This window comes from Klebsiella sp. JN_Kp127 (assembly GCF_040062505.1).
GTDB classification, from domain to species: domain Bacteria; phylum Pseudomonadota; class Gammaproteobacteria; order Enterobacterales; family Enterobacteriaceae; genus Klebsiella; species Klebsiella quasipneumoniae.
Window position 1 is genome coordinate 1 of the sequence record NZ_JBEAHS010000002.1, and the last position, 115,075, is coordinate 115,075.

The window sequence follows — 115,075 nt, forward strand, 5'->3', positions numbered from 1 at the left end:
TCCATGCGGGCTGCCCCGGCCTTCCGGGAACGTCTCAGCGATTTTGAGGCCGCCAACAACGGCAGTTTCAGCAGCCCCTACGCCAGCGGTGAGTTGGGGTTGTAGGCCGGGTAAGGCGCAGCCGCCACCCGGTATAAACGCAACTCCGTGCCTGATTCCATCGCCCGGCGGCGCCGTTGCTTGCCGGGCCTACAGACAATCAGAGCCGGACGAGTAGGCCAGCCAGGATAAGCGCCGCTGTAGGATCAGAAGCGTAAAATTACGGCTCGCGACGATCGGCCAGGTCCGGGAGCGGCTGCGCATCGTCATTCGTTGACATCTGCGGTGGCGGTTTGCGCTTCCACTTCAGCTCGCTCACCAGCACGCCCGCGAGGATAAAGACGCAGCCGAGGAGGGCCAGCAGCGGCAGACGCTCACCGGCCAACCGGCCAAAAATACCGGCCCACACCGGTTCGCCGGTATAGATCAGCGTGGCCCGCGTCGGCGAGACGCTGCGCTGCGCCCAGTTCATGGTCACCTGAATGATCGCGCTGAAAATGCCCAGCCCCAGCGCCACGCCGAGCAGCGCCGGCGTCAACGGCGGCACTGACTCACCGGCCGGCTTCATGGCGGCGAAAGCCACCAGCGACGCGGTCGCCAGCTGCACCACCGTCACACGCCGAACATCCACTTTCCCGGCCCAGGCGCTGATAAGGATAATCTCCGCGGCAATCGCCAGCGCGCTCGCCAGCGTGATCATCTCCCCCACGCCAAGCGCCAGCAGATTGTTTTCCGGCCCGGCCAGCAGGATCAAACCGATAAAGGCCAGCACAATCCCCACGCAGGACATCACCCCCGGCATACGACCCAGGCACAGCCACTGCAGCAGCGGCACCAGCGGCACATACATCGCCGTGATAAAGGCAGACTTACTGCTGGAGATCGACTGCAGTCCCCAGGTCTGCAGCCCATACCCCAGCGCAATCGCCACGCCAATCGCCACCCCCGCCTTCACCTCCAGCCATGTCATACCGCGCAGGGTGCGCAGCGAGAGCAGACCCACAGCCAGCGCGGCGGTCGCGAAACGCAGGCCGACAAAAAACAGCGGCCCGCTGAGGCTGACCGCATACTGCACGGCAAGGAAGGTCCCTCCCCAGAACATGGTGATCATGATAAGGAGCGCTTCCTGGCGGCTAACGGAGAATTTTAACGAAGACATAAAACAGCCATGACGATTAACGGGCGACCAGTGTGCAATCGGCCCGGCGGGAGCGCAACCTCCGAAAGCTAAAAAAAACCGCCGGCTGATGCCGGCGGCGAGGGCGATGCGGTTGGGTCGGGGAGATTAACACCGCATCAAAGAGAACAGTGCGAGTCGCGCGTTAACTCTCACGACTACCGTGACTGTTTTTACCCCCTTTTTTACCAGCCTCTGAGGCGCGCTGAGGGTCATTTTTAAAATTCCCCCCGCTATGCTGGCCACCTTTACGTCCTGCTTCTGATGCTCTTTCACGGTCTTCAGCAAAGTTGCCAGAACCGCCACGATGGTTTGCCATTACTGACCTCCATTAGGTTAGACATCATAGTGCATTACGCGGGAGCGGCGACGCCGCTGTCCTGCCGCGTATCTATAAGGTTAGTGAATGACTGCCGCTGACGATGGCAAATGTCACATTCAGAAACAAAGCCTGGCGAAAAAAATCTCCTCGCGCCGCGGGATGGCGCTAACCTCCTCTGCTGACGAAGAAAAAATAGTTAGCGAAAATGTATCCTGATGCTACATCCTCGCCGCACCGGCCAGAATGGCGGAGGCATCGCTTCCCGCTTCTCCGCCGCTCAGGCCGCGCTGCGCAAGGAAAAGTAAATAATGCTTTGTCATTTTGTTATAAATCAAATAAATGCCCGTTGGATTTGCACTCTTCGGCAGAGGCTTTATCTTTAAAGGTACCAGCTATTTGGCTGGCTTATAATGCAACCGAGGAGTGATGGAAATGGCTAAAATTCTGGTGCTTTATTATTCCATGTATGGACACATTGAAACCATGGCTCACGCCGTCGCCGATGGGGCGAACCGGGTGGACGGCGTTGAGGTGGTTGTGAAGCGCGTGCCGGAAACCATGCAGGCAGAAGCGTTTGCCAAAGCAGGCGGTAAAACGCAAAACGCGCCTGTCGCTACGCCGCAGGAACTGGCTGAGTATGACGCCATCATCTTTGGTACCCCGACTCGTTTCGGCAATATGTCCGGACAAATGCGCACCTTCCTCGATCAGACCGGCGGCCTGTGGGCATCCGGCGCGCTGTATGGCAAGATCGCCAGCGTATTCAGCTCAACCGGCACCGGCGGCGGCCAGGAACAAACCATTACCTCCACCTGGACGACGCTGGCCCACCACGGCATGATCATCGTGCCGATCGGCTACGGCGCCCAGGAGCTGTTCGATATCTCCCAGGTCCGCGGCGGGACGCCTTATGGCGCAACCACGATTGCCGGCGGCGACGGCTCGCGTCAGCCAAGCGAGGAAGAGTTAGCCATCGCCCGCTATCAGGGTGAACATGTCGCCAAACTGGCCGTTAAACTGCACGGCTAATCTTCCGCAGGAGGAGCACTATGCCAACTCAAGAAGCAAAAGCACATCGCGTCGGCGAATGGGCAAGTTTACGTAACACCTCGCCGGAGATCGCCGAGGCGATTTTCGAAGTCGCCCACTATGATGAAAAACTGGCGGAGCAAATCTGGGAGGAAGGCAGCGACGAAGTGCTGGCGCTGGCCTTTGCCAAAACCGATAAAGATGCGCTGTTCTGGGGTGAACAGACGATTGAGCGTAAAAACGTCTAGGACGTTTATCCCTGCCGAGTCTCACCCTAACCTGCTAAAAAACCCGGATTGCTCCGGGTTTTTTCGTTATTTCGCCGCCTCGTTGATCACCTTTTTAAAGGTCTCCAGCGGACAGAAACCCTGGTCATCGACCGGGCAGCCGTTAAGCGCCAGCGTGACCCGCTGCGGCGGGGTCTGCAACGTCAATGGGTCGGCGTTACGCAGCTGCTCGGTGCTCTGGTAGACATACTCAATCTTCATCAGATCGCGGTTGCTGCCGCTGTCGTGCCAGCGTTGAAACAGCAGTTTGCCGCCGATAGGCGTGCGCTCATACTGGCCGGGCAGTTGATAGGGCTTAAAGTCCAGCGCCGTCAGCAGCGAGGCAATATTCGAGTCGTGTCCCACCAGCAGCGTGACTTTCGCCTTGCTGGCCCCCTCGCCCACCAGCGCGTTATCGATATAGTTGACCAGCGGCTTGGCCACGTTTTGCGCCACCGCCACCGAAGTAAACAGGCTATCCTGATAGCCGTTTTTCAGCTTCGACAGCACCTGCCACTGCTTATCGCTGGCGATCTCCCCCCACGCCACCTGGTCTTTGGGGAAGCCTTCATAATATTGCAGGGTGAAGGCGTCCACCAGCGAGTTGCCCACCTTCAGCGGCCCGGACACCCCCGGCTCCTGCTGATAACCGGCGCTAAAGGTATCTTTACCCTCGCTCAGGGAACAGACCTGCTTCTCTTTGCAGGAGGGCGAGTTGCGGTAATCGATCATCGTCTCCAGCAGCTTGTAACTCTCGGTCAACTGCATCCCCTGGCGCTCTTTTTCCATCGCCTGCAGCGCTTTCTCACGAAACGCCGGGGAGTCGTCGGTGATAACCGGGTTGAAGGTCGGGTCCATGGTGCCCATCTGCGGCTGATGATGCACCGCAATGCCGCAGCCCGGGAACGCGCCGGTGATAAAGAACTGCGCGGTGGCGACGGTGCGCTGCAGGCTGTTAGCGTAGGCGTAAACAGCGTTTTCCGGCGGGCACTCGCCGCTGGTCACCAGCTTCTGCTGCGCCAGCCATTCGCGCATATAGTGGCCCATATACACCTCCAGCACACCCCCCTTGGTGGTCAGCTGGCCGCCCGGCACATCCCATTGCGGCCAGGCTTTGGCGGTGGACTGCTCCAGCACGCTACCGTTATTGGCCAGCGGCGCGCGCAGGTTGTGACGACTCATGATCAGCACCTGCTGCAGCTGATACCCCTCCGGGGCGGCCGTGTCCTGCGCCAGAGCGCCGGCGGATAACATGACCGCGCCGACTACGGCGGCGGCGAGTAGACGTTTTTTCATCCCTTCATCCTTAGTCATTTATTATCATCGGCTTAATTGTGACGGATTTATGCCATTTTTCCTGGCATTCGCTCGCAAACTTAGACCGCCGCCGAAAATTTCCTCTGCCGACCAAATAGTTTTATAATGAAACAACTAACCCGGAGGCTTTCGTGAAACGTACCCGTCTTGAAAACAGCTGCTGTCCTGTCGCCCGCTCCCTCGACGTTATCGGTGACTGGTGGTCGCTGCTTATCGTCCGCGATGCCCTGCGCGGGGCGTGCCGTTTTAGTGAATTCCAGAAAAACCTCGGCATTGCCAAAAATATGCTCGCCGGACGCCTGAAAATGCTGGTGGATGAAGGCATCCTGCGTCTGCAGCCGGCCTCCGACGGCAGCGCCTGGCAGGAGTACGTCCTGACGGATAAGGGCCGCGCCCTGCAGACCGTGCTGGTCGCCCTTTCCCAGTGGGCGGATGACTATCTGTTCGATCCTGACGAACCGGCAACCCGGCTCATTGACCGCCAGCAGCGCCAGCCCCTGCGTAAACTGGTCCTGCAGGCGGCGGATGGCCGTGAGCTGGCCCCGGCGGATATCACCATCGCCGTTCCGCTGAACGACTAATCGCTGCCCGCGGCAGGCAAAAATAAAAAAAGCCCGGCAAAATGGTTGCATTATTAAACCAAGTATCTCATGCTGAATTTGGTTTAATAATGCAACCTTTTAAGAGGCAATACTCATGTCCCAGTCATCACACACTGCTTTTATCACCGGCGCTTCCTCAGGTATCGGCGCGATCTATGCCGAACGACTCGCCGCTCGCGGCTACGATCTGATCCTCGCGGCCCGCCGTGAAGATCGGCTGCAGGCGCTCGCCGGGCAGCTGCAGGCGCGCTACGCCATCCGGGCCAGCATCGTCAAGGCCGACCTGAGCGAGGAGCAAGGCATTGAAGCCGTGGAGCAGCGTCTGCAGCACGATCCCGCCATTGACCTGTTCATCAACAACGCCGGCACGGCAAAAATGGCGGGCTTTCTCGCCAGTACGCCGCGCGAGCACCAGGCGATTCATACGCTCAACACCACCGCGCTCCTGCGCCTGAGCTATGCCGCGCTGGCCGCTTTCGCTCCCCGGGGCCGCGGAACGCTGATCAATATTGCCTCTATTCTCGCGCTGCATACGCTGCCGGGCAGCGCGGTCTACAGCGCCAGCAAAGCGTGGGTGTTGAGCTTTACCCGTGGCCTGCAGGATGAGTTTGCCGACAGCGGCGTGCGTATTCAGGCGGTATTGCCGGCGGCGACCGCCACCGATCTGTGGCCGACCTCCGGCGTGGCGCTGGACGCCCTGCCCACCGGTACGGTCATGACCACCGAGGATCTGGTTGACGCCGCCCTCAGAGGACTGGAGATGGGGGAAAAGGTCACCTTACCGCCCGTGCATGACCTGGGATTGTGGGAGGCTTTCGAGCAGACGCGACTGGCGCTGTTTACCAGCGCGCGAACCGGGCAACCGGCGCCGCGATATCGCTAACTCACTCCGGCAGTGGAACCGCCGCCAGGGTACAGATCGCCTCGTGCTCACCGCCGCGGCGATCGGTGATCACCACCTTATCGCCCGCTTTTTTACCTTCACACGGTTTCAGGACCTGCTCCACGATCCGCTCGCGGATCGCCTGACGTTCATTTTCAGCCTGACTGGCGAAGGCCGTCAGCGCCAGCGCCACGCCCAGCAGGCTGAGGGTTTTCTTATACATGTCTTGCTCTCAGATCATTCTAATTCGCGGTCAGCGTAACCCGCTGCTGGCCGCACTTCTGTAAAATCACTTAACGGAGTGTTACGCCCTTTCAGCTGAAACCCAGGCTGTCACATTCCTGCGGGAAATATTTTATCACAACCCCTGCGGCGGATATTCCCGCGATGAGGCGTCATCTTTCAGACATATCCCGATGTTATCTTCAACTGAGCCCTGTATCTTTTTCCCTTTCTAAACAGAATTTTAGGTTGGTCTATGTCGGGTCTTATTCTCTTTATCGTCGCGGTGGCGCTGCTGGGCGTCGCCATCTACAGTCTGGTGTCGTACCTCAAAGAGCGGCGCGCCAGTCAGTTACCTGTCCATAAAAAGAAGAAATAATACCTTCCGTTCTCCGCCGTTTTCTGCTGATTTCTTTACCATCCTGTACTGTCCCTTACCGATGCCATAACAAAGGCAGGCCTGCGGGCCTGCCTTTGTTCGGTTTCTGCGTCAGGCTCTAGGACTCCCAGGCCTGCTCCGCCTTGGCGGCATCGAACTGCGGCGGCGGTTTACGGAAGCGTCGGGTCAGATAAGCCAGATACACCAGACCAAGCGCCGCCCACACCAGACCGAGCGTCAGGGAAGTGGCCTCGAGGTTGATCCACAGCACCCCTACCGTCAACGCCCCGACCATCGGCAGCAGCAGATAGTGCAGTCGATCCTTCCAGGTTTTGTTGTACCCTTTGCGCCGCCAGAAGTGGTTGAACACCGACAGGTTAACGAAGGTGAAGGCCACCAGCGCGCCGAAGTTAATCAACGCGGTGGCGGTCACCAGGTCGAAGAACAGCGCCGACAGCGCGACAATACCCACCATAATCACGTTCAACGCCGGGGTGCGCCATTTCGGATGCACATAGCCGAAAATGCGCTCCGGGAAGACGTTATCGCGGCCCATCACGTACAGCAGACGGGAGACGCTGGCATGGGACGCCAGGCCGGACGCCAGGGTGTTAACAAAGGTGGTGCAGAGGAAAATTGACTGGAACAGCTTGCCGCCCACGTACAGCGCAATCTCCGGCAGCGCGGCGTCCGGGTCTTTAAAGCGATGAATATCCGGGAAAAACAGCTGCATAAAGAACGACGCGACGATGAAAATAATGCCGCCGTACATCGCGGTGAGAAAAATCGCCTTCGGGATCACCCGCGCGGCGTCAGGCGTCTCTTCCGACAGCGTGGTCACCGCGTCGAAGCCGAGAAACGAAAAGCAGACGATGGTCGCCCCGGTAATAATCGGGATCAGATGCGCATTCTGGCTGATAAACGGCTGCAGCGACCAGACGGTCCCTACCCCCTCGCCTTTGTGCAGCCCCTGGACCACCAGAATGACAAACACCACCATAATCGAGATCTGCACCAGCACGAACAGGGTGTTGAAGTTGGCCACCAGGTTAACGCTTTTCAGGTTCGCGGCGGTCAGAATGGCGACAAAGGTCACCACCCACACCCATGGCGGCACTTCCGGGAACAGCGCCGAGAGATAGATCTTCGCCAGCAGGACGTTGATCATCGGCAGGAACAGATAATCCAGCAGCGACGACCAGCCGACCATAAAGCCGACGTGCGGACTGATGGATTTTTGCGCGTAGGTGTAGGCAGAGCCGGCTTCCGGGAACTGGCGCACCAGTTTGCCGTAGCTGATGGCGGTGAACAGCACGCCAGCCAGCGCCAGCAAATACGACGCCGGGACGTGGCCGTTGCTGATGCCGGAGACAATGCCGAAGGTATCAAACACCGTCATCGGCGTCAGATAGGCGAGCCCCATCATCACCACTTGCCAGAGTTTGAGGGATTTACGCAGACGCGGTCTGCCCGCCTGAGCGGCGTTATGCGCAGGAAGATTAATTGCCATCGACCATTCCCCCCTTGCGGATAACAGTTTGCGGGCACAACGTTCGCGTGACAAACCTGCTTAGCAAGGGGGTAAGGCATAAATAAAAGGGTAAGACGGACCGGTGAGCGGTTGCTGGCTGGCATCCAATGCGGCCTGAGCGGCCTCCCTCTCCCTGCGGATATTTGAACATCTGCATCATCTCATTTCCTCGTCACACACTGTGTCGTTAACTGAAGCCCCGTTGCCGCCTGCGCTCCTTAACGCGACATCCGGGAAATGGCTGGGCTCCCAGCAAAAAGGACGACCAGGCTCCGCTCAGGCCGTATGATGCTACTCATGACTCAACTCATGCGCCCCTCGCGGGGCGACCATCAGGCGTTTTTCAACATCCACTCAATTTCAGTTTCTGTGATAAGACGCTCAAACTGCAATAATTCATCATGCTTGCAGGCATGGAAAACGTGGCAAAAACGCTCGCCGAGACGCTCACGCAGGTGATCGTTCTGCATAAACTCCCACAGCGCGTCGCTCTGACGGATCGGGAACGGCAGCCCTTCTTGTTCCAGGCCGTTACCTTCCACCTCTTCCTGCAAAGGCAGCTGAGGGTTATCCAGCCCGTGCAGGATACCGGCGAAAATCGCCGCCATCACCAGATACGGGTTGGCGTCCGCTCCCGCCACGCGATACTCCACGCGGTGGTTCTGCCGCTCGCCGCACGGGATCCGCAGCGCCACGGTACGGTTGTTATGGCCCCAGGAAGCCTGCGTCGGGACATACATCCCCGGCTGGAAGCGGCGATACGAGTTCACGTTCGGCGCCAGCAGCGCCATCGAGGCCGGCATCAGATCGATCATCCCGGCCAGCGCGCGTTTAAGCAGCGCGGAGTCTTCCCCGTCGCCGTCCACCAGCACGTTTTCCCCTTTATTGTTCAGCATGCTGATGTGGATATGCATCCCGCTGCCCGCATGCTCTTCATAAGGCTTGGCCATAAAAGTGGCGTGCATCTTATGCTTCTCCGCCATTAAACGCACGAGACGTTTTAACGCCAGCGCATCATCGCAGGCGTCCAGCACGTTATCGGTATGGTGGAGATTGATTTCAAACTGGCCCGGCGAGGCTTCGGCCACCGCGCCGTCGGCGGGGATCAGCTGCAGTTTCGCCAGCTCGTCGATGTCGTTGAGTACGTCGGCAAAGTGGTTCAGGTTATCGACCGAGTAGACCTGGCTTTGGGTGTTGCGATCGTCGGTGCCCGGCGCGCACGGCGGCTGCAGGTAGCCTTCGGCATCGCGTTTGCGGTCCAGTAAATAGAACTCCAGCTCTACCGCTACCACGGGGAACAGCCCGCGCTGGCGCAGCTGCTGCCAGAGGCGGTTGAGTACGTTCCGCGGCTCAACGTCAAAGGGAGCGCCATCTTCATCAACCATGGTCAGCTGTACCTGGGCTATCGACTGCGGATCGGCCGCTGAAGGCGTTAAGGTACCGGGCACCGGGATGCAGCTGCGATCCGGCTCGCCCATCTCCTGGCCCAGACCGGCCTCTTCCACGACGTTGCCGAGAATATCCATCGCAAACACCGAGGCCGGAAAATAACAGCCTTTCTCCAGCTTGCTCAGGCCGGCAACCGGGATGCGCTTGCCGCGGAAGCAGCCGTTCAGATCAGTGAGGAGGACATCGACATATTGGGTATCAGGGTAGGTTTCGAGGTAGCGCTTCACTTCTTTCGCGAACGCGCTGACCCGTCTCTCTTCCGTTTGCTGAACAAAATTCTCAACTTCTACGATATTGGTTTCCATGATTCACCGCCGTTGGTTTGGTTTCGGTCCTGCACTCAGACCGTTAAATATAATGTCCACCCCATCGACTGTGTATGCAAATAAATTGTTTGTCAAATGTTAAATTAAGTTTGCAAAGGGCTATTTCCACTGCTAGATTGAGAAAATATTGAACGATATGGCCGTTAAACCCGCTATAGCGGTCATAATTTAGTCCACTTTGTGAGGGCGATCATGGAAAATATAATGTACAAGCCAGTTATTGGCGTCGTGATGTGTAGAAACAGGCTTAAGGGTCACCAGACCCAGACCTTGCAAGAAAAGTACCTGAATGCAATTGTTAACGCCGGCGGACTGCCGATCGCCCTGCCACATGCGCTGGCGGAGCCGGAGCTGCTGAACGCGTTAGTCGATAAACTGGACGGGATATACCTGCCAGGCAGCCCCAGTAACGTGCAGCCGCACCTTTATGGTGAAAACGGCGATGAGCCTGACGCCGACCCCGGGCGTGATCTTCTGAGCATGGCGCTGATTAACGCCGCACTCGAAAGGCGCATCCCCATTTTCGCCATCTGTCGTGGACTGCAGGAACTGGTTGTCGCCACCGGTGGGACTCTGTATCGTCGTCTGTTCGAGCAGCCTGAGCTGCTGGAGCATCGCGAAGATCCTGAACTGCCCGTCGAGCAGCAGTATGCGCCGTCCCATCAGGTTGAGGTTCAGGAAGGAGGATTGCTGTCGCAATTGATACCGGGCTGCAACACGTTTTGGGTAAACTCGCTACACGGACAAGGAGCAAAAACCCTGAGTCCGCAGCTGCGCGTGGAGGCGCGAGCGCCGGATGGACTGGTGGAAGCGGTCAGCGTGAACGATCACCCTTTCGCGCTGGGCGTACAGTGGCATCCTGAATGGAACAGTAGCGAATACGCCCTATCGCGTATGTTGTTTGATGGTTTTATCACCGCCTGTCAGGGCCATCATGCTGAAAAGCGGCGGCGCTGACCACTACCGTTAAGGAAATGCAAATATGAGCGATGACGGACTGGCGCCAGGGAAACGTCTGTCAGAGATCCGCCAACAGCTGGGTCTCTCGCAGCGTCGTGCCGCCGAACTGTCTGGGTTAACACATAGTGCCATCAGCACCATAGAGCAGGACAAAGTCAGTCCCGCCATCAGTACGCTGCAAAAGCTGCTGAAAGTCTATGGGCTGTCGCTCTCGGAATTCTTTTCTGAACCCGAAAAGCCGGACGAACCCCAGGTGGTCATTAATCAGGATGACCTTATCGAAATGGGCAGTCAGGGCGTTTCCATGAAACTGGTTCATAACGGAAATCCGAACCGTACGCTGGCGATGATTTTTGAAACTTACCAGCCTGGAACCACGACCGGGGAGAGGATTAAGCATCAGGGTGAGGAGATAGGCACCATACTGGAGGGGGAGATCGTGCTGACCATTAACGGTCAGTCGTACCACCTGGTGGCTGGACAGAGCTATGCCATTAACACCGGCATCCCGCACAGCTTCAGCAACACCTCGGCAGGCATCTGCCGCATCATCAGTGCCCACACCCCCACCACATTCTGAATAGTTAGCCTGAACGAGGTTCAGGCTTTCTTCAGACCTGCGACGGCGGAAATTTTATTTTCGTCGCCGCGAAAAACTCGCCGTCATAACGTTTGTGCCAGAAGGGAATCCTATTTCCTGCTGGCCCTGAAATAATTAACGCCGTGAATGGCGACTCGTCCCTGAATTATTCGGCATGCAGACAACCTGCCGAAATTTAGGGCAATAAAACGGTATTCAACTCCGGGATTCACGATGCCCTGCGCCTGGCGCAGCGCCCCCGTGCAGCCTGAAAACGCCGAAATGATTAATTTGCCGATAATGTTTTTAAGGAGTCATGATGAATTTTCAGCACCTGGCTTACTGGCAGGAAAAAGCGAAAAGCCTGGCCATTGAAACGCGATTATTTATTAACGGCGAATATTGCGCCGCGGTCGATAATACCACCTTTGAAACCATTGACCCTGCCGCGCAGCAAACGTTAGCCCATGTCGCCCGCGGCAAAAAAGCCGACGTCGAGCTGGCGGTGAAGGCCGCGCGCCGGGTCTTTGATAACGGCGACTGGTCACAGGCCGCCCCCGCGCAGCGTAAAGCGGTTCTCACACGCTTCGCCGACCTGATGGAGACCCACCGCGAAGAGCTGGCGCTGCTGGAAACGCTGGATACCGGCAAACCGATTCGCCACAGCCTGCGCGACGATATTCCCGGCGCCGCCCGCGCCATCCGCTGGTATGCCGAAGCGCTGGATAAAGTCTATGGCGAAGTGGCCCCCACCGGCAGCAACGAGCTGGCGATGATCGTCCGCGAACCGATTGGCGTCATCGCCGCGGTGGTGCCATGGAACTTCCCGCTGCTGCTGGCCTGCTGGAAGCTCGGTCCGGCGCTGGCGGCAGGCAACAGCGTGATCCTTAAGCCGTCGGAAAAATCGCCGCTCACCGCCCTGCGCCTCGCCGGGCTGGCGAAAGAGGCTGGCCTGCCGGACGGCGTGCTGAACGTGGTCAGCGGCTTTGGTCACGAGGCCGGACAGGCGCTGGCCCTGCATCCTGACGTGGAGGTCATTACTTTTACCGGCTCCACCCGCACCGGCAAGCAGCTGCTGAAAGACGCCGGCGACAGCAATATGAAGCGCGTGTGGCTGGAAGCGGGCGGCAAGAGCGCCAACATCGTCTTCGCCGACTGCCCGGATCTGCAAAAAGCGGTCAGCGCCACCGCCGGCGGCATCTTCTACAACCAGGGCCAGGTGTGCATCGCCGGCACCCGCCTGTTGCTGGAGGAGAGCATCGCCGACGAGTTCCTGGCGCGACTGAAAACCGAAGCGCAACACTGGCAGCCGGGCAACCCGCTCGATCCAAACACCACCATGGGCATGCTGATTGACAACACCCATGCCGACAGCGTGCACAGTTTTATTCGCGGCGGCGAAAGTAAAAGCACGCTGTTCCTCGATGGGCGGAAAAATCCATGGCCAGCCGCCGTCGGCCCGACCATTTTCATTGACGTCGACCCGGCCTCCACCCTCAGCCGGGAAGAGATCTTCGGCCCGGTGCTGGTGGTGACGCGATTCAAAAGCGAAGACGAGGCGCTGCGGCTTGCCAACGACAGCGACTACGGCCTCGGCGCCGCGGTATGGACTCGCGATCTCTCACGCGCCCACCGCATGAGCCGCCGCCTGAAGGCCGGTTCGGTCTTCGTCAACAACTATAACGATGGTGATATGACCGTCCCCTTCGGCGGTTACAAACAGAGCGGCAACGGGCGCGATAAGTCGCTGCACGCCCTGGAAAAATTCACCGAACTGAAAACCATCTGGATTGCCCTGGAGTCTTAATCATGACCGAACATACCACCAGCTATTACGCCGCCAGCGCCAACAAATATGAACCCTTTCCGACGCTGGACGAATCGATAAGCTGCGACGTCTGCGTCGTCGGCGGCGGCTACACCGGCCTCTCATCTGCCCTGCATCTTGCCGAAATGGGCTACGACGTGGTGGTGCTGGAAGGGACGCGCATTGGCTTCGGCGCCAGCGGCCGCAACGGCGGTCAGCTGGTTAACTCCTACAGCCGCGATATCGACGTGATTGAAAAAAACTACGGCCCGGATGCGGCGAAAATGCTCGGCAGCATGATGTTCGAAGGCGGCGATATTATCCGCGAACGCATCCAGCGCTATCAGATCCAGTGCGATTACCGACCGGGCGGCCTGTTCGTGGCGATGAACCATAAACAGCTGGAGACGCTGGAAGAACAGAAAGCCAACTGGGAGCGCTACGGCAACACGCAGCTGGAGCTGCTGGACAGAGAGGCGATTCGTCGCGAAGTGGACAGCGACCGCTACGTCGGCGCCCTGCTCGACCACAGCGGCGGCCATATTCACCCGCTCAACCTCGCCATCGGCGAAGCGGACGCTATTCGCCTGAACGGCGGCCGGGTGTATGAGCAGTCGCCGGTCACCCGCATCCAGCACACCAGCCCGGCAGTGGTCAGCACCGCCCGCGGCCAGGTCACTGCCCGCTATGTGATTGTCGCCGGCAACGCCTATCTCGGTGACAAACTGGAGCCGGAGCTGGCGAAGCGCAGCATGCCGTGCGGCACCCAGGTGGTCACCACCGCGCCGCTGTCGGAGGAGGTCGCCCGCTCGCTGATCCCGAAAAACTACTGTGTGGAAGACTGTAACTACCTGCTGGACTACTACCGTCTGACCGGCGATAACCGCCTGCTGTACGGCGGCGGCGTGGTCTACGGCGCCCGCGACCCGGACGATGTGGAGCGGCTGATTATGCCAAAGCTGTTGAAAACCTTCCCACAGCTGCAGGGGGTGAAGATTGACTACCGCTGGACGGGCAACTTCCTGCTGACCTTGTCGCGGATGCCGCAGTTTGGTCGCCTGGATAGCAACATCTACTACATGCAGGGCTACAGCGGGCATGGGGTCACCTGTACCCACCTCGCCGGACGATTGATTTCGGAACTGCTGCGCGGCGACGCCGAGCGTTTCGACGCCTTTGCCAAACTGCCGCACTACCCGTTCCCGGGCGGCCGCAGCCTGCGTATCCCCTTTACCGCGATGGGCGCCGCCTACTACAGCCTGCGCGACCGCCTTGGGGTTTAATCGCCTTTGCCGACGGCCCTGGCCGTCGGCTCATGCTGCGGATAGTGTTGCTGGAAATAGTGGCGCAGAAACTCCACGGTGGTGCGAATTTTAGCCGACGTCGCCAGGCGGGAGACGTAAACCGCCCAGACGTTGGCCGTTTGCCAGTAGTCCGGCAGCACCTGCACCAGATGCCCGCTGGCGATATTCTCCCTGACGTCCCACCACGAACGGAGCGCAATCCCCTGCCCGTCCAGACACCACTGATGAACAATTTCGCCATGGTTGGACGACAGCGGCCCGGTCACTTTGATGGCGTGCTGGCCCTCTTTGCTATGCAGCTGCCAGACGCCGAACGGATGATCCCGCTCTTTAATCACCAGGCACGGCAGAGCCGCCAGATCGCTCAGCTGTTTCGGCGGCGCATGGCGGGCGAGGAACTGCGGCGACGCGCAGAGCACGCGGTGATTGCGCGCCAGCTGGCGAGCAATCAGATTCGGCGCGATATCGTCGCCGAGGCGAATATCGAGATCCACCCCTTCATTGACTAAATCTACCAGCCGGTCCTGAACATCAAAACGCAGCTCCAGCTGCGGGTACTGAAGCGCCAGCGCCGACAGCGCGGGGGCCACCACCCGGCGACCAAAGCCGAAGCTGCTGATAATCCGCAGCGTTCCCTGCGGCACCTGACGCACGTCGGAAAGCTCGTCCATCATCTCATCGACATCCTGCAGAATGCGCTGCGCCCACTCGTAGATCCGCTCTCCCTCTTCGGTAATGGTGACCCGGCGGGTGGTCCGGTGCAGCAACAGCACATTCAGGGTTTGCTCCAGCAGCGAAACCCGCTTGCTGACGAAAGCCGGCGATACGCCCAGCTCCTCAGCGGCGGCGGCAAACCCGGCCCGGCGGGCGACCAGCATAAAGACGCGTAAATCATTCAGCAGCGGCAGATTATTCATGATCTGTGTTTTATGTTTCACCAGTTAGCGTGATTAATTATGAATCAGTCAATTATAGGATAAGCAGGTGGTCAAACATCATCGCTAAAAAGTGAGAACCGGAATGAAAAAAACCTGTCGTATTGCCGCCATCCCGGGTGACGGAATTGGCAAAGAAGTTCTGCCTGAAGGGATCCGCGTACTGAAAGCCGCCGCGCAGCGGTGGGACCTGGCGCTGAGCTTCGAGCAGATGGAGTGGGCAAGCTGCGAATATTATGCTCATCACGGTAAGATGATGCCGGACGACTGGCGCGAGCAGTTACAGGGGTTCGACGCCATCTACTTTGGCGCCGTCGGCTGGCCGGATACCGTCCCGGATCATATATCGCTGTGGGGGTCGCTGCTGAAGTTCCGCCGCGAGTTCGATCAGTACGTCAACCTGCGCCCGGTGCGCCTGTTCCCCGGCGTCCCCTGCCCGCTGGCGGGGAAAAAGGCTGGCGATATCGATTTCTACGTGGTGCGCGAGAACACCGAAGGCGAATATTCCGCTCTGGGCGGGCGCGCCAATGAAGGCACCGAGCATGAGGTGGTGATTCAGGAGTCGATCTTTACCCGCCGGGGCGTTGACCGTATCCTGCGCTACGCCTTCGAGCTGGCGCAAAGCCGCCCGCGCAAAACGCTGACCTCGGCGACGAAATCCAACGGGCTGGCCATCAGCATGCCCTACTGGGATGAGCGGGTGGAGGAGATGGCCAAAAACTATCCCGAGATCCGCTGGGACAAGCAGCATATCGATATTCTCTGCGCCCGCTTCGTGCTGCAGCCGGAGCGGTTTGACGTGGTCGTCGGCTCCAATCTGTTCGGTGATATTCTCTCCGATCTCGGCCCGGCCTGCACCGGTACCATTGGTATTGCGCCATCGGCCAATCTCAACCCGGAGCGCACCTTCCCGTCGCTGTTCGAGCCGGTCCACGGTTCAGCGCCGGATATCTACGGGAAAAATATCGCCAATCCGATCGCCACCATATGGGCCGGGGCGATGATGCTTGATTTTCTCGGGAACGGCGATGCGCGCTATCACGCCGCGCATAACGGCATCCTGGCGGCAATTGAGCAGACGATCGCCAGCGGGCCGAAGACGCCGGATATGCAGGGCAGCGCGTCAACGCAGCAGGTCAGCGACGCCGTCTGCAAAGCTATTTTGGCATAATTATCCCGGCCGCTCCCAGGTCGCGCTACGGCTGACCTGGGCTACAAAAGGCACGATAATGGAGTGAGTAGGCCGGGTTAAGCGCAGCCGCCACCCGGCACAAAATCGTCTCCGCGCCTGATGCCATCGCCCGGCGGTGCGGCGCTTGCGCGGGCCGACTGACGGTCAGAGCCGGATTAATCGATATAGTTATCAGTTTGCAACGGTTTCGCCCCGGAAAAACGGTTGTTCTGTGTTATGTCCGGGCAGATGGCGCACCCGATATGTCTTCTGCGTTAAGTCTCTCCTGGCACCGGGAGCACATAGGGAGAGGCCCGTCGCCACCTCCACCAGCATCCACGGGCTCCGGCCAGCGGCGCGGGCCGGATAACCGATCACAACTCCAGCTCGCGGCGCAGCAGTTGCGCGATAGCCTCGCTGCTCTCAGCGGATACCAGCGCCTGGCGGAACTCGGCGTGCATAATGCGCCGCGCCAGGCGCGAGAAGATGCGCATATGCTGGTCGCCCGCCGAATGCTTGTTTAGCGTCAGCATAATCACAAACTGCGCTTCTTCATCACCCCACTTCACCGGCTGCGCCAGGCGGGCGACGCTAATGGTCGACTGCTCAATATGCTCGGATTTACTATGCGGAATGGCAAAACTGAAGCCCAGCCCGGTGGAGAACACCGCCTCGCGGGCCCAGAGATCGGCCTCCAGCTTGCGCGGATAGCGGCAGCGCCCGGCCAGCAGCAGATTATCCGTCATCCCCTTCAGCACCTCCTCCTTGCTGCGCCAGTCGCTGTTGAGGGTGATGCACTGGCGGCTAATCAACGGCACATCCTGCTGGCGCATGCGGAACTGGGCCAACAGATGCTCCACTTCCAGCGAGGTACGGCACTGCATCGCCTGATTCAGCAGCTGACGGCAGGCGCGGCTGTCCAGCTGCGCCAGACGCGCTTTGGTCGCCGGGATCGCCGGCGCGCTCATGCTCAGTTCATCCAGGCCGAGGCCGACCAGCAGCGGCAGCACCGAACCTTTGGCCCCCAGCTCGCCGCACAGGCCGATCCATTTCCCCTGCCGGTGCGCCGCCTGCACGGCATAGTCCAGCGCACGCAGGAAGGCCGGGTTGAGACTGTTGTAATGGCGCGTCACTTTCGCATTATCGCGATCGACCGCCAGCAGATACTGCGTTAAGTCATTGCTGCCGATGCTAAAGAAGTCCACCTCTTCGCAGCACTGATCGATGATGAACATCACCGACGGCACCTCCAGCATGATGCCCAGCGGAATTTTTTCATCAAACGGGATCTGTTCGACGCGCAGCGACTGTTTGGCCTCCGCCAACCGCTCTTTCACCCACAGGATCTCTTCCATTGAGGAAATCATCGGGATCATGATCTTCAGCGAGCCGTGCGCCGAAGCGCGTAGAATCGCCCGCAGCTGAGTATGAAACAGCGCCTGGTACTCTTCATAGATGCGCACCGCGCGGTAGCCGAGGAAAGGGTTATTTTCCGCCGGAATGTTGAGGTAGGCCACCGGCTTATCACCGCCGATATCCATAGTCCGCACGATAATGCTGCGCCCGGCGGCAGGCTCCAGCGCCTGGCAGAAAATGTTGTAGAGTTCGTCTTCCGATGGCGCGCCGGGCCGGTCCATATAGAGCATCTCCGTGCGGAACAGGCCAACCGACTGCGCGCCGTTGTTGAAGGCCGCCACCGCCTCTACCGAATGGGCGATGTTCGCCGCGATCTCGACGCGGATACCGTCTTCCGTCTGCCCCGCCTTATCCAGCCATACCTGCTGCTGTTGCTGGATCTGCGCCTGAACCCACGACTCCTGCTGATAGTAGCGCGCCACCGCCGGACTCAGGTCGACCACCAGCAGCCCGGCGTTGCCGTCGATCTGCACCTGAGTATCCTCCCAGGGCAACAGTGCGTCGAGGTCAACCCCCACCAGGGTCGGGATATTGAATGAGCGGGCAAGGATCACGGTGTGCGACGTAGTGCCGCCGCTGCGCAGCAGCAGCCCTTTGAGATGCGTTTTATCCAGTTCGAGGAACTGGCTGGGGGTGAGTTCGTCGGCAAGGCAAATGGCGGCTTCCCGCAGTTGACCCGGCGCCGGGAAACGGGCTTCGCCGTAGATATGCTGCAACAGCTGGAAGCAGACATCGCGCACATCCAGCACTCGCTCCTGCAGATAGCTGCTGCCGGAATCGCGGAACTGGGCGCAGAAGTGGTCGCTGGTGGCGACGATCGCCTGGGCGCAGCTGAGACCGGTGAGGATCCCGCCGAGCAGATGCTGGCGCAGCGAGGCATCCGTCGCCAGCGAACGGTGAGCTTCCAGTATCGCGCTGGCGGTACCGTCATTGTCCAGCAGCCGCAGTTCGATATCTTTCACCAGCAGGCGCAGGCCGTTATCCAGTGCCGCCTGCTCCTGTTCAGGACTGCTGGCGACGGGCAGTGCGCCAAGCTCGTGCAAATCGCGGGATTTTAGATGGATGAGTCTGCCCCCCGCGCTGCCGGCGCAGACCGGACTGGCATGGAACAGCGTCGGGTTCAGGCGTGAGAGTGACTCCGGCACCGGCTGGACGTCCAGCGCTTGTGCCGTAGGCAGCGGCGCGTCGCAGTGAGGAAATTCATCACGCAGAAAGGCCGTTAACGCGGCGTAAGCCTCGGCTTCATCTTCGCCGCTGATAAGCAGCTGGCAGGTGTCGCCCTTCAGGGTGTTCGTGCCGATGACCGCCAACGCGCTTTTGGCATTGCCACCGGTATCGCAGCGCAGGTTCCGCCACTCAATTGCCGATGAAAAACGGTTACACAGCGTTTCGACCAGACTGGCCGGACGCGCATGCACGCCGTTGGGCAAATCACATGTAAATTCAATGACCAGAGCCATCGCCTTCCTCCTGAGTAATCCATTAATTCCCCAAAAGGTAATGAAAGATGGTCAAGTGGACTAGGTGACAAAACTGGCAATTACTGGACTATTGTACACACGATACTTTTTTATGCCCGCCATCACAATTCCACCCTTTTAGCGCTCACTCCTCCTGTCATCACTAAGATTTGAGGTGGATCGCAATTCTTTTCTAACCTTACAAATATCCAGTAAATGCACTTTTTCTCTACTGTTTTATGCGGCGCCCTTTTTCTAATGTTGAGCCATCAATACTGTCACGGGCCCTACAGCGCTCAGGAGCAAGCAATGAACGAACTGGTGCAAATACTAAAAAATACTCGCCAGCATCTGATGACCGGCGTGTCATATATGATCCCCTTCGTGGTCTCCGGCGGGATCCTGCTGGCGGTGTCCGTCATGTTGTATGGCAAAGGTGCGGTTCCGGATGCCGCCACCGATCCCAACCTGAAGAAACTGTTTGATATTGGCGTCGCCGGCCTGACGCTGATGGTCCCTTTTCTCGCCGCCTACATTGGCTACTCCATCGCCGACCGCGCCGCGCTGGCCCCCTGCGCCATCGGCGCCTGGGTAGGTAACAGCTTCGGCGCCGGCTTCTTTGGCGCGCTGATCGCTGGGATGATCGGCGGTCTGGTGGTCTATTACCTGAAAAAAATACCGGTCCACAAGGTGCTGCGCTCGGTGATGCCGATTTTCATTATTCCCATCATCGGCACCTTTATTACTGCCGGGATCATGATGTGGGGGCTCGGCGAACCGGTAGGCGCGCTCACGGCAAACCTGACCAACTGGCTGCAGGGCATGCGCGAAGGCAGCATCGTGGTGCTGGCCATCATTATGGGCCTGATGCTGGCGTTTGATATGGGCGGCCCGGTGAACAAAGTGGCCTACGCCTTCATGCTGATCTGCGTTTCACAGGGGGTCTACAGCGTAGTGGCTATCGCCGCCGTCGGCATCGCCGTACCGCCGCTGGGGATGGGACTGGCGACGCTGATCGGCCGCAAATATTTCACCGCCGAAGAGAGGGAAACCGGCAAAGCGGCGCTGGTGATGGGCTGCGTCGGGGTCACCGAAGGGGCGATTCCCTTTGCCGCTGCCGACCCGCTGCGCGTTATTCCGGCCAATATGATTGGCGCGGCCAGCGGCTGCGTCACCGCGGCGCTGTTGGGCGCCCAGTGTTACGCCGGCTGGGGCGGGCTCATCGTGCTGCCGGTGGTCCAGGGCAAACTCGGCTTTATCGCCGCGCTGCTGGTCGGCGCCTGCGTCAGCGCCGCCTGCGTCATTGTGCTGAAAGCGCTGGCTAAAAAGAAATCGTCTGACGCCAAAGCCGACGACGAATTAGACCTTGATTTTGAAATTAACTAACAGACTGGAAGGAACAGATTATGACCCACATTATCGCTGTCACCGCCTGCCCGTCGGGTGTGGCTCACACCTATATGGCCGCCGAATCGTTAGAAAGCGCCGCTAAGGCCAAAGGCTGGCAGGTCAAAGTTGAAACCCAGGGTTCTATCGGCATTGAAAACGAGCTGACCGCGGAAGAGATCGCCGCCGCCGATATGGTCATTCTGACCAAAGATATCGGTATCAAATTCGAAGAGCGTTTTGCCGGGAAAACTATCGTACGCGTCAATATCAGCGATGCGGTCAAACGCGCCGACGCCATCATGAACAAGATAGACAGCCACCTTTCCCAACGAGCCTGAAGCCTTAAAAGGGGCGCCCGCGCGCCCTTCGCCACAACATGGAGTTTGTCATGACGAATCGTACTCAACGCCTGAAAGCCAGCCTGTTCGCCCAACCGCGCGAAATATCACTTGAACGCGCCCTGCTCTATACCGCCAGCCATCGGCAAACGGAGGGCGAGCCGGTGATTATTCGCCGGGCGAAGGCCACCGCCTGGATCCTCGATAAGGTAGACATTTCGATTCGTGATGATGAACTGATTGCCGGCAACCGTACCATCAAACCGCGGGCCGGCATTATGTCGCCGGAGATGGATCCCTACTGGCTGCTTAACGAGCTCGACACCTTCCCGACCCGACCGCAGGACCGCTTCGCGATAAGCGAAGAAGATAAGCGCGTCTATCGGGAAACGCTGTTCCCCTACTGGGAAAAGCGCTCAATGAAAGATTTCATCAACGGCCAGATGACCGACGAGGTCAAAGCCGCCGTCAGCACCCAAATATTCAGCGTGAACCAGACCGATAAAGGCCAGGGCCATATCATAATCGACTATCCGCACCTGTTGAATAATGGCCTGGACGCGCTGGTTGCGGAGATGCAATCACACTGCGCCCGGCAGCCTGATAACCCTTTTTATCAGGCGGTATTGATCCTGCTGGAGGCCTCTCAGCGCCATATTCTGCGCTACGCCGCGCTGGCCGAGGAGATGGCTGGACACTGTCAGGATCCGCAGCGTCAGCGGGAGCTGTTAACCATCGCCGCGATTTCGCGCCACAATGCGCAGCACCGGCCAACGGACTTCCCCCAGGCCTGCCAGCTGTTCTGGTATATGAACATCATTCTGCAGTACGAATCCAATGCCAGCTCCATTTCGCTCGGCCGTTTTGACCAGTACATGCTGCCGTTTTATCAGGCGTCGCTGAATCAAGGACAGGATCCGGCGTCGCTCAAGGAGCTGCTGGAGTCGCTTTGGGTAAAATGCAACGACATCGTCCTGCTGCGCTCCTCCAGTAGCGCACGCTATTTCGCCGGTTTTCCCACCGGGTATACCGCCCTGCTCGGTGGGCTAACGGAAACCGGGCGCAGCGCGGTCAATGTGCTGTCATTTTTATGCCTCGATGCCTATCAAAACGTGCAATTGCCGCAGCCGAATCTTGGCGTGCGGGTGAACGAGCTGATTGACCGCCCGTTCCTGCGTAAAACCGCCGAAACCATCCGCCTGGGCACCGGCATTCCACAGATTTTCAACGACGAGGTGGTGGTCCCCGCCTTCCTCAATCGCGGCGTGTCGCTGGAAGACGCCCGCGACTACGCGGTGGTCGGCTGCGTCGAGTTGTCGATCCCCGGCCGCACCTACGGCCTGCATGATATCGCCATGTTCAACCTGCTGAAGGTCATGGAACTTGTCCTGCAGGAAAATGAAGGACAACCGGAGGTCAGCTGGGAAGGGCTTATCCGCCAGATGCGCGACAAAATTCGCTATTACATCAAGCTGATGGTCGAGGGCAGCAATATCTGCGATATCGGCCATCGCGACTGGGCGCCAGTGCCTCTCCTCTCCTCGTTCATTAAAGATTGCGTGCGGCACGGTAAAGACATCACCGCCGGCGGAGCGCGCTATAACTTCTCCGGCGTCCAGGGCATCGGGATCGCCAACCTGAGCGATTCGCTTTATGCCCTGAAGGGGATGGTCTTTGACCAGCAGCGCCTTAGCTTTGACCAACTGATGGCGGTACTGAAAGCCAACTTCCAGACGCCAGAGGGAGAGAAAATCCGCGCCCGGTTGATCAACCGTTTTGAAAAATACGGCAACGATATCGACGACGTCGATAATATCAGCGCCGATCTGCTGCGCTTTTACTGCAAAGAGGTGGAACAATATCTGAATCCGCGCGGCGGGCGTTTTACGCCCGGCTCCTATACCGTCTCGGCGCACGTGCCGCTGGGCTCGGTGGTGGGGGCTACCCCGGACGGGCGGCTAGCTGGCGAACAGTTAGCGGACGGCGGCCTGTCGCCAATGGTCGGCCAGGATGCCCAGGGGCCGACGGCGGTGCTGAAATCAGTCAGCAAGCTGGATAACTATCTGCTGTCGAACGGTACGCTGCTCAACGTTAAATTCACCCCGGCGACGCTGGCCGGCGACGGCGGGCTAAACAAGCTGGCAGACTTTTTACAGGCTTTCTGCAAGCTCAAGCTGCAGCATATTCAGTTTAACGTGGTCAATGCCGACACCCTGCGTGAAGCGCAGCAACGGCCGCAGGACTTTGCCGGCCTGGTGGTGCGCGTCGCGGGCTACAGCGCCTTCTTTGTTGAGCTGTCGAAGGAGATTCAGGATGACATTATCCGCCGCACCGCGCATCAGCTGTGAGGTGATGGAGACGCGCGCCGACCGGGCGCGCATTTTTAATCTGCAGCGCTACTCGCTCAATGATGGCCAGGGGATCCGCACGGTGGTCTTTTTCAAAGGCTGCCCCCACACCTGCCCGTGGTGCGCCAACCCGGAGTCAATGTCACCCAGGATCCAGACCCTGCGCCGGCAGAGTAAATGCCTGGGTTGCGCCCGCTGCCAGCAGGATGTCGCCGAGTGTCCCTCCGGGGCATGGGAGCAGATCGGTCGCGACATGACGCTGGATAACCTCCTTCATGAGGTGCTGAAGGATGAAGTCTTCTTCCGCGCCTCCGGCGGCGGTGTCACCCTCTCCGGCGGTGAAGTGCTCATGCAGGCCGAATTTGCCGCCCGCTTTCTCCAGCGCCTGCGCCAGTGGGGGATCCGCACCGCCATCGAAACCGCTGGCGACGGGCCCTTCAACCGTTTTTTACCGGTGGCTGAAGCCTGCGACGAGGTGTTATTTGATTTTAAAATCATGGAACCTGAGCGGGCATTGTCGCTACTGCGAATCAATCAGCCGCGGGTACTGGATAATTTTCGCCAGCTGGCGGCTAGAGAGATCAACCTCATCCCACGTGTGCCGCTGATCCCGGGCTATACCATGAGCGTTGATAATTTTCGCCAGATTCTGAACTTTCTCGCACCTTTTAATCTTACAGAATTGCACCTGCTGCCATTTCATCAATACGGCGAGCCCAAATACCGTCTGCTGGGCAAACCCTGGGCGCTGGCCAGGGTGAAAGCGCCTGACGAAGCGGACATTCAACCTTATCGGGTAATGGCCGAAGCGGCCGGATTCCACGTCACTATCGGCGGTTAACGCCAGGAGGATGTTATGGACTTCAATATTATCGCCGTCACCGCCTGCGTCAGCGGAGTGGCGCACACCTATATGGCTGCCGAACGGCTGGAAAAGGTCGGTCATCATGAAAAATGGCATCTTAAGGTGGAAACTCAGGGCGCGCTCGGCGTTGAAAATCGCATTACCGCAGAAGATATCGCCCGCGCCGAAGTGGTGCTGCTGGTGACGGATATCGAAATTGACGACGCCCAGCGCTTTCGCGGCCTGCGGACGATTAAAACCAGCATCAAGAGCTTCCTGCTGCAGCCGCAGCAGATCGTCGAGGCCGTAAAAAGCATCATGAAAAAGCCGGTCGTCTATGTTGAACTTCCCTGACCGGCGACGGGCCTTACTCTACATCCAGCAACCACTTTTGCGCTGGCGTCAGGCGGCTGGCCGTCTCGGGCGTCAGCCAGCGCCGCTGGTCCTGCTGCGGCGTATCCGCGCGATCGATGTATAACCCATGCAGCACACGTCGTCTGCTGCCCTCACGATTACGCGTGCCGCCGTGCCAGGCGTGAGCGTTGTAAATCATCACGCTCCCGGCCGGCGCAGCAAACACGATTTCATCAGGGTGGGCTTGCTCCGGGTCGGCCAGTACCTCTTCCGGGAGCTCAGGACGCAGGTGGGTACCGGGGATTATCCGCGGCGCGCCATTGGCGGCGCTCAAATCGTCTATCGCCCAGATGGTATTCACCAGGTGGACTTTGGGAAAATCCGGGCGCGGCTTTTTCCAGTCGGCGTGCAGCGGCTGGTGGCCGCCGTTATATAACGCCTCGCGCGCGTTGAGGCTGGAGACTTTAAAATCGCCGTCGAAGATATAGCGGCAGGCGGAGAGGATCAGCGGATGAGCCCAGACTTTCTCCCAGATAACCCCCTTATTCACCAGGTTGGCGATCCGCGTCGCGGTCGCTTCCTGATGATGTTCCATCGCCAGATTGTCGCCTTCGCGCTCAACCAGGGTATCAATTAGCCGTCGCATTTCGCTCAGCCACTGGGCGTCAACGACATTATGCACAACGGTGTAGCCGAGGGTGTCGAGCTCGTGTTTCATTTGCGCGCTGAGCGCCAGGCTGGCGCCTAACGCATCGAGAAAGCTAGCTGATGATGAGTTCATGTTGCGTTCCTTTTTAACGTTCCGATAACACAAACAAACTCTACTGGTCCATCCGCGGCATGACAGGAGGCGAGCGCTACGAAAAACTGGACATACGTACGCGAGCCAACAAAGTGTGATGGGCGTCAACAATCACGTTTTCGGCGATGCCTGTGCTGTAGCTGACCGGGAATCCACCGCGCAAAATGGCTTAACAAACGCTGCCGGGGAGGAAAAAATAGATTATCATCAACAGGATAATGCGCATGCTGAGGGCAAAGAATGATTGAAGATCTGCCGGATATACTGCATCGGTTAATCGGTCAAAAAGATCGCTTACAGGTGAGATTTCCTGAGCCGGATATCTCCGTGCCTGCCCTTGCCTTCAATGTACCGTTTCCACGTCTGGAAATTGTGCTGGAGGGTCAGCTTAATGAACAGGGGCTGCCGCTAGCCGCTTCGACGTTAACCGCGCTGCAGGTACTCTACGTGCAGGCGGGAAAGTGGACGCTGCCGCAGTGGACCGGCCCGGCCACTACCCTGAGTATCCTGTTTGGCCGGCAGAAACTGGGATTCAGTATTCAACGCTGGGACGGGAAAAGCCTGCACACGGAGAAGCAAAGCGTTGCCCGCCTCGGGCCGCGCGTGGGCTCTTACCTGCTGCTGAGCCTGAATGAAGTCAGCCTGCAGCCCGATCCGCTGACCGCCCGGCTGGTGGTCGCCGCGCTACTGAGCCACTGTCGCGAACAGCTGGTTGGGCTGGAAATGCGCGTCAGTCGCAGCCGGGATCTGTTTCTTGCCGTTCAGGACTATCTCGAGGAAAATCTGAGCCTGCCGCTGACGCGGGAATCAGTGGCCAGACGTTTTCACATCACGCCCAACTATCTTTCGCATATTTTTCAGAAATCAGGCTCGGTGGGATTTAACGAATATCTGACCCGGGTGCGTCTTGAAAAGGCAAAACAGCTGCTGCGCGGCTATGACCTGAAGGTGAAAGAGATCGCCCATAACTGCGGCTTTGTCGACAGCAACTATTTTTGCCGGGTCTTCAAACGCTACACCGAGCGTTCGCCGTCAGAGTATCGGCGACACTGCCGCAGCGCACAGCAGGCCTAACCTGCCGTGTCGGAATATTACGCCCACTCCACGCGCCCGCGCCCGTTGTGCTTGGCCTTGTACAACGCCTCGTCGACTTTGCGGATAAACGTCTCCTGAGCTTCGCCCGGCCGCCAGGTTCCAACGCCAATGCTGATCGACAGCGGTGTTTGATGATTGATCAGGATGGTGCGGGCATTGTCGAGGATCGCCTGCGCCAGATCGTGCAGCTCAGGCTCCGACAGGCCATCGACGATAATGGCAAACTCTTCCCCACCGATACGCGCCGGCAGGACCTGCTCGCTGGTCAGTTTCGCCAGCTGTTTCCCCAGGGAAAATAACACTTCATCCCCCACCAGGTGGCCCCAGGTATCGTTGATTTTCTTAAAAAAATCGATATCCAGGATCATGAGCCCCAACGCATGTCCGGACTTTTCGCGAATGGTATCGATAAAAAAGCGGCGGTTGGGCAACTGAGTGAGCTCATCTTTTAGGGATTGCGAGCGCGCGTCAACGTACAGCAGGTTGATGCGCTCAATAATTTTGTAGACGCCCACCACGGTCAGCAGCATCCCGGAGAGGCGCAGCAGATCTTCGCAGTAGTAGCCCATCCAGCGCGGCTGAACCACCATCTCATCCATCACATCGAAAGTGCCGCCGGCAATCCACAGCAGCAGCCCATAGCGCACCCAGTTGACGGCAATATGGCTCATCCGCACCTTCGCTGAGCTCCACAGCATAAACACCAGAAACAGCAGCGCCAGCAAATCGATATAGAGCCCGGGGTTGGCCAGGATTTCTCGCCACGTGCCGATGGGCGGCGACACCAGCGCACAGCCGACAGCGACGGCGACGATAACCAGCAGCGCAGGCAGTAGCGTACCCCGCGCCAAAGCGGACGGAATGGGGCGTTTCGCAGGAATAAGGCATTCAGGCATAGCGATGTCTCATGGTAACCACAGGGCCGATCGCGGGACAGGATAGCAGTTAAGCGCAGCGGGACGAATGAAAAAGCGACGCGCCGACAAAACGGCGGTGAGGTAGACTGACCCCGCGGAATTGTTCCAACGTACTACCACTCCATGGCGACGAGGTCAGTGGCGCGGATACTATCGGCTAAATCCACCAGCTGATTAGCTTTCCGTGCGGCGCCACCGATAACCGGCGGCGCCTGCTCAGAGATTAGCCGCTGAACACTCGCGCCTTGCCGCTGACCGTCAGTCGTACCGTCGCGCCGGGCTGCCACGCCGGCTGGCTTACGGTTCGCAGGACAATCGGCCGATCGTGCCCGGACATCGACAGCGTCAGCGTGGAGAGCTGGCCGGAGAAATCAACATCGCGGATGGTGGCGGTACTTTCCTGCGGCCCGCTCACGCTGACGCTCAGCTGTTCCGGACGCAACATCACCTTACCTTCACCAGCAGGATGTCCTGCGTCTGTCGCCAGGTCGCCCAGCGCGCAGCTGGCCCGCCCGGGGCTCAGCCGTGCGGGGAGGATCAGGGCATCGCCGAGAAACAGCGCCGTCTCTTCATCCACCGGCTGCGCGTAAACCGCCAGCGGGGTCCCCACCTGGGCGAAACGCCCCTGGCGCATCACCGCCACCTGTGTGGCGAACGACAGCGCTTCGGTCTGGTCATGGGTCACCAGAATCGAGGCGATGCCGGTCTCCGCCAGCAGATCGGCGGTCGCTTTGCGCGTGCTGGCGCGCAGGCCGGTGTCCAGGGCAGAAAAGGGTTCATCGAGCAGCATCAGCGCCGGCTGCTGGGCCAGGGCGCGAGCCAGAGCCACACGCTGCTGCTGGCCCCCGGAGATCTCATGCGGCCAGTGGCGCGCCAGGCTGTGGTCGAGGGCCACCATCTCCATCAGCGCGCCCACCCGGCGACGTTTTTCCTCGCGGCTGGCGTCCAATCCCCAGGCGATATTGTCCGCCACATTGAGGTGAGGAAACAGCGCCCCCTCCTGCGGAACGTAGCCGATCCGTCGCTGGTGGGCAGGAACAAACACGCCCTCGGCAAACAGCGGCGCGCCGTGCATCACGATCTGCCCGCTGTCGGGCGTTTCGAAACCGGCAAGAATGCGCAGCAGCGTGGTTTTTCCCGAACCCGACGGACCCACTATAGCCGTCCGGCTACCCGGCGCCACCTGAAGATGAATATTATCGAGGACCTGCGCGTCGGCGAAGGATTTCGAAACAGAAGACAATTCCAGCATGTTACAACCCTGCCATTTTTTTCGACTGCATATAGAGAACCGCCGTCAGCGGCAGCGAAATGACGATCATCAGCAGCGCGTAGGGCGCCGCCGCCACGTAGTCGATCTCGCTGGTTAACGCCCAGAATCCGGTCGACAACGTGCGGGTGCCTAACGGCGAGAGCAGCAGCGTGGCGGTCAGCTCATTGCTGACGCCGAGGAACACCAGCGCGGCGCCGGCGGCCGCCCCCGGGGCGGCAAGCCGCATGGTGATACTCCACAGGGCGCGGGCCGGGCTGCGTCCGAGACTGCGGGCGACGTTTTCCAGCTCCACCGGCGCCTGGGCGATACCGGCGCGCAGGTTAATCAGCGCCCGCGGCATAAACATCAGCAAATAGGCCAGAAACAGCGTCACTTCGGTCTGGTACACCGGACGGGCATAGTGGATGGTGACGGTGACCAGCGCCAGCGCGGTCACGATGCCGGGCAGCGAGCTGGTGATGTAATTACACCCCTCCAGCAGGCGGAACAGCGGACGCGGATAGCGCACGCCGAGCCAGGCGATGGGGATCGCGCAGACCGTCGTCAGCAGCGCCCCGCCCGCCCCCAGCAGCAACGTTTGACGCAGGGAATGCCACAGATCGGCATGCAGCCAGTTGTCGATACCGCCCAGCCACAGCCAGCGTCCCAGGACCAGCAACGGCACCCCCATCGCCAGCAACACCAGCAACAGAAGCAGCAGCTGCGCGCCGAAAGCGGCCCCTTTACCCAGCACCAGGCGCTTCTGCTCGCGCGCCGCCCCGGCGCCGATACGCGCATAGCGCGCTTTACCGCGCGAAGCGCTCTCCAGCAGCAGGATCGCCAGACAGCACAGAGCCAGCACGCCCGCCAGCATATTGGCGGCCGGACCGCTGAAGGTCGACTGGAACTGATCGTAAATGGCGGTAGTGAAAGTATCGAAGCGGATCATCACATACAGACCATATTCCGCCAGCAGATGCAGGGCCACCAGCAGCGCACCGCCGCAGATAGCCAGCCGCAGCTGCGGGAGGACCACCCGAAAGAACACTTTCCACGGCGGAGTGCCCAGCGATGCGGCGACATCTTCAAGCGTGGGATCGAGTCGGCGCAGCACGGCCGCCACCGGCATATAGATAAACGGATAGTAGGCCAGCACGGAAAGAAACACCCCGGCGCCCAGGCCATGCAGCGAGGGCGCAGCGCTGACCCACGCGTAGCTCTGAACAAAGGCTGGAATGGCCAGCGGGGCCACCGCCAGCGCCGACCACAGCTGCCGCCCGGCCAGCGCGGTACGTTCCGTCAGCCAGGCCAGCGTCACGCCAAGCACAATGCTGATGGGGACCGCCAGCACCGTCAGCCACAGGGTATTGCTGAGCAGCTCGCCTACCCGCGGGCGAAAGACCAGCGCTTTGATTGTCGGCCAGCCGGTATCGAATCCGACCGCCACCACAAACCCTAACGGCAACAGCGCCAGCAATGAAAACAGGAGCGCTAAGGCAACCATCGGAAATGCAGGACGCCTGCGCTCGGGCAGGCGTCCTGTTTTCTTTCCGAGCGACAGACTCACAACAGACATAGCAACATCACTTCCTCAGGATCAGAGCAGGCCAGCCTGCGTCATCAGTTCAATGACCTTTTTACTGTTCAGCGAGGAAGGTTCTACCTTCGGGGCATCCAGATCTTTCAGCGGGGTCAGTTTCGGGTTAGAGGCCGCGTCTACCCCCACCGCATATTCGAAGGCGTTATTGGTGCGCAGCGCATCCTGTCCCTGCTTACCGGTGATCCATTTAATAAAGGCCTGAGCCTGCGCTTTATGTTTGCTGGAGGCCAGCACGCCGCCGCCGGAAATGCTGACGAAGGCCCCTGGATCCTGGTGTTTGAAGTAATACAGTTGGGTGTTTTTGCTGTTCTCGCCGGTTTTTGACTGGTCAACGAAGCGATAGTAATGGTAGATCACCCCGCCGTCGATCTGCCCGGCGTTGACCGCTTTCATCACCGTGCTGTTGCCTTTATAGGCGACAAAGTTGGTTTTCATCGCCTTCAGCCAGTCGAGGGTCGCCTGCTCACCCTTCAGCGCCAGCATCGCGCTGACGATAGCCTGGAAATCCGCCCCCGATGGCGAAGCCGCCCAGCGGCCCTTCCACTCCGGTTTTGCCAGATCCATCAGCGAGTGCGGCAGCTGCGCCTCGCTGATTTTCGCCGGGTTATAGACGAAGACGGTGCTGCGCGCGGCGATGCCGATCCAGCGTCCGTGCTGAGGGCGGTACTGCGCCGGAACCTGCTGCAGGATCGCCGCATCCAGCGGGGCGAAAAGTTTGGCATTATCAACCAGCACCATCGACGGCGAGTTCTCGGTCAGAAACACATCGGCTGGCGACGCGGCGCCTTCCTGAACCAGCTGATTACCCAGCTCGCTGTCATCACCATTGCGCAGCGTGACTTTAATACCGGTCTCTTTCGTAAATCCATCCACCCACGACTTCACCAGATTTTCGTGTTGGGCGTTGTAGACCACAATCCCGTCCTGACCGTCAGCCGCCATCCCTTGCGGCGCCAGAAACAGAGAAGCGGCAACCAGCGCTGCCGTGCGGAGGGGCGATAAGCGAGATTTCATGAACGCATCCTTAATGAAATAGGGCAATTAATGGTAAATAGCCTGAGCGGAGAGGATTAAATCACAGCAAAAAAAGAATGATAATGAAAACAATTATCATAAACTTAAAAAAGCAAAAAATAGCGCCGGTCTGTTATTAGGGATTAGAAAATGCTTAAAACCATCCGTTCCCGAAATTTAGATTAAGAAAACATTAAGCTGCGATTATTTTATTGCCTTCGTGACAGAGCAGCCGCCTCTGCACGTTATCTGCGGTCTTTGCCGGCGGGTATTGTGATACTGATCATGTTTTTAATATGCGCCGTCATCGCGAAAGATATCCCCCTTCTACGATCATTAAAAAGCCTTTACCGTCAGAGGGATGGTTAACTTTATGCACACTCACCCTGGCACGCACGATAAATGAAAGAGATAAAGCGGCGAAACGCATGGATTGCCTTTTCCCTGGCGCTGGTGGTATTTCTGGCTGGCGTGTTCGTCATTAACTGGCAACTGTGGCATTCCGACCAGGCCGCCCATGTCGCCGCCGCCCGCCAGGCGGCGACGAAAATCGCCGTTATTCTGGATGAGGCCCGCACAGCAACGGTGACGGCGATGAACGTTAGCCGCAGCGGGTGCTCGGAACAGGGTCAGTTTCAGCTCGGAACGGAGGCCGCCCTGCAGCCGCATCTGCGCACCATTATGCTGATAAAAGAGGGCCAGGTGTGGTGTTCGTCCCTGCCCGGCAACCGGGTCCTGACGCTCAGCCCTGTGTCTTTATCTGACGAACCTCTGATGCTGCTCCCGGCCAGAATGATGGTCAATAAGCGTCCGGTGCTGATCTATCAGACGCACTCAGCGCAGATCCGGGTGATTGTCACTATCAGCGACGTCCATCTGCGCGATGCGCTATATAGCGATTCGGATAGCAATGGGCTGGCCCTATGGGTTCAGGATCAAATGATTGCCAGGCATGGCGATGTCCAGCCACAGGCTGCTGATCCAAGCCGGAGCGTTTTTACCTCGCCGGCCTATCCGTTTCGCATTGCCTATCCCGAGTCATCTTTTTTAAGCCCCGGCCGCCTGGTGAATAATGGCGCCGGTTTGCTGATTTTTATTTTCTCTGTTTCGCTGCTGTTTTATTTTCTGATGCGTAAATTTCTCAATGTTTACACCTCTGAAGAGGAAAAGTTGCGCTACGCCATCGCCCAGGGCTATATCGTTCCCTACTACCAGCCTTTGGTGAACGGGAAAACCGGTGAGATATACGGTGTGGAAATACTGGCACGCTGGCAAAACACCACCACGCCCTCGCGTTCACCTGCTGAATTTATACCGCTGGCCGAGCGTACCGGCCTAATTATTCCGCTGACCCGCAGCCTGATGGCGCAGGTAACCGCCCAGATGAGACCGCTCTTTAATAAACTACCGGATGGGTTTCATATTGGCCTCAACATCAGCGCGTCGCATATTAACTCGCCGACGTTTATCGATGATTGTCTGCACTTTCAGCGCGGCTTTGAGGGTAAAGCGGTAAAGCTGATGCTGGAGATCACCGAGCAGGAACCGCTGTTACTCAATGGGGCGGTGGTCGACAAGCTCAACAGGTTACACAACTGCGGGTTTTCCATCGCGCTGGACGACTTTGGTACTGGCTATTCCGGGCTTTCCTATCTGCACGAGCTGGTGTTTGATTACATTAAAATCGATCAGAGCTTTGTCGGTCGCGTGACCGGAGAGACGCCGTCAAGCAAGCTGCTGGACTGCGTGATAGAGATGGCCCGAACGCTTTCACTGCGCATCATTGCCGAGGGCGTTGAAACCCAGGCCCAGCTGGATTACCTCAATCGCCAGAATATTCCTCTGCTGCAGGGCTACTTCTTCTGGAAGCCGATGCCCTACGTCGCGCTGGTGATGCTCCTGCTGAGTAAACCGAAGGCACGGATTATCGAAGAATAAGCGGGCGGTCAGTAACCCGGCGGCAATCCTGCCCTGAACAAACCTCATCCCTGAGCAAACAGGTTCAGCGCCTCCTGACGGTTCTCTTTAATAGAAAAGATACGATCCATACGGGTAAGCTTGAACAGGTTCTGGATCGTCCCGTTGAGCGAACACAGCACCAGCTCTCCCTGCCCACTGACGCTCTTGAGTATGGATACCAGGGCACCCAGGCAACTGCTGTCGATAAACTCGACATGGCTCAGATCCAGCAGTACGTTTTTCGTCTCCCCGTCGACGGCCTCGAGGACCTGCTGCTTAAACGCCGAGACAACGGAAGCATCCAGTCGACGCACCAGGGGCACGATAATTTTGACGCCCTGCTCAGTATGTAATTCAACGTTCATCTTTATCCTCAATGTTGGCTGACACCTGTCAACGCGACTCAGTTCTGTTCGGCGTGTGCTTTTTTAGCGGGTGATGCCCCAGATATCCCTGGCGTAGCCGCGGATGGTTCTGTCGCTGGAAAACTCCCCCATCCGGCAAATGTTGAGCAAGGCCCGGCGGTGCCAGCGATCCGGTTGTTCAAAATCAGCCATCGCCTGCTGTTGCACCTGACAATAACTGTCGAAATCCAGCAGATGGCAGTAATGATCGGCCCCCGTCAGCATCTGATGAAGCGGCGCAAACCGTTCGCGATCGGCGGTAAACTGCCCGGACACCAGGCTATCGACCACTCGCGCGATAGCCGGATTCTGATGATAGAACGCATGGTGACGCCCGAGGCGTCGGCTCTCTTCAATCTCTTCCGCCACCGCGCCAAACAGATAAAAATTATCGATCCCCACTGCCTCGCGGATTTCGATATTCGCCCCATCATAGGTGCCGATAGTTAACGCGCCGTTCATGGCAAACTTCATATTGCTGGTGCCGGACGCCTCGGTCCCGGCGGTGGAAATTTGCTCAGAAAGATCCGTGGCGGGAATAATTTTTTCCGCCAGCGAAACTTTATAATCTTCGAGGAAAACCACTTTAAGCTGCCCGGCGACCTGCGGGTCACTGTTAATTTTTCGGGCAACGGTATTAATCAACTGAATAATCAGCTTCGCCATCCGGTAGCCCGGCGCCGCTTTACCCGCAAACAAATGGACCTTAGGCGCAATCGTTCTCCCTGCCTCTTTGATCTCCAGGTACAGCGCGATCACGTGAAGAATATTGAGTAACTGTCGTTTGTATTCGTGAATACGTTTGACCTGACAGTCAAACATGGCCAGCGGATCTAGCGGGATGCCGTAGCGTTGCGCCACCAGCTGGCTGAGCGCGGTTTTGTTGGCAAATTTTATGGCCCGGATATTGTCAATAACGGCCGGATCGTCGACGAGGTTTTCCAGACGGGAGAGCTGGGGTAAATCGGTTGGCCACCCCACCCCCAATTGTTGGCGCAAAAACTCTGCCAGCCCAGGGTTAGCCTGCTGCACCCAACGACGCGGTGTGACGCCGTTGGTCTGATTAATGAATTTCTCCGGGGTGATAAAATAGAAATCAGGCACCAGCTGTTTTTTGACCAATTCTGAGTGCAGCCACGCCACCCCATTCACGCGATGGCTACCGACAATGGCCAGATTAGCCATGCGGATTTGCTTATCATGATGTTCGTCAATTAAAGACAGCGAAGATAACAGATGATTTTTATCCGGCCAGCGCCGGGCCACCGCTTCGAGAAAACGGTGGTTAATCTCAAATATAATCTGCAAGTGACGCGGCAGAAGTTTCTCAAACAACGACACCGGCCAGGTCTCCAGCGCTTCCGGCATCAGCGTATGATTGGTGTAGGCGCAGGTATTTTGCGTTATCTCCCACGCCTGCTCCCAGGGCAGTCGGTATTCGTCCACGAGGATCCGCATCAGCTCCACCACCGCCAATGCCGGATGGGTGTCATTAAGCTGAATAGCCACATGCTGCGCCAGCAAAGTAATGTCGTCATTAACCTCAGCGTAGTCACGAAATATATCCCGCAGCGTACAGGCCACCAGAAAATATTCTTGGGTCAGCCGCAGCTCTTTTCCGGTCAGCACCTCATCGGAAGGATAGAGTATTTTTGAAATATTCTCCGAGGCGATTTTTTCACTCACCGCCTTGATATAATCGCCGCGATTAAAAATATGGATATTAAAGGAGTCAGAGGCTACCGCGCTGTAGAGACGCAGCTTGTTGGTGGTCGTATCCCGGTAGCCGGAAACAAAATAGTCATGGGGAATACCAACGATAGTTTTCCAGCCGAGCCACATCGGGTTGTAATTACCATCAATATCTTCGCTATGCTCGATATACCCCCCCAGCGGGATCAGAATGTGCTGGGCGTGATGCTCCACCAGCCATGGGGAATGCATGGAGTGCCAGTCATCAGGATGTTCGATCTGCTGATCGTTTTGAAAGGACTGGCGAAAAAGGCCATATTCGTATTTGATGCCATGCCCGGACGCTGCAATGTCAAGGGTGGCCATCGAGTCGATAAAGCAAGCGGCTAAGCGCCCTAATCCGCCGTTACCCAGCGCGGCGTCAGGCTCCTCGTCAAGGAGGCGTTCAAGATCAAACCCCAGGTCATTGACCACCTGGCGCATCTCCGACAGTAAATTCATATTCACCAGGTTATTACGCAGCGACTGGCCGAGTAAAAACTCCATCGACAGGTAGTAAACTCGCTTTTTTCGCGCTTCGCGCTGCCGCGCCTGGCTCGACAGAAAATGGTCCTGCTGAAAATGACGAATGGCCAGCGCCACCGCGTTAAAAATATCGCCTTGCGTGGCTTTATTTAAGCTGACACACAGCGTGTATTTTAATTGCTCTTCAACCAACGCCCGTAATTCTTTGATATCTTGCGGATTAATGACAGGCATGCTGACCTCACTGGTCTCTTTTCTGCGTAAAACCGTGGCAGGTAAATCATCATTTTTCCAAGTATAGACGAAGTTTTTTTGCGGAAAGTTTTTATTCCTGAGCATCAATTCGCTTATATCGTGCTTCGGAACAATTAACATTCCTCCTTTTAAACGGATTGGTGGTTTCATTTTCGCCAGCTGATTACGCTGCGGCGCTGACAGAGTCAACGAGATTTCGCATGGCGGGTTTGCGAAGTCGAAGGTCAGGATGAAGCGCGGTTGGGATGGTCAAAAGGAAAAGCAAAAAGGGGTTACCTTTCGGTAACCCCTTCTTTTATATGGCGGAAGCGCAGAGATTCGAACTCTGGAACCCTTTCGGGTCGCCGGTTTTCAAGACCGGTGCCTTCAACCGCTCGGCCACACTTCCGGTGTGAGGCGCACTATAAACACCTCGGCGGATGCTGTAAAGCACCATTTTGTTCAACTGCCTTAAAAACAAACAAATCTGTGTTATTCGTCTGAATTTCAGGCAGTTCGCACAGAAAATCAGCGCCCATCGCCGCTCGCGGACGGCAGTTTCTTTATGTACATATCTTTGGTGTAGTAGTACCCCAGTTTGTCCGGCGTGAAGCCGCCCACCCAGGGCTTCACTAAATGGGTACGCACATAGTGATAGACCGGAATGGCGGGAACATCCTGCGCCAGCAGATCTTCCGCCTGCTGATAGTATTTGCCGCGGGTCGCCACGTCGGTGGCTTTCGCCGCGTTGTGCAGCGCCTCATCGTAAGCCGGGTTGCTGTACTGACTGGTGTTCTCGCTATCCCCGGTGCGGAAGGTATTGAGGAAGGAGGCGGCATCGTCGTAGTCGGCAATCCACGCGTAGCGGACGGCGTCAAAATTATGCGTATGCATCGTATCCAGCATCGTCTTCCACTCCTGGTTCTGCAGCTTCACCTCGACGCCGAGGTTTTTCTTCCACATAGAGCTGGCGGCGATGGCGATGCGCTGATGTGACTCGTAGGTGTTATATAGCAGGGTAAAGACCAGTGGGTGCCGCTCATCGTACCCTGCCTGCGCCAGCAGTTTTTTCGCCTCGGCAATCCGCTTCTCGCGCGGCCAGCTGGCATAGTCCGGGCTGTGTAGCGTCACGCCGCCAATATCCGGCTGACTGATCACCCAGGCCGGGCGCTGGCCCTGGCCGAGTACTTTTCCGGCAATGATATCTTTATCAAGCGCCATATTCAGCGCCCGACGCACGCGCGCGTCGTTAAACGGCGGCCGGGTGGTATTGAACTCGTAGTAATAGGTCGCCAACTGTGGCGAAACGTCCAGCTGGTCGCCCATGGTTTTCTGCAACTGCGCAAACTGATTGATCGGCACCGTGTAAACAATATCGATCTCCCCCGCTTTGTAGCGATTGACATCGGCGGCCTCGGAAGAGACTGGCAGGTAAGTGACTTTATTGATAACCGTGTGCGCATTGTCCCAGTACTTCACATTACGTTCAGCCACCAGCCGTTCATTCACCACCCATTGGGTCAGCTTATAGGGCCCGCTGGTGACGATATGCTCTGGCCGGGTCCATTTATCGGCAAAACGCTCCACCAGCACTTTGTCGATCGGCACCAGCGCGGGGTGCGCCAGCATCGCCAGGAAGGCAGCATTCGGCTGAGTCAGGGTGACCTGCAGCGTGGTGTCGTTTAGGGCTTTCACCCCCAGCGTCTCGGGGCCCTTTTGCCCCAGGGCAATCTCTCGGGCGTTGGTGATATGCATATTGCCGGGGTAGCTTGCATAGGGGGAGGCGGTGGCCGGCGAGACCAGCCGTTGCCAGCTCCAGACGATATCCTGCGCCGTGATGGCCGTGCCGTCGGACCAGGTCAGACCGGGACGTAAATGGAAGGTCCACAGCTGGTTGTCCTTGTTTTCCCAGCGTTCCGCCAGCCGGGGCTCGACCGCCCCCGCAGGCGATACGCTGACCAGACCTTCGAAGAGATCGCTAATAATATTATTTTCAACGTCGCTCTCGACTTTGTGCGGATCGAGCGAGGCTGGTTCACTGCCGTTATTTCTGACCAGCTCCTGCTTTTCCGCCAGCTGGGTGCCCGGCGGCACCTCCGCCGCCTGCGCCCCGCCGATCATTGCTATCATACTGACTGCCAGCAGCGTTCGCGTGATGTGATTGTTTTGATGTAATGTCATTTCCCTTTGCCTTTAACGTACGGAGTTATTCCCCCTTCCACACTTAGTCGCAGAATTTCAATAAAGCAATATTTTTCAGTAACCTATAAGATTTCGATCGGCTCACCGAAGCGAAACGCGAAAACATATCGCTTTTTCCAATCCATGCAGAATTTTATGCTAGTCAAAAGCGGCAAAAGCTAAGTAAAGATGGGTAAAAGCATTAGGGCTTCACGCTTGTTTTTCTTATTCTTTATACCTAATTACATCTGTCATAAGAGAGTGACTCATGGATCGCATAATTACATCATCGCGTGACCGTTCCTCGCTGCTCAGCACGCACAAGGTTCTGCGTAACACCTACTTCCTGCTCAGCCTGACGCTGGCGTTTTCCGCCATCACCGCTACCGCCAGCACGGTGCTGATGCTTCCTTCCCCGGGGCTGATTTTAACCCTCGTGGGGATGTACGGTCTGATGTTCCTGACCTATAAAACGGCGAATAAGCCCACCGGGATTATTTCCGCCTTCGCCTTCACCGGGTTCCTCGGCTATATCCTTGGACCGATGCTGAACGCGTACCTTTCTGCCGGCATGGGCGATTTGATCGGCCTGGCGCTGGGCGGTACGGCGCTGGTCTTCTTCTGCTGCTCGGCCTACGTGCTGACGACGCGCAAAGATATGTCTTTCCTCGGTGGGATGCTGATGGCCGGCGTGGTCGTGGTGCTGATTGGTATGGTCGCTAACCTGTTCCTGCAGCTGCCGGCGCTGCACCTGGCGATTAGCGCGGTGTTCATCCTGATCTCTTCGGGCGCCATCCTGTTCGAGACCAGCAACATCATCCGCGGTGGTGAAACCAACTACATTCGCGCCACGGTCAGCCTGTATGTCTCGCTGTACAACATCTTTGTCAGCCTGCTGAGCATCCTGGGCTTCGCCAGCCGGGACTAACCGTTCCCCTGCTAACAAAGGCCTCGCTTATGCGGGGCCTTTTTTTTTGCTACACTGCGGCCAGTTTCAGGCGGTATGTGAAAAATTATGTTTATTTTTGAAGGCAACGAAATTGAGACGGATAGCGAAGGCTATCTGAAAGATACCACCCAGTGGAGCGAGGCGATGGCCGACGTCATCGCCGCGCAGGAAGGGATAACGCTCACCGTTGAGCACTGGGAAGTGGTGCGCTTTGTGCGCGAGTTTTACCTTGAATTCAACACCTCGCCAGCGATCCGCATGCTGGTAAAGGCGATGGCCAACAAGTTTGGCGAAGAGAAAGGCAACAGCCGCTATCTCTATCGCCTGTTTCCGAAAGGCCCCGCCAAACAAGCGACCAAAATCGCCGGTCTGCCGAAGCCGGTGAAGTGCATCTAATAGAGGATCGCGAACTTGTCCCAGCTGCGGGTGGGTTGATGGGGTTCAGTCAACACTCGGTCAACCCGCGCGCTGCGCGGCCCACCGGCTTTCAGCCAGGCGATGAGTTTCTCCACCTGCTCCGCCTCGCCGCAGGCAAGCACTTCCACGCCGCCGTCGTCCAGATTACGGGCATAGCCGGTCAATCCCAGCTGCAGCGCTTCCCGCTGTGTCGAATAGCGAAACCCTACGCCCTGAACCGAACCGTAAACCCATGCCATCGTGCAGATACTGGCCATCATCGTCTCCTTTTCGCTCACCCTTTACGCTGAGGATAGCAAATTCATTCAGCGTACGTGCTTTGGCAGTAAACCATAGTGCTGACGGAAGCGCGCGGTAAAGCGCGATCCCGACTGATATCCGCTGTTCTGCGCAATTTCCCCGATGGGCCGCGAAGTGGTCTGCAGCTGCCCCAGGGCATGGGCCATCCGCACCTCCTCGACAATCTGGCGAAAACTCTGCGATTCCTGCTGCAGCCGACGGCGCAGCGTGGACTCGCCGAGAAAGAGCATTTTCGCCACCCGCGACACGCTCCACGCTTGCGCTGGCGACAGCATGACCAGTTGTCGAACCTGCGCCGACAGATCCTGCTGCCGCTCGACGAGCAGCGGGCCGGCATAACCCGCCTCGTGCAAGGCCAGCAGCAGGCCCATGGTCTGATGCTGCTGCAGAGAGGGGGACAAGCCTTCCCGCACCGCCTGCAGAACGCTTTGCCACATAAACGCCAGCTCAGTCGTCACCGGGGCGCAGAGCGAGGTCAGACGCCCGGGCGGTGGTTCACTGACATAGCGGGTCTTGAACGCCGTCAACAGCTCGGGCGTCAGCGACAGCAGATCGGAGCAAAAGAGGCCATTCTCCGGCTGGTTAATCACCTCCAGCTCAACGTCAGCCGGCAAAACAATCAGCTGTTGCGGGGTCGCCAGCACCCGGCTCTCCCCTTGCACAATCACCTTGCGGCCGCGCTTTACCCGACAGAGCGCCGGGGCGAACAGACGCACCCGATGCAGCCTGCATAGCCGTCGGGTGGTGATCTCCGCGGCGGTCAGGGCGTTATGCTGAAAATGAATACTCTCCATCCGACCAACCTTTTATTTTAGCGCCCGGCCGTCGCCGTCAACTGGGCGCTGGCGAGAGCATGGCTGTGTAACAGATACCCGACCAGCGCCCCGCTGGCATCGGCGTTCACCGGCAGCGTGGGGATATCCAGCGCCCACACCGTAAAACGGTAGCGATGCGGTTTATCTCCCGCCGGCGGGCAGGCGCCGCCGAAGCCGGCATAGCCAAAATCGTTGCGGCCCTGTACCGCTCCGTTCGGCAGTGTAGCGCTGTTTTTATCTCCCGCGCCAGCGGGCAGAGAAGAGACGCTGCTGGCAATATTGACTAACGTCCAGTGCCACCAGCCGCTGCCGGTAGGTGCATCAGGATCCCGGACGGTGACCGCGAAGCTGCGCGTGCCTGCCGGGGCGTTTTTCCATGCCAGCTGTGGAGAGACATTGCCTCCTGTGCAGCCGAAACCGGTAAACCAGTGCTTCTGGGCCAGCGGCTGCCCGTCACGCATATCATTGCTGCTCACGCTAAACGGCGCAGCCATCGCGCCACTGCTCACTGCCGCAACCATCGCCACAACTATCCGCATACCTGTTTTCATCGTCTTCTCCTCCTGGGGGTGAGAAGACAGAGTATGAAACGCCGCGCAAAGTGAATGTGCTGAAGCGCCTGCATTTTGTGCCGAAACGCTCAACCGCGCCTGGCGGGGGAAAGATGCTTGTATGCGCCAGGTGTGCTAATCTACGCGCCATTTTTCGGTGCCGACATTCCCGTTGCTTAAAGGTAGCTCCATGACAGATTCCCTATTCCCCCGCTTAGTGTTAGCCAAAGGACGCGAGAAATCCCTGCTGCGTCGCCATCCGTGGATTTTCTCCGGCGGCGTCGCCCGCATGGAAGGTAAAGCCCGCAGCGGTGAAACCATCGATATCGTTGACCATCAGGGAAAATGGCTGGCCCGCGGCGCTTATTCGCCGTCGTCGCAGATCCGCGCCCGCGTGTGGACCTTCGATCGCAACGAAGCCATTGATAACGCCTTCTTTGAACGCCGCCTGCAGCAGGCGCAAACCTGGCGTGCCTGGCTGGCCGAGCGCGATGGTCTCGACAGCTACCGTCTGATCGCCGGCGAGTCCGATGGGCTGCCGGGCGTGACAATCGACCGCTTTGGCAACTTTTTCGTACTGCAGCTCCTCAGCGCAGGCGCCGAATACCAGCGCGCCGCCATCATCAGCGCCCTGCAGAGCCTGTTCCCGGACTGCGCCATTTACGATCGCAGCGATGTCGCGGTGCGTAAAAAAGAGGGGCTGGAGCTGGCCCAGGGGCCGGTAGTGGGCGAACTGCCGCCAGCGCTGCTGCCGATCGCTGAGCACGGCATGAAGCTGTTGGTCGATATCCAGGGCGGGCACAAAACCGGCTATTACCTCGACCAGCGCGACAGTCGCCTGGCGACCCGTCGCTACGTGGCGGACAAACGGGTGCTGAACTGCTTCTCTTATACCGGCGGCTTTGCGGTGTCAGCGCTGATGGGCGGCTGCCGCCAGGTCACCAGCGTGGATACCTCGCAGGAAGCGCTCGACGTTGCGCGCCAGAACGTGGAGCTCAACGGACTGGATCTGTCCAAAGCGGAGTTTGTGCGCGACGACGTGTTCAAACTGTTGCGTAAATACCGCGATCAAGGGGAGAAATTCGACGTCATCGTGATGGATCCGCCGAAATTCGTAGAAAATAAAAGCCAGTTGATGGGCGCCTGCCGTGGCTATAAAGATATCAATATGCTGGCGATCCAGCTGCTGAACCCCGGCGGCGTGCTGCTGACCTTCTCCTGCTCCGGCCTGATGACCACCGATTTATTTCAGAAAATCATCGCGGATTCCGCAATTGATGCCGGACGTGATGTACAATTTATAGAACAGTTCCGTCAGGCTGCCGACCATCCGGTGATCGCAACCTATCCGGAAGGGCTGTATCTGAAGGGGTTTGCCTGTCGCGTCATGTAACTTGAAAAACGAAACATGAGCCTCATATAGGGAGTATTCATGTTTCCCAGGAGGTGCCTATGATAGCCAGCAAATTCGGTATCGGCCAACAGGTCCGCCATACGCTCTTGGGCTACCTGGGCGTCATCGTCGATGTCGATCCCGAGTACTCGCTCGCGGAACCGGAAGAGGATGAAATTGCCGCCAATGACGAACTGCGCGCGGCCCCCTGGTACCATGTAGTGATGGAAGATGATGATGGCCAACCCATCCACACCTATCTGGCAGAAGCGCAGCTGAGCAGCGAACCCCGCGACGAACATCCGGAGCAGCCGTCCCTCGACGAGCTGGCCAAAACAATTCGTCAGCAGTTGCAGGCGCCGCGCCTTCGCAATTAAACAAAACCCCGCCAGGCGGGGTTTTTTGTTATTTTGCTAATCCCAGTCGCGGTAGCTCAATGGCCGGACAACGATCCATCACCACGTTTAACCCGGCTTCTCGGGCCAGCACCGCGGCCTGTTCATTGATCACCCCCAGCTGCAGCCACAGCGTTTTCGCGCCGATAGCAATCGCCTCCTGCGCCACGCCCCATGCCGCTTCTGAATTACGGAAGACATCAACCATGTCGACCTTTTCCGGAACATCGGCAAGCGTTCCATAGCCCTGCTGCCCCAACAGCGTCTTGCCTGCCACCTTCGGCGAAACCGGGATAACGTGATACCCCTGATCCAGCAGATACTTCATGACCCGGTAGCTAGGACGGTCAGGTTTGTCGCTGGCACCGACCAGCGCAATCGTCCGTGTCGAGGTCAGGATTTCGGCAATATCGTTCTCTTTCATGGTTTCCTCCTGCTATTTCACCTAAGTGTATGCTAATCCGCAGCAGGGGGCCATCCAGGCTAACCCGCAGATTCAGCAAAATTTTCATCCCTGATGCTTGCAGCGACAGCCACATTCAGTAATCTGTCAGCAGGTCAAAATGCGGAATGAAAATATGGAACTGACAACACGTACCCTGCCTGCGCAAAAACATATCGCGCTGGTGGCTCACGATCACTGTAAAGATATGCTGATGAAATGGGTTGCTCGCCATCAGGCGCTGCTGGCGCAACATGTTTTGTACGCCACCGGCACTACCGGCAACCTGGTCTCCCGGGCTACCGGGCTGGAGGTCAATGCCATGCTGAGCGGCCCGATGGGCGGCGACCAGCAGGTGGGTGCCCTCATTTCAGAAGGGAAAATCGACGTGCTGATCTTCTTCTGGGATCCGCTGAACGCCGTTCCCCACGACCCGGATGTCAAAGCCTTGCTGCGTCTGGCCACGGTCTGGAACATTCCGGTCGCCACTAACGTCTCCACCGCTGACTTTATTATCCAGTCGCCGCACTTCGCTGAACCGCTCGATATTCTGATCCCGGATTATCCGCGATATCTTGCCGAGCGCCTGAAATAATCGAACCGCGATCACGGCTTTCTGGCCACAGGCACATCCAGCGCCTGCAGGATCTCGACAAACGGCGACGGTTGCGCCTTGTTAAATAACAGCCACACCCGGTGACGGGCACGGGTTATGGCCACGTACAGCAGTCGACGTTCCTCCGCATCCGGAAAATCTTCCGGTTGCGGCAGGAGCGCCTCCTCTATGATCGACTCGCGCGCTGGAGCCGGAAACGCATCCACTCCCTCCTGCAGTCCCAGCACAATGACATAGTCGGCCTGTTGACCTTTGCTGGCGTGAATAGTCATAAAATCAAGCTGGAGGTGCGGCCAGCGCGTCGCCGCTTTATCAAGCGCCTCGGGCTTCAGATGATGGTAGCGGGCAAGCAGAAGGATCCGCTGCTCGGGCTTAACGTAACCGCTCAATTTATCCAGAAGATCGTCCAGCTTATCGTCGGCTAACAAAGTGACGGCCTTTTTATCTCCCGCGGTCAGGCTGTTCAGCGGTTTGCTTAACTGATGCGGATTCTGCTGGATAAAACCATTGGCTATTTCGCCGATACGCCCGTTAAAGCGATAGGTGGTATCCAGCGCACAGCAGTCCCCTTCGCCAAAGTAGTGGTTGAACGCGGTGGTCAGGGAGAGCTGCGCCCCGCTGAACCGGTAAATCGCCTGCCAGTCATCGCCAACGGCAAAGAGCGTGGTTTGGCTATTTTGCCGGCGTAACGCGGCCAGCAGCGAGGCTCGCTGCGGCGAAATATCCTGAAATTCATCCACCAGAATGTGTTTCCACGGGCTAACGAAGCGGCCTTTATCGAGAATATTGACCGCCTGATGGATCAGGCCGGAAAAATCGACTGCATTCTCCGCCTTCAGCGCCGCCTTCCACTCTTTCAGCAGGGGCGACATCAGCTTCACCCGTTTACTGAACAGATCGCGTACCGCATCCGGCGCGCCGGCGATCATCTCTGCCTGGGAGCCGCCGTGCATGCGCATCAGGCTGACCCAGCGGTCAAGCCGGCTGGCCATCCGCCGCTGCACCTTTTTATCCTGCCAGAAGTCCCCCTCCGGCAGTTGCCAGCCCATCTCCTCTTCCAGCCACAGGCGCCAGCCTTTCGCCTGCGCTTTTTTCTCCTGGCACTGCTTTTGCCAGCTTTTCAGCAGCAATGCGTGGCGGGCCGCAGTATCGCTTTCCAGCTTACTGATGGTGGGCACTTTTTTGCTGCCCTGCTGGATAATATGCAGCGCCAGCGAGTGGAAGGTGCGGGCGGTAATATCGTCTGATGCCAGACGCTCGCGGATCCGCTCATCCATCTCCTGCGCCGCCTGGCGGCCAAATGCCAGCAGCAGAATTTGCTCTGCCGCCGCTTCTCCCCGCGCCAGCAGCCAGCCCGCTCGAGCCACCAGCACCGAGGTTTTACCACTGCCCGCTCCCGCCAGCACCAGCAGGGAGTGCTCGCCGTTCACCACCGCTCGCGCCTGCGACGGATTGAGCGGGGAGGATTCCACTCCGTTAAAAAAGCCGCGATACTGTTCCAGCATCGCCTCGGTAAAGGCCTGGTTATGGGCCTGACGCGCCGCTTCAATATCCCCTAACCAGCGCTGACATTCCCGCCACAGCTCCCGGCAGTTATCAAAGGCGTCAAGCCGGCTGGTGGGCATCGGCAGCCCGGTTAACGCATGGCGAATATTATCCTGAACATCCGCCACCTGCTGACGCGTCAGCCACTTACCTTCTGCCCGGGTGCGTTCGATAGCTGTCAGCTGCTGCTTCAGCACCCCGGCGGCGATATCGCTCATTTCCGTGCTCCACTGCTGCCAGAGCGTGTGTAAATGGTGATAAAAGCGCTGCGTTTCGCTCCATTCGGTACCGTGCAAACGCACGACTTTATCGTCCGGCAGCACAAACTCCAGTTCGCCCCAGACCAGACCGCGCTTACAATGCACTGACAATAACTGATTGAAAGGGATAAGATACTCATGACGATCGCCGGAAACCTTTACCCCGGCATTCAGTAACTGCACCCTGTCATAAGGATGCTGAGCCATGCGTTTGCCCAATGTTGTCGCTTTAAGTTCCATATAATGTCGATTTTCAATCAGGGTGGATTGTTTTTCAGTTTAACCGCCCCGGACCAGGTGCTCCAGCGCAAAAAAACGTTACAATTGTCAGGTCTTATTATCCACAGGGCAAAACCGAGGCTTTATGCGTACCATTCTGAATATTTTGAACTTTATCCTTGGCGGTTTCGCCACCACTTTAGGCTGGCTGCTCGCCACCCTGGTCAGCATTATGCTGATCGTCACGCTGCCGCTGACTCGTTCCTGCTGGGAAATCACTCGCCTTTCGTTATTTCCCTATGGTAACGAGGCGATTCATGTTGATGAGCTCGAGCCAGGTCGCCAAAACAGCCTGCTGAACGCCGGCGGCACCATCCTGAACATTCTGTGGTTCATTTTTTTCGGCTGGTGGTTGTGCCTGATGCATATTTTCAGCGGCATCGCCCAATGCCTGACTATCATTGGCATCCCGGTGGGGATCGCTAATTTTAAAATCGCCGCCATCGCCCTCTGGCCGGTGGGTCGCCGGGTCGTCTCTGTGGAAACCGCGCGCGCCGCGCGCGAAGCCAATGCGCGTCGTCGCTTTCAGTAACCGAACGGAACACGGACATGATTAGCCCCCTGCTACGCCGCTACACCTGGAACAGCGCCTGGCTTTATAACGTACGCATTTTTATTGCGCTCTGCGGCACGACGTTGTTTCCCTGGTGGATCGGCGAAGTCAAACTGACCATCCCCCTCACCCTCGGCGTCGTGGCCGCGGCGCTGACCGACCTTGATGACCGTCTGGCGGGCCGTCTGCGCAACCTCGCCATTACTCTGGTTTGCTTTTTTATCGCCTCCGCCTCCGTGGAGCTGCTGTTTCCGTGGCCGCCGCTGTTTGCCCTTGGTCTGACCGTGTCTACCATCGGCTTTATTTTGCTTGGCGGCCTCGGACAGCGCTATGCGACCATTGCCTTCGGCGCCCTGCTTATCGCCATCTACACCATGCTCGGCGTCACGCTGTACGATCACTGGTATCTGCAGCCGTTGTTCCTGCTGGCGGGAGCCGTGTGGTACAACCTGCTGACGTTGTCCGGCCATCTGCTTTTTCCAATTCGTCCACTGCAGGACAACCTGGCGCGTAGCTATGAGCAACTGGCCCGCTATCTGGAGCTCAAATCCCGGCTGTTTGATCCAGACCTTGAGGATGAGAGCCAGGCGCCGCTGTACGATCTGGCCCTCGCCAACGGCCAACTGGTGGCGACCCTTAACCAAACCAAGGTCTCACTGTTGACCCGACTACGAGGCGACCGGGGACAGCGTGGTACTCGTCGTACGCTGCAGTATTACTTTGTGGCCCAGGATATTCATGAACGCGCCAGCTCATCGCATATTCAGTACCAGACCCTGCGCGACCAGTTCCGCTACAGCGATGTGATGTTCCGTTTCCAGCGCATGCTTTCGATGCAGGCGCAGGCCTGCCAGAAACTCTCGCGGGCGATTCTGCTGCGCGAACCCTATCAACATGATGCCCATTTCGAACGGGCGTTTATGCATCTCGATGCGGCACTTGAGCGCGTACGCGCCAGCGGCGCATCCGATGAGCAGCTCAACGCCCTTGGCTATTTACTCAATAACCTGCGCGCCATTGATGCTCAGCTGGCCACGATTGAATCGGTGCAAACCACCGCGCCCGCCGGGAGTAATACAGAGACGCTGCTGGCCGACGACAGGCTAGGCGGACTGAACGATATCTGGCTGCGCCTGCAGCGCAATATGTCGCCAGAGTCAGCCCTCTTTCGCCACGCGGTGCGTATGTCGCTGGTGCTCTGCGCCGGCTATGCCTTCATCCAGTTTACCGGTCTTCAGCACGGCTACTGGATCCTGCTGACCAGTTTGTTCGTCTGTCAGCCGAACTATAACGCCACCCGCCATCGTCTGGCGTTGCGGATCATCGGCACGCTGGTCGGGGTGGCGATCGGCCTGCCGGTCCTCCTGCTGGTACCGTCGGTTGAAGGGCAGCTGCTGCTGATCGTCCTCACCGGCGTGCTGTTCTTCGCCTTTCGTAACGTGCAGTACGCCCATGCCACCATGTTTATCACGCTGCTGGTGCTGCTGTGCTTTAACCTGCTTGGCGAAGGTTTTGAAGTCGCGCTGCCGCGCATCATTGATACGCTGATCGGCTGCGCCATCGCCTGGGCGGCGGTCAGCTTCATCTGGCCGGACTGGAAATTCCGCAACCTGCCGCGGGCGCTGGACCGGGCGCTAAACGCGAACTGCCGTTATCTGGATGCCATCCTGGAGCAGTACCACCAGGGCCGCGACAACCGGCTGGCCTACCGTGTCGCACGCCGTGACGCCTACAACCGCGATGCTGAGCTGGCTTCCGTCGTCTCGAACTTGTCGACGGAACCACGGGCGGATGCCGCCCAGCGCGAGACCGCCTTTCGCCTGCTGTGTCTCAATCATACCTTCACCAGCTACATTTCCGCTCTCGGCGCGCATCGGGAAAAACTGTCCACGCCGGACATCCTCGCCCTGCTCGATGATGCGGTCTGCTATGTCGATGATGCCCTGCATCATACCCCAGCGGATGAACAGCGAGTGCAGAAGGCGTTGACCAGCCTGCAAAGCCGGATCCACCATCTGGAGCCTCGCGCGGACAGTAAAGAGCCCCTGGTGCTACAGCAGATTGGCCTGCTGCTGGCGCTGTTGCCTGAAATCTGCCGCCTGCAGCAGCGGGTACACGCTCAAACGGAATAACCGTTGTCCATTAGCGCGCAGACGCCCATTCCAGAAGCTCCTGACGCCGTGGCGTCGGGAGCGCGGCGGCATGAACGCCAACGATAGCCCCCTCCAGCGCCAGCAAGACGTTGTGCGATAGGGAAGCATTGTTCTCGCGCAGCTTTAGCCAGGCCTGGCGGGCGCCCACCTCCCGTAGTGCTAACACGTCTGGTATGCCCGAGTGAATCAGCTGCAATTCCATATGAAAACTGATATTGGGTAAATCCTTCAGGCGTCCCGACGACCGGCGGCGATATTTTTCACGCTGGGCGCTCTGCCACGACATCAGCGACAAGCGGAAAAGCTGTTTCTCATCGCGCCACAAGGCATCGTCGATTTGATAATACTTTAGCGGCACGATGCGCCCGTGTCGGCGCAGCATCAATAAAGGATTATGGTGTTCTACCCGATAGGCAGCGCTCTGCTCGCAGGCCTTTAGATAAATATTCCCCTCTGCCACCATCGCAAACACGGTATCTTCGATAGCCAGGCTGTAGCCGCCAAACAGGGGGCGAGAGTGAAGTTGGCCCAGCGGAGAGACGCAGGCCTGAAATTGCGGGAGCCGCGGACATACGAGTTTTCTCATGATCATTCCTTTGTGAATCATGTAATTAAACTTAAGTTGTTAACGGATCCGCTAAGGGAAAACATAAGGGACTTCCCTGACAGCAGCAAGATGATTTTTGCCTGCTTTTCCACCAGAATGCGGTTTTGCGAGACGCTTTCAGAAAATTGCAGCTGTTGCTGCAACTGGCAGACAGGAGAAAAAGGATTAGCCGGTGTTAAGGATGGTGTTGCGAGTAGCCGCAAACCTGTACCGTCAGGATGGCTGAAAGCGATTAAATTTCCACCAGCAAAATGACAAATTGCGGTTGATCTTTTCCCCTGGCGGATATACTGTATATGCATACAGTAACTACAGGCGGGATAGACTATGTTTACTTCAGCTCATGCAAACCGTTCAGCACAGGCCTCTGCTCCGGCAGCCCACTACGCTCATCGTTCTGGCGAACAGGCCGCCAATGGGCTGATCAGTGAAATTGTCTATCGTGAAGATCAACCCATGATGACACAGTTGTTGTTGCTACCTTTATTACAGCAGTTGGGTCAACAGTCTCGCTGGCAGCTGTGGCTTACGCCGCAGCAAAAGCTTAGCCGCGAGTGGGTTCAGTCCGCCGGTCTGCCGCTGTCTAAGGTCATGCAAATTAGCCAGCTCTCCCCCAGTCACACTTTAGACTCGATGATCCGCGCCCTGCGTACCGGTAACTATAGTGTGGTTATCTGCTGGCTGGCGGAGGAGTTAACCGCTGACGAACATGAGCGTCTGGTGCATGCAGCCCAGGAAGGCTGCGCGATGGGATTCATCATGCGCCCGGTCCGAAATCAGGGCACGCTCGGCAGACAACTCAGCGGGCTAAAAATTCACTCAAATTTGTATCATTGAGTGAAATTAGGATTATTCCTGGAATTTTTTTTACCGGTAGTAATGGCACAGCGTTTTTTAAGGTCTTTTTCGCGGAATGCCTGCCACACGGGCATTTGTGCCTTTTTTTCGTGTACGAAAATCAACCATATTTGTTAAATATTGTGTACACAACCCTTTTTTTTCATATGCCTGACAGAGTTCACACTTGTAAGTTTCGAACTAAGTTGTAGACTTTACATCGCCAGGGGTGATCGGCTTACGCTGCATGTATCAGCATAGTTAACAACAAGTCACGCCCCCGGTGAAGGATTTAACCGTGAGGTCTTTTGTAACTTCATGGCGAATTTTGGATGATAATGAGGCGCAAAAAATGAAAAAGACAGCTATCGCGATTGCAGTGGCACTGGCTGGCTTCGCTACCGTAGCGCAGGCCGCTCCGAAAGATAACACCTGGTATGCAGGTGGTAAACTGGGTTGGTCCCAGTATCACGACACCGGTTTCTACGGTAACGGTTTCCAGGGCAACAATGGTCCGACCCGTAACGATCAGCTCGGTGCTGGTGCGTTCGGTGGTTACCAGGTTAACCCGTACCTCGGTTTCGAAATGGGTTACGACTGGCTGGGCCGTATGGCATATAAAGGCAGCGTTGACAACGGTGCTTTCAAAGCTCAGGGCGTTCAGCTGACCGCTAAACTGGGTTACCCGATCACTGACGATCTGGACATCTACACCCGTCTGGGCGGCATGGTTTGGCGCGCTGACTCCAAAGGCAACTACGCTTCTAACGGCGTTTCCCGTAGCGAACACGACACTGGCGTTTCCCCAGTATTTGCTGGCGGCGTAGAGTGGGCTGTTACTCGTGACATCGCTACCCGTCTGGAATACCAGTGGGTTAACAACATCGGCGACGCGGGCACTGTGGGTACCCGTCCTGATAACGGCATGCTGAGCCTGGGCGTTTCCTACCGTTTCGGTCAGGAAGATGCTGCACCGGTTGTAGCTCCGGCTCCGGCTCCGGCTCCGGAAGTGGCGACCAAGCACTTCACCCTGAAGTCTGACGTACTGTTCAACTTCAACAAAGCAACCCTGAAACCGGAAGGTCAGCAGGCTCTGGATCAGCTGTACACCCAGCTGAGCAACATGGATCCGAAAGACGGTTCCGCTGTTGTTCTGGGCTACACCGACCGCATCGGTTCCGAAGCTTACAACCAGCAGCTGTCTGAGAAACGTGCTCAGTCCGTTGTTGACTACCTGGTTGCTAAAGGCATCCCGGCTGGCAAAATCTCCGCTCGCGGCATGGGTGAATCCAACCCGGTTACTGGCAACACCTGTGACAACGTGAAAGCTCGCGCTGCCCTGATCGACTGCCTGGCTCCGGATCGTCGTGTAGAGATCGAAGTTAAAGGCTACAAAGAAGTTGTAACTCAGCCTGCGGCTTAAGTTATAACTGATGAAAAAACCCGCTTCGGCGGGTTTTTTTATGTCTTCTCGCTCGCTTTAGCGGCTAAAGACTGATGGCCGTTAGAGGCGGATGGCAGCCTGTGTGGCGCGACCTGCGCCTTAGTCACCACTGAACGGGCAGCCCGCTACTCCTTACCTAACAGTACCTGCAGATCGTGCTTCAGGCTCGACATTTTGCTGGCATACTTCTCTTTATGCTCAGCATCCTCAATCAGCTGGACGATGGTTTCGGACAAGGTTTTCCCTCGCCTCTGCGCCAGACCGGCAAGGCGCTGCCAGACGACAAACTCAAGGTCGATCGACTTCTTACGCGTATGCTGATGCTCGGCGTTAAAATGGCGTTTCCGTCGCGCACGGATGGTCTGTTTCATGCGGTTCATCAGCGCCGGATTCATATGCTGCTCAATCCAGGCATGCACCAGCACAGGTTCATTCTCGAGCGTCAGCAAGTCATCTATCGCAGCTTGCGCAGCGCTGGCCTCAATGTAGCGGGTAATCAGCTCACCTTCCCGGTGCTTCTTTACCAGATATTTCCATTTCCAGCCGCTTTCAAGATTTTCCAGTTGTTGATATTTCATTGCGATCTCAATGTGACCGTGTAACTCATTTCAGGATATCAGTTTTTTCCTGATGTGCTGAATATAAATCATTATTCGTGATGTGGATGGCCGGGTAATCATCGGGGTAGCCATAATCCTCCGTGTGCTCAGACGCGGCATCAGGTATAATTGCGCGCTTTACATCTAACTAAAAAACAGCGACTTTGACCATTACGAAACTGACCCGAACCGACCTTGCGCCTGATCTGGAACCTTACCAGGCGCTGTTTGCTCAAGCTGAACTCTCTCATCCGGCCCCCTCCCTCTCGGGCGATCTGCAGCCGCGGTTGTTCTATGCGCTTGAGCAACTGCTGTACACCCCGGCAGTCTCCTCCTTCATGTTGGTGAAAGCCCCTGAGGAGCCGGAATATCTGCAATGGCTGGCGGCTGAAACTCGCACGCTGCACGAGCCTGCCGCACCGCTTCACGGAGTTCGCTATGAGGTTAACGGCGCTCACGTGACGCTCACGCCGGCGCAACGCGCTGAAGATAATTTTGCCAGTACCGCTCCGGTCGTGGCGGCCGATTGGCTGGAGGCGGAACAGCTGTTTGGCTGCGTACGCCAGTTTAATGGTGAAATCACACTCCAGCCTGGCCTGGTCCATCAGGCCAACGGCGGCGTGCTGGTGCTCTCACTACGCGCATTACTGGCGCAACCGTTGCTGTGGATGCGCCTGAAAAATATGGTGACCCGTCAGCGCTTTGACTGGCTCTCCATTGATGAATCACGGCCGCTGCCGGTCAGCATCCCTTCCATGCCGCTGAGCCTGAAAGTCATGCTGGTGGGCGAACGCGAATCGCTGGCCGATTTCCAGGAAATGGAGCCAGAGCTCTCTGCCCAGGCTATCTATAGCGAGTATGAAGACACCCTGCAGTTTGCGGACGCCGATACACTGAAGGCCTGGTGCCAGTGGGTATGGCAGAATGCGCAGCAGCTGGAGCTACCGGGCCCGGCGAGCGATGCCTGGCCACTGCTGATCGATGAAGGGACGCGCTACACCGGCGACCAGGAGACCCTGCCACTCAGCCCGTTATGGATAGCCCGCCAGCTGCGTGAGTCTGCCGCCTTCTGCGAAGGCGAAGAGATTACCGGCGAAGCGATGCAGACGATGCTGGCGCGCCGGGAGTGGCGTGAAGGCTACCTGGCGGAGCGTATGCAGGATGAAATCCTGCAGGAACAGATCCTGATTGAAACCGAAGGCGAATGCGTCGGGCAGATCAACGCCCTCTCAGTCATTGAATTCCCCGGTCATCCACGCGCCTTCGGCGAACCTTCGCGCATCAGCTGCGTCGTGCACATTGGCGACGGCGAATTTATCGACGTCGAACGCAAAGCCGAGCTGGGCGGCAACATCCATGCGAAAGGCATGATGATCATGCAGGCTTTTCTGATGTCCGAGCTGGAGCTGGAGCAACAACTCCCCTTCTCCGCTTCGCTGACCTTTGAACAGTCCTACAGTGAAGTGGATGGCGACAGCGCCTCCATGGCGGAACTCTGCGCCTTAATCAGCGCGCTGGCCAACGTGCCGATTAATCAGAGCATCGCGATCACCGGCTCCGTCGACCAGTTTGGTCGTGTGCAGCCGGTCGGCGGACTGAATGAAAAAATTGAAGGTTTCTTCACAATCTGTCAGCAGCGCGGCCTCACCGGAAAACAGGGCGTGATTATCCCTGCCGCCAACGTTCGCCACCTTAGTCTGACCCACGAGCTGCGTCAGGCCGTTGCCGACAATCAGTTTGCTATCTGGGCAATAGACGATATTACCGAAGCGCTGCCGATGTTGACCCAGCTGATGTGGGACGGTGAAGGACAGACGCTGCGACAAACCATTCAGGAGCGGATAGCGCAGGCGACCCAGCAGGAGACTCGCCATCGTTTTCCGTGGCCGCTACGCTGGTTAGGTGGGACAAGTTCTAACTGATCGGACTTGTTCAGCTTACACGTGTTAGCTATCCTGCGTCCCGAACTTAAAATAAGGCTTACTGAAAACATGGTAGATAAACGCGAATCCTATACAAAAGAAGATCTTCTTGCCTCTGGTCGTGGTGAACTGTTCGGCGCGAAAGGCCCGCAGTTGCCGGCGCCAAACATGCTGATGATGGACCGCGTCATCAAAATGACCGAAACCGGTGGTAACTACGACAAAGGTTATGTTGAGGCCGAACTCGACATCAACCCGGACCTGTGGTTCTTCGGTTGCCACTTTATCGGCGATCCGGTGATGCCGGGCTGCCTGGGCCTGGATGCCATGTGGCAGCTGGTAGGTTTCTATCTCGGCTGGCTCGGCGGCGAAGGCAAAGGCCGTGCGCTGGGCGTTGGCGAAGTGAAATTCACGGGCCAGGTTCTGCCGACCGCGAAAAAAGTGACCTACCGCATCCACTTCAAGCGCATCGTTAACCGTCGTCTGATTATGGGCCTTGCGGATGGAGAAGTGCTGGTTGACGATCGTCTGATCTACACCGCAAGCGATCTGAAAGTGGGTCTGTTCCAGGATACTTCCGCTTTCTGATAACGTTCAGCAGCGATTAAAAGGCGAAGCCCCCGCTATGCGGAGGCTTCTTTTTTAAAGAGACAGTGTCAGGCCGTTAGTACCCTGTCCTCCATGGCTTCTCGCCAGCCTCCCAGCCACCATGAGCGTTGATTCAAGCTCTGGTATGGACACATTTCTTTCGATCTTCCTGCGATACCCGCCTGATATCCGCGTTGATGTGCCCGTTCCAGGCGATCTCGTTTTTGTCTCTTCATGCCTCGTTTCCCTCATTCTTTGATCTGGTGGAAAAGAAAACAGTGGTCGCAAATTGTGCAGCCACGGGTTACGAATACCGCGAAATGAAGGCGACGTCAATGCGCAAAATTCACGCCATTGTCATATTTGTGACCTATATAAGAGTTCATTTTTTGTTCACCTGGCACACCGGCCGGTAACGAACTGACCTGACAAAAAAAAGCCGCGCGGCTCAGATGAACCGCGCGGCAGATCAGCGTGATGAATTTTACTTATGGCAGACGGTTAAGCTCGCTGGCAATGGCTGCCGCCTCCTGGCTCCACGCCTGCGCCAGGGTCTTGACCATCGCATCATATCCATCCTGATCCTGCTTAAGCACGATGTTAAACGGGCGCTTGATCAGCTGCCCCTGATGCTTCAGCAGCCACTCACCGCTGACGATAACCCGCCCGTCGTAGCGTCCGTGAAAGCCGTTGACCGCGACGTTGAGCGTATCCTGTTCGCTACCCAGCGGCTGGGATGACACTACCCAGCCCGGCAGCTGTTGGCTCAGGTTCGCCACCAGCGTAGTGCGCAGCTGCTGGTCCAGCGGGCTGGCCCACAGATTATTATTGGCGATCACATACTGTACGTCGGTGGTCTGGTAGACCACCCCGTTACCCGCCAGATAATCCGGGATGCTGACCTGCTCAACCCACAGCAGACGTGCCCCCTGGCTGGCGGCGCGCTGTGCGCCGCCCTGCGCCACCGGCAGCTGGTAATACGTTTTGCTTTCGCCGCCGCTACTGCATGCCGTCAGCACGCATACGGTTGCCGCGAGTAACCATTTTTTCATTATTTCGCTCCCTTCGGCTGTGGGTCTTTTTTATCCTTCGCCTCAAATACCAGCGCATTGCTCTTATCATTGAGCGTTTTCAGGACCGGCTGCAGCTCGCGCAGCACCTGATCCAGACGCTGCATATCGGCCACCATCTTATTGTAGGCCGCGGAGCCCGGCTGGAAGCCCTGCATGCTGCGGTTCAGCTCGCGCAGCGTCGTCTGCATATCGGCAGGCAACTGCTGCATCGACTGGCTGGAGGTGATCTTATTCAGACTATCCAGCGTGGTCTGCACGTGCTGCATGGTCTTCTCGCTCTGCGCCAGGGTGCTCGTCGCCTGCTCCAGCAACGGATTGAGCGGCAGGTTATTAATCTTATCCAGCGCATCCATCAGACGCTGCTGGATCTGCGCCAGACCACCGCTGATGGTCGGGATAATCGGATAGCCGTTAAACTCCTGCATTTTCCCGCGCGGCGGCGCCTTCGGATAGAAGTCGAGATCGATATACAGCGCGCCGGTCACCAGATTGCCGGTTTTCAGCGAGCCGCGCAGTCCGCGGTTGATCAGATCGTCAATGTGGGCGCGAATATTCGGATCGCCGCCCAGCTGGTTAATCAGACGTTGCGGTTCAACCCGCACTTCCACCGGAATGCGATAGTCGTCGTTCAAACGCTGCTTCAGACCGGGGATGAAGAATGGCACTTTGCCGACGGTTCCCAGACGGATGCCGCGGAACTCCACCGGCGCGCCGGGCTGCAGGCCGCGAACTGAGTCTTTGAAGAACATCACATAGTCAATATGTTCGGTAAAGACCGAATCCTGGATGCTCTTCTGATCGTCAAACAGATGGTATTCCGTTTTATTCGCCACCGGCTCGCCGAGATCCAGTCCTTCCGGAATATCGAAGCTCACGCCGCCGCCAAACAGCGTTGACAGCGAGCCCATCTCGACGCGCATTCCCGCCGAGGTCAAATCGACAGCGATCCCACTGTCCTTCCAGAAGCGGACATTGGTGGTCACCAGGCGGTCATTGGGCGCATTGATGAACAACTGATAAGTGATACGACGTTTCTGGGTGTCGAAGGTGCTGGTTTCCACCGACCCCACGCGATAGCCGCGGAACAGCACCGGATCGCCTGGCGACAGCTGGCCCGCCTTGCTGCTCTCCAGTAGAATACGGATCCCCTTGGCGTCCGGCGAGGCCAGCGGCGGAGAATCAAGCAGCGGATACTGCTCCGGCACCGTACCTTTCGACCCCGGCTGCAGTTCAATATAGGCCCCGGACAATAATGTTCCCAGGCCACTGATCCCCTCGCGCCCTACCTGCGGTTTCACCACCCAGAAGACGGAATCGTTGTGCAGTAATTTCTGCATCCCGGAATTGAGGCGGGCTTTGATTTCCACGTGGGTTAAATCGTCGGTCAGCGTGGCGCTCTCCACCACCCCAACGTCCACGCTACGGCTCTTGATACGGGTTTTTCCCCCTTCAATCCCCTCCGCATTCGTGGTGATCAGCGTGACCTCAGGTCCCTGATGGCTGTAATGATAAAACAGGATCCACGCCCCGATCAGCGCAGTGACGATAGGGAAGATCCACACCGGTGACCAGTTCTTCACCTTCTGCACTTTCGCTTCTCCGCTCTTATTTTCCATGTTGTTGTCTTTCCTCATGGCTTGAATCTGGCTCACGATCCCACAGTAAACGGGGATCAAACGTCATGGCTGAAAACATGGTCATCACCACCACCAGCGCAAACATAACCGCGCCGATGGCGGGATAGATATTCATCAACCCTCCCATGCGCACCAGCGCAGAGAGTACGGCGATGACAAAAACATCAATCATTGACCAGCGGCCAACAAATTCCACCACTTCATAGATCAGATGCATGCGTTCCGAATCGTGCGCACCGTTGCCATTGGCATTCCAGCACAGCCAGGCGATAGCGATCATCTTTAGCGTCGGCACCATAATACTGGCGATAAAAATCACCAGCGCCACCGGATAAGACCCCTCGCTCCACAGTAAAATTACCCCGGCCATGATGGTTGACGGCATTTTATCGCCCAGCAGATCGGTGATCATGATCGGCATAATATTGGCGGGGAGATAGAGGATAAATGAGGTCACCAGCAGGGCCAGCGTCCACTGCAGGCTGTTTTTACGCCGCGCCGTTCCTTTACTATGACAGCGCGGGCAGACCGTCTGGTCGACGGGTAACACCGCCGTGCAGCAGGCGCAGGAGCGCAGCCCCTGGCGGATGCCGGCCACTCCGACCTTCAGCGGTTGGCTAATGGCTGGCATGGGGGCAATATCATCCCACAGCCAGCGGCGGTCGACGCACTGGAAAGTGCGTAACTGCAGCAGACAAAACATGCACCACGGAACAAAGCTCAGACCGATACCGATATCGCCATAGGCCATCAGCTTAACGAAGCTCACCAGCACGCCGGCAAGAAAGATCTCCGCCATGCCCCACGTCTTCAGGTGAAACAGAATTCGCGCCAGAAACGCTTTCAGGCCAGCGGGCATCCTGACCCGATTGACCAACAGCAGAATGGTGACCAGGCAAAAGGCCGGTACCAGTTGCACAAAGAGTAAAAAGAAGGTGCCGAGGCTGGCGTAATCCTCGGTAAATAACACATTGGGAATTTCCAACAGCTCTATTTCGCTGCTGATCCCGCCCACTTTCATGTAGATAAATGGAAACAGGTTGGCCAACAGCAGCATAAACAGCGCGACCAACGCGTAAGCCGTGGGACGCTGGCGAGGCGCGTCCCACGTGGTGGTTAACGTTGTACCGCAGCGCGGGCAAGCGGCTTTCTGGCGATGCTCCAGCTGCGGCAAAGCCACCAGCAAATCACATTGGGGACATAAAATATGTCGCGCAGCATGATGATGATCGCACATGACAACTCCTCGGCTCAGGCGCCGTTCTTTAATCCTTCGAGATATTCCCAGCGTTCAAAGGCTGCTTCCAGCGCCTGTTCCGCTTCGGCCAGCTTTGCCAGCACCTGCTGCGTGCGATCGTGCGGTTGTCCAAAGAAGTCGGGATCGGCAACCTGTTCCTGCAGCGTCTGCAGTTCGGCCTCGAGAGCTTCCAGCTTCTGCGGCAGCTGTTCCAGCTCGCGCTGCAGGTTATAGCTTAGTTTGTTCCCACCGCGTTTGACAGTTTCTGCTTTTGGCTGAGCGACTTCCATCGTTTTTTTCGCTGCCGGCTGCTTCTGCGCCAACGACTGGGCCTGCTGGCCGCGGGCATCGTGATAGCCGCCGATGTACTGGCCGATGCGACCGCCGCCTTCGAAGATCCAGCATTCGGTTACGGTGTTATCCACGAACTGACGATCGTGGCTTACCAGCATCACGGTGCCCTGATAGCCATCGATCAGCTCTTCCAGCAGCTCCAGCGTTTCGACATCCAGGTCGTTTGTCGGTTCATCGAGAATCAATAAGTTGCTGGGTTTCAGGAACAGACGCGCCAGCAGCAGGCGGTTACGTTCCCCGCCGGAGAGCGCACGCACCGGGGTCATCGCCCGTTTTGGATGGAACAGGAAGTCCTGCAGGTAGCCCAGCACATGGCGCGGCTTACCGTTAACCATCACCTCTTGCTTACCTTCCGCGAGGTTATCCATCACCGTCCGATCCGGATCCAGCTCTGCGCGGTGCTGGTCGAAGTAGGCGACTTCCAGTTTAGTGCCGACGTGGATCCGCCCGCTGTCGGCCTGCAGCTGGCCAAGCATCAGCTTCAGCAGCGTGGTTTTCCCGCAGCCGTTGGGGCCAATCAGGGCAATCTTGTCGCCGCGCTGGATCTGCGCGGAGAAATCTTTCACCAGCACTTTGCCATCAACCTGGTAGTTGACGTTCTCCATTTCGAACACGATTTTGCCGGAGCGCGAAGCCTCTTCAACCTGCATTCTGGCGCTGCCCATCACTTCCCGGCGCTCCCCGCGCTCGCGACGCATCGCCTTCAGGGCGCGAACGCGGCCTTCGTTACGCGTGCGGCGCGCTTTGATCCCCTGGCGGATCCATACCTCTTCCTGGGCCAGCTTGCGGTCGAATTCCGCATTCTGCAGCTCTTCAACCCGCAGGGCTTCCTCTTTATCCAGCAGATACTGATCGTAATCGCCCGGGTAGGTCACCAGCTTGCCGCGATCGAGGTCGACGATGCGCGTCGCCATATTGCGGATAAAGGAGCGGTCGTGCGAAATAAAGATAATGGTGCCTTTAAAGGTTTTGAGGAACCCTTCCAGCCAGTCGATGGTTTCGATATCCAGGTGGTTGGTGGGTTCATCGAGCAGCAGCACGCGCGGCCCGCTGACCAGCGCGCGGCCCAGCGCCGCTTTACGCAGCCAGCCGCCGGACAGGGATGCCAGCTGCGCGTTGGCGTCGAGACCAAGCTGCTCAATCACTTCGTTAATGCGGCTGTCCAGCTGCCACAGCCCCAGGTTATCGAGCTGCTCCTGCAGGCGCGCCAGTTCATTTAAATTTTTGTCACTCGGATCGGTCATGACCTGATGCGACACGTCATGATAGGCCTTCAGGTAGGCCGCCTGCTCGGCGATGCCTTCCGCGACAAAATCGTACACCGTACCGGCGACATTGCGCGGCGGATCCTGCTGCAGACGCGCCACAATCAGATCCTGTTCATAAATAATGCGCCCGTCATCCAGCCCCTGCTCGCGGTTGAGGATCTTCATCAGGGTCGATTTACCGGCGCCGTTGCGTCCGACGAGGCAGACGCGTTCGTTATCTTCGATATGCAGCTCGGCATTATCCAGCAGCGGCGCATCGCTGAAGGAAAGCCAGGCGCCGTGCATACTAATCAGTGACATTCTTTATTCCTTTCAGGCTGCGGTAATCAGCCAGCAGTTGTGGATCTGACGGTTGCGGGCAAAATCCTGCGACAGCGTTTTTTGCGAAATTTCTTGCGCCTTCAGGCCAAGCGCCGCCAGCCCGTCATGATCCATACGGAAACCGCGTTTGTTATTCGAGAACATAATGGTGCCGCCTTTACGCAGCAGACGTTTCAGATCGGTCATCAGGCGAATGTGATCGCGCTGGACGTCGAAAGCATCTTCCATTCGTTTGGAGTTGGAGAAGGTCGGCGGATCGATAAAGATCAGATCGAACTGCTCGGTGCTCTCCCGCAGCCAGCCCAGCACGTCCGCCTGCATCAGGCGATGCGCGCGGCCGGTCAGGCCATTGAGACGCAGGTTGCGTTCCGCCCACTCCAGGTAGGTGCGCGACATATCCACCGTGGTGGTGGAGCGCGCGCCGCCGAGACCGGCGTGGACGCTGGCGCTGCCGGTATAGGAGAACAGATTCAGGAAGTCCTTGCCTTTGCTCATCTGGCCGAGCATGCGACGGGCGATACGGTGGTCGAGGAACAGACCGGTATCCAGGTAGTCGGTGAGGTTGACCCACAGGCGCGCGTTGTACTCCTGCACCTCGATAAAGTCGCCCTTCTCCGCCATCTTCTGGTACTGGTTTTTCCCCTTCTGCCGCTCGCGGGTCTTCAGCACCAGCTTGTTAGGCGCCATGTCCAGTACGGCGATGGTCGCGGCGATAATATCGAACAGGCGCTGGCGCGCTTTGTGCGCATCGACGGTTTTCGGCGGGGCATATTCCTGGACCACCACCCAGTCGGCGTAGCGGTCGATGGCCACGTTGTATTCCGGCAGGTCAGCATCGTACAGGCGATAGCATTCAATGCCTTCCTGACGGGCCCATTTTTCAAACTTCTTCAGGTTCTTACGCAGACGGTTAGCAAAATCTTCCGCCAGCATCGCCGGCTTGCCGCCTTCGCTCTCCGCCAGGTGATAATTCTTCTGTACGCAGTCCAGCGGGCCGTTCTTGGCTTTAAACTGTTTGTCGGCGCGCAGCTGCAGGCAGCTTAACAGCTCCGGCGAGGCGCTGAACACCGACAGGTTCCAGCCGCCAAACTGACTTTTCATGATCCGGCCCAGCAGGCTGTGCAGGGCGATCAGCGCCGGCTCGCTTTCCAGACGCTCGCCGTACGGCGGGTTGCTGATCACGGTGCCGTACGGGCCTTTCGGTAGCGGATTATTCAGCTGGGCGACGTCTTTGACTTCAAAATCGATCAGCTCGCCGATGCCGGCCCGACGGGCGTTGCGACGGGCGCGGTCAATGACGCGTTCGTCGACATCGGAGCCATAGAAGCGTGACCCATATGCCGCCAGCCCCTGACGGGCGCGCGTTTGCGCTTCCGCTTTCACTTCTTTCCAGATGGCGTCGTCGTGCTGCGCCCAGCCGCCAAAGCCCCAGTGGCCGCGGTGCAGGCCCGGCGCGCGGTCGGTCGCCAGCATCGCCGCCTCAATCAGCAGGGTACCGGAGCCGCACATCGGATCGAGCAGCGGTGTGCCCGGCACCCAGCCGGAACGCATCACGATCGCCGCCGCGAGGTTTTCTTTGATCGGCGCCATACCGGTGCCATCGCGGTAGCCGCGCAGGTGCAGGCCTTCGCCGCTCAGATCCAGCGAGATGTGCGCCGTCTCTTTGTTCAGCCAGACGTTGATCCGCAGATCGGGCGACTCACGATCGACGTTCGGGCGCGGCAGGTTCTTACGGGTGAAGCTGTCGACAATGGCGTCTTTGACCTTCAGCGCACCGTACTGGCTGTTGCGGATCTCCTCATTGAGACCGCTAAAATGCACCGCGAAGGTGGCGCCAGGGTTGAACATCTCCGTCCACGGAATGGCCTGTACGCCGAGGTACAGATCCAGATCGCTGTATACGCGACACTCGCCCAGCGGCAGCATGATGCGCGAAGCCAGCCGGCTCCACATCAGGCTTTGATACAGCAGGCGCGTATCCCCCTGAAAATGGACCCCGCCCTGGACTACCTGGCAGTCCGTCGCGCCAAGCCCTTCCAGTTCAGTTTTTAACAGCTCTTCCAGCCCACGAGCCGTACTGGCAAACAGAGAATTCATATCGTCACTTTTACTTAAAGAAAATTGGTGCGCATTATAGCCAATATGTGCCCTATGTCATAAAGTTATAGGCTTATTTTTGGAACCCGGAGGCAGCGTATGGTAACGCTCTCGCGTCTTTTTATTCATCCCGTTAAATCCATGCGCGGCATGGGCCTGACCCACGCCTTTGCCGATATCAGCGGCCTGGCCTTCGATCGCCTGTTTATGGTCACCGAAACCGACGGCACCTTTATTACCGCCCGTCAGTTTCCGCAAATGGTGAAATTTATTCCGGCGCCGCTGCATGATGGCCTTCACCTGACCGCACCGGACGGCAGCAGCGCCGTGGTGCGTTTTAACGATTTCGCCCCTCAGGCCGAGCCGACAGAAGTCTGGGGCAACCATTTTACCGCCCTTATCGCGCCCGCCGCCGTTAATCAGTGGCTCAGCGGCTTTTTCAATCGCGATGTCCAGCTGCGCTGGCTGGGGCCACAGTTAACCCGCCGGGTGAAGCGCCACGATGCGATACCGCTCTCCTTCGCCGACGGCTACCCTTACCTGCTGGCTAACGAGGCCTCGCTGCGCGACCTGCAGCAGCGCTGCCCGGCAAGCGTAAGCATAGAACAGTTTCGGCCTAATCTCGTGGTCACCGGCGCGGCGGCCTGGGATGAAGACAGCTGGAAAGTGATCCGCGTCGGCGAGGTGGTATTTGACGTCGCCAAGCCGTGCAGCCGCTGCATTTTTACCACCGTCAGTCCGGAGCGCGGGCAGAAGCATCCCAGCGGAGAGCCGCTGGAAACCTTAAAGCGCTTCCGCACCGCGCAGGATAATGGCGATGTCGACTTTGGTCAGAACCTGATTGCCCGTAACAGCGGCGTGATCCGGGTGGGGGATGAAGTGGAAATCCTCGCCCGCGGCCCGGCGAAAGCCTACGGCGCCGGCGAAAGCGACGATACCCCGGCTCCCGAGGCGCAGCAGCAGGCCACGGTTGCCATTGAATGGCAGGGTCAACAATTTACCGGCAATAACCAGCAGGTGCTGCTGGAACAACTGGAGCAACAGGGCATTCGCGTACCCTACTCGTGTCGGGCGGGGATCTGCGGCAGCTGCCGCATCCGTCTTGAAGAGGGGGAAGTGAATCCGTTAAAGAAAAATGCGGTCGCCGGAGATGGCACCATTCTCGCCTGCAGCTGCGTGCCGAAAACGGCCCTGCGCCTGGCGCCTTAAACCGCCTGCCCCAGGCTGTAGCTGACCGCGCTCTGCGCCGGCTGCAGCCTGTCGTTCATGATTTTAATCACATCGCCCAGCTGCATAACGCGGCCGGCAAGCGTGAGACCCGGCTGGGCCAGCAGACAAAGCGCGGCGTTATCGCCCGGCTCCACCACCAGCAAATTGACCTGCTCGCCGGTATCGCTCAGCCAGACGCAGGCCGCGTCGCCGCCGCTCGGCTGCCAGTGATGGGGATGGGCGACGAAGTGCCAGCTTTTCGGCATCTGCGGTTTGAGAAAACGGATCGCGGTTAATGCGTTGAGGACTAATTCCGCCCGCTGCTCTTTCGACAACTCGAAATCGCGGCATTTTTCTTCAAAGGAGAAATAGAGCGCGGCGTCATCGACGCAGAATCCCGATGGGGCAAAAGCGTCCGGGGTCAGCATGCGCCGGGCGAAGCGCGAGCGAAATAACATGCCATTGGCCAGATCGAGCATCATGCGGTCGTGCTCTTCATCGTAATACCAACGCCAGTTATCGTCAGGTTTAATCCGCATTTTTCCCCCTGTCCCCTTTCATACGCCTCTGCAAAGTTGTTGCGACTTGCCGCAGAATATTTTCTAAAATTAAGAAAAGTCTAAAATGTTTAAATAAGCAACAGTGAGGGAATATAAAACAACCAGGGCCGGAAATAAAGCCCTGGGTGGGATTCAGAGGAGGAAAAGATTAGATGTGGGTAACAATTTCTTTAATCAGCGGCGGACCTTTAAAAATAAATCCGGAATAGATCTGCACCAGCGATGCTCCGGCGGCCATTTTTTCCCGCGCGGCAATCACGGAATCAATACCGCCCACGCCAATGATAGGCAAGCGGCCATTGAGCTCAGCGGAGAGCATACGGATAATTTCGGTACTTTTTAATTGTAATGGACGACCGCTAAGTCCGCCGGTCTCATCGCAATGTTTCATTCCCTGAACCAGAGAACGATCGAGGGTGGTATTGGTGGCAATCACGCCATCAATATTATGACGCACGAGGCTATCGGCAACCTGGATCAATTCCTCAGGCAAAAGATCCGGCGCGATCTTCACGGCGACCGGAACATATTTTTGATGCTTCTGCTGCAGCTCAAGCTGCTTATTTTTAATACCGGAGAGTAAATCATCGAGCGCTTCGCCGTATTGCAGCGTGCGCAGCCCCGGGGTATTCGGCGAGGAGATATTAATGGCGATATAGCCGGCGTAGGGATAGACTTTTTCCATACAAATCAGGTAATCATCTTTCCCGTGCTCAACCGGCGTGTCTTTATTTTTGCCGATATTGATGCCCAGCACGCCGTCAAAATGCGCCTTCTTCACGTTCTCAACCAGGTTATCGACGCCATGGTTATTAAAGCCCATGCGGTTGATCAACCCCTCGGCATCCACCAGACGGAAGATCCTTGGCTTATCGTTGCCCGGCTGCGGACGCGGCGTCACGGTGCCGATCTCAATGGATCCAAAACCCATCGCGCCCAGCGCGTCAATGCATTCCCCGTTTTTATCCAGCCCGGCCGCCAGACCCAGCGGGTTTTTAAAGGTCAGCCCCATGCAGGTGACAGGCCTGGCCGGCACCTTCTGGCGAACCAGTATTTCCAGCGGCGTCCCGGTGACACGGCGTAATTGTTGAAAGGTAACTTCATGAGCGCGCTCAGGATCGAGCTGAAAAAGGGCTTTACGAACGAAGGGGTAGTACATGAACTCTCCTGGATTCCCGGTGTGCAAACCGGGGGCGTATTATGTGCGATCTGTTGCGGAAAGGGAATTGACCTGCGACAAAAAATCCCCCATCAGCGCAAACGATTACCTCCCCGCGCGCCGTTATGCGCTTTTCGGCTATCTAACGGTGGATAAATCATTTAAGGAAAGAATGGCCCTCTGTCACACTCACTACAAATGTTATCAATTATAGATAAATGCAAACATTTAGTTATAAGGAGAGAGAGATGCGCGTCATTACGCTTGCGGGCAGCCCGCGTTACCCTTCCCGTTCCAGCGCCCTGCTGGAATATGCCAGAGAGACGCTCACCGCCGCCGATATCGAAGTCTGCCACTGGCATCTGCAGAACTTTGCCCCGGAAGACCTCCTGTACGCTCGCTTTGACAACCCGGCGCTGCAGACGCTCAATGAGCAGCTGGCCGGGGCTGACGGACTGATCATCGCCACGCCGGTGTACAAAGCCTCGTTTTCCGGCGCCCTGAAAACGCTGCTCGACCTGCTTCCTGAGCGGGCGCTGGAGGGCAAAATCGTGCTGCCGCTGGCCACCGGCGGCACCATCGCCCACATGCTGGCGGTGGACTACGCCCTGAAGCCGGTGCTGAATGCCCTCAAGGCTCAGGAGATCCTCCATGGCGTCTTCGCCGACGACAGCCAGGTGACCGATTACCAGCACAAGCCGCAGTTTACCCCGAACCTGCAGCGGCGCCTCGATGAAGCCCTGGAGACCTTCTGGCAGGCGCTGCATCGCCCCAGCAGCCGCGCCCCGTCGTTAACGTCTCTGCGTGGGGTGGAACATGCTTAATCCTCTCCGCGCTCTGACCCTCGGCGGGCTGCTGCTGTTCTCCGCCCTGGGCCATGCCGCCCCGGCGGCGCCTGACGCCCTGCGCATCGGCTATCAGAAAGGCAGCGTCAGTATGGTGCTGGCGAAAAGCCATCAGCTGCTGGAGCAGCGCTACCCGCAAACCCATATTTCGTGGATTGAATTTCCGGCCGGTCCGCAGATGCTGGAGGCGCTGAACGTCGGCAGCATCGATATTGGCAGCACTGGCGACATTCCGCCTATCTTTGCGCAGGCGGCCGGCGCCGATCTGGTGTATATCGGTTCGGAACCGCCAAAGCCCAAAGCGGAAGTGATTCTGGTGGCGCAGGGCAGCCCGATTAATAACGTTGCTGAGCTAAAAGGGAAAAAGGTCGCTTTTCAGAAAGGCTCCAGCTCCCACAATCTGCTGCTGCGCGCCCTGCAGCTCGCAGGTTTGAAGTTTAGCGACATTCAGCCGGTCTATCTCGCCCCCGCCGATGCGCGCGCCGCCTTCCAGCAGGGCAATGTCGACGCCTGGGCGATCTGGGATCCGTATTACTCGGCCGCGCTGCTGCAGGGCGGCGCCCGGGTACTGACCGACGGAACCGACCTGAAACAGACGGGATCCTTCTATCTCGCTTCCCGCCCTTACGCTGAACGCAATGGCGCCTTTATTGAGGGCGTACTCGATACCTTTACCCAGGCCGATGCCCTGACCCATAGCCAGCGTGCGCAAAGCATTACGCTGCTGGCAAAAACGATGGGATTACCGGAAGCGGTGATCGCCAGCTACCTGGACCATCGTCCCCCCACCTCGGTGACCCCGGTGAGCGCTGAAACCGCCGCTCGCCAGCAGCAGACGGCCGACCTGTTCTATGAGAACAAGCTGGTGCCGAAAAAAGTTGATATCCGGGCCCGCATCTGGCAGCCCGCCGCCGCACAAGGAGCGAAATCATGAGTCTGAATATGTTCTGGTTTTTACCGACCCATGGTGATGGTCGTTATCTGGGTACCGAAGAGGGAGCCCGTCCGGTCGATTACGGCTATCTGCAGCAAATCGCGCAGACGGCGGATCGGCTGGGATTCACCGGCGTACTGATCCCGACCGGGCGCTCATGTGAAGATGCCTGGCTGGTTGCGGCCTCGATGATCCCGGTAACGCAGCGGCTGAAATTCCTAGTCGCCCTGAGGCCAAGCGTGGTGTCGCCGACGGTGGCCGCGCGCCAGGCGGCGACCCTGGACCGACTGTCGAACGGCCGGGCGCTCTTCAATCTGGTCACCGGCAGCGATCCCGCCGAGCTGGCAGGCGACGGTGTCTTCCTCGACCACACCGAGCGCTATGAGGCCTCGGCTGAATTTACCCATATCTGGCGCAAGCTGATGGAGGGGGAGACTGTCACCTTTAACGGCAAGCATCAGCGCGTTCGCGACGCCAAACTGCTGTTCCCGCCGCTCCAGCAGCCGCGTCCGCCGCTCTATTTCGGCGGATCGTCTGAGGTGGCGCAGGATCTGGCCGCTGAGCAGGTGGATCTCTATCTTACCTGGGGCGAACCGCCGGCCCAGGTGGCAGAGAAGATAGCTCAGGTGCGGGAGAAAGCCGCCCGGCACGGTCGCCGGGTGCGTTTTGGCATCCGCTTGCACGTGATCGTGCGGGAAACCAATGAGGAAGCCTGGCAGGCGGCGGACAGCCTTATCTCCCATCTGGATGATGAGACTATCGCCCGCGCCCAGGCGGCCTTCGCCAGAACCGACTCCGTCGGCCAGCAGCGGATGGCGGCGCTGCACAATGGTCGACGCGATAAGCTGGAAATCAGCCCCAACCTGTGGGCTGGCGTCGGTTTAGCGCGCGGCGGCGCCGGGACCGCGCTGGTGGGCGATGCCGCTACCGTTGCCGAACGGATCAATGAATACGCCGCGCTGGGTATCGATAGCTTTATCTTCTCCGGCTATCCGCATCTGGAAGAGGCGTATCGGGTCGGCGAGCTGCTGTTCCCGCTGCTCGACGTCGCGGTGCCGTCTGTTCCGCAGCCGCACAACCTGCGTCTGCAGGGGGAAGCCGTCGCTAACGAGTTTATCCCGCGTAAAGTGGCGCAGAGCTGAGGAGGCACTGATGGCAAAATCAACCCATCCCCTGTTGTTACGCCTCGCCCCCTGGCTGCTGCCGGTGGGAACGGTCATTGTCTGGCAGTTGGCGTCGTCCGTCGGCTGGCTGTCGACGCGGGTGCTGCCCTCGCCGGAGGGCGTTTTGAAAGCGTTCTGGACGCTCTCGGCCAGCGGTGAGCTGTGGCAGCATCTGGCCATTAGCTCGTGGCGGGCGCTGGTCGGCTTCGCCATCGGCGGCTCCATTGGACTGGTGCTCGGCCTGATCAGCGGTCTGTCACGCTGGGGCGAGCGCCTGCTGGACACGTCGATCCAGATGCTGCGCAATGTGCCGCACCTGGCGCTGATCCCACTGGTGATCTTGTGGTTCGGCATCGATGAGACCGCCAAGATCTTTCTCGTCTCGCTGGGCACCCTGTTCCCGATCTATATCAATACCTGGCACGGGATCCGCAATATCGACCGTGGGCTGGTGGAGATGGCGCGCAGCTATGGTTTATCCGGCTTTGCTCTTTTCCGTCACGTGATTTTACCCGGCGCCCTGCCCTCGATTATGGTCGGCGTGCGTTTTGCCCTCGGTCTGATGTGGCTGACGCTTATTGTCGCCGAAACCATCTCGGCGAACGCCGGTATCGGCTACCTGGCGATGAATGCGCGTGAATTTCTGCAAACCGACGTGGTGGTGGTCGCCATCATTCTTTACGCCATTCTTGGCAAACTGGCCGACGTCAGCGCCCAGCTGCTGGAGCGGCTCTGGCTGCGCTGGAACCCGGCGTATCATCTTCAGGAGGCTAACGCATGAACACTGCCCGTCTGAACCCAGGTATCCCGTTGCTGCTGAACGGGGTGACGAAACGCTATGGCGACAACACCATTCTTAACGAGCTGGATCTGCATATCCCCAGCGGCCAGTTTGTGGCGGTGGTGGGCCGCAGCGGCGGCGGCAAAAGCACCCTGCTGCGCCTGCTGGCGGGCCTGGAAAAGCCGAATGCCGGCGAGCTGCTGGCAGGCGCGACGCCGCTGGCGGCGATCCAGGACGACACCCGGATGATGTTTCAGGATGCGCGCCTGCTGCCGTGGAAAACGGTGATTGATAACGTGGGGCTGGGGTTAAAAGGCGCCTGGCGCGACGCCGCCCTGCAGGCGTTGGCCAGCGTCGGACTCGAGAGCCGCGCGCAGGAGTGGCCGGCGGCGCTGTCGGGCGGGCAGAAGCAGCGCGTTGCGCTGGCCCGCGCGCTGATCCATCGCCCGCGCCTGCTGCTGCTGGACGAGCCGCTGGGGGCGCTGGACGCCCTCACCCGTCTGGAGATGCAGGAGCTGATCGTCTCTCTGTGGCAGGAGCATGGCTTTACGGTCCTGCTGGTGACCCACGACGTCAGCGAAGCCGTGGCGATGGCCGACCGGGTGCTGTTGATTGAAGAGAAGAAGATCGGTCTCGATTTGAACGTGGATATTCCGCGACCGCGGCGCACCGGTTCGGCGAAGCTGGCCGAGCTGGAGGCAGAGGTGCTGGATCGGGTGATGAAACGCGGCAAGAGCGAGAGCGCACCGCGTTTGTTTAGTCATGGCTAACTAACGTCCCCGGCCCGCGCTTCGCTCGGCCGGGCTACCAAATCGCACAGTGCTGTAGCCCCGGTAAGCGAGAGCGCAACCGGGGATTTTGCCACCGTTACGCCAGCGCCTTACTGATTTTCTCGTACAGATCGCCTGAGAGATCCTTCAGCCCCTTCAGCTGCTCCAGCGCGGCGCGCATCAGCGCCTGGCGTTTCTCATCATAACGCTTCAGACGAATCAACGGCTCAATCAGTCGCGATGCGACCTGCGGGTTGCGCTGGTTAAGCTCGGTCAGCATCTCCACCAGGAACTGGTAGCCGCTGCCGTCTTCAGCATGGAACGCCGCCGGGTTGCTGCTGGCGAAAGCGCCGATGAGCGACCGCACGCGGTTCGGGTTGCTCATGCTGAACGAACGATGGTTCAGCAGACCGCGTACCGTTTCGACCACATTGGCCGCCGGACTGGTGGACTGCAGGATAAACCACTTGTCCATCACCAGGCCGTCCTGATGCCATTTGTCGTCATACTCCTGCATCAGCGCATCGCGGCACGGCAGCTCAGCGGCAACCGCCGCCGACAGCGCGGCCAGCGCGTCGGTCATGTTATCCGCCTGGTGATACTGCGCCGCCACCAGCTTATCGCCCAGCGTCGGCTCTGCGAACGCCAGATAGCGCAGGCAGGTATTGCGCAGGGTTCGCTTACCGATATCGGCGTGCTCCACCCGGTAGCTGTCGAGCTTATTGGCGTTATATACCGCGAGGAATTCGTCCGCCAGCTCGTTCGCCAGGGTGCGGGTGAGCGCCTCGCGCACGGTGGCGATGGCGATAGGATCGATAATGGCGAACATCTCGGCGATTTCGTTGGCCGACGGCAGGGTTAAGATCTCGGCGGCCAGCGCCGGGTCAATCTTCTCGTCGAGCAGAATCGCGCGGAAGGCGTCCGCCACGTGCACCGGCAGCGACAGCGGCTGTCCCTGCTGATGACGGTTGACGTTCAGCTTGATGTAGGTCACCAGCAGACTCTGCGCCGCATCCCAGCGCGAGAAATCATTCCGCGCATGGCGCATCAGGAAGGTCAGCTGCTGATCGCTCCACTTGTATTCCAGTTTCACCGGTGCTGAAAACTCGCACAGCAGGGCCGGGACCGGCTGGAAATAGACATTATCAAAGACGAAGGTCTGCTCAGCCTGGGTCACATTAAGCACCGGGTGCAGCGGATGACCGCCCTTCTGCAGGGGGATCACCTTACCTTCGTTATCGTACAGCTCGATGGCAAACGGAATATGCAGCGGCTGTTTCTCAGCCTGCTCGGCGGTCGGCGGCGTGCGCTGGCTGATGGTCAGCGTATACTGCTCGGTTTCCGGGTTATAGTCGTCGTGGACGGTGACAATCGGCGTACCGGACTGGCTGTACCAGCGGCGGAAGTGCGACAGGTCGACGTTAGAAGCATCTTCCATCGCCTGGACGAAATCGTCGCAGGTGGCGGCGCTGCCGTCATGACGTTCGAAATATAGCTGCATCCCTTTCTGGAAGTTTTCTTCACCCAGCAGCGTGTGCAGCATGCGGATCACTTCGGCACCCTTTTCATAGACCGTCAGGGTATAGAAGTTATTCATCTCGATAACCATATCCGGGCGGATCGGGTGCGCCATCGGGCTGGCGTCTTCGGCAAACTGCAGCCCGCGCATGGTGCGCACGTTGTTAATGCGGTTCACCGCCCGCGAGCCGAGGTCGGAACTGAACTCCTGATCGCGGAACACGGTCAGCCCCTCTTTCAGGCTGAGCTGGAACCAGTCGCGACAGGTGACGCGGTTGCCGGTCCAGTTATGGAAATACTCATGGCCAATCACCCGCTCGATATCGAGATAGTCTTTATCGGTGGCGGTGTCGGTGCGGGCCAGGACATATTTGGAGTTAAAGACGTTCAGCCCTTTGTTTTCCATCGCTCCCATATTGAAGAAGTCGACGGCGACAATCATATAGATGTCGAGGTCGTACTCGAGGCCAAAGCGCTCCTCATCCCATTTCATGGAGTTTTTCAGCGAGGTCATCGCCCACGGCGCGCGGTCGAGGTTACCGCGGTCGACGTACAATTCCAGCGCCACTTCACGCCCGGAGCGGGTGGTAAAAGTGTCGCGCAGGACGTCGAAATCACCGGCCACCAGCGCAAACAGGTAGCACGGCTTCGGGAAGGGATCCTGCCACTGTACCCAGTGACGACCGTTCTCCAGTTCCCCTTCCGCCATCCGGTTGCCGTTGGAGAGCAGGAACGGATATTTGGCTTTATCGGCGATAATTTTGGTGGTAAAGCGCGCCAGCACATCCGGACGGTCCAGGTACCAGGTGATATGGCGGAAACCTTCCGCTTCACACTGGGTGCACAGCGCTTCGCCTGACTGATACAGGCCTTCCAGCGCGGTGTTCGCCGCCGGGCTGATCTCATTGACGATGGTCAGGGTGAAATGCTCCGGCAGGCCGCCGATCACCAGCTGATTGTTTTCTTCTTTATAGTCGCTCCACGGCTGGCCGTTCACCTGCAGAGCAATCAGGGTCAGATCTTCGCCGTCCAGGCGCAATGGCACATCAGACGCAGCCGCATGGCGGGAGACCTTGCTCTCGGCCGTAACAACGGTTTTTGCGGCATCCAGGTCAAAGGTCAAATCGATATCGCTAATCAGATACTCCGGCGCACGATAGTCGTGGCGGTATTTGGCTTGGGGCTGTTGTGTCATAAAAAACCTTTAGCATCTTCGGTAAAGTGTCGTCCCAGTCTATTCCTGTTGTGTCAATCGCGCTATGCAGAATCTTCATCTTTTCAACGTGAAACACGAAAATCGCTACATTTTGTTAACACTCGCGGCACGAATTGCCCTCGACCCGACGCAAAGCTTGTGGTGTGATCCATGTTCAATATATTAAACTAGGCCTCGCAAATGACCGTCAGCGTCGCCATCGCTCGCCATCGCGGGACAGAGCCGGGTAATAAAGGTATACTCCGCCTCCTTTTTCCGCGTTGGTTTCGATGGAACGCTCCAGTGAGAGGATGCTACTGCGCACCATGACACAATTCACTTCTCCTGTACTGCATTCGCTGCTTGATACGGATGCCTACAAGCTGCACATGCAGCAGGCTGTCTTCCACCGCTACGGCGATGTACATGTGGCGGCGGAGTTTCGCTGCCGTGGAGACGACCTGCTCGGCATTTATGCCGACGCGATCCGCGAGCAGGTGGAGTCCATGCGCGATCTGAGGCTGCGGGATGATGAATATCGCTGGCTGTCCACCCTTCCCTTTTTTCGCCAGGATTACCTCGACTGGCTGCGCGATTTTCGCTATGACCCGCGCCAGGTCACGGTCGCCAATGACAACGGCAAGCTGAACATTCGCCTCACCGGCCCGTGGCGGGAAGCCATCATGTGGGAAGTCCCCCTGCTGGCGGTGATAAGCGAGCTGGTCCATCGCTACCGTTCACCCGAGATGGGCGTTGAACAAGCGCTAAACGCGCTGGAGCATAAGCTAGGCGACTTCGCCACCATGACCGCTGACCTCGATATGAGCGCCTTCCGCCTGATGGATTTCGGCACCCGCCGTCGTTTTTCACGCGATGTACAGGAAGCCATTGTGCAACGCCTGCAGCAGGAGCCCTGGTTTGTCGGCACCAGCAACTACGATCTGGCGCGCCGTCTGCACTTAACCCCGATGGGTACCCAGGCCCATGAGTGGTTCCAGGCCCACCAGCAGATCAGCCCGAACCTGGCCAGCAGCCAGCGGGCGGCCCTCGCCGCCTGGCTGGAAGAGTATCCTGACCAGCTGGGCATCGCGCTGACCGACTGCATCACCATGGATGCGTTCCTGCGCGATTTCGGTCCGGAGTTCGCCACCCGCTATCAGGGTTTGCGCCACGACTCCGGCGACCCGGTGGAATGGGGTGAAAAAGCCATCGCCCATTACCAGAAGCTGGGCATCGATCCGCTGAGCAAAGTGCTGGTCTTCTCCGATAATCTCGACCTGGCGAAAGCCGTCGACCTGTATCGCCACTTCGCCTCGCGGGTGAAGCTGAGCTTTGGTATTGGTACCCGTTTAACCTGCGATCTGCCGCAGGTTAAACCGCTCAATATCGTGATTAAGCTGGTGGAATGTAACGGCAAGCCGGTGGCGAAGCTCTCCGACAGCCCGGGGAAAACCATCTGCCACGATAAGGCCTTCGTCCGCGCCCTGCGCGAGGCGTTCGACCTGCCGCCGATTAAAAAGGCAAGCTAAAAAACATGGCCCGACGGCATTCTGCTATCGGGCCAATCAATATCACTCCTGCGGCAGACGGGTTCTGACGACCTCGGCAAAATACTCCGCGCCAGTTAGCAATATCTCATCATTAAAGTCGTAGCAGGCATTATGCAACGGTGTATTGCCCTGAGCATCTGAACCATCGCCGTTGCCTAAAAAGATGAAACAGCCGGGGATTTTTTGCAGAAAAGCGCCAAAATCCTCCGAAATCATCATCTGTGCGACGTTGCCGTCCACCTTCTCAGCCCCTACCACGTTAATCGCAGCGGTGACCGCCACATCAACGCATTTCTGCCAGTTCACCGTTGGCGCAAATTCATGGGTATAGCTGAACTGGCACCTAGCACCGTGCATCGCGCAAATTGCTTCGCTAATGGTACGCATTCGTTCTTCGAGCAGCATCTGCACCTCCGGTACAAAGCTGCGCGTATCCCCTTTGATTTCAACATGCGTCGGAATCGCATTGCGGATGCCATCGGTGTGCAGTTCAGTACAGGAAATGACCGCTGGCACGTTCGGATCAACATTTCGCGAAACAATTGTCTGCAAAGCCAGGATGATTTCCGCCGCAATTACCAGCGGATCTTTCGCCATATGCGGCCGCGCCGCATGCGCTCCCTGCCCTTGAATACGAATAATAAAGTTATCTTCACTGGCCATAATGCCACCGACTCGCGTGGCGATAGTCCCAGCTTTCATACCCGGCATATTATGCAGACCGTAGATTTCCTCAATGCCAAAGCGTTCAATAACGCCATCGTCCATCATCGCTCTGGCGCCATAGCCAGGCTCCTCAGCAGGCTGAAAAACAAAGATGACCGTGCCGTTAAAATTCTGCCGCTGCAATAGCAACTGCGCCGCGCCCAATGCAATGCAGGTATGACCATCATGCCCGCAGCCGTGCATCCGATCGGCGGTCATGGAGCGGTAAGACCGGTCTCCCTGTTCGGTCAATTGAATGGCATCAATATCGGCACGAATAGCGATAACGCCCTTGCCGTCGCCGCATTTCAATCTCCCCACTACCCCGGTTTTGCCAATATCGCGGTGTACCTCAATGCCCATGGCCTCGAGCTTTTCGGCAATAAACCGTGAAGTATTCTGCTCTTCGAAGGCGCTTTCCGGATGGGCATGCAAATAGTGACGCCAGGCGATAAGCTGCTGCTTTAACTGTTGCTGATTCATTCTCTGCTCCTGTAAACATTAGTCCATACGCTGGGCGCGCTGTAAAACCACCTGCAGCAGCACATTGGCGCCAGCAATCAGGTCTTTGGCCGCACTGTGTTCTTTGACGTTGTGACTGATGCCATCAACGCAGGGGACAAAAATCATCCCGGCGGGACATACCGACGCCATAAATTGTGCATCGTGTCCAGCGCCGCTTGGCAAACGTCGGTAACTGAGCGCCTGACGCTCCGCCTCGGCTTCCACCGCATTGACGATCTCATCGGCAAAAATGACCGGTTCAAAGCGCACCAGTGAGCGGCTGGTTATCTCCACGCCCTCTTCCTGCGACGTTTTTGCGACAAATTCTGCCAGTTGCTGCTCCGCCAGACATAAGATCGCATTATCGGTATTGCGAAGATCCACTGACATAACGACATGGTTGGGAATGACGTTGATCAGATTAGGCTTCACGCTGAAATGCCCAACGGTAGCTACCTGATCACCACCAAGGCTTAGCGCCAGCTCACGGGCAAAAACAGCGATTTTCGCAGCCGCCAGCCCGGCATCGCGTCTCATGGACATTGGGGTAGTACCCGCATGATTCGATACGCCTCTCAGGGTAAATTCCTGCCACGAAATACCCTGTACGCCGGTAACAACACCAATATCAATTTGCTCTTTATCAAGAATCGGTCCCTGTTCGATATGCAGCTCAACGTAGCTATCTACCGCCATATCTCCCGGCTGACGTTCGCCCTTATAACCAATGTTACGCAGCGCTTCATCGAGCGTGATACCGTCGAGATCTTTTGCCGCGAGCGCCTGCGCCAACGGATACTCGCCGGCAAACACCACGCTGCCCATCATATCGGGCTGAAATCGCACCCCCTCCTCGTTAGTAAAGAAGGTTACCGCCAACGGTCGTCGGGGGCGGATCCCGGCATCCTGGAGGGTGGCAATCACCTCAAGGCCGGCCATAACGCCGTAGTTGCCATCGTATAACCCACCGGTAGCGACGGTATCGATATGTGACCCCATCATCACCATCGGCAACGTCTCCTCGCCGTGATAAACACCGGTGACATTACCGATAGCATCAATAGACACACTCAGGCCCAGGGCCTTCATGCGGGCTACAACAAAGTCCCTGCCGGCTTTATCTTCGGCCGTCGCTGCCAGGCGGCATACGCCGCCGCCTTCCAGCGCACCATATTCGCCAAGCGCATACAGGGAATCGATAAGCCGTTGGCCGTTAATCTGCAGAAAATGACTCATAAAACATCTCGCTAGTGATGGTGGTTATTGGAACATGCCGTAAAAAATGGCAGAGACGGTGATAAGCCCGATCAGGGTGACGAAAACGTTGCTCGCTTTACCGCGCCAGGGGGCAAGCACCGGTAATTTATGAATGGCGTACATAGGCAACAGCAGAAGAATTGCCGCCCCGGTGGGACCGCTGATGCATTCGATAATACCGAGGATACTGGGGTTCTTGTACGCGGCGAACCAGCAGGTAAACACCATAAACACCAGGATGACCGCGTCGACGAGGCGAATGCCAGGTTTTTTCCCGCGTGCGGCGGCGGCCTCCAGAATCAGGTCGCGCAGCGATTCATAGGCGCCGATGTAGTGGCCAAGAAATGATTTAGTAATAGCGACAAAGGCGATAATCGGCGATAGCCAGGCAATAATCGGTGTATCGTACTGATTGGCCAGATAGGACAAAATCGACAGATTCTGGGCTTTGGCTTCCGCCAGTTGCTGCGGCGACAGGCTTAACACGCAGCTGAGAACAAAAAACAGCACCACCACCGTCATGAGCAGGATACCGTAGCGCTGGATCTGCGCGCATTTCCTCTCAGCGAGCGCCAGACCGTAACGCTGCTTCTGGCGCACCACCATCGGCGAAATGATGGGATAGTGGTTAAACGACATCACCAGTACCGGGAAGGTCATCCAGAGGGATAACATGATCCCCTGCCCATCGCCTGTGGCGCTGAAGCTTGCGGTTTGCAAAATTGCGCCGTTCCAGTGCGGAATCAGAAAAAGTGCCATAAAAATAAGCGAGATAATAAAGGGATAAACCAGGGTGCTCATCACCCGCATTATCAAACGCTGTCCAAAACGGACGATAAACATCAGCCCGAGGATCAGAACGATGGCCACCAGCGACCGGGGAGGCTCGGCCATTGCCAACTGGTGGGTGATAAAGCTCTGCGCGGTGTTGGTGATTGCCACCGCATACATAATCAAAATGGTATAGACGGCGAAGAAATAGATGACGGTAAACACTTTTCCCGCCAGCGCGCCAAAATGCTCGCCAATAACATCGGTAATACTGCTTTCCGGCGTATTGGAAGAGTAAATGAATCTCGCCAGACCGCGGTGAGCCAGATAAGTAATAGGAAAAGCGAGGACAAAAACAATCAGCAGCGGCCAGAAGCCGCCAATTCCGGCATTAATCGGCAGAAACAGCACCCCGGCGCCAATTGCGGTACCGAAAAGGCCAAGGACCCAAACGGTATCTTCGCTATGCCACTTTGCGGGATCGGAACATCCTTTATTGATAATTATATTTTCAGTATTCATCGGTCAGGTTCTCTCTGTGCATGACGCGAAAGCGCGTATGTTTTCGTTATGAGTCAGAACGCTTGTCACACCGAGGGCTCGTAGGGTAGGTAAGATGGCCCCCTTGTTATTGTCGATAGCGCTCAACCATTACGTCCAAACCAGACGATGTCTTCATAGACATCGGGTGATGTATCTCCTTCCGTGCTGATTAACAGAACCTGTGCATCGGCATTCAGGCGCAGAGATTCGGCAAGCTCGCGATACTCCGGCTGAGTCATCAGCGCGTAAAGCACGCCAGTGCCGATAGCGCCGGATTCCCCGGAGACAAAAGGTTCGTCAGTACCTGGTCGCGGAGCGGCCAGCAGGCGCATGCCATTGGCAGCCAGACAATCGTCGGCGGAAATAAAACAGGTGGCATGGTCGCGGAGCATTGGCCAGCTGGTGATATTAGGTTCACCACAGGCAAGCCCGGCCATCAGGGTTGACATATCCCCGCCGACGCTGTGCGGCAGTCCGTCATTAATGGTTGCCGAGCGATACAGGCAGTTCGCCTTGTGCGGCTCAACGATGATGATGGTGGGAGCCTGCTGCTGCATCTTTTCGATGAAATATCCCATGATGCTGCCGGCAAACGACCCGACACCGGCTTGTAAAAACAGATGCGTCGGCATCGGCGCCCCGCTTTCTACCAATTGCTGCCAGATTTCAACAGCGAGGGTCATATAGCCTTGCATGATCCATGTGGGGATCTGCTCGTAGCCCTGCCAGGCGGTATCCTGGAGTAATACCCATCCCTGCTCGCGCGCGGTTTTGGCCGCCAGCCGAACTGTGTCGTCGTAGTTCAGTTCAGTAATCGTGCATTCGGCGCCATGCCGGCGAATATTCTGCGCGCGTACCGGTGAGGAGCCCTTTGGCATATACACCACCGCACGCAGCCCAAGCTGCTCAGCCGCCCACGCCACGCCACGTCCATGGTTACCGTCGGTAGCAGTCACAAATACGATGTCCTTGATACGCGCCTTAATCGCTGGTGAATTAAGCTCGGCAAAGCTCAACGTAGTAATATCTCGCTCAAGCAGAGCGGCGAGATATTTCCCCATCGCATAAGATCCGCCTAATCCTTTAAACGCATTCAAACCGAATCGCTGGGCTTCATCTTTTATATGGATCGATCCCAGCCCCAGCCGCTGGCTTAAAAATTCCAGCTTACGCAGCGGCGTGACCCGGTAATCAGGAAATTTTTGATGGAATGCCAGCACTTCGTTCCCCACGCTTTCATTGAGCAGACTCAAGTCTGCTCCCTGGCCATAGGGCTGCCGCCGGGCGTTAAGTTGAAATTTAATTGTGTCCACTATTCAGGCACCTCTATTTTCATATCGTCCTGCGACGATAACGTTATTTGCGACCATTCCGCCTAAACGACGGGTGCACGGATCCGTGCGGCCTGAGACAGGACGGTCGCTTTAAATTGGTTAAGTCGGAGTGTGAGAGGCTTTTTGTCGCGATATGCCGCTTTCCCACTGCCTGTGATGGTACACTGCGCCCGGCGGTTAATTGGCGCAAAGTTGCCCATCGCGCCGCAATTTTCACTCTGTTTTATCATTCTTTCGCAACAACGTTGCATGAGTGAGATTGATCACAGGCTTGCAGGACGAGATATATGATGAAACTTGACGCATGGGATAAAAAAATTCTTACGCTCTTGCAGCGTAATAATCGCTTGTCGCAACGGGAGATCGCCGATCGGATCAGCCTGTCTCCTTCGGCAGTCAATCGGCGTATCGCTGCACTTGAGGATGCAGGGGTGATTAAAGGCAGTGTTAGCTTAGTGGACGCCAGTAAAGTGGGAAGACCCATCACCATTATGGTGCAGGTGACCATTGAGAATGAACGTCTCGATCTGCTTGAGGAGGATAAACAGCGTTTCGTAACCTGTCCGCAAGTGCAGCAGGTCTACTATGTCACTGGCGACTTCGATTTTCTGCTCGTGATCAACGTCCGTGATATGGCGGAATACGAAGCGCTAACCCGTGAACTCTTTTTTGCCTCGGGAAATATCAAGTCTTTCCGGACCATCGTGTCGATGCAAAATGCGAAGCAGGAAATGACGGTCATTATCGAGTAAGTCGTGTAAAAGTCGAAATGGGGAGCCAAAGAACGCCCCGGAGGTGTATTTATTTCCGAAATCCACCCTTCCCTGTGCGAAATCTACTTGTCTGATGGAAGATGACAGGTAACATAGATATCCCCCCGCTGTAGGGGGAAGAGACTTTTTTATTGGACTATATAGAGAGATTATTATGAGCGTTGTGCCTGTAGCCGACGTACTCCAGGGCCGCGTTGCCGTTGACAGCGAAGTCACGGTCCGCGGATGGGTGCGTACCCGCCGAGATTCAAAAGCTGGCTTTTCATTCCTCGCCGTCTATGACGGTTCCTGCTTTGATCCTGTACAGGCCGTTATTAATAATTCTCTGCCCAATTACAATCAGGAAGTGCTGCGTCTGACCACCGGTTGCTCGGTGATTGTCACCGGTAAAGTCGTGGCTTCCCAGGGCCAGGGTCAAAGCTTTGAGATCCAGGCGACCAACGTGGAAGTGACCGGCTGGGTGGAAGATCCGGACACCTACCCGATGGCGGCCAAGCGCCACAGCATCGAGTATCTGCGTGAGGTGGCCCACCTGCGTCCGCGCACCAACCTGATCGGCGCGGTTGCCCGCGTGCGTCACACCCTGGCGCAGGCGCTGCATCGCTTCTTTGATGAGCAGGGCTTCTTCTGGGTCTCCACCCCGCTGATTACTGCCTCCGATACCGAAGGCGCCGGCGAAATGTTCCGCGTGTCGACGCTGGATCTGGAAAATCTGCCGCGTAACGATCAGGGCAAAGTCGATTTCGACAAAGACTTCTTCGGTAAAGAGTCGTTCCTGACCGTTTCCGGCCAGCTGAACGGCGAGACCTATGCCTGCGCGCTGTCGAAGATTTACACCTTCGGCCCGACCTTCCGTGCGGAAAACTCCAACACCAGCCGCCACCTGGCGGAGTTCTGGATGCTGGAGCCGGAAGTGGCCTTCGCTAACCTGAACGATGTTGCCGGCCTGGCGGAAGCGATGCTCAAGTACGTCTTTAAAGCGGTACTGGAAGAGCGCGCGGACGACATGCAGTTCTTCGCCGAGCGCGTTGATAAAGACGCTATCGACCGTCTGCAGCGCTTTATCACCGCTGATTTTGCGCAGGTGGATTATACCGACGCCGTCACTATTCTGGAAAACTGCGGCAAGCAGTTCGAGAACCCGGTCTACTGGGGCGTGGATCTCTCCTCCGAGCACGAACGTTACCTGGCTGAAGAACACTTCAAAGCGCCGGTGGTAGTGAAAAACTATCCGAAAGATATTAAAGCCTTCTACATGCGCCTTAACGAAGACGGTAAAACCGTCGCGGCAATGGACGTCCTGGCGCCGGGTATTGGCGAGATCATCGGCGGTTCCCAACGTGAAGAGCGCCTCGACGTGCTCGACGCGCGTATGGCCGAGATGGGTCTGAATAAAGAAGACTACTGGTGGTATCGCGACCTGCGCCGCTACGGCACCGTTCCACACTCCGGCTTTGGCCTGGGCTTCGAGCGTCTGATCGCCTACGTGACCGGCGTGCAGAACGTCCGCGATGTCATCCCGTTCCCGCGGACCCCGCGCAACGCGACATTCTAAATTTTTCTGACATAAACCTGAAAGGCCAGCGCAAGCTGGCCTTTTTTTATGTCAATTACTGTTATCAAAATTCAACAAACTTAAACATCAAGGCCTCGGATTCACATTTATGTTACGCACTGTTTCGGTGCATCCGGGTGATGCAGATCGCACTTTATGTTCATAACAGAGCAAACCCTCTGATAAATTTGCTCATTTTTTAACCACGCGCCGCACGTCTTGCCAAGACAAAGGCTGAATAAAAAGAAGACGAATTCAACACACAAAATGAGCAAATTTACGCTTATCCAAATTAATCATAAATAATTCATATAGATAGATATGGAAAGGCGATTTACCTCACCATGTGGAACGGAATTTTGATTAAGTTCACAAAGTTCCCAGAAATACACATTTAGTTACATGTTTTTTCGTTTTGTTACTCATATGAGATATTAGTAGCATTTTCCGGCTAGCGAAACGTTGTCGCGGATGGAAAGATGCCTTCAGACACCAAACTCTCATCAATGGTTCTGTAAGTTTTTATTGACAGAACTTATTGACGGCAGTGGCACGTGTTCATATAAAAAATATTAATGAGGGTAATAAATAATGATGAAGCGCAATATTCTGGCAGTGGTGATCCCTGCCCTGCTGGTAGCCGGTGCAGCTAACGCTGCAGAAATCTATAACAAAAACGGCAACAAACTGGACTTCTACGGAAAAATGGTCGGCGAGCACGTCTGGACCACCAATGGCAAGACCAGCAGCGACGATACCACCTACGCCCGTATCGGCCTGAAAGGCGAAACCCAGATCAACGATCAGCTGACCGGATACGGTCAGTGGGAATACAACATGGACGCCTCCAACGTTGAAGGTTCCCAGCCGACGAAAACCCGTCTGGCGTTCGCAGGTCTGAAAGCGGGCGAGTATGGTTCATTCGACTACGGCCGTAACTACGGCGCGATCTACGACGTCGAAGCAGCAACCGATATGCTGGTTGAATGGGGTGGCGACGGTTGGAACTACACCGACAACTACATGACCGGCCGTACCAACGGCGTGGCAACCTACCGTAACTCTGACTTCTTCGGTCTGGTTGACGGCCTGAGCTTCGCGCTGCAGTACCAGGGTAAAAACGACCACGACCGTTCGATTCACAAGCAGAATGGCGACGGCTTCAGCACCGCGGCGACCTACGCGTTCGACAACGGCATCGCGCTGTCTGCTGGCTACTCCGGCTCCAACCGCAGCGTAGACCAGAAAGCTGACGGCAATGGCGACAAAGCCGAAGCCTGGGCAACCTCTGCAAAATATGACGCCAACAATGTCTACGCGGCCGTCATGTACTCCCAGACTTACAACATGACCCCGGAAAACCAGGGTAACTACTTCGCTGGCAAAACCCAGAACTTCGAAGCCGTTGTACAATATCAGTTCGACTTCGGCCTGCGTCCGTCCATCGGCTACGTACAGACCAAAGGCAAAGACCTGCAGGCGCGCGGCGGCTTCTCCGGCGGCGATGCGGATCTGGTTAAATACGTCGAAGTGGGTACCTGGTACTACTTCAACAAGAACATGAACGTTTATGCGGCGTACAAGTTCAACCAACTGGACGACAACGCTTATACGCGTGAAGCTGGCGTAGCGACCGACGACCAGGCGGCCGTGGGTATCGTTTACCAGTTCTAATCTGCAGTACACCCCTTCGTGATATGCCTTCAGAGCAGGACTTCGGTCCTGCTTTTCTCTATTCCTGAGGCAAAGATCGTATCTTTCGAAAACCTTCGCGCTTTTTATCGCAAACGGTTGGCAATTCGTTGTTCTCCCGTTAACCTGATAGCGGATTTCCCTTCAGTAATCACAATGGAACCTCGTCATGTTTGAGAACATTACCGCCGCCCCTGCCGACCCGATTTTAGGTCTGGCCGATCTGTTTCGTGCCGATGACCGCCCTGAAAAGATTAACCTCGGAATTGGTGTTTACAAGGATGAAACCGGTAAAACACCCGTTCTGACCAGCGTCAAAAAAGCAGAGCAGTACCTGCTGGAAAATGAAACGACTAAAAACTATCTGGGCATCGATGGTATTCCTGAATTTGGTCGCTGCACCCAAGAGCTGCTGTTCGGTAAAGGCAATGCGATTATCGCCGATAAACGCGCCCGCACCGCGCAGACCCCGGGCGGTACCGGTGCGCTGCGCGTCGCCGCAGACTTCCTCGCCAAAAACACCGACGTGAAACGCGTGTGGGTAAGCAATCCAAGCTGGCCAAACCATAAGAGTGTGTTTACCTCCGCCGGGCTGGAAGTACGTGAATATGCCTACTACGATGCGGCTAACCACGCGCTGGACTTTGATGGTCTGCTGGCCAGCCTGAACGAAGCCCAGGCGGGCGACGTGGTACTGTTCCACGGCTGCTGCCACAACCCGACCGGTATCGATCCGACGCTCGAACAGTGGCAGACGCTGGCGCAGCTGTCGGTCGAGAAAGGCTGGCTGCCGCTGTTCGATTTCGCCTACCAGGGCTTCGCCCGCGGTCTGGAAGAAGATGCTGAAGGGTTGCGCACCTTTGCTGCTCTGCATAAAGAGCTGCTGGTCGCCAGCTCCTACTCGAAAAACTTTGGCCTGTACAACGAGCGCGTCGGCGCCTGCACCCTGGTCGCCGCCGATCAGGAGACCGTAGACCGCGCGTTCAGCCAGATGAAGTCGGTGATCCGCGCTAACTACTCCAACCCGCCAGCGCACGGCGCGTCCGTGGTCGCGACCATCCTGAGCAACGATGCGCTGCGGGCAATCTGGGAGCAGGAGCTGACCGATATGCGCCAGCGCATCCAGCGTATGCGCCTGCTGTTCGTCAACACCCTGCAGGAGAAAGGCGCGAGCCGCGACTTCAGCTTTATCAGCAAGCAGAACGGTATGTTCTCGTTCAGCGGCCTGACTAAAGAGCAAGTGCTGCGTCTGCGTGAAGAGTTCGCCATCTATGCGGTCGCGTCCGGCCGTATCAACGTGGCCGGCATGACGCCTGACAATATGGCGCCGCTGTGTGAAGCCATCGTCGCCGTGCTGTAAGCGATATTATTCGCTATAAAAAAGGCCGCGAATGCGGCCTTTTTTACGTTCGCGTCAGGTCGGTTACCAGACCGGCATCTCATCCTGCAGGAACGGGTTGTTGCGGCGTTCCTCACCCAGCGTCGACAGCGGACCATGGCCGGGAATAAAGGTCACGTCATCGCCCAGCGGCAACAGCTTATCCTTAATGGCCGCGATCAGCTGTCCATGGTCGCCGCGTGGAAAATCACTGCGCCCCACCCCGCCTTTGAAAATCACATCTCCGGAAATGAGCAGTCGGGAAGCGTCATCAAAGAAGACCACGTGACCCGGCGTATGGCCCGGGCAGTGCAGTACCCGCAGCGCCACATTCCCCACATTAACCACATCGCCTTCATTGAGCCAGCGATCCGGACGCAGCGGCTGGCAATCCTCCAGGCCGAACATCCGGCTTTGCGCCGGTAATCCTTCCAGCCAGAACTCATCTTCTTTTTCCGGACCAATAACCGGTACGCCATAATGCTGCGCCAGTTCCGCAGCGGCGCCGACGTGATCGAGATGGCCATGCGTCAGCAGGATCTGCATCAGCGTGACGCCAGCCTCCGCCACCACCGCTTTGATACGTTCAGCATCGCCGCCAGGATCGACCAGCGCCGCCAGCCGGGTTTGTTCGCACCAGATAAGAGAACAGTTCTGCGCGAACGCGGTAACCGGAATAATACGATAGTTCATGACGCTCCTTTCGTTACCAGTGCCTTACGGGACCGGTATCAATATGCACAAAGTTACTACGTGGGTAGTATCCTACACCACCTGCGCGCATAGATAACGCCGCTTTGCGAATATTGCTTAACGAAATACCTTCAATATGGAAATCCATTGCCTGCCCCTTGGTGTGATAGCTGTGTTTTGCTACACCACGGCTTCGTGCGCGAAGCTCATCATTGGTATCGAGGGAACGATAGCCAGAGATAAGCTGGACAGGTTTGTTGGTGCCAAGTAGTCCCTGCAACCGATAAAGATGATCGAACAGATTTGGATCGATGGACTTAATTTTATTCGCGCGGTAATCACGGAAAAAATGGTTAAGTCTTGCTAATTCATCCTGAATATAGCCTCTGCCATCGAAAAACTCCGCCTTGAGTGATTCACCAGTATGCAGGTTATTCAGCGTCAAAATACGCGGACGGGGGGTCGAGAGGGTGGCAAATGCCGGCGCAGGGAGAATGGCGGCAGCACCCAGCGCAGCACCACCCAACGCCAGCAATCTGCGGCGATTAGCGTCAAATTTGTCCATGATAATCAGGTCTACAGTCAATGAATCGTTATATACTTTTTCCGCTTTGCGCGATGCTGAACCTCAGCACGCCATCGCTCGCCACAGCCGTGATGCTACCCGGCAAAAGAGAGCGTTCGCGCTGACTGCGTCACGCATTGAGCGGAATGATATGTATATGCACTTCTGGCGCACGAAAGGCACCTTACCGGGCATTATTGCCAACGTCAAGGCAGCCTCACCCCAGGAAAATCGGGCGCTGCAGAGGAGCAGCGCCCTTTTTTACCCAGTGCTAGGACAACAAAATCCATTGAACTACTTCATTTACCTGATTAATTGCTCAGCTTTCGTCAGAATTTGTGCGCTGGATCGCGCGGTGATATCGTAATTGTAAATATCTGTTCGATATTGTGTACGTCCATCAGCGTCCACAAACGCCGTTAAGTAATATAAATTCACCGGTATATTTTGCCGAATATTGACATAGCGCGTGTCCCCTTGCTTCAGGGCATCGGAAATACGCGTGTCATTCCAGCCCGCATCCTGCAGCAGCATATTGGCCAGTTCCGAAGCCTTATTCACCCTCACACAGCCGGAGCTGAGCGCACGAACATCCTTCTGGAACAGGTTATGGTTCGGCGTATCGTGCAGGTAGATGGCATCTGAGCTCGGCATATTGAACTTGTAGCGTCCGAGCGAGTTACGCGCTCCGGGCGCCTGCTGAAAACGGAACGGTAAGTTGTTCTCGGTGATGGTCGACCAGTCGACCCGATAAGGATCGATGGTCTCTTTACTGTTCCAGCCGCGCATGACGGTGTAGCCATGCTGCTCAAGATAGCCTGGATTGTTACGCACCTTCGGCAGGATATCTTTGCGCGCCAGGGTTGGCGGCACGTTCCATGGCGGATTGACCACCACGTTATTCAGCGCGCTGCTCATCATTGGCGTTTTGCGATCCGGACGCCCCACAATTACCCGCGAGGCCAGCACCTGGCTGCCGTCCTGATAATAGACCAGCGAGAACGCCGGAATATTGACCATAATGCCGGTGGACAGTTTGCCCGGCAGTAAGCGTAAACGCTGAATGTTCAGGGCCAGCACCCCTGCGCGCTGCGCGGAAGAGACGTTGAGCCAGTCGCGAGTCGACTGGCCGATGACGCCATCCGCCCCCAGCCCCTGCATCGCCTGGAAGCGCTTAACCCCCTCCACCAGCTGGCGATCGTACACGCCGCGCGCCGCAGGTTTGCTCTTTTTCTTCGCCGACGGGCTCACCACATCGCCGGGCAGAACGATATTGGCGGTATTGTCCAGCATTCCGGTACGCTGGAGGATCTCGCGCAGGGCGCCGATATCATTGCTCCATTCGCCGGGGCGCAGCGAGCCGCTGCCGGTCATCTGCGGCCATGGGCGAGAATCAGCCACCAGCGCCAGCAGCGACTGATGCATGGCTTCATACTGCGGATGATGCGGCGCCAGGCCGGCGATAAACGCCGGCAGGGAGCCATTGTCCAGCGCCAGCTGCCACTGGTTAATCACCGACAGCGGCGGGGTCGCCATCTTGTACGGCGTTGAACTGTACAACCAGCGGGTCCCCTGGGTGGGTATGCCGCTGATAAAGTGCAGATAGCCCATCATGGCGTCCGACAGCACCACATCGCGCGCCATGCCGCTGACGGCGGGATCGGTCAGCAGGCTGACCCAGGTGGTAAACTGCGGCTGAAAACCGGCGATGGCGATCTCCGCCAGCTGCTGCTGGAACGCCTGCACTGCCTCGCGGTTTTCCCACATCGGTTTCATATCCCTGGCGGCGTACAGCGACACCAGCGGATTCATAAAGACGGGTTTGTACCCTGCCGGCAACAGCGCCTCGATCTGGGCGCGGCTGTTTGCCGCCGCCTCCATCGACAGCGGCTGCTCACCGGCCAGCTTCGCAACCGCCGGCGATTGCCCATCGCTTTGCGCCAGCGCGGCGGAAACCTCGGCGGGCGCCGCAGAACTGTCGCCGGGTACGACTTCAGGCTCTTCGGCCTGGACATTGAACAGCGGAGCAAATGCCAGTGCCAGGCTCAGGCTGAGCGCTGACAATGGACGACCATACCGTTTCTTTAGCAACATCCCTTGCCCCCTGTTGTCACACATTGCTGCCCACAAAATTGGGGCTCTTTTTTCAGTATATAAAGACGAAAAGGCTTTTGCCTTACCTAATGTAAAGAAGTTTAAAGATTATACCACCCTCGCATACCGGGCTGGATAGAAAAAAAGGGCAACGTAACGTTGCCCTCTTCACCACTTAGCCGCCAGAATGTAGCCGCAGCCTCAGGAGGCGTCGGCTGTTCCCGGCAGCGCTTCCGGCAGCGGCGCGGCAAACCCGCGCAGCCCCACCACGTGGACGTGTTCGTGATTATTGAACACCTTACGCACCAGTTTATAGGTGGTGCCTTTCTCCGGACTGATGTTCTCCGGCGCCGCGATAATCAGCTGCATCTCCAGACGTTCGCACAGCTCGAACAGCGTGGCGATGGAGCGGGCGTCGAGACGCGCCGCTTCATCGAGGAACAGCAGACGGCAAGGCGAGATATCCTTGCCGCGCAGGCGGCGGGATTCATCTTCCCAGCTCTGGACGACCATCACCAGAATCGACATCCCGGTACCGATCGCTTCCCCGGTGGACAGCGCGCCGGACTCCGCGCGCAGCCAGCCGTCGGAGCCGCGGTTAACTTCCACTTCCATCTCCAGATAGTTGCGGTAGTCGAGCAGCTCTTCGCCGATGGTTTGCGGCGTGCGCTGCCCCATGTCGATCTGCGGATTCAGGCGCTGATAGAGCTTGGCCAGCGCTTCCGAGAAGGTCAGGCGGTTGCTGTTGAACAGATCCTGATGCTGTTCATGCTGCTCGGAGAGCACATCAAGCAGCGTCGAGTGGGTCTCGCGCACGTTGACGTTCAGACGCACGCTGTTGACCTGGCCGAAGGAGACGCTCTGCAATCCCTGGTTGAGCATTCGGATACGGTTCTGCTCGCGCTGAATGGTTTTGCGAATAATGTTGGCCACGCTGCGGGAGCTGATGGCCAGCTTCTGTTCGCGGTTTGTCAGCTCTTCGGTCAGGCGGCTGAGCTCAATCTCCATCTGCTCGATCGCTTCCACCGGGTCATCGGTGCGGATAATATCCTGGCGGATACGCTCGCGCAGATGCTGGTAGACGGCAACGAAGAACTGAATTTTGCGCTCCGGGCGCTTCGGATCTTCCGAGATACGCAGCACGTCGCGCAGATGTTCGTTATCGGCGACCGCCAGACGCAGCGCACCGAGCGCCTTATCCGACATGGAGCGCAGCTCGTCGGCGGAGAGATAGGCCAGCTCGCGGCGGTGCAGACGACGCTCGACGCCGTTGTCTTTCACCAGGCGCATCACCGCGCACCAGCCCGCCTTGGCGGTCACTACCTGCTCGCGCATTTCGCAGTAATCGCGCTCCAGCTTGCGCAGTTTGCGGGTCAGGTTGTCCATTTCCGCTTCGCAGAAGGTCAGCGCTTTCTCCAGCTGATTGCGACGGGAGCGGTTATTGCTCAGCTGCATGTGCAGCTCATCGCGACGCGCACGGGCACGCTCTTCCGCGCCGGCATCGGCGCGCACGCCAATGTCCTGCAGCTCTTTATACAGATCGTTGAGCAGCTCTTTCTTGGTGTCATACGAGCTCTTCAGCGAGGCCAGCACCTGATTGTACTGGCTAAGCTGCGCCGCATGGGCACGCATCGCGTCGCGCGCGCGGCTGCGTTCGGTTTCCGCCTGCTCCAGGCGCTGGCGCAGTTTCTCGTTGAGATCGCTGTTGCCGCTGAGCATTTCCGCCGAATCGGAGTAGCTGAAGTGGGCCCGGCGCTGGACGACTTCCGCCAGGGCAAAAGCCTGCTGGCGCGCATCGCGCTGGGTCCGCTGCGCATAGGCGTAATCTTCTTTCAGCTGCTCAAACTGCTCCGGATCGCTCTGCAGCACCGAAACAATCGGCTCCAGCTTCGCCAGCTGGTTGCCGTGCTGCTGAATAAAGCGCGCGGCCTCCTGCGCTTCGTCCAGACGTTCCTGGATCTCGTCCACGCGGTCGGCCAGCGTATCATCCGCCAGCAGATTCAGGCGCGGCAGCAGGCGGTTGAGCGCCGACACGCCCTCTTTCGCCTGCTCATACTGCACGCGGTTCTGTTGGTTATCGCTTTCATGGGCGCTCAGCGCGCGCTCCAGCTCGCCGCGGCGGCTGTTGAGTTTGCGGATCTCTTCTTCCGGATCGTCCTCAAAGGCCACCGCCAGATGGCTGCCAATGAAGCGGCTAAAGGCCTGATGCAGACGCTGAGTTTTCTGCACGTCAAACGACAGGGTCGCAAAACGCTCGGACAGCGATTCACGCTCGGCATGCAGGGTTTCAATGCGGTTTTCACGCGCGGCGCGGCCAAACAGCGGCAGCGACGGGAAGCGCGAATAACGCCACTGGCGGTCGGCGATCTTCACCACCACCGCTTTTTCCAGCTCATCCACGCTGAATACGCTATCGTCAAAGGACTGCGGATCGCCTTCGATCAGATAGAGATCTTCCGGACAATCTTCCAGTCCTTCAAGCTGCTCGGCAACCTGCGACAGATCCGGCACCACGATGGCATGGCGCGACGGACCGTACAGCGCGGAGAAGTACGGCGCATCGTCAAGGCTGACATCATCGTAGATCTCGGACAGCAGAACGCCGCCGAACCGTTCCGCCAGCGCGTTGAGGCGCGGATCTTCCGAACCGCCCGGCTGGCTGAGACGCTCAATTTCTTCGTCGATGGCGCGCTTGCGGGCGCCGACCTCGTCACGTTCAACGATAGCTTCGCGCTCGCGCTCCAGCAGCTGCTGCAGGTATTCGGTAACCTCCTGGCCGGACTCAAACTGCTCGCCGCTCTGCTCGCACAGCTGGTTAAGGCTGTTCTGCGCCGCCAGCCAGACAGGCGCCCGGCGCATCAGCGTCTGAGTGCGCGACTGCAGCTGCTCCAGTTCCTGGCGCAGGGTCATGCGCTGTTCCTGCGCGTTAGAAACGCTGTCGGCCAGCGAAGCGATGCGCGCTTCCAGCTCCTGATGCAGCGTTTCCAGATCGTCGATATCGTAGCGTTTGCCCTGGCGTTTGCAGAACTCAGCCAGCTGGCGCTCGGCGTCCTGCTGCTCGCGCAGGCGCTGCTCCAGCTCGTTGAGGCGGCTACGCAGCCCCTGCGCCTGCTCGGCCTGGTGACGCTGGTTCACGCCGTCGCGCAGCAATTCGCGCGCCACGTCCCAGGCTTCATTGCGCGCCAGCGGGCCGTTAATCGCCGCCACCAGCTGGTAGGCCTGTTCAAACTGGCTGTGCGCGGTTTGCGCCACGCTCATTTTCTGTTCCAGCGACAGCATTTTCTCCGTCGCTTCCTGCTCTTTCGCCTGGAAGGTTTCCAGCCACTCGTCGGCGCTCTCCGGCGTCAGATCCGGCAGATGACACAGCGCCTTCGCGCGCTCCAGCGCCTGCAGCGCCTGGTTATACTGAATGGCGCGGGTCTGCTGCACGTCGAGCGCCTGCTGATAGTCGGCGAGCTGGTTTTTCAGCTCATCCACTTCCAGCTCGGCGGCCTCGGCGCGGGCTTCGTTCTCTTCCTGGCGATCGATGGCTTCCGCCACCACTTCGTTCTGCTCTTCCAGACGGATCTGCAGCTCGTCGAGATCCGCTTCGTAGCGCTCGATTTTTTCCTGCTGACGCAGTGCGGTCTGCACCAGGTTCAGGTGGTCGCTGGCGGCCTGGTAATCCGCTTCCAGATCGCCTTCTGCGCCGTTATGCTCCTGCAGCTCGCGCGCCATGTCGACGTGCTTATACTGCTCTGCCGCCAGCTGCGAACGCGAGGTAAAGAGATCGCGACGATACTCCAGCGCCTTATCAAGATGAATGCGCCGCTCGTTGGCGTGACGCATATAGTCCGCCGCCACGTAGTTGGTGGCTTCGCTGATCAGGTGTTTGAACAGATCGCGATCGGACTGGGTGACGCGGATCGCCTCGAGGGTCATGCGGTTTTCCCGCAGCGCCGCTTCCATATCCTGGAATGCCTTACGCACGCCGCTGTTTTCCGGCAACAGGTAGTCGCGCAGCGAGCGGGTAATGGTGCTGGAGATCCCGCCGTACAGCGAGGCCTCAATCAGGCGATAGTATTTACTTCGATCGGAAGCGGAACGCAGACGACGCGCCACCACGCCCAGGTCGAACATCAGCGAGTGATACTCGGTGATCGAGTTGAACTGCTTAAACTGGACCCCTTCCATCGCCTCGAGCTTGTCTTTCAGCTCATTGAGACTAACCACGCGCGCCTGGCGATCGTTCAGCGTTTCGGTTAACAGCTGGGTCGGCAGGATAGCGGTGGGCAGCCCCTGAATGGCGAAAGGCTTGATATCGACTTTGCGATCGCGCCCGGCAACCTGCTGCAGACGCACGCCGACCACCACGCGCTGATGGCGCGAGTTGATGACGTCGAGCACGGAGTAACAGACCCCGGCGCGCAGCTTCCCGTGCAGGCCTTTATCGCGTGAGCCGCTGGTGGCCCCCGCTTCGGTGGTGTTACGGAAATGCAGCAGGGTTAAATCGGGGATCAGTGCCGTGACGAAGGCCGCCATGGTCGTCGACTTACCGGCGCCGTTCCCCCCGGAGAGGGTGGTGACCAGTTCATCAAGATCAAAGGTCCGGGCAAAGAAACCGTTCCAGTTAACCAGCGTCAGCGAGCGAAACTTACCGCGTTCAATCATTACTCTTCCTCCCCGCTATCCGGCTGGTTCTCTTCATTCTCATCATTGAGCTGCAGGTGATTTTCCAGGGCCATCGCTTCCCCGTCGCGGATCAGGCGGCGCTGCGCCTCGCGTGGGTCGTCGCCGGCGCGCACATCGGCGCCAAAGCGGAATACCGATTCGGTAATACGGAACTTGCTGCTGTCATGGCCCATAAACCACACCATCCCCAGACGGCGCAGGCGGTTAAGCGACGCGCGCATTTTTTCCTGCAGCTTCTGGCGGTCCAGATCCGAACCGGTGGAACGGTTGTTGACCAGCTTCAGCAGCCTGGATTCATCCGCCAGGGTCAGCAGCTCGTCATACAGCTCCTGCTGGGTGAAAATCCCTTCATTTGCCAGGCGCTCCGGGCTGAGATAGAGATAGCAAAGAATTTTGCCCACCATCATATCCAGTTCGGACAGCACCGAGCGTGAAATCAGGGTTGTGGAACGCGGGCGCAGGTAGAAGAAGCCCTCCGGCGCGCGGATCAGCTCGACGTTATAGCGAGCATAAAACTCTTCCAGATAATCCTGGAAATCCATCAAAAATGCGTGATTATCCAGCTCGTCGAGGCCGATATGTCGGCCCGCGCGCAGGGCGCTGTCCAGCGCCGGAAATAACGGATTGGCCAACGCCTGCGCCAGCTTAACCGGCATCACTTGTTCAATATTTGTCAATGACATGCGCCTGTACCTTGGCTCCGTAATCATTAATCGGCTGCCATTTGGCTGGCAGTCCGGTGAAATCTGCCTGGGCGACGCCCAGCTGTACCGCCTGATCCACGACGATCCGCGCCACGTCAAAGTGACGCCCGCGCGGATATTGCGCCAGGAACTCCCGCGCCACCAGGCCGAGATCCAGCGGTATTCCTTTCTCTTTATAGACCGCCAGCTGCGCTTCGATCAGCGCCGCCAGCTGCTCGCGAATTTCGTTAAACTCTTCAAATTCAAGGTCCGCAGGCAGCTCGCCGGTGACCTCTTCATCGCGCAGGGCCATCTCCTCGTCGCGCATATCCAGCAGACGGTCGGCGTTGGCGTAAGTCAGCGCCCACGGCTCATCAAAATAGGTCTGTACCGACTGGCGCAGACGCTGAGCGAAGACGCGGTTCTTATCCATATCGATAGCGGTACGGATAAACTTGTGCACGTGGCGGTCATAGCCGATCCACAGGTCAATCGCCTGCTGGCCCCAGCTGACGATGCGGTCGAGCTTGCTTTGCAGATCGAACACCAGCCGGTCGACAAAATGGAGATCGTCGCGCGCCATGGTCGAATCCTGAATGCGCAGCAGATTCGCCTGCAGCTTATCTCCCGCCGCATCCAGCGTATCCTGCAGTTCACGCAGGGTACCGGAAGTTTCCGACAGCAACAGTTCACAGCTGGAAATCGCCGCGCGCCAGTCTTTGTTCAACAGCTGCGCGATATCGTCTTTCACCAGCTGCTGCTGCTCATCCATGATGCGCTGCGTCAGGTCGATGCTGTCGAAAATTTCCGCCACCGAATACTTCAGCGGGGCAAAAACGTTGCGATGCCAGTGAAACTCATCGCCGCCCTCTTCTGCCGCGTCCGCCGCGCGCTTCAGCTCGCCGGCGACGATCGACAACTGCATCGAGAGACGCAGCGTCGAAAATTCGCGCTGCCGGATATAATAATCGGTGATCCCGATCCCCAACGGCGTCAGACGATAGATTGCATTGCCTTCGGTAATTTCGCTGGTAAAGCGGTTCAGCAGACGCTGGCGCACCAAATCGTTGATGGCGTTATTGGCGCGCTGGCTGATGGTTTCGCTGGTCTGCTCAAACGCATCACTCACGTGGCGGAACGCATCCACCAGTTCTCCCTCGCTCATTTCTCCTTCCAGCCGTTCGCCATTCAGGGTGGCGATCGCCAGCAGGAAAGAGAGCCTGTCGACCGGCAGCGAGATAGAAAAATCATTTTTCCTGGCCCAGGCAACCAGTTCGGGGACTGTCTGGGAAAATTCACTCATACTTTATCCTTGCATCTGCGGCTATGAGCCTGGCTCTTAAGCGCGGTGACATGAATATAACGGCCCAGGCTGAGGTACGGCTCCTGACGACAGTAGCGCGTCTCCAGCTCCAGCAGCGCCGCATAGCTGTCATGCTGTTGGCGTTTTTCACGCAGATAATCATGAAACACCCGCACGCCGGTTTTGCTGACAATTTGCCAGCCAATCTCTTCCAGCCAGTGATAAACCTGCTGCGGCTCACGCGGATAATCCGGCGACAGCGTGCGTTTTTTCTTTTTTGGCATGCCCAGTTGTACGTAATCGAAATTACCGGCAACCATATTGTGCATCAGCAGGCCGTTAGCATTGTAGAACATCAACGACAAGCCGCCGCCAGGACGCAGCGTCGACCACAGGGTACGCAGCACCGCCTGGGGCTCCGCCACCCACTCCAGCACCGCATGAAACAGTACCAGATCGACCGGGCTTTCCAAGTGCTGCGCAATATCCTGAGCCGCGCATTGTACAAAATGCATGTTGTCGATCACACCTTTATCGACAGCAGCCTGGCGGGCGCGGGCCACCATTTCAGCAGAGAGATCGCACAGCGTCACGTGATGGCCCAGTTGCGCCACTTTAATGGCCGTTTGCCCTTCGCCGCCGCCGGCATCCAGTACCCTCAGCGGTCCCGGCCCCAGCTGCGCCAGCAGCGGCTCCAGATCCTGCCAGAGGATTGCCTGGCGCAGCTGGCCTTTTGTGGTGCCGTAAATATTGCGCGAAAACTTTTCAGCAATGTCATCGAAATTGCGATCCTGCACGGGCGACTCCACAAGCCAACACAAAACCGCTATTTTGTCATACCCGCGCCGAGAATGAAGCGATCTGTTATAAGATCCGAACATAACTTTGGTTATATGGTTAAAAAAGGAACCATCTGGCATGCTTTTCACGCTAAAAAAGATCGTCGGCGGTCTGCTGCTGCCGCTTCCTGCCCTGCTGTTGCTGATCGGTATCGGGATCGCCCTGTTATGGTTCAGCCGCTTTCAACGTACCGGGAAGCTGTGCGTGAGCCTCGGCTGGCTGCTGCTGGCGCTGCTGAGCCTGCAGCCCGTGGCAGACAGCCTGCTTAAACCGATAGAAGATCGCTATCCCACCTGGCGCGGCGAGCAGCCGGTGAGCTACGTGGTGGTGCTGGGCGGCGGCTATACCTGGAACCCGGAGTGGGCGCCAAGCTCTAACCTTATCAGCAACAGCCTGCCGCGCCTGACGGAGGGCATTCGCCTGTGGCAGGAGAATCCGGGATCGAAAATGATCTTTACCGGCGCGGCGGCAAAAACCAACCCCGTCAGCACGGCGGAGGCCGGGGCGAGAGTGGCGGAGAGCCTCGGCGTACCGCGCAGCGATATCATCGTGCTCGATAAGCCGAAAGATACGGAAGAGGAAGCGCTGGCGGTGAAGGGCGCCATCGGCGACGCCCCCTTCCTGCTGGTCACCTCGGCGTCACACCTTCCGCGGGCGATGATCTTCTTTCGCCATGCCGGTCTGGATCCGCTGCCCGCACCGGCTAATCAGATGGCGATCACGTCACCGCTCAATCCGTGGGAGCGGGTCATTCCTTCTCCGGTGTGGCTGATGCACAGCGACCGGGTCGGCTATGAAACGCTCGGTCGCGTTTGGCAATGGCTGAAAGGCAGCTCAGGCAAGCCAGGGCAGGAGTGATTTTGCGGCGAGGTCGAAACGGGCGCGGTCAAAGCGCCCGGTATTGACCAGACTATCCACCTCATCCCACAGCAGATAAAGCCAGCGCCGCCAGACAAAGGCCTCGGAAACCGGCGCCTGCTGCAGGTAGCGCCATAGCAGCTGCTCGGCCTGGCCCCCCTCCGCGAGACGGAACAGTTCGTACTCCCGCGGCGCCCAGAGCATCATCCCCGGGCCGACCATCGCCAGCAGCTGGTCGCTGCGCGGATCTTTCAGCATGCTGCGCAGGGTGAAATTGCCGTGCACCAGCACGGCATTATCATTGAAATCGCGGAACAGCTCCGGCAGACACTCGCGAGAGCGGAACAAAACCCGCTTATCCTGCATGGTCAGGCCGGTGTCCTGATACAGGTTCAGGGTGCTCCACAACATCGCCACCCGCTGCCGGTACCAGTTCGGCCACAGATTGTCCTGGGTATTATCGACCATCCCCACGCAGCCGCCGCTGTCCTGACGATGCCAGGCCAGCAGCGCCTCGACGATCTGCTCCTGCAGCTGCTCCCAGCGCGCCGGGGTGCGGGTGGGCGCCTCCACCGGGACGCCGCGCAGGCGCTCAAGCAGCAGCACGTCCGGCCCGGGATGCTCTTCGTGCGTCATCACGCCGTAGACCACCGGCATGCGCACCGTACCGCTGCGCGCCAGAGTGGAGATCTTCCAGGCCAGCTGCCGCGCCACCCCGGGCGTGGTGAAACTTCGCGCCAGCAGCGGCATCGGATTTCCCTGCGCGTCATACAGGGACCACAGCGTCGTAGCGGCTTTTTCACTGACACACTCCACCCGGCTCAGCTTTTCGCCAAGCAGGTGACTGAGTTCGGTTCGCAACTGTTCCATTGTCGATTACCCCTATGAACACTACTGATTTCATAATGAGCGCCCGCACCTGGGTTGTCATCGGATAAGATCAAAAATGGGCAAAAAAAGCATAAAACTAGTGGGGATATCCCCTCCTGCAAGGAGGGGACAGAGGACTAGCGCAGTTCAGCGCGGACGCGCGCCAGATCTTCAGGGGTATCGACGCCGGTACCGGGCACTTCGGCCGCCACGGCGACGTGGATCTTCTCGCCATACCACAGCACCCGCAGCTGCTCGAGCATTTCAATCTGCTCCAGCGGGCTTGGCGCCCAGCTGACGTAGCGGCGAATAAAGCCGGCGCGATAGCCATAGATGCCGATGTGGCGCAGCAGAGAATCACCAATGGCGTCGCGGGAGTGGGCAAAGCGATCGCGATCCCAGGGAATGGTGGCGCGGGAGAAATAGAGCGCATAGCCCTGCGCATCCATCACTACTTTGACCGCATTTGGATTAAACGCCTCTTCCGCATCGTGGATCGGTACCGCCAGCGTCGCCATTCCGCTGGTGCTGGCAGCCAGATTCTCCGCCACCTGGCGGACGATAGCCGGGGGGATCATCGGCTCATCGCCCTGGATATTGACGATGATGGTGTCATCGCTGAACGCGCACTTCTCCACCACCTCCGCCAGCCGTTCGGTGCCGGACTGATGGTCGGCGCGGGTCATGCAGACCTCGCCGCCGGCGGCTTCAACCGCCCGGGCGACATCTTCGTGATCGGTGGCGACAATAATGCGTTCCGCGCCGGATTCGCGGGCGCGCTCCAGCACATGGACAATCATCGGCTTGCCGTTAATGTCCTGCAGTGGTTTTCCCGGCAGGCGCGTGGAGGCGAAACGCGCAGGAATAATGACCACGAAACTCATGAGTGACTCTCTTCTACCGCCAGCGGACGCGCTTCTGTCTCCAGCAGCACAGGGATGCCGTCGCGGAGCGGAAACGCCAGACTATCAAGTTTGCAAATAAGTTCTTGCTTATCCTGACTGTAATACAGCTTACCGTTACAGACCGGGCAGGCGATGATTTCAAGTAAACGGTGATCCATGTTTCCTCCTGATGGACCGGATAGATTTCTCAGCAGCATAACACAGGAAGGTCGGCGCCGGGATCAATCGGCATCGATTTCCCACCCCTGCGTCTGGCCGACAAACAGCCCTTCCGGCAGGCGTCGGCACAGGATCCGCTCTGCCGATTGCCAGCGTGCGAAATCGTTGATCGCCCGGCGCAGCCCCTGCTCCAGACCACGGGTGATCTTCACCCCATCCTCCAGCCACAGGGCGAAGATCTCCAGTTCCCGGCTTTTGCGATGTATTTTACTGTCCATCCGCCCGACCAGTTTTCCCCGGTGCAGCAGAGGCAGTACGAAGTAGCCATACTGACGCTTCGGCGCAGGGGTATAGCACTCCAGGCGATAGCTGAAGTTGAACAGCTGCTCAGCGCGTTTCCGATCCCAGACCACCGGGTCGAAGGGCGAGAGCACGGCGCTATGGCTGGCGGTAAGTTTACCGCCGGGCGCGGACTCCAACTGCGCCAGCGCATCGCGATGCAGCCACATCTCGCCAAGCGCTTCCACGTTGGCCTGGGTCACCAGACCCTCTTCCTGCCAGGCCGCCAGCAGACCCGGTAGCGCCGGCTGACGTAAACGATAGTAATCCGCCAGCCACTGGGGACGAAAGATGCCGAGGCTGCGGGCGCTGTTGCGCAGCATGATGGCCTCTGCGGCGTCGCGGGACAGCGCATCGCGCTCGTCGTCCCAGTGCGGCATCACCCGCCGGGTTAAATCATACACGCGGTGAAAGTTGCGCCGCTCCACCACCATCACTTCCCCGGCGGTAAACAGCCCTTCCAGGTGGCGCTTATGCGGTTTCCACTCCCACCAGCCGCTGGCGCCTTTGCGAGGGTGGGCAAAATCCGCCGAGCGAACCGGCCCGTTTTGGCCGATATGCGCCACCAGCTCTGCAATACTGCCGGCATGCTCCTCCATCCACGCGCGATGATATTTCCAGCCCATCTTGTCGGGGTTCAACATCCGGTGGCGCACAAGGGCGAAATCGCTGCGCGGCAGAAAACAGGCTTCATGCGCCCAGTATTCCATCAGCTCGCCGTTGCGCAGCGACTCATCCAGCCAGTGCTGCGGATAGCTGCCGAGACGGCTGAACAGCACCAGGTAGGGGCTGCGGGCCACCACGTTGATGGTATCGATTTGCAGCAGCGACATCTGCTGGACGGTGGAAAGGATGTCATTTGGGCGAGCGCGACGCCGGGGCTTTTTTAATAACCCCTGCGCCGCGAGATGGAGGTGGCGCGCCTCATTAAGCGATAGTTGCAATACCGACATGCAGGTTCTCCGTCAGGATTTCCAGCACAGCGGCGAGCAAAGCCGGCGCGTCGGTTAACGTTGCGCCAACGTCGCTAAGTCCGCAAGCAACCGCTGTGCGCGTTCATCGGCCATTATGGCGTCGACCGGTAAATACCACCAGTTCGCAGCGGCGAAATCGCGACATTTCACGGCGTCTTTTTCGGTCATCAGCAGCGTCTGACCGGCGGTTACCAGGGCGGCGACATCGGCCTGGCTCAGCGCCTGATGGTCCGCCAGAGCCACGGTTTTGACCGGTTGGACGCCACTGCTTTCGAGGGTGGCGAAAAAGCGCGGCGGATGGCCGATGCCGGCCATTGCCACCACGTTAGTGAAGGTAGAGACATCGCGACGTTCACCGGTGAGCAGGTTGACCGCCATCCCGGGACGCAGCTGCATCGGGATCTCTCCCGGACGCGCCACGCCGCCGTTGACGATAACCGCATCAACGCTTTGCAAGCGCGACGCCCGCTCACGCATCGGCCCGGCAGGCAGCCACCAGCCGTTGCCAAAGCGGCGCACGCCGTCGATGACGACAATTTCCCGGTCCCGCGCCAGCTTATAGTGCTGCAAACCATCGTCGGTCACGATAATCTGCAGATCGTACGCGCTGAGCAGCGATTTCACCGCGTCGCTGCGCAGTGGAGAGACAGCCACCGGCGCGCCGGTGCGCTGATGGATAAGTACCGGTTCATCACCTGCCTGCGCCGTACTGGTCCGGTCAGTTAACACCAGCGGGTAGCGTTCGGCTTTACCGCCGTAGCCGCGGGAGACCACCCCAACGCGAATGCCCCGCTGTTGCAGCTGCTCCACCAGCCAGATCACCACCGGCGTTTTACCATTGCCGCCGGCGGTCAGGTTACCGACCACCACCACCGGCACCGGCGCGCGCCAGGCTTTTTTCCACCCCAGCTGATAACTGAGGCGAATCACCGCGCTCACCAGGCCATACAGCCAGGAGAGCGGCAGCAGCAGGCGCCACAGCGGCGATTCACCGGACCAGATGCGCGCGATCATTCGCCGAATTGCATCTTATGCAGCTGGGCGTATACGCCTTTATGCTCCAGCAGGTCGTGGTGCGTTCCGCGCTCCACGATCCGCCCGTCTTCAACCACCACGATCTCATCAGCCTGCTCAATGGTTGACAGACGGTGGGCGATAACCAGCGAGGTGCGGTTTTTCTGCAGCTCATCCAGCGCCGCCTGAATCGCACGCTCGGACTCGGTATCCAGCGCCGAGGTGGCTTCATCAAGGATCAGGATCGGGCTGTTACGCAGTAGCGCACGGGCGATAGCAATACGCTGGCGCTGGCCGCCGGACAGCATCACGCCATTTTCGCCGATGATGGTATCCAGGCCATTGTCCATCTTGTTGATGAAGTCCATGGCGTAGGCCATCCGCGCAGCCTCTTCAATTTGCTCGCGGCTGTACTCTTCGGTACGGGCATAGGCGATGTTATTAGCGACGGTATCATTGAACAGGTGCACGTTCTGTGAAACCAGCGCGACCTGGTCGCGCAGCGAGCTCAGCTTGTACTCGCGCAGGTCGTGGCCATCCAGCAGGATCTGCCCGTCGTCGACATCGTAGAAGCGTGTGATCAGGCTGGCGATGGTCGATTTACCCGACCCGGAGCGTCCCACCAGCGCCACGGTTTTCCCTTCCGGGATATCGAGATTGATATTGCGCAGCGCGGCCACTTCGCGACCCGGATAGGTAAAGGTGACGTTCTCGAACTTGAGATTGCCTTTCGCCCGCTCAATGACGCGCGTACCTTCGTCTTTTTCCTGCTCGGAATCGAGGATCGCAAACAGCGTCTGGCATGCCGCCATCCCGCGCTGGAACTGGGCATTGACGTTGGTCAGCGACTTCAGCGGACGCATCAGCGCAATCATGGAGGAGAAGACCACGGTAATGGTCCCGGCGGTCAGGGTATCCATCACGCTCGGGAAGCTGGCGGCGTACAGGACAAAGGCCAGCGCCAGAGAGGCGATAAGCTGAATGATCGGGTCGGAGATAGACGAGGCGGAAACCATCTTCATCCCCTGCAGGCGCATTTTATTGCTGACCTTATCAAAACGTTTGGTTTCCACTTCCTGGCCGCCAAACATCAGCACCTCTTTGTGCCCTTTCAGCATCTGCTCGGCGCTGGTGGTGACCTGCCCCATCGTGTTCTGCATATTCTTACTGATATTGCGAAAACGCTTGGAGACCACGCGGATTGCTACCGACACGATAGGCGCCAGTACGATCAGGATCAGCGACAGCTGCCAGCTGTAATAGAACATCATCACGAACAGGCCGATAATCGATGCCCCTTCGCGGACCACGGTGATCAGCGCGCTGGAAGAAGAGGAAGCGACCTGCTCGGAATCATAGGTGATACGTGACAGCAGCGTCCCGGTAGACTGCTTGTCAAAGAATGCCACCGGCATACCCATCATATGGCCGAACAGGCGACGACGCATGGTCATCACCACTTTGCCGGAAACCCAGGAGATACAATAGCTCGAGATGTAGCTGGTGATCCCACGCAGCACCATCAGCCCGATAACCACCAGCGGCATCCATAGCAGCACTGAGCGATCCGTTTTACCAAAACCATCATCCAATAACGGTTTAAGAAGCGATAACATGAAGGTGTCACTGCCCGCGTTAAGCACTAACGCCACCGCCGCTACGATTAGCCCGGCTTTAAACGGTGCAATAATCGGCCAAAGTCGGCGGAAGGTCTGCCACGTGGAGAGATCTTTATCGTTCTGCATTCAATAAACCAGCTTGTGTTGAAATAGCCGCATATTCTACCCGTTATCGGCGGGCGCGCCAAACCACTGATGATACCAACGTGGTAAAACTTGATCCCGTAAGCTATGGATTTGCCACCCTTCTGCAGAAAAAACCACCGTTATCTGCCCCTGCTGCGGCGTGGCGAACCAGCGATACCCCCGCTGGCGATAACGCTGAACGACCTTCTGCGAGGGCATCCGCCACGCATTGTAGCGCGAAGCGGAAACCAGCGCGGCCGCGCCATCCACCCGCCGGATCAGCAGCTCGCTGGAGGAGGTGTTGCTGCCGTGATGGGGAACCTGAATAAGTGTAGACGCCAGATGCTGCCAGTAGCGGCTGATCATCGCCTGCTCCGCCTGACGTTCTATATCGCCGGTCAGCAGGATGCTGGAGCGACCGTCATCGATCCGCACCACGCAGGAGTGATTATTTCCCTTTGCCGTGCTGCCCGGCAGCGGCCACAGCGCCTGGAAAGTGAGTCCCTGCCACTGCCAGCGCTCGCCGCGATGGCACGGCAGATGACCCGACCAGCCTGGCGGGCTGCGCACCCACGCCTGCGGCCATGCCTGCAGCACCGATTCGAGGCCGCCGCGATGGTCAAGATGCTCGTGGCTCAGCATAATCCCCTGCAGCTGCAGATGGTGCCAGCGCAGCCACGGGATAATCACCTGTCGACCGCTGTCGCCCTGCGGCCATGCCGGCCCGGTATCGTACAATAACGCCTTGCCGTAACGCTCGATCACCATCGCCAGCCCCTGCCCGACATCCAGCATCGTCACCTGCCATTGGTCCGCGGGCGGTTGCCGGCTGAATGGCCGCGTCAGCAAAAACAGCACGCTCAGACACAGCGCCGGCGAATGTCGCCAGCTCTGAAAACGCCAGCCCATCACCAGCAGCCACGGCAGGCTACTGATCCAGAGCCAGCGGGCATCCAACGTCAGCCAGCCGTCCGGTAAACGTCGTAACCCCCAGAACAATACCGCCAGCACGCGATCGGCTGCCAGCCAGATCAGCGACGCTACCATCTCCGGTCCAGTGAGATGCAGCAGCATTCCGGCGAGAATGAGCGGCACCGCCAGCAGGGTCACTAACGGTACCGCCAGCAAATTGGCGGCCATCGACGTCAGGCTTATGCCGTGGAAGAGCAGCAGTTGCAGCGGCAGCAGCAGCAGCGTCACGCCAGCCTGCAAATGCACGAGGGCGAACAGGGCTTTCCACGGCCAGCGCCAGCGGCTGTCAGGCAGCGGTAACCACTGGTACCAGAAGATCAGCCCCGCCACGGCGAAGGCGGATAGCCACAGGCTTTGCGACAACACCGCCAACGGATCGGCAACCAGTATCGCCCCCAAACAGCAGAGCCACACCTGCCACGCCGTCCAGCGTTGACCCGACAAACGTAAAGCACAGCAGACCGCAAGCCCTACGCAAGTGCGCAGGGCCGGCGGCTGCATACCGGTCAGCCAGGCATAGCCGACGGCGCCCGCCAGCCCGGCCAGCAGCGGTAGCCGCCAGCCGATCCAGCGCCCCGGTAAAAGTGACTGTAATCCGCGCAGCAGGAGCACGATCAGGGAAGCCGCGAGGGCAATATGCAAACCGGAGATAGCCATCAGATGGGAGGTGCCTGTGTTCTGCATCAGGACCTTTATCTCCGCCGGCAGCGCCAGCCGCTCCCCCATTCCCAGCCCCAGCATCACCGGATGCCAGGGATAAGTCTGCAATCGCCGGGTCAGCGACGCCAGGTAGCGGGCGCGCAGACTGCAGCGGGTATCCAGCGCGGAAGCGGCGACGATCCCCCCGCTCAGCGGCCGATGCTGAGCCAGCGCATAGCGCTGGCTGTCGAAGCCCCCGTCATTGAGCTGCCCATGCACCGGCCGCAGGCGCAGCGTCATCATCCAGCGCTGCCCCTCGCAGACGGGCGCAGGTGCAAGTTCCCCGTATAAAGTCACGCCAACCGGAGGGAACAGGAAACGACCCGCCAGGCGCACAATCTGCCCGCGGTGCAGGGTCTGACTATCCGTCTCGTGAAGGATCACTTCCGCCTGACGGACGGCGCCGGTGAGGTGCTGCGTTGGCCACAGCGCCTGATACGCGCTTAAAACTCCCCAGACCATCAGCAGAAGCGTCACCGCCACAACGGCGACGACCGTCCCGCGCAGACGGGTCAGAAACATCGCCAGTACGCCGGCGACCGCCAGAGTGCCCGGCCCCGGCAACGCGGGTAGCCAGAGTAGCGGCAGTATTGCGATGATGGCGCATCCGGCAAGCCATGGTAGACGCATAAACACCTCCCTGTGAGCGGGCAGTGTTACGCAAAGCGAGGCTGGCGTCCTGGGGCAGTATTCAGGCGCGCGTGCAGCGTTCCAGACATTCGTCACGCTTGCAGTCAGGCACTTTTGTTTTGCGAGGCGGGACGCAAATGGCAGGTACAAAAAAAGCACCCAAAGGTGCTTTTATCGTCAGGCAGGTTGCACGTCGTGCAACTCACCCTTCATAAATATTGGCGCGGTCACGTAATTCTTTCCCGGGCTTAAAGTGCGGAACGTACTTACCTTCCAGTTCGACTTTATCACCAGTTTTCGGGTTACGTCCGGTGCGAGGTGCTCGATAGTGCAGAGAGAAGCTGCCGAAACCGCGGATTTCAATGCGCTCACCTTGAGCAAGCGTTGAGGCCATATGTTCCAGCATTTCTTTAACAGCATCTTCCACCGCTTTCGCCGGAATGTGAGATTGCTGGCTGGCAAGTCTTTCAATCAATTCTGACTTGGTCATTATTCCTCCGGTTTCCTTCAAGGCAAAAATTAGCTAACAGCTTAAACAAGGGCGGCCGTAGCCGCCCTTTGTGCTTGATTACAGGACGAATCCTGCAATCTGTCAAGTAAACTCGTCACTATTCAGGTTGTTATTACCTGAATGACAAAGATTACTCGCCTTTCGCTGCTTTGAACGCTTCAGCCATGGCGTTGTTGGAGAAGTTCGCGTCTTCCTGCTTGTTCACGGTAGCGATAGCGTCTTTTTCTTCCGCTTCGTCTTTCGCACGTACAGACAGGCTCACTACGCGGTTCTTACGATCCACGCCAGTGAATTTCGCTTCAACTTCGTCGCCAACGCTCAGAACCAGAGTTGCGTCTTCAACGCGGTCACGGGATGCTTCAGAAGCACGCAGGTAACCTTCTACGCCGTCAGCCAGTTCTACGGTTGCGCCTTTAGCGTCAACTGCAGTCACTTTACCAACAACGATAGCGCCTTTCTTGTTCAGAGCAACGTAGTTGTTGAACGGATCTTCCGCCAGCTGTTTAACGCCCAGGGAGATACGCTCACGCTCTGCGTCAACCTGCAGAACAACTGCTGCGATTTCGTCGCCTTTTTTGTATTCACGAACTGCTTCTTCGCCTGCAACGTTCCAGGAGATGTCAGACAGGTGAACCAGGCCGTCGATGCCGCCGTCCAGGCCGATGAAGATACCGAAGTCAGTGATAGACTTGATTTTACCTTCAACACGGTCGCCCTTGTTGTGGGTTTCCGCGAACTGCTGCCATGGGTTAGATTTGCACTGCTTCAGACCCAGGGAGATACGACGACGTTCTTCGTCGATATCCAGAACCATTACTTCCACTACGTCGCCAACGTTAACAACTTTGGACGGGTGGATGTTTTTGTTGGTCCAATCCATTTCGGAAACGTGAACCAGGCCTTCAACGCCTTCTTCGATTTCAACGAAGCAGCCGTAGTCGGTCAGGTTGGTCACGCGACCGGTCAGTTTGGTACCTTCCGGATAACGTTTAGCGATAGCTACCCACGGATCTTCGCCCAGCTGTTTCAGGCCCAGGGATACACGGGTACGCTCGCGGTCGAACTTCAGCACTTTAACAGTGATTTCGTCGCCAACGTTTACGATTTCGCTCGGATGCTTAACGCGTTTCCAGGCCATATCGGTGATGTGCAGCAGGCCGTCAACGCCGCCCAGATCAACGAATGCACCGTAGTCAGTGAGGTTCTTAACGATACCTTTGACTTCCATGCCTTCCTGCAGGTTTTCCAGCAGCTGATCGCGCTCTGCGCTGTTTTCGGATTCGATAACGGCACGACGAGAAACAACAACGTTGTTACGCTTCTGGTCCAGCTTGATGACTTTGAACTCAAGCTCTTTGCCTTCCAGGTGCAGCGTGTCGCGCACCGGACGAACGTCTACCAGGGAACCCGGCAGGAACGCACGAATACCGTTCAGCTCAACAGTGAAGCCACCTTTAACTTTGCCGTTGATAACACCGGTAACAGTTTCAGCGTCTTCGTAAGCTTTTTCCAGCGTGATCCAAGCTTCGTGACGTTTAGCTTTCTCACGGGACAGCAGAGTTTCACCGAAGCCGTCTTCTACTGCATCCAGAGCAACGTCAACTTCGTCACCAACCTGGATTTCCAGCTCGCCCTGGGCGTTTTTGAACTGCTCAGCCGGGATGGCGGACTCAGATTTCAGACCGGCGTCAACCAGTACTACGTCTTTGTCGATAGCAACAACAACACCACGAACGATGGAACCCGGGCGGGTTTCGATTTCTTTTAAGGATTCTTCAAACAGTTGAGCAAAAGATTCAGTCATGTTTAATCTTCAGGTTAATATTAACGTCCACCTGGCTCCGTGCCGGATGGGGTTGTTTCACATACCCGCTGACCATCCATTGCCGCGGGGTACTGCTATAATTCGGAGGCTTCGGCGCGTGACCGGTTAAGGCTTACGCAACGGCCAATTTTTCGCGCGCATATTGTAGCGCTTTTTCAATCACTTGCTCAATGTTTAGTTCGGTTGAATCGAGAACTAATGCATCGGCAGCCGGGACAAGCGGCGCCACGGCGCGATTTCTATCGCGATCGTCACGCTCTTTTATCTCGGACAAAAGACGTTCAAAGTTAACATCAAAGCCCTTTTCCTGCAACTGCCGCATGCGGCGATGCGCCCGCTCATCGGCCGAGGCATCGAGGAAAATTTTCACCGGCGCGTCCGGGAAAACCACCGTGCCCATATCGCGCCCGTCGGCAATCAGCCCCGGCAGCTCACGAAAGGCGCGCTGGCGGCGCAGCAGCGCTTCGCGAACGCGAGGGAAAGCCGCCACTTTCGAGGCGGCGTTCGCGACCTCCTGGGTGCGAATTTCGCCGCTGACATCTTCCCCTTCCAGCACCACTTCCAGGTTGCCGTCAGTAGAAATAAAGCGCACGTCAAGATGGGCAGCCAGGGGCACCAGCGCCTCTTCGGACTCCACGTCAACATGATGATGCAGCGCCGCCAGCGCCAGAACGCGGTAGATCGCGCCTGAATCTAACAGATGCCAGCCCAGCGCTTCCGCCATTGCCTTGCACAACGTACCTTTACCCGCACCGCCAGGCCCATCAATGGTGATTACCGGAACTGTTGCCGTCATCTTTTTCTCCTTCAGCAAGGCGCATAAATATCTAAACGCCGCGCATTATACGCATCTCTTCGGCGGAAAGTGAGTCTTGCTTTTAAATTACAGATAACTGGAAATCTCATGCGGAAGAATTGAGCAATTATAGCGGGCTGATTGAGCATCAGCCCGGAAGATGAGGGAGTTTTACTTTTTATCTGCAGCGATACGGTCGCGGATATGCTGCGCGCGTTCAGCTGAAGGCGGGTGTGAATCGAACAGAGATTTACTGTGGCCGGCGTCAAGGCTGGCCAGTTTTTCGAAGCTGCCCACCAGCCCCTGAGTGCTGATGTTGCGTTTTTTCAGCAGATCGTAAGAGAAATCATCAGCATCCGACTCCTGCGAGCGGGAGAACGCAGAGTTGATCATTCCCTCAGCGATATCGCCCAACTGAGATTTAGACAAGTTTGCAGCCGCTTCGCTGGTCGCTGAAATTGCATCGCGTGCGGCAATAGTCGCATACGCGGTTTGCATCGCTTTGCGCGAGTGTCCGAGCGCTACGTGACCCAGCTCATGGCCCAGAACCGCTTCAACTTCATTATCGGTCATCATGTCCATCAGGCCGCTATAGACGCGGACGCAGCCGTTGGCCATTGCCCAGGCGTTGACGTCGGATGTCATGTAAACCTTATAGGTTACCGGCGTGCCGTTGATATTATTTCCTAACGCTTTGGCAATTTTGTTCAGACGTTTGGTGTACTTACTTGATGCACTAGCCAGTTTATTTTCACTATCCATTTGCTTACAGGCATCGTCGGAAAGCGTTTTGACTTCAGAGTCAGAAAGCGTCGCCGCTTTGTAAGCCGTCATTCCTGAATTGACGAGGGCGTTGGTGTCCATCCCCTGCATATTTTTACAACCTGCCAACAACGTGGCGGAAACGGCCAAAGCCAGCATTACTTTTGTATTTCTCATATCAATCATCCATTGATTAGCATAATAAATTCTTATAAATCCTATATTTACAAGCAAGCAAGGCTAGCATTTAGTTTCCTGTCCGACAAGCAGAGATAAAAAAAACGCCGACCTGAAGGTCGGCGTTTTTACCTTAAATTCGCGTCATTCAGGCCGGCGTACTGATCCGCGCCAGTTGCTCAAAATAGTCGGGGAAGGTTTTCGCCGTACACTTCGGATCAAGGATGGTCACCGGCGTATCAGACAGCGCCACCAGCGAGAAGCACATCGCCATCCGGTGGTCGTTATAGGTGCCGATTTCAGCATACTTCAGCGTCGCCGGCGGGGTAATGCGAATATAATCTTCACCCTCTTCCACCTCGGCGCCCACTTTACGCAACTCGGTCGCCATAGCGAACAGACGGTCCGTCTCCTTGACCCGCCAGTTGTAGATATTGCGCAGCGTGGTGGTCCCTTGCGCGAACAGCGCGGCGGTGGCGATGGTCATCGCGGCGTCCGGGATATGGTTCATATCCATATCGATAGCCTTGAGCTCGCCACGGGTACAGGCGATGAAATCGTCGCCCCAGGTGACGGTGGCGCCCATTTTTTCCAGTACGTCGGCGAAACGAATATCGCCCTGTACGCTGCCGCGGCCGATACCGGTGACTTTCACCGTGCCGCCCTTAATGGCGCCAGCGGCAAGGAAATACGAGGCCGATGAAGCATCCCCTTCCACCAGGTAATCCCCCGGCGACTGATACTGTTGCTTGCCGCGCACCACAAAGCGCTGATAAGACTGGTTGTCCACCTCAACCCCGAAGGTTTTCATCAGGTGCAGCGTAATGTCGATATAGGGTTTTGACACCAGATCGCCCTTAATGGCGATCACGGTATCCTGCGGCGCCAGCGGCGCGGTCATCAGCAGCGCGGTCAGGAACTGGCTGGAGACGCTGCCGTCAACTTCAACATTGCCCCCCTGGAACCCCCCGCGCAGGCGCAGCGGCGGATAATTTTCCTGCTCCAGATAGTCGATCTGAGCGCCGCCCTGACGCAGGGCATCCACCAGATGGCCGATCGGGCGCTCTTTCATTCGCGGCTCGCCGGTCAGCACGATATCGTTGCTGCCAAGGCACAGGGCTGCCGCCAGCGGGCGCATCGCGGTACCGGCGTTGCCGAGGAACAGCTCCAGCGCCGCTGCGGCATGCAGCGGGCCGCCGTTGCCGGTCACTTCACAGCGGGTACGTTCAGCAGACAGGGTGTATTGAACCCCCAGCGCACTCAGGGCATTCAGCATATGGCGCACATCGTCGCTGTCCAGCAGGTTGGTCAGCACCGTCGTGCCGCGGGCCAGGGCGGCCAGCAGCAGCGCGCGGTTGGAGACGCTTTTCGAACCTGGCAGGTTCACGGTGCCCTCTACGCGTGCGATGGGTTGTAACGTCAGGGAATCCATCAAACTTCACTCTCAAACAAACAGAATAAAAACCCCGCAGACAGGCCGCGGGGAGGAAGAAAGGAACGGGCGATTAACCGTGGCGGCGTTCGAAGTCCAGCATAAAATCGGTTAACGCCTTCACGCCGTCTAACGGCATCGCGTTGTAGATGGAGGCACGCATGCCGCCCACCACCCGGTGGCCCTTAAGCGCGTGCAGCCCGGCGGCAAACGACTCTTCAAGGAACAGTTTATCCAGCGCGCTGTCCGCCAGCTGGAACGGCACGTTCATACGGGAGCGGTTGGCTTGCGCCACATCGTTACGATAGAAGCCGCTGTTATCGATCACGCCATACAGCAGTTCGGCTTTCTGCTGGTTGATCTTGTCCATCGCGGCAACGCCGCCCTGCTGTTTCAGCCACTTAAACACCAGACCGGCCAGATACCAGGCAAACGTCGGCGGCGTGTTAAACATCGAGTCATTCTCGCTTAACACGGTGTAGTCGAGGATTGACGGGCAGGCCACGCTGGCTTTACCCAGCAGATCTTCACGCACGATGACCAGCGTCAACCCTGCCGGGCCGATATTCTTCTGCGCGCCGGCATAGATCACGCCGAAGCGGTTGACGTCAATTTCGCGGGACAGAATGGTGGAGGAGAAATCGGCGGTCACGATGACGTCGTCGCCGAAGTTCGGCGTATCGTCAATCGCGATACCGTCAATGGTTTCGTTCGGGCAGTAGTGCAGATACGCCGCGCCCGGCGTCAGCTGCCACTCGCTCATTGGCTTGACCGCGCGCTTGCCGTCGACGGTGATTTTCGCGTCGATGACGTTAGGCGTGCAGTATTTCTTCGCCTCTTTGACCGCGCTGGCGGCCCAGTAGCCAGCGTCCACATAGTCAGCGACGTTTTTATCGCCGAGGATGTTCAGCGGGATCCCGGCGAACTGGCCGCGACCGCCGCCATGACAGAACAACACTTTATAGTTGGAAGGGATATTCAGCAGAGAACGGAAGTCCTGTTCTGCCTCTTCTGCCACCTGGATGAACTCCTTACCACGGTGACTGATTTCCATGACCGACGTACCCAGACCGTGCCAGTCGCACAGTTCCTGCTGAGCCAGTTTGAGTACTTCCGCCGGCAGCATTGCCGGGCCCGAACTGAAGTTATAGACCTGAGCCATTTCCCCTCACCACGTTGCTATGTTGTTTTGCCCGCGAACCGCCGCGGGCATAAGTTATTCCTGTGGCTATCGGTTTTATCATTCAGTGACACGGTCCGCAATGGCTAAAACTCGCCGACGGCAAAACGCGGCAGCCGTCACACAACAGAATCTATCGGCTTGACGTAATAAAACCGACATATTTGCTGTCAGGTGAGTCGTTTCGCCCGGCTGGCCTTCGACCATTCTGCATTTGCGCAGCGGGAACATATTCGCTTTTCTCCCGCCTGCATCGCCATCACGATGCTGCAGCGTACGCAGGCGTAGATCCCCTCCTGAGGAATAGTGGTATAGCGCGTGGTGCAGTGCGTCGGGAGAATCGACAACCCGGCCCTCACCTCGTCATCGGGATAATAAAACACGCTGATCTGGCCATTGGTTTCAAGGATCGCCAGCCGCACCTGGCCGAGCTGCTCGACGCTGTTGACCCGTAGCTCCATAAAAAATTCGAATTCGGTCATATTTTCCGCATGCAGTTTCTCCCATGCCAGTTGCCCCTCCTCCACCACCACGATAGGCTTGCCCTCCAGCAGATCCTCCAGCTTTTCACTATGCCCCATCAGCCACATGATGCCGCGATAAAGCAGCGCCAGCGTGACGAAGACCACCAGCACCGGCAACAGCGGGACATCGTCATAAAACGCCACGTCCCCCGCCGCCGAGCCGAGGGTCAGAATAATCAGCACTTCAAACAGCGACATCTGCCGCACGCCGCGCCGTCCGGTAATTTTGAGGAAAATAAAGACCAGAACGAAGGTGTAGAGGCTGCGCAACGCCACCTCGCCGAGAAATTCCACCGGCACTTTATCGAGTGCCATCCTCTGCCAGTCAAAGGCTTTCATTATCATCTCCCTGAGCATTAAAAGATGTCTCTAAGCATAGCCAGATGATGGAGATAGCACCTGTCAGATAAAAGCCGTATCATTGCGCGCTTTCCGTACGACAAAAGTGATCGCCATGACCCAAACGTTTATTCCCGGCAAAGATGCCGCCCTGGAAGATTCCATCGCTCGCTTCCAGCAAAAATTGCTCGACCTCGGATTTGATATCGAAGAGGCCTCGTGGCTGAACCCGGTGCCGCACGTGTGGTCCGTTCACATTCGCGATAAGGAATGCGCGCTGTGCTTTACCAATGGTAAAGGCGCCACCAAAAAGGCAGCCCTCGCCTCCGCGCTGGGCGAATATTTCGAGCGCCTGTCCACCAACTATTTTTTCGCTGACTTCTGGTTAGGCGACACTATCGCTAACGGCCCGTTCGTTCACTACCCGAACGAAAAGTGGTTCCCGCTGACCGAAAACGACGACGTCCCGGAAGGTCTGCTGGATGCCCGCCTGCTCACGTTCTACGATCCGGACGATCAGCTGACGGCCAGCATGCTGGTGGATCTGCAATCCGGTAACGATGAGCGCGGCGTGTGCGGCCTGCCCTTTACCCGCCAGTCCGACGGCGAAACGGTCTATATTCCTATGAATATCGTCGGCAACCTGTATGTCTCCAACGGCATGTCCGCCGGCAACACCCGCAATGAAGCTCGCGTGCAGGGCCTGTCCGAAGTCTTTGAGCGCCATATCAAAAACCGCATCATCGCCGAAAGCATCAGCCTGCCGGAGATCCCGGCGGAGGTCATGGCGCGCTATCCGGGCGTTGTGGAGTCGATCGCCAAACTGGAAGCCGAAGGTTTCCCGATCTTTGCCTATGATGGCTCGCTGGGCGGCAAGTATCCGGTTATCTGCGTCGTGCTGTTTAACCCGGCAAACGGCACCTGCTTCGCCTCTTTCGGCGCCCATCCGGACTTCGGCGTGGCGCTGGAGCGTACGGTCACCGAACTGCTGCAGGGCCGCAGCCTGAAAGATCTCGACGTCTTCACGCCGCCGACCTTCGACGACGAAGAAGTCGCCGAGCATGCTAACCTCGAAACCCACTTTATCGACTCCAGCGGCCTGATTTCCTGGGATATGTTCAAGCAGGATGCCGACTATCCGTTCGTTGACTGGAGCTTCTCCGGCACCACAGAAGAAGAGTTCGCCACCCTGATGGCCATCTTCAAGGCCGAAGATAAAGAAGTGTATATCGCCGACTACGAGCACCTGGGCGTTTACGCCTGCCGTATCATCGTCCCGGGGATGTCGGATATTTACCCGGCGGAAGATCTGTGGCTGGCGAACAACAGCATGGGCGCTCATCTGCGCGACACCATTCTGTCCCTGCCGGGCAGCGAGTGGGAAAAAGAAGATTACCTGGCGCTGATCGAGCAGATGGACGATGAAGGCCTGGATGATTTCACCCGCGTTCGCGAACTGCTGGGCCTCGCCACCGGCAAAGACAACGGCTGGTATACCCTGCGCGTCGGCGAGCTGAAAGCCATGCTGGCCCTGGCCGGCGGCGATCTGGAGCAGGCGCTGATCTGGACCGAGTGGACCATGGAGTTCAACGCTTCGGTCTTCAGCGCGGAACGCGCTAACTACTATCGCTGCCTGCAGACCCTGCTGCTGCTGAGCCAGGAAGAGGAGCGTCAGCCGCTGCAATACCTGAACGCCTTTATCCGTATGTACGGCGCCGAAGCGGTCGAAGCCGCCAGCGCGGCGCTGAGCGGGGAAGCGCCGTTCTATGGCCTTCAGTCTGTCGACAGCGATCTGCAGGCCTTCCCGGCCCATCAGTCGCTGCTGAAGGCTTATGAAAAACTGCAGCGAGCGAAGGCGGCGTTCTGGGCAAAATAAGCCCTAAGCGCGCCATCGTGGTGACCAACAACGGAGCCCAATGCGGCTCCGTTGATTTCACCTGACGAGGCGGCCACTATAGTTTGTAGTTGCAAAGTTAATTAATAGTAAATAATGCGCTTATAAGATTTACCATTCGTTAATTTTAAATAAAATACTCCATATTAATTAACTCAAAAAATGGCGTGAAAACGAAAAAATTCAACATAACTTATAAATTTTAAAATTTATTTTCTTCATGATATTCAATCATTTAACCACTAAAAACACAAAAACCACACACTAAAAAGGCATATAGTTCCGGTGAGATATGATCTATATCAATTTCCCTTCTATAATGCTTTGTTAGTATCTCACCGCCAACTTATATAAAGAGAGAGTTAGTGTGAAAGCTGACAACCCTTTTGATCTTTTGCTCCCTGCCGCGATGGCGAAAGTCGCCGAAGAAGCAGGTGTCTATAAAGCAACGAAGCATCCGATGAAGACCTTTTATCTGGCGATCACCGCTGGCGTTTTCATCTCCATCGCTTTCGTATTCTATATCACCGCGACCACCGGCACTGCCGCGATGCCTTATGGGATTGCCAAGCTTATCGGTGGGGTCTGTTTTTCCCTGGGTCTGATTCTGTGCATTATCTGCGGCGCTGACCTCTTTACCTCTACGGTAT

Annotated in this window: 99 protein-coding genes, 1 tRNA gene and 3 pseudogenes (1 of these 103 cut by a window edge); 44 read left to right on the top strand and 59 right to left on the bottom strand. The window is 57.7% G+C overall.

Annotation, left to right across the window (positions count from 1 at the left end):
• Positions 1-259 precede the first annotated feature (259 nt).
• Both ABLV04_RS00960 and ABLV04_RS00965 read right to left on the bottom strand, forming a co-directional pair.
• Positions 260-1,198, bottom strand: coding sequence for a DMT family transporter (locus ABLV04_RS00960; RefSeq protein ID WP_064158255.1), 939 nt, complete (start codon positions 1,196-1,198; stop codon positions 260-262).
• Positions 1,199-1,361: 163 nt separating this feature from the next.
• Positions 1,362-1,535 (bottom strand): general stress protein, encoded by a 174-nt coding sequence (locus ABLV04_RS00965; protein ID WP_002898708.1) that lies wholly within the window; start codon positions 1,533-1,535, stop codon positions 1,362-1,364.
• An 87-nt stretch (positions 1,536-1,622) separates the two neighbouring features.
• Between ABLV04_RS00965 and ABLV04_RS00970 the strand changes: the two genes are divergently transcribed.
• The 3 genes from ABLV04_RS00970 to ABLV04_RS00980 all read left to right on the top strand — a co-directional run bounded on the left by ABLV04_RS00970 (position 1,623) and on the right by ABLV04_RS00980 (position 2,815).
• The gene (locus tag ABLV04_RS00970) at positions 1,623-1,754 is read left to right on the top strand and encodes a hypothetical protein (RefSeq protein ID WP_306811340.1); all 132 of its coding nucleotides are present in this window, start codon (positions 1,623-1,625) and stop codon (positions 1,752-1,754) included.
• A 216-nt stretch (positions 1,755-1,970) separates the two neighbouring features.
• Positions 1,971-2,567 (top strand): NAD(P)H:quinone oxidoreductase, encoded by a 597-nt coding sequence (gene wrbA, locus ABLV04_RS00975; RefSeq protein WP_002898704.1) that lies wholly within the window; start codon positions 1,971-1,973, stop codon positions 2,565-2,567.
• Between the two features lie 20 nt (positions 2,568-2,587).
• Entirely contained in the window at positions 2,588-2,815 is a 228-nt protein-coding gene (locus ABLV04_RS00980) for a YccJ family protein (RefSeq protein ID WP_008805934.1), read from the top strand.
• Positions 2,816-2,881: 66 nt separating this feature from the next.
• On the opposite strand, the gene agp is transcribed toward ABLV04_RS00980, so the two are convergent.
• On the bottom strand, positions 2,882-4,129 hold the full coding sequence (agp, locus tag ABLV04_RS00985; RefSeq protein WP_180265768.1) for a bifunctional glucose-1-phosphatase/inositol phosphatase: 1,248 nt from the start codon (positions 4,127-4,129) through the stop codon (positions 2,882-2,884).
• Between the two features lie 152 nt (positions 4,130-4,281).
• Between agp and ABLV04_RS00990 the strand changes: the two genes are divergently transcribed.
• Positions 4,282-4,731 carry a helix-turn-helix domain-containing protein gene (locus ABLV04_RS00990; RefSeq protein WP_023289093.1) on the top strand — a complete coding sequence of 150 codons (450 nt, stop codon included), beginning with the start codon at positions 4,282-4,284 and terminating at the stop codon, positions 4,729-4,731.
• Between the two features lie 115 nt (positions 4,732-4,846).
• The gene (locus ABLV04_RS00995) at positions 4,847-5,635 is read left to right on the top strand and encodes an SDR family oxidoreductase (protein WP_044522002.1); all 789 of its coding nucleotides are present in this window, start codon (positions 4,847-4,849) and stop codon (positions 5,633-5,635) included.
• A 1-nt stretch (position 5,636) separates the two neighbouring features.
• On the opposite strand, the gene ABLV04_RS01000 is transcribed toward ABLV04_RS00995, so the two are convergent.
• Positions 5,637-5,858, bottom strand: coding sequence for a hypothetical protein (locus ABLV04_RS01000; protein ID WP_023289090.1), 222 nt, complete (start codon positions 5,856-5,858; stop codon positions 5,637-5,639).
• Positions 5,859-6,113: 255 nt separating this feature from the next.
• On the opposite strand from ABLV04_RS01000, the gene ABLV04_RS01005 reads away from it, so the two are divergent.
• The gene (locus tag ABLV04_RS01005; protein WP_002898600.1) at positions 6,114-6,236 is read left to right on the top strand and encodes a small membrane protein; all 123 of its coding nucleotides are present in this window, start codon (positions 6,114-6,116) and stop codon (positions 6,234-6,236) included.
• 118 nt (positions 6,237-6,354) lie between these two features.
• Here the strand turns inward: ABLV04_RS01005 and ABLV04_RS01010 are convergent, their stop codons facing one another.
• Both ABLV04_RS01010 and ABLV04_RS01015 read right to left on the bottom strand, forming a co-directional pair.
• Positions 6,355-7,746, bottom strand: a complete 1,392-nt coding sequence (locus ABLV04_RS01010; RefSeq protein WP_044522001.1) for an APC family permease — start codon at positions 7,744-7,746, stop codon at positions 6,355-6,357.
• A gap of 353 nt (positions 7,747-8,099) precedes the next feature.
• Complete coding sequence (locus tag ABLV04_RS01015; RefSeq protein WP_002898595.1) at positions 8,100-9,521, bottom strand: glutamine synthetase family protein; 1,422 nt, start codon at positions 9,519-9,521, stop codon at positions 8,100-8,102.
• Between the two features lie 225 nt (positions 9,522-9,746).
• On the opposite strand from ABLV04_RS01015, the gene puuD reads away from it, so the two are divergent.
• The 4 genes from puuD to ABLV04_RS01035 all read left to right on the top strand — a co-directional run bounded on the left by puuD (position 9,747) and on the right by ABLV04_RS01035 (position 14,172).
• Positions 9,747-10,499, top strand: a complete 753-nt coding sequence (puuD, locus tag ABLV04_RS01020) for a gamma-glutamyl-gamma-aminobutyrate hydrolase (protein ID WP_072199196.1) — start codon at positions 9,747-9,749, stop codon at positions 10,497-10,499.
• Positions 10,500-10,524: 25 nt separating this feature from the next.
• Positions 10,525-11,082, top strand: a complete 558-nt coding sequence (gene puuR, locus ABLV04_RS01025) for an HTH-type transcriptional regulator PuuR (protein ID WP_002898590.1) — start codon at positions 10,525-10,527, stop codon at positions 11,080-11,082.
• 319 nt (positions 11,083-11,401) lie between these two features.
• Positions 11,402-12,889: an aldehyde dehydrogenase PuuC gene (gene puuC, locus ABLV04_RS01030; protein ID WP_065881779.1), complete on the top strand. Its 1,488-nt coding sequence runs from the start codon at positions 11,402-11,404 to the stop codon at positions 12,887-12,889.
• Between the two features lie 2 nt (positions 12,890-12,891).
• The gene (locus tag ABLV04_RS01035; protein ID WP_180265770.1) at positions 12,892-14,172 is read left to right on the top strand and encodes an FAD-binding oxidoreductase; all 1,281 of its coding nucleotides are present in this window, start codon (positions 12,892-12,894) and stop codon (positions 14,170-14,172) included.
• Here ABLV04_RS01035 and ABLV04_RS01040 read toward each other — a convergent pair.
• Complete coding sequence (locus tag ABLV04_RS01040; RefSeq protein ID WP_180265771.1) at positions 14,169-15,131, bottom strand: LysR substrate-binding domain-containing protein; 963 nt, start codon at positions 15,129-15,131, stop codon at positions 14,169-14,171. The two genes, ABLV04_RS01035 and ABLV04_RS01040, sit on opposite strands and share 4 nt — an antisense overlap.
• 82 nt (positions 15,132-15,213) lie before the next feature.
• On the opposite strand from ABLV04_RS01040, the gene ABLV04_RS01045 reads away from it, so the two are divergent.
• Positions 15,214-16,299, top strand: a complete 1,086-nt coding sequence (locus ABLV04_RS01045; RefSeq protein WP_048334639.1) for a tartrate dehydrogenase — start codon at positions 15,214-15,216, stop codon at positions 16,297-16,299.
• A gap of 374 nt (positions 16,300-16,673) precedes the next feature.
• On the opposite strand, the gene ptsP is transcribed toward ABLV04_RS01045, so the two are convergent.
• Complete coding sequence (gene ptsP / locus ABLV04_RS01050) at positions 16,674-19,175, bottom strand: phosphoenolpyruvate--protein phosphotransferase (RefSeq protein WP_101861883.1); 2,502 nt, start codon at positions 19,173-19,175, stop codon at positions 16,674-16,676.
• A 309-nt stretch (positions 19,176-19,484) separates the two neighbouring features.
• On the opposite strand from ptsP, the gene ABLV04_RS01055 reads away from it, so the two are divergent.
• The 5 genes from ABLV04_RS01055 to ABLV04_RS01075 are packed head-to-tail and all read left to right on the top strand — an operon-like array spanning position 19,485 to position 24,448.
• On the top strand, positions 19,485-20,561 hold the full coding sequence (locus tag ABLV04_RS01055) for a PTS fructose transporter subunit EIIC (RefSeq protein ID WP_180265772.1): 1,077 nt from the start codon (positions 19,485-19,487) through the stop codon (positions 20,559-20,561).
• 20 nt (positions 20,562-20,581) lie between these two features.
• Positions 20,582-20,902, top strand: coding sequence for a PTS fructose-like transporter subunit IIB (locus ABLV04_RS01060; RefSeq protein ID WP_023289076.1), 321 nt, complete (start codon positions 20,582-20,584; stop codon positions 20,900-20,902).
• A 50-nt stretch (positions 20,903-20,952) separates the two neighbouring features.
• A complete protein-coding gene (locus ABLV04_RS01065) occupies positions 20,953-23,250 on the top strand; it encodes a formate C-acetyltransferase (RefSeq protein WP_178944659.1) in 2,298 nt (765 codons plus the stop codon).
• Positions 23,216-24,091 carry a [formate-C-acetyltransferase]-activating enzyme gene (locus ABLV04_RS01070; protein ID WP_109546476.1) on the top strand — a complete coding sequence of 292 codons (876 nt, stop codon included), beginning with the start codon at positions 23,216-23,218 and terminating at the stop codon, positions 24,089-24,091. The genes ABLV04_RS01065 and ABLV04_RS01070 overlap by 35 nt, the downstream gene beginning before the upstream one ends.
• A 15-nt stretch (positions 24,092-24,106) precedes the next feature.
• Positions 24,107-24,448, top strand: a complete 342-nt coding sequence (locus ABLV04_RS01075; RefSeq protein WP_023289073.1) for a PTS fructose-like transporter subunit IIB — start codon at positions 24,107-24,109, stop codon at positions 24,446-24,448.
• A 13-nt stretch (positions 24,449-24,461) separates the two neighbouring features.
• Here the strand turns inward: ABLV04_RS01075 and ABLV04_RS01080 are convergent, their stop codons facing one another.
• The gene (locus tag ABLV04_RS01080; protein ID WP_049014883.1) at positions 24,462-25,229 is read right to left on the bottom strand and encodes a phytanoyl-CoA dioxygenase family protein; all 768 of its coding nucleotides are present in this window, start codon (positions 25,227-25,229) and stop codon (positions 24,462-24,464) included.
• 261 nt (positions 25,230-25,490) lie between these two features.
• Here ABLV04_RS01080 and ABLV04_RS01085 point away from each other — a divergent pair, with 261 nt between their 5' ends.
• Entirely contained in the window at positions 25,491-26,324 is an 834-nt protein-coding gene (locus ABLV04_RS01085) for an AraC family transcriptional regulator (RefSeq protein ID WP_023289071.1), read from the top strand.
• A gap of 17 nt (positions 26,325-26,341) precedes the next feature.
• Here the strand turns inward: ABLV04_RS01085 and ABLV04_RS01090 are convergent, their stop codons facing one another.
• From ABLV04_RS01090 to ABLV04_RS01105, 4 genes are all read right to left on the bottom strand, one after another.
• Entirely contained in the window at positions 26,342-27,241 is a 900-nt protein-coding gene (locus ABLV04_RS01090) for a GGDEF domain-containing protein (protein ID WP_044521982.1), read from the bottom strand.
• A gap of 244 nt (positions 27,242-27,485) precedes the next feature.
• Positions 27,486-28,514 (bottom strand): ABC transporter ATP-binding protein, encoded by a 1,029-nt coding sequence (locus ABLV04_RS01095; RefSeq protein ID WP_180265773.1) that lies wholly within the window; start codon positions 28,512-28,514, stop codon positions 27,486-27,488.
• Position 28,515: 1 nt separating this feature from the next.
• Positions 28,516-30,090, bottom strand: a complete 1,575-nt coding sequence (locus tag ABLV04_RS01100) for an iron ABC transporter permease (protein ID WP_180265774.1) — start codon at positions 30,088-30,090, stop codon at positions 28,516-28,518.
• A gap of 21 nt (positions 30,091-30,111) precedes the next feature.
• Positions 30,112-31,128, bottom strand: a complete 1,017-nt coding sequence (locus tag ABLV04_RS01105; protein ID WP_180265775.1) for an iron ABC transporter substrate-binding protein — start codon at positions 31,126-31,128, stop codon at positions 30,112-30,114.
• 402 nt (positions 31,129-31,530) lie between these two features.
• On the opposite strand from ABLV04_RS01105, the pseudogene ABLV04_RS01110 reads away from it, so the two are divergent.
• Together ABLV04_RS01110 and ABLV04_RS01115 are read left to right on the top strand one after the other, a co-directional pair.
• Positions 31,531-32,145 (top strand): annotated as a pseudogene (locus tag ABLV04_RS01110) (CSS-motif domain-containing protein); the annotation flags it as partial.
• Between the two features lie 159 nt (positions 32,146-32,304).
• A pseudogene (locus ABLV04_RS01115) lies at positions 32,305-33,066 on the top strand (EAL domain-containing protein); the annotation flags it as partial.
• 44 nt (positions 33,067-33,110) lie between these two features.
• Here the strand turns inward: ABLV04_RS01115 and ABLV04_RS01120 are convergent.
• From ABLV04_RS01120 to ABLV04_RS01135, 4 genes are all read right to left on the bottom strand, one after another.
• Positions 33,111-33,452, bottom strand: coding sequence for an STAS domain-containing protein (locus tag ABLV04_RS01120; RefSeq protein ID WP_180265776.1), 342 nt, complete (start codon positions 33,450-33,452; stop codon positions 33,111-33,113).
• Between the two features lie 63 nt (positions 33,453-33,515).
• Positions 33,516-35,942, bottom strand: coding sequence for a glycogen/starch/alpha-glucan phosphorylase (locus ABLV04_RS01125; protein ID WP_180265777.1), 2,427 nt, complete (start codon positions 35,940-35,942; stop codon positions 33,516-33,518).
• A gap of 321 nt (positions 35,943-36,263) precedes the next feature.
• A tRNA-Ser gene (locus ABLV04_RS01130) sits at positions 36,264-36,351 on the bottom strand.
• Positions 36,352-36,470: 119 nt separating this feature from the next.
• Entirely contained in the window at positions 36,471-38,123 is a 1,653-nt protein-coding gene (locus ABLV04_RS01135) for an ABC transporter substrate-binding protein (RefSeq protein WP_348815254.1), read from the bottom strand.
• Between the two features lie 268 nt (positions 38,124-38,391).
• Here ABLV04_RS01135 and yccA point away from each other — a divergent pair, with 268 nt between their 5' ends.
• Positions 38,392-39,051, top strand: a complete 660-nt coding sequence (gene yccA, locus ABLV04_RS01140; RefSeq protein ID WP_002898458.1) for an FtsH protease modulator YccA — start codon at positions 38,392-38,394, stop codon at positions 39,049-39,051.
• 87 nt (positions 39,052-39,138) lie between these two features.
• Positions 39,139-39,468 carry a sulfurtransferase TusE gene (gene tusE / locus ABLV04_RS01145; protein ID WP_050532900.1) on the top strand — a complete coding sequence of 110 codons (330 nt, stop codon included), beginning with the start codon at positions 39,139-39,141 and terminating at the stop codon, positions 39,466-39,468.
• Here the strand turns inward: tusE and yccX are convergent.
• From yccX to ABLV04_RS01160, 3 genes are read right to left on the bottom strand one after another with little or no spacing between them, the layout of a single operon-like run.
• Complete coding sequence (gene yccX, locus ABLV04_RS01150) at positions 39,465-39,746, bottom strand: acylphosphatase (protein WP_004201446.1); 282 nt, start codon at positions 39,744-39,746, stop codon at positions 39,465-39,467. The two genes, tusE and yccX, sit on opposite strands and share 4 nt — an antisense overlap.
• A gap of 48 nt (positions 39,747-39,794) precedes the next feature.
• A complete protein-coding gene (locus ABLV04_RS01155) occupies positions 39,795-40,583 on the bottom strand; it encodes a helix-turn-helix transcriptional regulator (RefSeq protein ID WP_348815256.1) in 789 nt (262 codons plus the stop codon).
• Positions 40,584-40,600: 17 nt separating this feature from the next.
• Complete coding sequence (locus ABLV04_RS01160) at positions 40,601-41,155, bottom strand: YbhB/YbcL family Raf kinase inhibitor-like protein (protein WP_086075744.1); 555 nt, start codon at positions 41,153-41,155, stop codon at positions 40,601-40,603.
• A 190-nt stretch (positions 41,156-41,345) separates the two neighbouring features.
• Here ABLV04_RS01160 and rlmI point away from each other — a divergent pair, with 190 nt between their 5' ends.
• Together rlmI and hspQ are read left to right on the top strand one after the other, a co-directional pair.
• Entirely contained in the window at positions 41,346-42,548 is a 1,203-nt protein-coding gene (rlmI, locus tag ABLV04_RS01165; protein WP_023289059.1) for a 23S rRNA (cytosine(1962)-C(5))-methyltransferase RlmI, read from the top strand.
• Positions 42,549-42,607: 59 nt separating this feature from the next.
• Positions 42,608-42,925, top strand: a complete 318-nt coding sequence (gene hspQ / locus ABLV04_RS01170; RefSeq protein ID WP_023289058.1) for a heat shock protein HspQ — start codon at positions 42,608-42,610, stop codon at positions 42,923-42,925.
• 28 nt (positions 42,926-42,953) lie between these two features.
• Here hspQ and ABLV04_RS01175 read toward each other — a convergent pair whose 3' ends face one another.
• Complete coding sequence (locus ABLV04_RS01175; RefSeq protein WP_023289057.1) at positions 42,954-43,367, bottom strand: CoA-binding protein; 414 nt, start codon at positions 43,365-43,367, stop codon at positions 42,954-42,956.
• 154 nt (positions 43,368-43,521) lie between these two features.
• Here ABLV04_RS01175 and mgsA point away from each other — a divergent pair, with 154 nt between their 5' ends.
• Positions 43,522-43,980, top strand: a complete 459-nt coding sequence (gene mgsA, locus ABLV04_RS01180) for a methylglyoxal synthase (RefSeq protein WP_023289056.1) — start codon at positions 43,522-43,524, stop codon at positions 43,978-43,980.
• An 11-nt stretch (positions 43,981-43,991) separates the two neighbouring features.
• On the opposite strand, the gene helD is transcribed toward mgsA, so the two are convergent.
• A complete protein-coding gene (gene helD, locus ABLV04_RS01185; RefSeq protein WP_101861875.1) occupies positions 43,992-46,046 on the bottom strand; it encodes a DNA helicase IV in 2,055 nt (684 codons plus the stop codon).
• Between the two features lie 124 nt (positions 46,047-46,170).
• Between helD and ABLV04_RS01190 the strand changes: the two genes are divergently transcribed.
• Positions 46,171-46,617: a YccF domain-containing protein gene (locus ABLV04_RS01190; protein ID WP_004201437.1), complete on the top strand. Its 447-nt coding sequence runs from the start codon at positions 46,171-46,173 to the stop codon at positions 46,615-46,617.
• 17 nt (positions 46,618-46,634) lie between these two features.
• Positions 46,635-48,770, top strand: a complete 2,136-nt coding sequence (gene yccS, locus ABLV04_RS01195) for a YccS family putative transporter (protein ID WP_044521942.1) — start codon at positions 46,635-46,637, stop codon at positions 48,768-48,770.
• Positions 48,771-48,780: 10 nt separating this feature from the next.
• On the opposite strand, the gene ABLV04_RS01200 is transcribed toward yccS, so the two are convergent.
• A complete protein-coding gene (locus ABLV04_RS01200; protein ID WP_023289053.1) occupies positions 48,781-49,377 on the bottom strand; it encodes a TfoX/Sxy family DNA transformation protein in 597 nt (198 codons plus the stop codon).
• 17 nt (positions 49,378-49,394) lie between these two features.
• Complete coding sequence (locus tag ABLV04_RS01205; protein WP_158238131.1) at positions 49,395-49,700, bottom strand: hypothetical protein; 306 nt, start codon at positions 49,698-49,700, stop codon at positions 49,395-49,397.
• A gap of 25 nt (positions 49,701-49,725) precedes the next feature.
• Here ABLV04_RS01205 and sulA point away from each other — a divergent pair, with 25 nt between their 5' ends.
• Together sulA and ompA are read left to right on the top strand one after the other, a co-directional pair.
• A complete protein-coding gene (sulA, locus tag ABLV04_RS01210) occupies positions 49,726-50,235 on the top strand; it encodes an SOS-induced cell division inhibitor SulA (protein ID WP_023289052.1) in 510 nt (169 codons plus the stop codon).
• Positions 50,236-50,587: 352 nt separating this feature from the next.
• A complete protein-coding gene (gene ompA / locus ABLV04_RS01215; protein ID WP_023289051.1) occupies positions 50,588-51,658 on the top strand; it encodes a porin OmpA in 1,071 nt (356 codons plus the stop codon).
• A 146-nt stretch (positions 51,659-51,804) separates the two neighbouring features.
• On the opposite strand, the gene matP is transcribed toward ompA, so the two are convergent.
• Positions 51,805-52,257 (bottom strand): macrodomain Ter protein MatP, encoded by a 453-nt coding sequence (gene matP / locus ABLV04_RS01220; RefSeq protein WP_180265780.1) that lies wholly within the window; start codon positions 52,255-52,257, stop codon positions 51,805-51,807.
• A gap of 185 nt (positions 52,258-52,442) precedes the next feature.
• On the opposite strand from matP, the gene ABLV04_RS01225 reads away from it, so the two are divergent.
• Complete coding sequence (locus tag ABLV04_RS01225; RefSeq protein ID WP_023289050.1) at positions 52,443-54,200, top strand: Lon protease family protein; 1,758 nt, start codon at positions 52,443-52,445, stop codon at positions 54,198-54,200.
• Positions 54,201-54,269: 69 nt separating this feature from the next.
• Positions 54,270-54,788: a bifunctional 3-hydroxydecanoyl-ACP dehydratase/trans-2-decenoyl-ACP isomerase gene (fabA, locus tag ABLV04_RS01230; RefSeq protein ID WP_004201428.1), complete on the top strand. Its 519-nt coding sequence runs from the start codon at positions 54,270-54,272 to the stop codon at positions 54,786-54,788.
• Positions 54,789-54,856: 68 nt separating this feature from the next.
• On the opposite strand, the gene rmf is transcribed toward fabA, so the two are convergent.
• The 6 genes from rmf to rlmKL all read right to left on the bottom strand — a co-directional run bounded on the left by rmf (position 54,857) and on the right by rlmKL (position 62,775).
• On the bottom strand, positions 54,857-55,024 hold the full coding sequence (gene rmf / locus ABLV04_RS01235) for a ribosome modulation factor (protein ID WP_002898396.1): 168 nt from the start codon (positions 55,022-55,024) through the stop codon (positions 54,857-54,859).
• A 252-nt stretch (positions 55,025-55,276) separates the two neighbouring features.
• Entirely contained in the window at positions 55,277-55,840 is a 564-nt protein-coding gene (gene pqiC / locus ABLV04_RS01240) for a membrane integrity-associated transporter subunit PqiC (protein WP_032455285.1), read from the bottom strand.
• Positions 55,840-57,477 carry an intermembrane transport protein PqiB gene (gene pqiB, locus ABLV04_RS01245; protein ID WP_032455284.1) on the bottom strand — a complete coding sequence of 546 codons (1,638 nt, stop codon included), beginning with the start codon at positions 57,475-57,477 and terminating at the stop codon, positions 55,840-55,842. The genes pqiC and pqiB overlap by 1 nt, the downstream gene beginning before the upstream one ends.
• Positions 57,467-58,735 (bottom strand): membrane integrity-associated transporter subunit PqiA, encoded by a 1,269-nt coding sequence (pqiA, locus tag ABLV04_RS01250; protein ID WP_348815260.1) that lies wholly within the window; start codon positions 58,733-58,735, stop codon positions 57,467-57,469. Before pqiA ends, pqiB begins: the two co-directional genes overlap by 11 nt.
• 14 nt (positions 58,736-58,749) lie before the next feature.
• On the bottom strand, positions 58,750-60,657 hold the full coding sequence (locus ABLV04_RS01255; protein WP_023289046.1) for an ABC transporter ATP-binding protein: 1,908 nt from the start codon (positions 60,655-60,657) through the stop codon (positions 58,750-58,752).
• 12 nt (positions 60,658-60,669) lie between these two features.
• The gene (gene rlmKL, locus ABLV04_RS01260) at positions 60,670-62,775 is read right to left on the bottom strand and encodes a bifunctional 23S rRNA (guanine(2069)-N(7))-methyltransferase RlmK/23S rRNA (guanine(2445)-N(2))-methyltransferase RlmL (RefSeq protein ID WP_023289045.1); all 2,106 of its coding nucleotides are present in this window, start codon (positions 62,773-62,775) and stop codon (positions 60,670-60,672) included.
• A 99-nt stretch (positions 62,776-62,874) separates the two neighbouring features.
• Here rlmKL and ABLV04_RS01265 point away from each other — a divergent pair, with 99 nt between their 5' ends.
• Positions 62,875-63,984, top strand: coding sequence for a YcbX family protein (locus ABLV04_RS01265; protein WP_065881820.1), 1,110 nt, complete (start codon positions 62,875-62,877; stop codon positions 63,982-63,984).
• On the opposite strand, the gene zapC is transcribed toward ABLV04_RS01265, so the two are convergent.
• Both zapC and pyrD read right to left on the bottom strand, forming a co-directional pair.
• Positions 63,981-64,523 (bottom strand): cell division protein ZapC, encoded by a 543-nt coding sequence (gene zapC, locus ABLV04_RS01270; protein WP_023289043.1) that lies wholly within the window; start codon positions 64,521-64,523, stop codon positions 63,981-63,983. The two genes, ABLV04_RS01265 and zapC, sit on opposite strands and share 4 nt — an antisense overlap.
• A 169-nt stretch (positions 64,524-64,692) precedes the next feature.
• A complete protein-coding gene (pyrD, locus tag ABLV04_RS01275) occupies positions 64,693-65,703 on the bottom strand; it encodes a quinone-dependent dihydroorotate dehydrogenase (RefSeq protein WP_004201417.1) in 1,011 nt (336 codons plus the stop codon).
• Between the two features lie 248 nt (positions 65,704-65,951).
• On the opposite strand from pyrD, the gene ssuE reads away from it, so the two are divergent.
• The 5 genes and pseudogenes from ssuE to ssuB all read left to right on the top strand — a co-directional run bounded on the left by ssuE (position 65,952) and on the right by ssuB (position 70,196).
• Entirely contained in the window at positions 65,952-66,527 is a 576-nt protein-coding gene (gene ssuE / locus ABLV04_RS01280) for an NADPH-dependent FMN reductase (protein WP_004201416.1), read from the top strand.
• Positions 66,520-67,519 (top strand): annotated as a pseudogene (locus tag ABLV04_RS01285) (sulfonate ABC transporter substrate-binding protein). Before ssuE ends, ABLV04_RS01285 begins: the two are co-directional and overlap by 8 nt.
• Positions 67,479-68,624, top strand: coding sequence for an FMNH2-dependent alkanesulfonate monooxygenase (gene ssuD / locus ABLV04_RS01290; protein WP_023289041.1), 1,146 nt, complete (start codon positions 67,479-67,481; stop codon positions 68,622-68,624). Before ABLV04_RS01285 ends, ssuD begins: the two are co-directional and overlap by 41 nt.
• Positions 68,625-68,634: 10 nt before the next feature.
• The gene (gene ssuC / locus ABLV04_RS01295) at positions 68,635-69,426 is read left to right on the top strand and encodes an aliphatic sulfonate ABC transporter permease SsuC (RefSeq protein ID WP_004201413.1); all 792 of its coding nucleotides are present in this window, start codon (positions 68,635-68,637) and stop codon (positions 69,424-69,426) included.
• On the top strand, positions 69,423-70,196 hold the full coding sequence (ssuB, locus tag ABLV04_RS01300) for an aliphatic sulfonates ABC transporter ATP-binding protein (RefSeq protein ID WP_023289039.1): 774 nt from the start codon (positions 69,423-69,425) through the stop codon (positions 70,194-70,196). Before ssuC ends, ssuB begins: the two co-directional genes overlap by 4 nt.
• A gap of 97 nt (positions 70,197-70,293) precedes the next feature.
• Here ssuB and pepN read toward each other — a convergent pair whose 3' ends face one another.
• The gene (gene pepN, locus ABLV04_RS01305; protein WP_348815262.1) at positions 70,294-72,909 is read right to left on the bottom strand and encodes an aminopeptidase N; all 2,616 of its coding nucleotides are present in this window, start codon (positions 72,907-72,909) and stop codon (positions 70,294-70,296) included.
• Positions 72,910-73,235: 326 nt separating this feature from the next.
• Between pepN and pncB the strand changes: the two genes are divergently transcribed.
• Positions 73,236-74,438 carry a nicotinate phosphoribosyltransferase gene (gene pncB, locus ABLV04_RS01310; protein ID WP_135719074.1) on the top strand — a complete coding sequence of 401 codons (1,203 nt, stop codon included), beginning with the start codon at positions 73,236-73,238 and terminating at the stop codon, positions 74,436-74,438.
• Positions 74,439-74,480: 42 nt separating this feature from the next.
• Here the strand turns inward: pncB and ABLV04_RS01315 are convergent, their stop codons facing one another.
• The 4 genes from ABLV04_RS01315 to dpaL form a co-directional block, all read right to left on the bottom strand.
• Complete coding sequence (locus ABLV04_RS01315) at positions 74,481-75,647, bottom strand: M20 aminoacylase family protein (RefSeq protein WP_044521930.1); 1,167 nt, start codon at positions 75,645-75,647, stop codon at positions 74,481-74,483.
• Positions 75,648-75,665: 18 nt separating this feature from the next.
• Positions 75,666-76,904, bottom strand: coding sequence for a Zn-dependent hydrolase (locus ABLV04_RS01320; RefSeq protein ID WP_044521929.1), 1,239 nt, complete (start codon positions 76,902-76,904; stop codon positions 75,666-75,668).
• A gap of 24 nt (positions 76,905-76,928) precedes the next feature.
• Positions 76,929-78,218 (bottom strand): aromatic amino acid transport family protein, encoded by a 1,290-nt coding sequence (locus ABLV04_RS01325; protein WP_087827856.1) that lies wholly within the window; start codon positions 78,216-78,218, stop codon positions 76,929-76,931.
• A gap of 122 nt (positions 78,219-78,340) precedes the next feature.
• Positions 78,341-79,552: a diaminopropionate ammonia-lyase gene (gene dpaL, locus ABLV04_RS01330; RefSeq protein WP_072096462.1), complete on the bottom strand. Its 1,212-nt coding sequence runs from the start codon at positions 79,550-79,552 to the stop codon at positions 78,341-78,343.
• 311 nt (positions 79,553-79,863) lie between these two features.
• Here dpaL and ABLV04_RS01335 point away from each other — a divergent pair, with 311 nt between their 5' ends.
• From ABLV04_RS01335 to ABLV04_RS01350, 4 genes are all read left to right on the top strand, one after another.
• Positions 79,864-80,325: an Lrp/AsnC family transcriptional regulator gene (locus tag ABLV04_RS01335; RefSeq protein ID WP_002898209.1), complete on the top strand. Its 462-nt coding sequence runs from the start codon at positions 79,864-79,866 to the stop codon at positions 80,323-80,325.
• Between the two features lie 175 nt (positions 80,326-80,500).
• Positions 80,501-81,901, top strand: a complete 1,401-nt coding sequence (asnS, locus tag ABLV04_RS01340; RefSeq protein ID WP_017899452.1) for an asparagine--tRNA ligase — start codon at positions 80,501-80,503, stop codon at positions 81,899-81,901.
• Between the two features lie 591 nt (positions 81,902-82,492).
• Positions 82,493-83,575, top strand: coding sequence for a porin OmpK35 (ompK35, locus tag ABLV04_RS01345; protein ID WP_049116479.1), 1,083 nt, complete (start codon positions 82,493-82,495; stop codon positions 83,573-83,575).
• 187 nt (positions 83,576-83,762) lie between these two features.
• Complete coding sequence (locus ABLV04_RS01350) at positions 83,763-84,953, top strand: amino acid aminotransferase (protein ID WP_178944650.1); 1,191 nt, start codon at positions 83,763-83,765, stop codon at positions 84,951-84,953.
• 63 nt (positions 84,954-85,016) lie between these two features.
• Here ABLV04_RS01350 and ABLV04_RS01355 read toward each other — a convergent pair whose 3' ends face one another.
• From ABLV04_RS01355 to cmoM, 7 genes are all read right to left on the bottom strand, one after another.
• A complete protein-coding gene (locus ABLV04_RS01355) occupies positions 85,017-85,664 on the bottom strand; it encodes an MBL fold metallo-hydrolase (protein WP_023289031.1) in 648 nt (215 codons plus the stop codon).
• A gap of 13 nt (positions 85,665-85,677) precedes the next feature.
• On the bottom strand, positions 85,678-86,229 hold the full coding sequence (locus ABLV04_RS01360; protein WP_004201403.1) for a YcbK family protein: 552 nt from the start codon (positions 86,227-86,229) through the stop codon (positions 85,678-85,680).
• A gap of 303 nt (positions 86,230-86,532) precedes the next feature.
• On the bottom strand, positions 86,533-88,323 hold the full coding sequence (ldtD, locus tag ABLV04_RS01365; RefSeq protein ID WP_049014850.1) for a L,D-transpeptidase: 1,791 nt from the start codon (positions 88,321-88,323) through the stop codon (positions 86,533-86,535).
• A gap of 201 nt (positions 88,324-88,524) precedes the next feature.
• The gene (mukB, locus tag ABLV04_RS01370; protein ID WP_180265783.1) at positions 88,525-92,973 is read right to left on the bottom strand and encodes a chromosome partition protein MukB; all 4,449 of its coding nucleotides are present in this window, start codon (positions 92,971-92,973) and stop codon (positions 88,525-88,527) included.
• Positions 92,973-93,677, bottom strand: coding sequence for a chromosome partition protein MukE (gene mukE / locus ABLV04_RS01375; RefSeq protein ID WP_004150840.1), 705 nt, complete (start codon positions 93,675-93,677; stop codon positions 92,973-92,975). The genes mukB and mukE overlap by 1 nt, the downstream gene beginning before the upstream one ends.
• A complete protein-coding gene (gene mukF / locus ABLV04_RS01380; protein WP_002898189.1) occupies positions 93,658-94,980 on the bottom strand; it encodes a chromosome partition protein MukF in 1,323 nt (440 codons plus the stop codon). The genes mukE and mukF overlap by 20 nt, the downstream gene beginning before the upstream one ends.
• The gene (cmoM, locus tag ABLV04_RS01385; protein ID WP_017899447.1) at positions 94,977-95,777 is read right to left on the bottom strand and encodes a tRNA uridine 5-oxyacetic acid(34) methyltransferase CmoM; all 801 of its coding nucleotides are present in this window, start codon (positions 95,775-95,777) and stop codon (positions 94,977-94,979) included. Before cmoM ends, mukF begins: the two co-directional genes overlap by 4 nt.
• Positions 95,778-95,898: 121 nt before the next feature.
• Between cmoM and elyC the strand changes: the two genes are divergently transcribed.
• Positions 95,899-96,678 (top strand): envelope biogenesis factor ElyC, encoded by a 780-nt coding sequence (gene elyC / locus ABLV04_RS01390; RefSeq protein WP_023289026.1) that lies wholly within the window; start codon positions 95,899-95,901, stop codon positions 96,676-96,678.
• On the opposite strand, the gene ABLV04_RS01395 is transcribed toward elyC, so the two are convergent.
• The 14 genes from ABLV04_RS01395 to ABLV04_RS01460 form a co-directional block, all read right to left on the bottom strand.
• Complete coding sequence (locus tag ABLV04_RS01395) at positions 96,655-97,548, bottom strand: YcbJ family phosphotransferase (protein WP_180265784.1); 894 nt, start codon at positions 97,546-97,548, stop codon at positions 96,655-96,657. The two genes, elyC and ABLV04_RS01395, sit on opposite strands and share 24 nt — an antisense overlap.
• Positions 97,549-97,685: 137 nt before the next feature.
• Positions 97,686-98,432 (bottom strand): 3-deoxy-manno-octulosonate cytidylyltransferase, encoded by a 747-nt coding sequence (kdsB, locus tag ABLV04_RS01400; RefSeq protein ID WP_023289025.1) that lies wholly within the window; start codon positions 98,430-98,432, stop codon positions 97,686-97,688.
• Positions 98,429-98,611 carry a protein YcaR gene (ycaR, locus tag ABLV04_RS01405; RefSeq protein ID WP_004201390.1) on the bottom strand — a complete coding sequence of 61 codons (183 nt, stop codon included), beginning with the start codon at positions 98,609-98,611 and terminating at the stop codon, positions 98,429-98,431. Before ycaR ends, kdsB begins: the two co-directional genes overlap by 4 nt.
• Positions 98,612-98,674: 63 nt before the next feature.
• On the bottom strand, positions 98,675-99,904 hold the full coding sequence (locus ABLV04_RS01410) for a winged helix-turn-helix domain-containing protein (RefSeq protein ID WP_072421958.1): 1,230 nt from the start codon (positions 99,902-99,904) through the stop codon (positions 98,675-98,677).
• Positions 99,905-99,958: 54 nt separating this feature from the next.
• The gene (gene lpxK / locus ABLV04_RS01415; RefSeq protein WP_023289023.1) at positions 99,959-100,939 is read right to left on the bottom strand and encodes a tetraacyldisaccharide 4'-kinase; all 981 of its coding nucleotides are present in this window, start codon (positions 100,937-100,939) and stop codon (positions 99,959-99,961) included.
• Entirely contained in the window at positions 100,936-102,684 is a 1,749-nt protein-coding gene (gene msbA / locus ABLV04_RS01420; RefSeq protein WP_004201387.1) for a lipid A ABC transporter ATP-binding protein/permease MsbA, read from the bottom strand. The genes lpxK and msbA overlap by 4 nt, the downstream gene beginning before the upstream one ends.
• A gap of 36 nt (positions 102,685-102,720) precedes the next feature.
• On the bottom strand, positions 102,721-104,985 hold the full coding sequence (locus ABLV04_RS01425) for a ComEC family protein (RefSeq protein ID WP_180265785.1): 2,265 nt from the start codon (positions 104,983-104,985) through the stop codon (positions 102,721-102,723).
• Between the two features lie 202 nt (positions 104,986-105,187).
• The gene (gene ihfB, locus ABLV04_RS01430; protein ID WP_002898165.1) at positions 105,188-105,475 is read right to left on the bottom strand and encodes an integration host factor subunit beta; all 288 of its coding nucleotides are present in this window, start codon (positions 105,473-105,475) and stop codon (positions 105,188-105,190) included.
• 151 nt (positions 105,476-105,626) lie between these two features.
• Positions 105,627-107,300 (bottom strand): 30S ribosomal protein S1, encoded by a 1,674-nt coding sequence (gene rpsA / locus ABLV04_RS01435; protein ID WP_002898162.1) that lies wholly within the window; start codon positions 107,298-107,300, stop codon positions 105,627-105,629.
• 133 nt (positions 107,301-107,433) lie between these two features.
• Positions 107,434-108,117 (bottom strand): (d)CMP kinase, encoded by a 684-nt coding sequence (gene cmk, locus ABLV04_RS01440; RefSeq protein ID WP_023289021.1) that lies wholly within the window; start codon positions 108,115-108,117, stop codon positions 107,434-107,436.
• Between the two features lie 171 nt (positions 108,118-108,288).
• Entirely contained in the window at positions 108,289-109,056 is a 768-nt protein-coding gene (locus ABLV04_RS01445; protein WP_049014842.1) for a M48 family metallopeptidase, read from the bottom strand.
• 148 nt (positions 109,057-109,204) lie between these two features.
• Positions 109,205-110,488 (bottom strand): 3-phosphoshikimate 1-carboxyvinyltransferase, encoded by a 1,284-nt coding sequence (gene aroA / locus ABLV04_RS01450; RefSeq protein WP_348815268.1) that lies wholly within the window; start codon positions 110,486-110,488, stop codon positions 109,205-109,207.
• A gap of 73 nt (positions 110,489-110,561) precedes the next feature.
• Positions 110,562-111,650 carry a 3-phosphoserine/phosphohydroxythreonine transaminase gene (serC, locus tag ABLV04_RS01455; protein ID WP_023289018.1) on the bottom strand — a complete coding sequence of 363 codons (1,089 nt, stop codon included), beginning with the start codon at positions 111,648-111,650 and terminating at the stop codon, positions 110,562-110,564.
• 188 nt (positions 111,651-111,838) lie between these two features.
• Entirely contained in the window at positions 111,839-112,531 is a 693-nt protein-coding gene (locus ABLV04_RS01460) for a DUF421 domain-containing protein (RefSeq protein ID WP_023289017.1), read from the bottom strand.
• 115 nt (positions 112,532-112,646) lie between these two features.
• Here ABLV04_RS01460 and ycaO point away from each other — a divergent pair, with 115 nt between their 5' ends.
• On the top strand, positions 112,647-114,407 hold the full coding sequence (gene ycaO / locus ABLV04_RS01465; protein ID WP_180265786.1) for a 30S ribosomal protein S12 methylthiotransferase accessory factor YcaO: 1,761 nt from the start codon (positions 112,647-112,649) through the stop codon (positions 114,405-114,407).
• Positions 114,408-114,792: 385 nt separating this feature from the next.
• A protein-coding gene (gene focA, locus ABLV04_RS01470) for a formate transporter FocA (RefSeq protein ID WP_023289015.1) crosses the window boundary here: on the top strand, positions 114,793-115,075 show its start. The gene runs 575 nt beyond the window's last position; 283 of the gene's 858 nt are visible here — the first part of the coding sequence; its start codon is at positions 114,793-114,795; its stop codon lies beyond the right edge, outside the window.

Coding starts and splice junctions, on each gene's coding strand:
- ABLV04_RS00960 (WP_064158255.1), bottom strand. CDS start 1,198: ATGTCTTCGTTAAAATTCTCCGTTAGCCGCCAGGAAGCGCTCCTTATC.
- ABLV04_RS00965 (WP_002898708.1), bottom strand. CDS start 1,535: ATGGCAAACCATCGTGGCGGTTCTGGCAACTTTGCTGAAGACCGTGAA.
- ABLV04_RS00970 (WP_306811340.1), top strand. CDS start 1,623: ATGACTGCCGCTGACGATGGCAAATGTCACATTCAGAAACAAAGCCTG.
- wrbA (WP_002898704.1), top strand. CDS start 1,971: ATGGCTAAAATTCTGGTGCTTTATTATTCCATGTATGGACACATTGAA.
- ABLV04_RS00980 (WP_008805934.1), top strand. CDS start 2,588: ATGCCAACTCAAGAAGCAAAAGCACATCGCGTCGGCGAATGGGCAAGT.
- agp (WP_180265768.1), bottom strand. CDS start 4,129: ATGAAAAAACGTCTACTCGCCGCCGCCGTAGTCGGCGCGGTCATGTTA.
- ABLV04_RS00995 (WP_044522002.1), top strand. CDS start 4,847: ATGTCCCAGTCATCACACACTGCTTTTATCACCGGCGCTTCCTCAGGT.
- ABLV04_RS01000 (WP_023289090.1), bottom strand. CDS start 5,858: ATGTATAAGAAAACCCTCAGCCTGCTGGGCGTGGCGCTGGCGCTGACG.
- ABLV04_RS01005 (WP_002898600.1), top strand. CDS start 6,114: ATGTCGGGTCTTATTCTCTTTATCGTCGCGGTGGCGCTGCTGGGCGTC.
- ABLV04_RS01010 (WP_044522001.1), bottom strand. CDS start 7,746: ATGGCAATTAATCTTCCTGCGCATAACGCCGCTCAGGCGGGCAGACCG.
- ABLV04_RS01015 (WP_002898595.1), bottom strand. CDS start 9,521: ATGGAAACCAATATCGTAGAAGTTGAGAATTTTGTTCAGCAAACGGAA.
- puuD (WP_072199196.1), top strand. CDS start 9,747: ATGTACAAGCCAGTTATTGGCGTCGTGATGTGTAGAAACAGGCTTAAG.
- puuR (WP_002898590.1), top strand. CDS start 10,525: ATGAGCGATGACGGACTGGCGCCAGGGAAACGTCTGTCAGAGATCCGC.
- puuC (WP_065881779.1), top strand. CDS start 11,402: ATGAATTTTCAGCACCTGGCTTACTGGCAGGAAAAAGCGAAAAGCCTG.
- ABLV04_RS01035 (WP_180265770.1), top strand. CDS start 12,892: ATGACCGAACATACCACCAGCTATTACGCCGCCAGCGCCAACAAATAT.
- ABLV04_RS01045 (WP_048334639.1), top strand. CDS start 15,214: ATGAAAAAAACCTGTCGTATTGCCGCCATCCCGGGTGACGGAATTGGC.
- ptsP (WP_101861883.1), bottom strand. CDS start 19,175: ATGGCTCTGGTCATTGAATTTACATGTGATTTGCCCAACGGCGTGCAT.
- ABLV04_RS01055 (WP_180265772.1), top strand. CDS start 19,485: ATGAACGAACTGGTGCAAATACTAAAAAATACTCGCCAGCATCTGATG.
- ABLV04_RS01060 (WP_023289076.1), top strand. CDS start 20,582: ATGACCCACATTATCGCTGTCACCGCCTGCCCGTCGGGTGTGGCTCAC.
- ABLV04_RS01065 (WP_178944659.1), top strand. CDS start 20,953: ATGACGAATCGTACTCAACGCCTGAAAGCCAGCCTGTTCGCCCAACCG.
- ABLV04_RS01070 (WP_109546476.1), top strand. CDS start 23,216: ATGACATTATCCGCCGCACCGCGCATCAGCTGTGAGGTGATGGAGACG.
- ABLV04_RS01075 (WP_023289073.1), top strand. CDS start 24,107: ATGGACTTCAATATTATCGCCGTCACCGCCTGCGTCAGCGGAGTGGCG.
- ABLV04_RS01080 (WP_049014883.1), bottom strand. CDS start 25,229: ATGAACTCATCATCAGCTAGCTTTCTCGATGCGTTAGGCGCCAGCCTG.
- ABLV04_RS01085 (WP_023289071.1), top strand. CDS start 25,491: ATGATTGAAGATCTGCCGGATATACTGCATCGGTTAATCGGTCAAAAA.
- ABLV04_RS01090 (WP_044521982.1), bottom strand. CDS start 27,241: ATGCCTGAATGCCTTATTCCTGCGAAACGCCCCATTCCGTCCGCTTTG.
- ABLV04_RS01095 (WP_180265773.1), bottom strand. CDS start 28,514: ATGCTGGAATTGTCTTCTGTTTCGAAATCCTTCGCCGACGCGCAGGTC.
- ABLV04_RS01100 (WP_180265774.1), bottom strand. CDS start 30,090: ATGTCTGTTGTGAGTCTGTCGCTCGGAAAGAAAACAGGACGCCTGCCC.
- ABLV04_RS01105 (WP_180265775.1), bottom strand. CDS start 31,128: ATGAAATCTCGCTTATCGCCCCTCCGCACGGCAGCGCTGGTTGCCGCT.
- ABLV04_RS01120 (WP_180265776.1), bottom strand. CDS start 33,452: ATGAACGTTGAATTACATACTGAGCAGGGCGTCAAAATTATCGTGCCC.
- ABLV04_RS01125 (WP_180265777.1), bottom strand. CDS start 35,942: ATGCCTGTCATTAATCCGCAAGATATCAAAGAATTACGGGCGTTGGTT.
- ABLV04_RS01135 (WP_348815254.1), bottom strand. CDS start 38,123: ATGACATTACATCAAAACAATCACATCACGCGAACGCTGCTGGCAGTC.
- yccA (WP_002898458.1), top strand. CDS start 38,392: ATGGATCGCATAATTACATCATCGCGTGACCGTTCCTCGCTGCTCAGC.
- tusE (WP_050532900.1), top strand. CDS start 39,139: ATGTTTATTTTTGAAGGCAACGAAATTGAGACGGATAGCGAAGGCTAT.
- yccX (WP_004201446.1), bottom strand. CDS start 39,746: ATGGCCAGTATCTGCACGATGGCATGGGTTTACGGTTCGGTTCAGGGC.
- ABLV04_RS01155 (WP_348815256.1), bottom strand. CDS start 40,583: ATGGAGAGTATTCATTTTCAGCATAACGCCCTGACCGCCGCGGAGATC.
- ABLV04_RS01160 (WP_086075744.1), bottom strand. CDS start 41,155: ATGAAAACAGGTATGCGGATAGTTGTGGCGATGGTTGCGGCAGTGAGC.
- rlmI (WP_023289059.1), top strand. CDS start 41,346: ATGACAGATTCCCTATTCCCCCGCTTAGTGTTAGCCAAAGGACGCGAG.
- hspQ (WP_023289058.1), top strand. CDS start 42,608: ATGATAGCCAGCAAATTCGGTATCGGCCAACAGGTCCGCCATACGCTC.
- ABLV04_RS01175 (WP_023289057.1), bottom strand. CDS start 43,367: ATGAAAGAGAACGATATTGCCGAAATCCTGACCTCGACACGGACGATT.
- mgsA (WP_023289056.1), top strand. CDS start 43,522: ATGGAACTGACAACACGTACCCTGCCTGCGCAAAAACATATCGCGCTG.
- helD (WP_101861875.1), bottom strand. CDS start 46,046: ATGGAACTTAAAGCGACAACATTGGGCAAACGCATGGCTCAGCATCCT.
- ABLV04_RS01190 (WP_004201437.1), top strand. CDS start 46,171: ATGCGTACCATTCTGAATATTTTGAACTTTATCCTTGGCGGTTTCGCC.
- yccS (WP_044521942.1), top strand. CDS start 46,635: ATGATTAGCCCCCTGCTACGCCGCTACACCTGGAACAGCGCCTGGCTT.
- ABLV04_RS01200 (WP_023289053.1), bottom strand. CDS start 49,377: ATGAGAAAACTCGTATGTCCGCGGCTCCCGCAATTTCAGGCCTGCGTC.
- ABLV04_RS01205 (WP_158238131.1), bottom strand. CDS start 49,700: ATGCATATACAGTATATCCGCCAGGGGAAAAGATCAACCGCAATTTGT.
- sulA (WP_023289052.1), top strand. CDS start 49,726: ATGTTTACTTCAGCTCATGCAAACCGTTCAGCACAGGCCTCTGCTCCG.
- ompA (WP_023289051.1), top strand. CDS start 50,588: ATGAAAAAGACAGCTATCGCGATTGCAGTGGCACTGGCTGGCTTCGCT.
- matP (WP_180265780.1), bottom strand. CDS start 52,257: ATGAAATATCAACAACTGGAAAATCTTGAAAGCGGCTGGAAATGGAAA.
- fabA (WP_004201428.1), top strand. CDS start 54,270: ATGGTAGATAAACGCGAATCCTATACAAAAGAAGATCTTCTTGCCTCT.
- rmf (WP_002898396.1), bottom strand. CDS start 55,024: ATGAAGAGACAAAAACGAGATCGCCTGGAACGGGCACATCAACGCGGA.
- pqiC (WP_032455285.1), bottom strand. CDS start 55,840: ATGAAAAAATGGTTACTCGCGGCAACCGTATGCGTGCTGACGGCATGC.
- pqiB (WP_032455284.1), bottom strand. CDS start 57,477: ATGGAAAATAAGAGCGGAGAAGCGAAAGTGCAGAAGGTGAAGAACTGG.
- pqiA (WP_348815260.1), bottom strand. CDS start 58,735: ATGTGCGATCATCATCATGCTGCGCGACATATTTTATGTCCCCAATGT.
- ABLV04_RS01255 (WP_023289046.1), bottom strand. CDS start 60,657: ATGTCACTGATTAGTATGCACGGCGCCTGGCTTTCCTTCAGCGATGCG.
- rlmKL (WP_023289045.1), bottom strand. CDS start 62,775: ATGAATTCTCTGTTTGCCAGTACGGCTCGTGGGCTGGAAGAGCTGTTA.
- ABLV04_RS01265 (WP_065881820.1), top strand. CDS start 62,875: ATGGTAACGCTCTCGCGTCTTTTTATTCATCCCGTTAAATCCATGCGC.
- zapC (WP_023289043.1), bottom strand. CDS start 64,523: ATGCGGATTAAACCTGACGATAACTGGCGTTGGTATTACGATGAAGAG.
- pyrD (WP_004201417.1), bottom strand. CDS start 65,703: ATGTACTACCCCTTCGTTCGTAAAGCCCTTTTTCAGCTCGATCCTGAG.
- ssuE (WP_004201416.1), top strand. CDS start 65,952: ATGCGCGTCATTACGCTTGCGGGCAGCCCGCGTTACCCTTCCCGTTCC.
- ssuD (WP_023289041.1), top strand. CDS start 67,479: ATGAGTCTGAATATGTTCTGGTTTTTACCGACCCATGGTGATGGTCGT.
- ssuC (WP_004201413.1), top strand. CDS start 68,635: ATGGCAAAATCAACCCATCCCCTGTTGTTACGCCTCGCCCCCTGGCTG.
- ssuB (WP_023289039.1), top strand. CDS start 69,423: ATGAACACTGCCCGTCTGAACCCAGGTATCCCGTTGCTGCTGAACGGG.
- pepN (WP_348815262.1), bottom strand. CDS start 72,909: ATGACACAACAGCCCCAAGCCAAATACCGCCACGACTATCGTGCGCCG.
- pncB (WP_135719074.1), top strand. CDS start 73,236: ATGACACAATTCACTTCTCCTGTACTGCATTCGCTGCTTGATACGGAT.
- ABLV04_RS01315 (WP_044521930.1), bottom strand. CDS start 75,647: ATGAATCAGCAACAGTTAAAGCAGCAGCTTATCGCCTGGCGTCACTAT.
- ABLV04_RS01320 (WP_044521929.1), bottom strand. CDS start 76,904: ATGAGTCATTTTCTGCAGATTAACGGCCAACGGCTTATCGATTCCCTG.
- ABLV04_RS01325 (WP_087827856.1), bottom strand. CDS start 78,218: ATGAATACTGAAAATATAATTATCAATAAAGGATGTTCCGATCCCGCA.
- ABLV04_RS01335 (WP_002898209.1), top strand. CDS start 79,864: ATGAAACTTGACGCATGGGATAAAAAAATTCTTACGCTCTTGCAGCGT.
- asnS (WP_017899452.1), top strand. CDS start 80,501: ATGAGCGTTGTGCCTGTAGCCGACGTACTCCAGGGCCGCGTTGCCGTT.
- ompK35 (WP_049116479.1), top strand. CDS start 82,493: ATGATGAAGCGCAATATTCTGGCAGTGGTGATCCCTGCCCTGCTGGTA.
- ABLV04_RS01350 (WP_178944650.1), top strand. CDS start 83,763: ATGTTTGAGAACATTACCGCCGCCCCTGCCGACCCGATTTTAGGTCTG.
- ABLV04_RS01355 (WP_023289031.1), bottom strand. CDS start 85,664: ATGAACTATCGTATTATTCCGGTTACCGCGTTCGCGCAGAACTGTTCT.
- ABLV04_RS01360 (WP_004201403.1), bottom strand. CDS start 86,229: ATGGACAAATTTGACGCTAATCGCCGCAGATTGCTGGCGTTGGGTGGT.
- ldtD (WP_049014850.1), bottom strand. CDS start 88,323: ATGTTGCTAAAGAAACGGTATGGTCGTCCATTGTCAGCGCTCAGCCTG.
- mukB (WP_180265783.1), bottom strand. CDS start 92,973: ATGATTGAACGCGGTAAGTTTCGCTCGCTGACGCTGGTTAACTGGAAC.
- mukE (WP_004150840.1), bottom strand. CDS start 93,677: ATGTCATTGACAAATATTGAACAAGTGATGCCGGTTAAGCTGGCGCAG.
- mukF (WP_002898189.1), bottom strand. CDS start 94,980: ATGAGTGAATTTTCCCAGACAGTCCCCGAACTGGTTGCCTGGGCCAGG.
- elyC (WP_023289026.1), top strand. CDS start 95,899: ATGCTTTTCACGCTAAAAAAGATCGTCGGCGGTCTGCTGCTGCCGCTT.
- ABLV04_RS01395 (WP_180265784.1), bottom strand. CDS start 97,548: ATGGAACAGTTGCGAACCGAACTCAGTCACCTGCTTGGCGAAAAGCTG.
- kdsB (WP_023289025.1), bottom strand. CDS start 98,432: ATGAGTTTCGTGGTCATTATTCCTGCGCGTTTCGCCTCCACGCGCCTG.
- ycaR (WP_004201390.1), bottom strand. CDS start 98,611: ATGGATCACCGTTTACTTGAAATCATCGCCTGCCCGGTCTGTAACGGT.
- ABLV04_RS01410 (WP_072421958.1), bottom strand. CDS start 99,904: ATGTCGGTATTGCAACTATCGCTTAATGAGGCGCGCCACCTCCATCTC.
- lpxK (WP_023289023.1), bottom strand. CDS start 100,939: ATGATCGCGCGCATCTGGTCCGGTGAATCGCCGCTGTGGCGCCTGCTG.
- msbA (WP_004201387.1), bottom strand. CDS start 102,684: ATGCAGAACGATAAAGATCTCTCCACGTGGCAGACCTTCCGCCGACTT.
- ABLV04_RS01425 (WP_180265785.1), bottom strand. CDS start 104,985: ATGCGTCTACCATGGCTTGCCGGATGCGCCATCATCGCAATACTGCCG.
- ihfB (WP_002898165.1), bottom strand. CDS start 105,475: ATGACCAAGTCAGAATTGATTGAAAGACTTGCCAGCCAGCAATCTCAC.
- rpsA (WP_002898162.1), bottom strand. CDS start 107,300: ATGACTGAATCTTTTGCTCAACTGTTTGAAGAATCCTTAAAAGAAATC.
- cmk (WP_023289021.1), bottom strand. CDS start 108,117: ATGACGGCAACAGTTCCGGTAATCACCATTGATGGGCCTGGCGGTGCG.
- ABLV04_RS01445 (WP_049014842.1), bottom strand. CDS start 109,056: ATGAGAAATACAAAAGTAATGCTGGCTTTGGCCGTTTCCGCCACGTTG.
- aroA (WP_348815268.1), bottom strand. CDS start 110,488: ATGGATTCCCTGACGTTACAACCCATCGCACGCGTAGAGGGCACCGTG.
- serC (WP_023289018.1), bottom strand. CDS start 111,650: ATGGCTCAGGTCTATAACTTCAGTTCGGGCCCGGCAATGCTGCCGGCG.
- ABLV04_RS01460 (WP_023289017.1), bottom strand. CDS start 112,531: ATGAAAGCCTTTGACTGGCAGAGGATGGCACTCGATAAAGTGCCGGTG.
- ycaO (WP_180265786.1), top strand. CDS start 112,647: ATGACCCAAACGTTTATTCCCGGCAAAGATGCCGCCCTGGAAGATTCC.